This window comes from Chthonomonas sp. (assembly GCA_016788425.1).
GTDB lineage: Bacteria > Armatimonadota > Fimbriimonadia > Fimbriimonadales > Fimbriimonadaceae > JAEURQ01.
Genome location: JAEURQ010000004.1, coordinates 513,662 through 629,004, shown reverse-complemented (window position 1 = coordinate 629,004; position 115,343 = coordinate 513,662). Strand labels below are relative to the sequence as shown.

The window sequence follows — 115,343 nt, the reverse complement described above, 5'->3', positions numbered from 1 at the left end:
TCTTTCGCTCCTTCAGATAATCTTTGAAGGCGTGATAGTAGTCGATGGCACGTTTGATGTTGCCCGTGATGACCATCGCTCTGGCTTGACCGCCAATCTTCTGCTTGGCGATGACCTGGTCATGGAAGTGGTCAACCATGATTTCCGCCTTCTCCCGGATGGCGTGCTCATGGGACTCAACGTATCGACGAAGCTTCTTTTGAGCTTTCTTGGCATCAAACTCAGGGTCTTCTTCCACCGTCTTGACCAAGTTGTAGTAGCTGTTCACGGGGGTGTAGCTCTTCAAAACATCTAGGATAAAGCCCTCTTGAATTGCTTGCTTCATCGTATAACTGTGGAATGGTCGATGCTTCACGCCGTCGCCTTCAGGATACGCTTCTCCAAAGACCTCTAGGGTCTTGTTTTTAGGCGTTGCAGTGAATGCAAAGTAAGAAGCGTTCGGCAGCATTTTTCGAGCTGCCATGATGCGGTTGATATGGTCTTCAGTGTCCTCTTCGTCTTCCTCAGCCGAAGTTCCCGAGAGAGCGATGTTCATTTTGGCGGCGGTCTGACCACCTTGGCTTGAATGCGCCTCATCAATCAGGATGGCAAATGAACTGTCTTTGTTGGCTGAACCGATGTCATCAAGAATGAACGGAAACTTCTGAACCGTTGTGATAATGATTTTCTTTCCGTTTTTGAGGAAATCCTTAAGCTGTCCAGACCGCTCGGCATGACCCACCACTGAACCCACCTGAGCAAACTGCTTGATGGTGTCTCGAATCTGTTTGTCCAGAAGAACCCGGTCAGTGACAACTACGACCGAGTCGAAAACTGGCGTGGAGTCCTTCTCCAAGCCCACGAGCTGGTGAGCCAACCACGCAATCGAGTTCGACTTTCCACTCCCAGCCGAGTGCTGAATCAGGTACCGCTTGCCAGCCCCATTGGCTTTAGCGTCGGCAATAAGCTTTCGAACAACGTCTCGTTGGTGATAGCGAGGAAAAATGAGCGAGCGCTTGACCTTGTTGGTCTTCGGGTCTTTCTCCTCGACTCGCTCGGCATAGTTCTCCAGGATGTCAGTCAGCCCTTCCTTAGTCAAAATCTCCTTCCAGAGATAGTCGGTCTTCAGCCCATCTGGATTGGGTGGATTTCCCGCCCCGTCGTTCCAACCCTTGTTGAAGGGCAAGAACCACGAAGCCTTGTCCCGGAGGTGGGTGCAGAAACGCACTTCCGAATCATCGACGGCCAAGTGAATCAGACAGCGGGCAAATTGAAACAGAAGCTCTCTGGAGTCCCGGTCTCGCTTGTATTGCTGAACGGCGTCTTCGACCGTCTGCTTGGTCAGGCTGTTCTTCAGTTCAAAGGTGGCAATCGGTAGACCGTTTAGGAACAGACAGAGGTCGAGTGAAAGCTGCGTCTCATCCTTGGAATACTTGAGTTGCCGAGTGATGCTGAAAATGTTGGCGTCCCAGTTCTCCTTGGCTTTCTTGTTTCCCGGTGAAGGTGTTCCGAAGAACAGCTCAACATGGGCAGCTTGGTGCGAGACCCCCTTGCGCAACACGTCAACGATGCCTCGCTTGGCAATCTCGCCTTGAAGCCGGGTTAAGAACTGATGGCGTTTGATTCCCTCTGTTCCAAGTTCAAGCTGGGCAAAAACCTTTGGCTGGGTCGCTGAGAGAAAGGCGCAGAGCTTAACCAGGTCGATGGCGTAATCTCGATTGAAATCTTCAGTTCGCCCCAAGGCGTAGCCAGCTCCCATGTAGCCAGTAGGATTCTCGGCAACGCCTGGTGAAGACGGTTTCAGAATCTGCTCGTTGGTTAGTCCGGTCAAGTGCCGGACGATGAGTAGCTCCAAGCCCTTTTCGCTTGTATCTGTGCTCACGCTCCTTTCTCCTCCACCATTCGGTCGTAGGCACCTGCTTCAGACAGCTCCTGAGTCATCCTGCTATTAGATGCTGTGCGAACCTCAGTTCGGCTCTCTTGGAATGCAACAAGGTCTCTGTAGAGCACTCTGCGATGGGTGCCGACTCGGTGGAAGGGAATCTCTCCAGCATCGAGCAACCGCATGAAGTATGGGCGAGACATCCCAAGGAAATTTGCGGCGGCTTGGGTCGTGAACGGCTCATCTTCAGGAATCAGACACACCGACTGCCGCTTCTCCAAGGCTTTGAGTACGAAGGCAAACACCCTGCGCAGCTCCGAAGGCAGCACCATCCTTTCCCCGCTCTGACTCACCAGAGTAGAGTTCTCTCCTTCTTTAAAGAGCCTAGAGAGCCTGTCCAAAGCCTCTAAAGAGAGGGCAGAAGGCTCGATTCGGATGTCCTGACTTGCACGCACAGAATAATTATGCCCCAAGTGTAATATCCGAAACCCGATGGAGCGCCATCAAATGACCATCAAATAAGATTCGGACTGATTTTGAACCTAAATCAGTCTCCAAAAGGGTGTTCCATCAAATACCCATCAAATAAACTCTGGCATCACAGGCGAGTCGCTTGAAGCCACTCAATGCTCTCGAAAAGGGTGCGCCCTGGCAGCTCTCAGGTTAAGGAGACGCACGTCTGCCATTCACGATGACGCAGCGGAAGCCATCAAATGAGCATCAAATAGAAATGGGGTCGCTTTTGAACCTAAATCAGTCCCCAGAGGGGCGTTCCATCAAATACCCATCAAATAAACTCAGACCCAAAACGGGACATACCGCTTGAGGCGATTCGATGAGTTCTCAGCATGAGGCTTGATGAACCCACTCTCGACTGCTTCTTTGATGAGTCTGGATACGGTGGCGCTGTTCTTTTCGTCAATGCCAAATCGCTCTCTCAGACTTGCATTGGTCACGTACTCATGTCTCACTCGCTTCAAGCATGCATGCCAATAGCAAGCCCGAATGCGGGCATCAGCATCCATATCTTTGAGCGGTCGAGTCCCAAAGAGGGTCGCTTTCGTGCTTCCGTCAGGAACAGAGAATTCGGGAGCAGGAAGTTGAGATGCCTCGACTAAGCTCACTACTCGGTCAATGCCACTTCCTCTCTCTTCGCAATAGCCGATGCGTCTCATGTGGGAAGCGAGCGCTTCGTTCCGAGACCGAGGGGGAAGGTCGAGCAGACGCTTGGTGTCAACCATCGGTTCACCCGGATTCGAAATCTCAACCCTAGTGTCGAAGATTTCGACCATGATGCCTGCTCCTGCAACGGTAAAGTCTTGGTGAATCAAGGCATTCGCTAGAATTTCACGGACTGCCACTTTGGGCACCATCGGCAACGAAATCCTTCTGGCGCTTTCGATAATCTCCCTTGACGGCATCTGCTCCATCACGAGTTCGACTGCACTTTCGTATCCGACCGCATAGCCCTTGGAGATGGACCATTCTTTGACGGAATCAATACGGTCATTGCCCTTGTACCGAACGATTCGAACGACCTTGCGCCCAAGATTTCGGAATGAATCTAGATTGCGAGCATAAAGCACAGCCCCAAGATTTGTGACCGACCACCGACCGGAAGTCTCCGGTTTGATTAGTTCATCGACTATGAGCGCCTCAAGGCTCTTCATCAGGTCGCCGGGGAGCGGCCGGTCGTTCAATCGGTAGTAGGACTCAATATCAAGCAGTTCAACCACTTGCTCGGCAGTCAGGTCAGATGCTGCCGCCAAGTCCTCAAAGGGTGTCTCTGAGAACTGTTTCCAAAGAAGTGCCTCCTTCTCCGGGTGCTCCTTGAGCTTCTTCTTGTAGGAGCCGACTCGGATGAACTCATCGTTTCTAAATCGAGTAGGGTGCCGGAATGCCCGGTCAACTTCGAGAAGCACGAGTGGCTTTCCATCAACTTCAAACTTGATGAACCGCAGATTCAGCCGGGGAGCTACCTGGTAGGAAAGCCAATTCTCAAGCTCTTCGTTGCCAATCTTCTTGCTCGATGGGTCGAACGTTGTGCCAACAATGTCCAAAGTGCCGTCTTGAACACCCCAAATCAGGTAGCCCTGTGGCATCCCCGCTATTGCCGCTGAGTTGGAAAGGGCGGAAATGTACTCGCCGATGTCCTCTGGCTCATCCCAGCTCTCTTTGAACTCAACCCACTCACACTCCCTGCCTAGCTTCTGAAGCCCTTCAAGTAAGCGACCGAGAGCTCCGTCGTCAATTTGAATATTGGTAAGCACTGCTATTCAACCTCCTGGGCTTCAAGCTCTTCATCTGGGTCGTCGGATTCGCCTGCGTCAATCGCTTCGATGAGCGATTCTTCGACTTCGGGCAAGGCAAGGTGGCGGACATCGAGCTGACCGGTCACCACGTCGGCGACTAGTCGGGTTCGGTACTCACGGATGAAGTCGATTTCAGCTTGTGCCTTTGAGAGTGCGTTATCGAAAGGTTCAGTTGCCAAGTCAAGATGAGCAAGGATTTCAAGCTGTTCGCTCGGCTCGGGAGCGGCGAGGTGAAAGCAGCCCATTCTCGATTCGGAAATCGCAGGATAGGCGATGCCAATGGAATTTGCGGTGACCCGATTGATAAAGTCAGCAGACTGAATGAGATATGAAAGGTATCGAGGAATAATGGCTCGGGTCGGACTCAGCACAGCGAATCCTGTGGATGCGATGACAGGCTCTTCCACGCTTTCGATGAAGTACATCGCCTTCAGATAGGTGCGAACAGTCGAGATTATCGTGTCTCCGCTTCTCACGATACGCTTTGCTCGGGACGGTGCTCCCTCAAACAGCATTCGCTCGGGCTCACGCACAAGACGCCCCGTACCGACCGTTCCAATATCCAAGTATCGAAACTCAAAATCGCCCGGAGTCTTATCCGTAAGTGTCTGGGCGTTCATTGATGCCCACCTCTTCAAGGGCTTCACGGACCAGTGCGCAGGCACGTCGCCAAGCCATTCGATGCCGGAGGGTTTGAGGAGGGCGGAGGGGTCGAGACCTCGGGTGACGGCACGGTGGATGATGGCTTGCTTCTGCTCGTTGAGCAACTCGATGAGCCGCCGCTTGGTTTTGATGAGCCGATTCACCCGATGGTCGAGGTGGCGGACATACCGCAAAATTTTGTTTAGTTCATCAGGAGGCGGAACAGGAAGTCGGATGCAATAAAAGTCGTCGGTGTAGAGTCGCCAGAACCCCTCAACCAGCCCCTTCGTCCGGGTTCTTAACTCCCCCCGGCATCCAGGCGACTTGAGAACCAACTCGTAGTATTCGGCTCGAACTTGGTCCGTGATTGGATTCAGAACCGTGTAGTCTGGACTAATCACGCCTGAGTAGCGAGAGGTTGCGAAGACACCCAAATGAGCCTTAAGCCTGTTCAGAACCAGGTCGCCAGGTTGACAGAGCTTCCCTCCTTTATAGGACTCGGACTCCAAGCGTCGCTCAGACATATCCTTGCTTGGAACAAGCCCAAGCCTCTGGCTCATTGAAAGGTGCGTCTCCTCTCCAGCTTGGCTTCGATTGTCAACCTCCTTGAACAAGTAGCGAGACCGGAGGGTCTTCCAGTGGCTTGGCAAGACGCCTAACCAATCGGCGGGACTGGCTGAATATTCCTCATAGGGCCTGAGAACCTGACTCATACCTTCACCTCGCCCGTCTCGACGTTGACTTGGCTCACCATCGCAATCTCTCTCCATCCTTCATCAAATGTGAAGGTACGGGCATTTCCGGCAGGGTCTTGTATTTTCAAAATTCTTGGTTCCTCTGATGTGGCGTTTTCAACGATGTAGAGCCAGAAGTTGGATTTTTCTTTCATCGCCTTCTCAAACTGCGCCTTCGACATTCCTACGGGGTGACTAGCAAGGGTTCCGACCATAGCCTTGACTTCAATCCAGCGATTGGGTAGCCCACTCTCGCCAGTCCCACAGAGGTCAAACCCTTTGTTCCCAGCGGGAGTCCGTAGCAAATCTGGTTCCAGTTTCAAGATGTGTTCGATGGCGACCGCTTCGACTCGCATCCGTTGTTCATGAGTCTCAGAGTCCGAGAACTCATCGTCCTCAACCTCGACCGGATGGGTCTTTAAGTATGAGAAGAATTCCGTTCGTCCGGCATGAGCATTCTTGTTCGGCGATGAGTTGGACATACCGCCACCACTTGAGGAGCCGGAGCCACCCGAACTTGAGCGCCCACCTCTGCCACCAGAGCCTGCTCCCTCTTCTTCCCGTTGTTTGCCATTGCTTCCCGCACCATCACCGACTCCACCATCATCATCGCCGCCTTGGGTGCTTTCTTCGTGATTCTGGTAATCGTTATGGTCGCCAGCTTCATGTTCATCATCATCATGAGATGACTCATCTTCGTTGGTGAGACCAAGCCTTTGCTTTAAGTCGGATTCACTCGTGATGCCGCTTTTCTTCAGAATGTTGAGGATGCCGAGGTCGAATCCAGCAGCCTTGGCAAATTGTTCGAGTTCGGATGGTCGGAAGTTCAGGGCAGTTTGAAGGACAGGATTCGGTGTCCAAGTCGGGTCTAGATGCTCGAACACCACTTCATCAGGAGTGGAAAGTGTGCCGTCCTTTGCAGGAATCCACGGAGTGCTTTTAAGTGTGCGGATAAAGGCAGCGTCAAACTCGATACTCCGCTGGCTGTAGTAAGTCCAGGTGTAAGTTGCCTTCACCACGCCCTGGCGCTTGTCCTGAACCACGTCTGCTAGGGCATCCCAGAGCAATTGGCTTCGCTCGGCGGCTTTGGCATGTGGAAGTTCGGCAATGCGCTTTAGGATTCCATCTAGACCGTGGAGAGTGCGGTCATCTTGACTTTCCCCTCCTGAACATCCGGTGTCACCATACTTCTGTCTAAGCTTGTAGCATTCATCGGATGAAAACTCCTGAGCAGGGGGGACTGTGTCCAAATATCGCTCCGTACCACAGGCACGAAGAATGTTTCGGATTGCTTCGCCTTGTAAACCCTGAACCGAGTCATCCACGAAGTCGATGTCAGGCACGCCTTCAAAGAGCTGGCGAAGACGGTCTGTGGGCAGATAGCACTGGAACGGTGTCAGCCAGTTCTTGTTGCCTTCGTTGTCAATGGATGCGACCCAGTGCTTTGTCTTGAGTGCCGAAGTGAACCGCTCTCGGGTGTTTTGATTGCCATAGGCTGCGATTATCGCTTCGAGATGCTCTCGGTAGAGGCCGAGATTATCGTGTTCCATGCCCTCTTCGTAAAGGGGCAGGATGTTCTTGATGACATCATCGACGGGGTCAGGTTCGCTGAGCTTTAGGTTGCTGCTGAGAAAGCTCAGAGCATCTTCGGAGGAACAAACAGCGGGACTCACTGTTTGGAACCCGGAACTGGACTTCGAAGGAAGGTAGGCGTTGGGCTGTTCACCGGTGAAAGCAACGACATGTGTGCCGTCAGTCAAGCGAACCCAGGGCTTGTTCAGATTCCCAGGTGTTTTCCAAAGATAGGATTGCCCGGACAGGAACTCGTAGAGCTTGCAAATCCATTCATCAGATTGGTCCTCCAGGAACTCCTTCGAGACTCTTGATACGAACGTCTGAGGCTGGATTTCCCGGATTTTGTGCTCTTGCATCAAGTAGCTACGAAGCACGGGAGTTCGGTCCAGGGTAATGGCGTCGCTGAGCCAGTCCAAATTCTCCTTCGATTCAAAGAGGGATGTCAACTGTGCGGAGTCTAGGAGTTCACAAAGTTCTTGACCACGAGCCAGGGCGGCTTGTGAGCTCGGCATCCAACCTCCACCATTCTTTGGAAGCAATTCTTGAGTTTGGAGAGCGCTGGCTAGCGCATCATAGAGTGGTCGGAACATCGAGCCTGGTTGGAAGTCGTCCTCATCAATCGGCATGCCGCAAAGGACATCAACCGAGAGTAAGTTCAAGTCTCTAAGGACACCGAGCGATTCGACTAGCAGGGATGCAGTTTCTTGGACAAGACGCTGGTTCCAGGCGTCCTTTGGCGGCACGTTGTCCCGAGCTGGAGTGGTTCGAAACGGAGCTTGTAAGACCACCCCCAGATTGGTTTGGACACCAGTCGGGAAGAAAGCAGCCAGCCTTGAGTCTGAAACAGTCTTCAATTTCAAATCGTCTGTTGATGCGGTCAAATCCACCGAGTAGGCAATCTCTACTGCTCCAACCTCGATGCCATCTGACTCAACCGGTCGAGAGAACACGTACCATTGCTCTTCAGAAAGTTCTTCGCCTGAGCTCGTCGTGCCGATGAGAGTGACCCGTCTCAATCCGTCTTGCAACTCGACGGACTCTCGACAGTAGGTGCCGCTTGCGCCACCTTCGATGCGCCAATCCACCTCTTCGACGTGGCCGAGGAAGAGCAAGGTTTTGGCATCCAGCTTTTGGAGCCCTTCGCCAATTTCACCGAAGGCGGAAGCCTGGTCGCCCTTGAAAGGAAACCAGAAAGACGTTTCGCCTTGCGGCTGAGGCTGCGGTTCCAAGCGATGTGGCTGGACATAGTCCCGGATTACGAAGTCCTGACCCAAAGACCGAATTTCGGGCTGGTCTGTGATGGCATACACCGACTTGAATCCGATGCCAAATCGACCGATAGCGGTTAGCTCTTCCTTTTTCGTGCTCCTGTTAATGCCGCAGATTCCACGGACATCGGGCTCATCAAATGGTTTCCCGAAGTGCGAAACCTTTAGTCCGGCTCGGCTCAGCTCAAAACGAACCGAGCGAGACCCATCTCCATTCCTCTTTCGAAGCGCATCCTCAGCGTTTTGGAGAAGCTCGAAAACCAGGTGGGTTCGCTCGCAATACAGTCCAACGATGTGCTCAAGTGTGTCCTTGATATCGGTTCCGTACCGAATCAAGTTCTCCTTACTGAGCGCTTCGTAGTCTATGTTAGTGGCGGGGACTCCCAAATCAGACTCCTCCATCGGTTCGAACCATGTCAATCCGATAGCCGCAGAGGTCCAGCCAGCCGTGGAAGTCAACGCATGGGATGCCGAGTGCTTCGCACGCATCTGGGATTCGCATTCGGGTCTCCCGTCCTTGCATGTTCCGTTCGGCAGTTACAAGTACAGGTGAGCCAGACAACAGGTTCTGCCCGACTCCACGTTGGTGCGCCAATACAGTTGCGACAAAATATTGGTCAGCATCCTTGCCCTTTGGCTTAGCGTGGTCAACGAAAGCTGGAAGTTGCTCCAATACATCCCGAAGCACGAGCAGGATTTCCGTCGTCATCGGCACGAGGACTTCATCCCGACGCTGCATCGCCCATGACTTTGCGGGACTTCCCATCGCTTCATCGTAGACATGCTCACACACCTTTAAGTGACCATTCTGAATCTGGGAATCTACAAGCTCATGGAGCTTTGGGATGGGATAACGGTCAACGAGCCATGTCATTATGTTGTTGTCCCAGTAGAAGGTGTGGCTCATGGTTCGACCACCTTCCTCCGAGACAGCTCTCGTTCAAGTGACGCAAATTGCTGCTCGTTGATATCAAGCAGGTCCTGTGCATCGCTTGAATGTAGCTTTCCGTTCGCAAACGCATGTAAAACTCGCCGTGCAAGCCACTCACCTCTAGCAGTGACTGACTCGGCAGCAGGAGACTTCTGAATAGTCTTTCCGGTTTGCTTATCTCGTTCGGCCTTCTCCTTCTTCTTTTGAAGTTTGAGCTCATTCTCTTCCTCGTCGATGCTCCTCCATCCAGAGAACACACCGTTTGCATGCTGTGGTGGGATTTTGCCAGCTTCGAGCAACCTGTGCAACAAAACATACTTTGAAACTCGAAATCCCCTCGCTAGCTTATCAATTGCAGAAGCATCTGTTGCGTCGTCGGCTTCAATCCGGTCAATGAGCGACTGAACCTCGGGTTGCCCAGGGGGCAGCAAAAAAGACGAGGCAAATCGGTTACAGAAGACTTCTGTGAGACGAACCAGGTCGTCGCCACTCTGCATCCTATCGGCACCGAGGTCTGAAACTGCCGACTGCCGCAGACACAGATGAGCCAACTCGTGAAACAGCGTGAACACCTGCTGATTCTTGAATCCTTCAAGGTTGAACCCAGCAAGAGGAACCGTCGTGTTCCAAATAGCAAATCCAAGCGCATGGGAACGTTCGACCCGAAACCCGTAGGTGAGCACCCCAAATTCGAAGAGTGCGTTTCGCCATTCCCTAAGTCCTCGATTCTCAAGCTTGAACTTCCTTTGGTCATCAAGTGTAACGCCGAGGAGACCTCTGATTTCGGCTGCACACTCCACTGGGTTGTCCGATAGCTTGAACGAAGGCAAGTCCGATTCCCAATCAGGGATGACCTCGGCGATATCCTCGGCGAGTCTAGATTGCAGGTAGCGGGCTCTACGAATCTCTAGCGCAAGCTCGGGTGTGAAATCCGCTCTTGCATCGTTCCGAATGGTTCTGAAATCGGGCAGGTCAGCCGGGTCTTCAGGGTGACTCGCCATAAAGAAGACCACCGATGGGCGCTTGACCTTATTGGCGATGCTCTCAATCTGCCTCAGTGTTGGTTTGGAGACGCCGGTTTCCCACTCCTTGTACTTATCAAGCGGTACGCCCGCACATTGGGCAAGCTCTTCTTCAGTGCGGTGAGATTGGCGTCGAACCCAAACGAGAACCTCGGGTGTGATTGGCGCAACGACCGTGCTCACGTTTCCACCTCTACGAGCACTTCATCAAGCAATCCTTCGGTTTCCTGTTCCAGCGCCTCGATGTCCCGCCGAATCTCTTCTAGCGTCCGCATAGGCTTGGGCTTGTAGAAGTACCGAGTGAAGCTGATTTCGTAACCTATCTGGGTCTTGGTGTGGTCCACCCAGGCATCTGGGACGTGCGGCAACACCTCTCGATTGATGAACGCTTCGATGCCACCTTCTTCAAGCAATGGCACGTTCTCGGTGTCTCGAAGGTCGGTATCAGGTTCGAATTCGACCACACAGGTTTTACCGTCGATGACTTGCTCAAATAGTCCATGCATTGGGTCAGCTTCCACAGTGCCGGGTTTGTGAATCTTTGAGATGACTCTTGCAGCCGTTTCTTCCCGCCAACTCACCGCCTTCAGGATGATTTTCTTCTCTGTCTGGCTGAGCTTGATTCCGAGGGTCTTGAGTGTCTTGTCAACACGCCGACGAAACTCGTTGTGGTCTTCAAAGAGGGTCTCCCCGATGGCTCCCGACAACTGTTTCGCCGTTTCGTGCAACCGCTGGTCACGCTTCCAAGTTTCGGCGTCGAGGAGCTTCTTTCGGCGCTTTTCAGAGACTGCTTGCTTCTTCTTAGGTGTCTCTTCTTCGTCACTATCGCTATCGCTTTCGGGTTCATCAACCTTTAGCCGAAGCTCAAGTGCAGCTCTAATGCTGGCGAACTCGGACGGGAGCCGCTGTCCAAACTCGGCGTACAGCTCACGCCGAAGCGTTTCGTCACCGGTCGCAAATCGTAGACATTCGATTGCTTTGCGAGTGAATTGGCTGTGCAACCGAAGTGGGCGCTCGACCACGACTTTCCAGTATCCGAACGCTTCGTTGGGGAATAGTTTGGATTGCTCATTTTCCTCAAAAGCGAGGAAAGAGTCCATAACCTTTTGGATGTCTTCTGGTGCCAGCTCGCAGTTCTTCTTGCCGAGGTTCTTCCGAAGCGATTTGAACCATTGGGTTGCGTCGATGAGCTGTACCTTGCCCTGGCGATGTTCGGGCTTTCGGTTGGTTAGCACCCAAAGGTACGTGGCGATACCAGTGTTGTAGAACATATTGAGCGGGAGGGCGATGATTGCCTCCAGCCAGTCGTTCTCCAGAATCCATCGCCGAATGTTCGACTCGCCCTGCCCTGCGTCACCGGTAAAGAGAGCACTTCCGTTATGAACCTCGACGATTCTGCTCCCGAGCGGAGTGTTGTGCTTCATCTTGGCGAGCTTGTTGACCAGGAACATTAGCTGCCCGTCACTTGAACGGGTGATAAGACTGAACTCTGGGTCACCAGCGTGGTCGATGATGAATCGAGAATCCGACAGGTCAGCTTTGCCGCCCATCCGTTCTAAGTCGGTTTTCCAGCTCTTGCCATAGGGTGGGTTGGAGAGCATGAAGTCAAACTCTCGGGTTGGGAAACCATCCTGGGACAGTGTTGAACCTAATCGAAAATTCTCTGCCTCGTCGCCTTCGCCTTTCAAAAGTAGGTCAGCTTTGGTGATGGCATATGTTTCCGGGTTGACCTCCTGACCGTAGAGATGAATCGAAACATCTTTGCCCTGGGCACTCCCAATCTCACGCAACCGTTCTTCAGCTACGGTGAGCATCCCCCCTGTCCCGCAGGCAGCATCATAGACCAGATATGTGCTCGACTCAATTTTGTTGGCGACTGGCCAGAATATCAGGTCTGCCATAAGCTTGACCACATCACGGGGCGTAAAATGCTCTCCTGCCTCTTCGTTGTTTTCTTCGTTGAACTTGCGAATGAGCTCTTCGAACATCGTGCCCATCGCATGATTGTCGAGAGCAGCGATTCGCTCAGTTCCATCGACATTCATCACTGGGTTCGGAGAGAGATTGATGGAGCGGTCGAGAAACTTCTCAATCAGACTGCCTAGGATGTCCGCATCAACCATCGTGGGAATCTGGTTTCTGAACTTGAATTTTTCGAGGATTTCCTGGACGTTCGGTGAAAAACCGTCGAGATAGGCTTCGAAGTCTGCCCTAAGCTGCTGAGACTTTGCCCTCGACTGAAGGTCCCGGAGGGTGAAGGGTGAAGCGTTATAGAACGCTTGTCCAGATTTGCTGCGAAGGGCCGTATATTGGTCGGCGATGTTCGCTTGGTCTAAAGTCGCCTTCATGTCAAGGACGTCCTGCTTGGTTGGCTCCAAAACGGCATCAAGGCGGCGTATCACAACCATTGGCAAGATAACGTCCCGATATTTGCCCCGCACGTAAACGTCCCTCAGCACATCGTCGGCGATGCCCCAAATGAAGTTTGTAATCCAGCCCAGCGTTTGTGCGTTCATCCCCTTTTCCCTTCAGCCCGTTCGAGTCTCTCCAGAAGCTCTTGATACCCCTCGGCGTCCTGGAGCACCAGCGATGCCTTTCCCTTCACAGTCAAAACGACCGGTGCCTTCGATTCCACGAGACGAGCGATGTGCTCCTTGTGGTTGCGAAGAAAATCTGTGAGTGAATAGACCTGCCTTAAATCGAGCATCGTGACTCCTCTCGTATCATACTTTTCTATGATACGATACCCGGAGAATTGACAGACTTTCCTCAACTGCGCAATGCTGATTGGTAGAGAGTTATGTCTGACCTCTCACGACCATTTGTTCACTCGGTTCGACTCGTTTGGGAGCACGACCCACATGGGGAACCCGACTATCTGGAACGCTCTGCTGAAGACCACTTTGGGGTCGATGGAACTGCTTGGTCACACGTTTCGAATGCAGACAAGGCAAGGGTTGCCGAGCGGTTCGGGTCGATTTGGAATGCTTGCGAACACTACGCTCGTGAGGACTCTGAGCGCCTCCGAGATTTTCGAGCGCACAACTGGTGGTTTGAATCGTGTAGGGCTGAAGCGGAGGTTCGATATGAAACGGGCAACGGGTGCTTTCGCATCGAACGGCTGACTAGCGCTGGACTCTACGGCATCGAATCTGACTCGGACCAAGCATATCGTCGCTCCGTCGAGCAGAACGAACTTGCTGATTTGAGTTCGCATCTAGAGCGATTTGGGGTTGCCCGTTCAATCTTGACAGAGCTCGTTTCGCTGACACTTTAGCCAGAGCCAGCATGGAGTTTCTCCTATCTTAAGAGTTCGTGCGAAAACTTGCGGGTTGGAACGAGAGCTATTCAATGAAGAACTTGAGGTGCGAAAATGCTTAATAAAGCTGACGACTTGTGGACTTGGCTCATCGAGGGTTGTGTGATTGACATCAAGATGTCGATTGCCGGGTTGCACCTTGAAAATGAGGTTCCCACCGATTCTAAGGTCACCGCCCTCATTTGGAATGTCGTCTGCAATTGCATCCGTGACGGGCTGAACGGACAAAACCTTCTACTTCCGCTCTACAGCAAACCGGAGGCAGATTCGACCAACCAACGTGACCACCCTTTTCACCACCAAGCATTCGTGCTAGCAATCTTAGTCAGTGCGTATCGCAAAGGAGAAACCCTGAATACAACCCGCATCATTAACCTCACTCTTCGTGCCTTCGACGCCGTAATAGCAGAAATGGGAGTCATGCGAACGCTTGCAACAGAGAAATCCGCATTTCGAGCCCGGTACATAGACTCATGACGATTCCCGGAATTCCTCAAGTTTCGAGCACGCTTAGCTACAGCGGTGTGAAAACGAAAACGACCATTCGCCGGGCCAATGAATCTCGCTCCAAAACACACAATTGTGTTGTTCTCGCCAAACTCCACCGTCGGCTTGCCAAATCTCGTTCATATTCGGACAGGCTAGTTCGGAGGATTGTCTGATGAGCGACCCGATTGTGGATGTCATGAAGTGGGTGAGAGAAGCTACGGCGCTTGATGTAAAGATGGAGTTGCTCGGTCTCCTTTACGACGGCACTCCGCTCGATGAAGATGATGTCCGAGATGTAATTACTGAAGTCTCGCTGACCACTGTCATACATTTGGTCAAGCACTCAACGAAATTGCTCGGGTACCTGATGCGGGACGACCCGTTCTTTCCAACAAATGAACCTAAATATCTTGGGCGAATAGTCGAGGAGGTTCCAATCAAGCCACCGTTGAACCTGATTCCTGACGTGCACCGACGCATAGCAGCAGCCGTCTATTACACGGAGCTTCGAATTTATTCATCAAACGTAATGCTTTTTTCACACGTTCCGAAGGGAAAATTACCGGACTGGGATAAGCGATTCGAAGGCACGATTATGGAAGGCTGTGAGGACACCGAATAGTATTTCCTCAAATGGATGTGGGCTGAGCGTATCAAGCCATGCGAGGCACCTATCAGAAAATCACCGACCAAGTAATCAAGGCAATCGAACGTGGCGACGTTCTCCCGTGGCACAAGCCGTGGAAGTCGAAGTCTCCTTGTAATGCACTCACCGGGAGACCTTATCGGGGCATCAACCGCTTCATTCTTTCAATGAGCGAGTACACCGACCACCGATGGCTCACCTTTAATCAGGCAAAGAGTGTATCTGGTTCGGTCAAGCGTGGCGAGCGGGGTTCGACCGTGATGTTATGGTCGGACGTAGAGGATGTGGAAACGGGGAAGGAGCGCTTGGTTTGCCGAGCTTTCACAGTTTTCAATATCGAACAATGCCAAGGACTTCAATTGCCCGAGTCAAAGAAACCACAGCAAGAATCGTTATTCGGGGTTGAGGGAGCGAAAGCCATCGTCGCAGGTTATAAGGACGCTCCTGAAATCCAGGTAGGCGCTAAAATTGCCGCTTACTACCCAAAGCGTGACCAGGTGGTGATGCCGCACTTGCGAGATTTCGAGTCGCCAGAAGCCTTCTATGCGACGCTCCTGCACGAACTGGTTCATAGCACAGCGCATCCGACCCGACTCAATCGCCCGGTGTTTGAACAGCAAGTCAAGTTTGGGTCTGAATCTTACGGAGCTGAGGAAGTTTTGGCTGAAATCGGGGCAGCATTCCTGTGTTCCGAAGCTGGAATCGACAACATCACGCCATGCACCAGCTACGTTGCTTCATGGCTCTTGAAGGCGTTGCGTAACGACTCCTCCTACATTATTCGAGCGGCGTCCCAAGCTCAAAGAGCGGCTGATTGGATTCAAGGGACTCACCATCAAGATGACACGCCAACTGCTCCAACTCGGGTGAAGGGCGATTTAGTCGGAGTGTGAACAATCCAAGTCGAGAGTTTTGGTGCTTTCAAGCGCTTATCAGGTTCAAATCGTTGCGCTCTGAACCTGGATGATGTCAAAGATTTCTCGACTTAACCCAGAATTCCGACCGAAAACGGACGGAGACTGCTCGTAAATCAATCCGAATTCAAGTGGTGAGTAAAGGAAACATCAGGTAGCTGTGCGAAAGACCAAGCCCCAGAACGATAGGGTTTTCAGCGATGAAGAAAATGAAAAAAACAGGTGAGCATTCGACAGACATGACGAGTCTTGAACAAACGGAGCCCTGCCAATGAACAAGCTAGCTAATGTCTCTCCGAAGCGGTATGCGATTTACGGCCGTGTGAGCACTTTGGAACAGTCCCGCAAGGAATACTCTTCCGTCGAGGTCCAAGTTGCCAACGCAACGAAATACATTCTCTCGCAGGGAGGAATTGTCGCAGGTACATTCGCTGACGATGGGTGGACGGGAACAACTCTTAACCGACCGGACCTAAAGCGCATGATGAATGCCGCCCGTGAAGGCAAGTTCGACGCAGTCGTGGTCACGTACATGAACCGGTTGGGGCGTGGAAAAATCTTCACGCTTGCTGAAGCCAGCCTGAACAAGTTTGGGGTTGAGATTTATACTACCGACGAAACCTTTGCAGATGGAAGCGCTGGATATTTGCAACAGATGTTTAAGCAGATGATGGATGGATACTATCCTGTCCAGGTTTCCGACTGGACAAAGACCAAGATGGAGAACATGGTGGAGAGGGGATATTGCGTTGGGAAACTGCCCTACGGGCTGGTTGCCGTGCCCGAGAACGATAATCCAGAATCACCAAAGCGAATCGTCCACGACGGAGAAGCAGCTACGCACGTAGCTTTAGCGTTTGATAGGATGCTTCAAGATAGAAATCTTGCTGCAGTCTGCGACTTTCTCAAGGCAGTTACACACCGAGCATGGACTATCACTACGACAAAGCACCTGCTCACAAATCGTTCGTATCTAGGCGAATTGCGGTTCGGAGAGTGGCTGAACCTCCATGCATTCGAACCCGTTGTGTCCGTTCAAGTATTCGAAGAAGTTCAAACACTCCTCAAGAAGAACCGCAGTCGAGCTCCAAAATCGGATAACTACGCATACCTCCTTCGAGGGCTCATTCACTGCCCACACTGCGGCTGCACTTACACCAATAGCTTTGCGAAGGGCGGAGCCGTCCACTATTACGAGTGTCTGCTCGCCAAGAAGCGGTTGACCAAGTGCCCCGTCGTTCGAATCAACTGTGATTCACTTCATCAGGCTGTTCTGGCGTCCATCAATCAAGCGGCACAGCACTTGACCGTCATGAGCGAAGTCATCCGGGACTCCGGGGGATGGGGGTCGGCTTCCGAGCAAGTTTTGGCTGAACGCTCTAACCTCGGCAAGCGTCTCCAAGTGTTGGCAACCCAACGAACCCATCTCATCAATGCGCTCGAAAAAGGTTTCGACGTTGACGACCGTTACCTAGCGAACCAGAAGGAGAAGGAGGTGACTTTAAAGCGAATCGCCAACCTAGATTCGGAAATCGAAGCAGCTACGAAACTGAAGCCAAAGGCGGCAGATGTGCAGGCCGTGTGGCTGCAAGCGCTTGAACTCTGGGAGTTGACAACACCGGAGGAGCGTGTCGAACTAATGCAGTCACTGGTCGAACGAGTCGAGATAAAAGAAAAAGACCTGGCCGTCGTTAAGATGGTCTCCATCTCAGAAATGCCAGGTCAGTTGTTCGGAACAACTATAAAGTTGGGTGCGGGAGTCGGATTTGAACCAACGACCTCCGGGTTATGAGCCCGACGAGCTACCAGACTGCTCCATCCCGCGGTAACAAGGAAACGATACCCGACCCACGACGCGCTGTCAAGGGGTTGGACGTTGCTAGGACGCGCGCCGCCAACCGCAGACCGCTGGGTAAAACGAGGCTAGTATGCGTCTTTTTGCCCTTGCTTTCGCTTCCCTTCTCGCCGCCCACGGCCTCGCCCAAACCGCTGCCGAAACCACTGTCACCAAACAGCACCGCATCGTCATCGGCGGAAAAACCTTGGATTACGAAACAAAGGTCGGGCGCATGCCGATCAAAAATCGCAACGGCGAAACCGAGGGCCACATCGGCTACACCTACTACCGAATGCCCGGCAAAACCGGTCGCCCGATCACCTTTGTCTGGAACGGCGGCCCCGGCTCGGCGAGCATTTGGCTGCACATGGGCATGGTCGGACCCAAGCGCGTGGCGATGAAGTCGCCCGAAGGCTTCATGCCGCAACCCCCGTTCAACCTCGTCACCAACGAGGAGAGCCTGCTCCCGACCAGCGACTTTGTTTGCGTCGATCCCGTCGGCACCGGCCTTGGTCGCCCTGCTCGACCCGAACTCGGCACGCGATTTTGGGGCGTGCAAGAAGACATCGCCTCGGTCGGCGAGTTCATCCGCAGTTTCCTCGGCGAAAACGACCGCTGGCTTTCGCCCATTTTTCTGCTCGGCGAGAGCTATGGCACCTTCCGCGCGGCGGGCGTGAGCAACTGGCTGGTGGATAACGGAATCGCCGTCAACGGCATCGTCATGGTCAGTACGCTCACCAACTACGGCACCGTGCGCAGCGATAATTCTAACCCGATACCTATCGCGCTGAACCTGCCGAGCATGGCCGCCACCGCCTGGTACCACAAGCGCCTTTCGCCGGCGATGCAAAAGAAGTCCGTCAAGGAGGTGGCAGATGAGGCCCGCGCCTGGATGTATTCGACCCTGATTCCGATGTACGGCAAGGGCTGGTCCATGACCGCCAAGGAGCAAGCCGAAGTGAATGAAGGCGTCGCCAAGTTCACCGGGCTCAGTCTCGACTTCGTACGCAAGGTGGATGGCCGCGTGACCCTTGGCCAATTCTGGGGCGAATTGCTCCGCGATCAACGCCTGAGCGTCGGACGGCTCGACGGCCGCTTCACCGGCTATCAGCGATCGGGCGCTCAAGCCAGCGCCGACTACGATGCTTCGAACACGGACATCACGCCGCCCTTCACGGCGACTTGGAACGACTATCTCCGCAACGAGCTCGGCTACCAAACCGACCTCAAGTACTACGTGCTTGGCGAGGGCCTGAGCGGGCCGTGGAATTTCGGTAACGGCATCGCCGACACCAGCGAGGCGTTGCGCCAGGCGATGGTGAAGAACCCCTTCATGCGCGTGATGTACGTGAACGGCTACTACGATTTCGCCACGCCGTTCGCGGCGTGTGAGTTTGGTGTGTACCAAGCGCCACTTGACGCAAGGCTCCGCAAGAACATCGAGTTCACGTACTACGAAGCCGGCCACATGATGTATCTGCACGACGGCAGCCGCAAGAAGCTGATGCTCGACGTGAACGATTTCATGCGCCGTGCGATGACGCGCTAGGTGAGGTGAACGACGAGCGGCGTGAGGTCGCCGAGGCGCGCGCTGAGTTGCTGTCCGGCGGCCGGCGTGGCGCCCCACTCAAAGGGGAGCGGGCGTCCGGCGATGAGGTCGCCGGGCAAGATAAACCGCGTTTGCGAGGCGACCGATAACTCTTCGTGCAGGGTGGGCAGCGGCATCTGCAGATTCAACACCTGGTCGCCCACCTTCACCTCGGCGGCAATCGGCTTCGAAAAGTCCAGCACGTCCGGCGTAAAGAGGAACGGCCCGCACGCGAACGGAAAGTCGTCGCCAAACGGTTCGGTGAACACGTTGACCAACAGGGTGTAAGCCAAGATATGCGGCGCCGCCTCGCCCGCGTCCAACGCCTCGGCGGCTTCGCCGACCACGGCGGCCCAGCGGATGTTGAGCCCGGCGAAACCCGCCGGAAGTCCAAGTTGACCCAGCGGCCCTTGCATGGCCGATGGGTTTACGTAGTGGTAACCCGCCGAATCGTGGGCAGTTTTGCCGAACAATCGAACACTGGGCGAAGTCACAATCGGTGGAAGCAGAGCCAACTTGCTAAGGTCGTGAATCCCGATCGCTTTCTCGCCATCGGTTTCATAAACTCGGTTCTCGTGGAAGATTCCTGAGCGGGCCACCTCCGGCGAATCGTGGAGGGCAAAGCGGCACAGGTTCATGATTCCAAGGTACCCGAGCGGACTTTGGTCCGGGGCTCGCCTGGCGACCGCGTAGAAATGGGCAGGAGCAAAACGATGGATATGATCTGGCAAGGAAAAGTCGTGGTGGTTTGTGAAGACGAACCCGCGCTGGCGAAAATGGCTCAGCGATTTTTGGAGAGCCACGGCGCGACCGTCCATGTCGCTCACGATGGCGAAAGCGGACTCGACTTGATTCGGCACGTGGTGCCCGATCATGTGGTGCTCGACCTCATCATGCCGCGCATGGATGGCCTCGAAGTGCTGAAAACCATCCGCAGCGATGCCGCGCTTCAGAACTTACCGGTGACCGTGACGAGCACCCAAACCGACGACTGCCCGGCCTATCACCAGTGCCAGGAACTCGCCAACCGCTATCTCATCAAGCCGTACGATCCCCGAGAACTCACACCTCTGTGAGCCTTTTTTGCTCCCCGCCTCCCACTTTCGGTAAACCTAAGGTAGGATATTGATCAAGCTAAAGGAGCTTTCGATTTCCGATGCCAACGAAGGTACTTGTTTGTGACGATGAGCGAAATATTGTCCGCCTGATCCAGGTCAATCTGGAGAAGGCAGGCTATACGGTTGTAACCGCTTATGATGGAAAGGACGGACTCGAAAAGATCCGCGCCGAAAAGCCCGACATGGTCGTGCTTGACGTCATGATGCCCTACATGGATGGGTTTGAGGTCCTCAAGAATCTGCGCCGCGAGCCAGATACCGCCGACCTCCCGGTGATTATGCTCACCGCCAAAGCCCAGGATAAGGACGTGTTTGAGGGCTACCACTACGGAGCCGACATGTACCTGACCAAGCCGTTTAACCCGCAGGAATTGCTGACGTTTGTCAAGCGCCTGAGCCAAGGCAACAGTAACGCCGACGGCCCCAAGCGCTACGATCTCTAGGATCGTCCAATTTTAGACAAAAAATCTCCCGCTCACTGCGAGCGGGAGATTTTTGTTTAGCCTGTGCTCTTGTTCTTTTGAGCTTCCAGGCTTGCCTTGAGCGCATCCATGAGGTTGAGCACTTTCTCGCCGGTCTCGACGATCTGCGGCGAGACGATCTGGCCACCGGTTTGCTTGATCTCGATGCGGCGGATCAGCTCAGCGCGATATTCGTCGGTGTACTTTTCGGGCGTGAACTCGCCGTACAGCAAGTCAATGAGCCCCTGCGCCATCTGAAGCTCGATATCGCTCACCTGCTCAGATGAGGCATTGAACGCCACGCGCTCCCGAATCTCGTCCGGCCAGAACAGCGTCTCCAGCACGATGCCATATTCGGTTGGGCGGAGCAGGCAAAGCACTTCCTTTTGGCGGATGGCGACCTTACCCACGGCGGTGGCACCCTTGCTACTCAGCGCCTTAAACAGCAGCGCAAAGGGCTTTTTGCCGAGGTCACTCGGCTCCAGGTAGTAGGTCTTGTCGAAGTACACGGGGTCGATCTGAGCCGCGTCCACGAACGCGACAATCTCGATGCGGCGCGAGCTCGCAATGGGCAGGTTTTCAAAGTCCTCGGGGTTCATCACCACGTACTGGCCCTTGGCAAACTCGTACCCCTTGACGATCTCGTCGGCAGGAACCACCACGTTGCACGTCGGGCAGAACTTCTGCAGCTTAATGCGACCATTGCACTTGGTGTGCAGTTGATTAAAGGCGAGATCCTTGTCGCCGGTGGCCGGCGCCACGCCGACGGGGATGCTCACCATCCCAAACGCGATCACGCCATTCCAAATTGCTCGAGCCATACCGGTATTGTAACGCTAATGCCGCCGCTCGACGAATACGTACGCAAACGAAACTTTGATCGTACACCCGAACCGACCGATTCCAGCTTCGCGGAACCCGCCGAGCACCTGCGATTCGTCATCCAGTTGCACCACGCGACTAACCTGCACTACGACTTTCGCTTGGAGTGCGGTGGCGTTTTGCTCAGTTGGGCGGTGCCAAAGGGCCCCAGCCTGAACCCCGACGACAAGAAGCTGGCCGTGCGCGTGGAAGATCACCCGCTGGCGTATGGCGATTTCGAAGGCGCCATTCCGAAGGATCAATACGGCGGTGGCGAGGTGATCATCTGGGACACCGGCGACATCTACCCCGAGGCGGATGACGGCACCACCGAATTGGACCGGGAAAAGGGGGATGCGCTACTCGCGCAGCAACTGAAAGACGGCAAGATCAGCGTCACTCTGCGTGGCTACAAGCTACGCGGAAGCTTCGCCTTGGTCAAGACCTCGGGCGGCCCCAACCACTGGCTGCTCCTAAAGCACCGCGACGAGTTTGCGTGCGACTTCGACATCCTCGCCCTGCCGGGCTCGGTGCGATCCAGGCAAGAAAGCGCGCGCTATCTCAAGCCGATGCTGCTTCAGGAACTCACCAAGACCATCGGCGACGATGTGGCCAAGTTTGGCGGCGATGATTGGACGTTCGAAATTAAGCTCGATGGCGTGCGCTGCATCGCGGTACGCAACTATCAGCAGGTAGACCTGTTCACCCGCAATGGCGCGAACCTGAGCGCCGCGTTTCCGCATTTGGTCGAGGCGCTTCGGCGTTTGCCCGCCGAGACCTTTGTCTTGGACGGCGAGATTGTTTACTACGACGAGCGGGGCGCGCCCAACTTCGCCACGCTCATGCAGTACATCAACCGCTCTTCGGCGGGGCGATCGCTCGCCAACATCGAGTTTTGTGTGTTCGACATGTTGCAGTCCAACCACGAAAGCTTGCTCAATCTGCCGCTCGGCGAGCGCATCGCACGGCTGGACCAGTGGGCGTTCCGGAGCCCGCTTCGGCGCATGGACCCCTTGCCCGGACCCTCGGACGTCGCCTTTAAGCTGGCCATGCAGTTCGGATTCGAAGGCGTGGTCGGCAAGCGGCTCTCGTCTCGCTATCAACCGGGGGTCCGAACGCCCGATTGGCTCAAGGTGAAGAGCTACCTCAGCGGCGAATTCGTGGTTGTCGGATACGCGTTTGGCGAACGCGGACGCGCAAGCTCGATCGGTTCCCTGCTTCTCGCCGAGGAAGCCGAGGACGGCCAACTGCGCTACGTCGGCTCAGTCGGCACCGGCTTCACCGAGGAGAAACTGCAAGAACTCCGCGGCATCTTGGACGAAGCGAAGATCGTCGAGCCGGTCATCCCGTGCGACAAGGAAAAGCAGTTTCAAGCGGTCGAACCTCGACTTTGGGTGGAGGTTCGCTTTATGGATTGGGGTCCGAACCAGCATCTGCGTCAGCCCGTATTCCTTCGCGAACGGCAAGACCGCATGCTCAAGGTTGAGCAACTTTCGCGCGAAACCATACTCATCGATCAGCTGGGATCGGGCGTAACCGAGACAACTCTGCAGTACGGCAACTTCCAACTTCCGGTCACGAAGTTGAACAAGGTGAATTGGCCGGGTGACACCCCCGCGACCAAGGGCATGTACTTATCCTACTTCGCCCGCATCTGGCCGCTCGCGCAGCGACATTTTGCCGGGCGACCGCTCACCCTCATCCGATTCCCCGATGGAATCGACACGCCCGGCGTGTACCAAAAGCACTTTCAACACGAGCCGCCCGACTACGTGCAGCAGGTGGAGATTTGGTCGGACACCAACGAGCAAGCGACGAAGTTTGTGATGGTCAACAACCTGGAGACCTTGCTCTGGCTGGCGCAAATGGGCATGTTAGAACTGCACGCCTGGTACTCATCGGTGCAGCCGGTCGGCAAGCGTTCGCGCGACTTTGCAACTTCGCGGGCGAATCTCGAACAATCCGTCCTCAACTATCCCGACTTCATCGTGTTCGACCTCGACCCGCCGGGCAAGTCGGTGGCCGGGTTCGAAATGGTCAAGGAAGGAGCGGCGTTCCTGCACGAAGTGCTGGTCGGCATTGGCATGACTCCTTTCATCAAAACCAGTGGCCGTAGTGGGCTGCACGTCTACGTGCCCATCGTGCGGAACCTCGATTTCGCGGCGACCAAGGGCATTGCGCAGATGCTCGCCACCCATGTCACCCAGCTTCGGCCCGACTTGTTCACCATCGAGTGGTCCAAGGAGAAGCGTCCGGACAAGGTGTACTTTGATTACAACCAAAATGGACGTGGGCGCACGTTGCCGGCCCCTTACTCGGTGCGGGCCGTGCCAAATGCCCCGGTAAGTATGCCAATTTTGTGGGAAGACCTATCTCTTTGTCACCCCGGAAGGTTTACAATAAAGTCAATTCTCAACGCGGAACGCGACTTGATAGACCCCTGGGAAAACATTTTCCAGAGCCGGGTTGATGTGGAAGCCGTTCTCGCTCCGTGATGCTATGCAAGACCGTGAACCATCGGCGACCCCGGCCCCCTCGGCTCGGCACGCCACCCTCTCTCTCTGGAACACCGTTGCCCCGCGAGTCGCTCGAGCTCAGGGGCGACGCGCCAGTCAGGGCAAGCGAGGCGTGCGCCGCCAACGCAGCGCTACGCCTTCGCCTCGTCGGGCTCAGGGTTAAGCGCGGGTAAACTGCCCGCGTATGTCAGTTCTCGTAAACCGGGATTCACGAGTTATTGTCGCCGGGATGACCGGTCGGGAAGGAACTTATCACACCGAACAAATGATCGCCTACGGCACCAATGTCGTGGCGGGGCTCACGCCGGGCAAAGGCGGAACCACTCACATCGGGGTGCCGGTTTTTGATTCCGCCGCGCAAGCCGTGCGCGACACCGGTTGCGACACGGCAATCGTCTTTGTCCCCGCGCCCTTTGCCGCCGACTCGGTGCTCGAACTCGAAGATGCTGGCGTGCCGTTCATCTGCCTCATCACCGAAGGCGTTCCGACCCAGGACATGGTCAAGGTCGTGAACAAGGTGCATGCGCGCGGCCGCAGCCGACTTCTGGGCGGAAACTGCGCGGGCATCATTACTCCCGGTGAATGCAAACTCGGCATTATGCCCGGCCACATTTTTAGCCCCGGCCCCATCGGCATGGTCAGCCGCAGCGGCACCCTTACTTACGAAATCGTGTGGGAACTCACCCGCGCTGGCCTCGGCCAAACCACTTGCGTCGGCATCGGCGGCGACCCCGTCCCGGGCACGCGATTTGTTGAAGTGCTGGAGATGTTCCAGAACGATCCGGCGACGGAGGCCGTGGTCATGGTCGGCGAAATCGGCGGCAGCGACGAGGAAGCGGGCGCGGCCTACATTAAGGAGCACATGACCAAGCCGGTCGTGAGCTTCATCAGCGGTCGCACAGCTCCTCCCGGCAAGCGCATGGGTCACGCCGGAGCGATTATCTCGGGCGGCATGGGCACGCCGGAAAGCAAGGTGAGCGCCCTGCTCGACGCCGGCGCCAAGGTAGCCGACCGCACCAGCGACGTGCCGAACCTGATCAAGGAATCGATGGCCGCCGTCAGCCGGTAAGAAAATTTTAATATTCTCGACACTTTTCTTGCGATTCAACCGCAAATGTCGTACCATTAAGCAGGATGTTGAAGGGCTGTGTGTAACAATCCGTCGCTAAGCTTCGTCTTAGAGAAGGATCAACCGCGCAAGCTCCCCCTGCAACATGCCTTCTGGCACGAAAACTGCATGGTCTTGAACCTGAATTTGGGGAGAAAGTAATGGGATATTGGAAAAGGTGACACCTTTTCACGAGAAGTCCAGTTTTAACAAATAAGACATGTCCCAATCGCGACGGAGATACAGATAAACGCATGCCCTTGGAAAATGGAACTACCCCCGCACGACGCGGAAAACCGATCACTGTTCGCAGTGCTGCCCGATCGCCCTTCTCAAATCCGGCGGCGAGCGCGCTCGTTGATGACCTGAGCAGTGAGCCCGGCGAAGACGACCTGTTGGAGCTGGCCGAAGAAGAAGAAGAGGTCGAAGAAGAAAACACGCCTGCGGCTCATACTGGCAACGAATCCGAAGAATTGGAAATGTGGATGCGGCAGACTCGCCGCGCCCACCTGCTGACCCCGGCTCAAGAAGAGGCCCTGGCCAAGCGAGTGCAAGCTCGCGACCTGATTGAAGCGGGAAAAACCAAGGAAGTCGCCAAGCTTCTGAACCGCGCTGATGACTTCAACGAGGACGAAGTCCGCATGATCATCAAGTCGGGCATCGAAGCCAAGCAGCACCTCATTGAATCGAACCTGCGACTCGTGGTTTCGATCGCCAAGAAGTACAACGCACGCGGCATCCCCCTGGCTGACCTCATTCAAGAGGGCAACCTCGGCCTCATCCGTGCGGTTGAAAAGTTTGACTGGCGCAAGGGTTTCCGCTTTAGCACGTACGCCACTTGGTGGATTCGCCGAGCCATCGCTCGCGCCATCATCAACCAAGGTCGCACAATTCGCATCCCGGTTTACGTGGCCGAACTCATCAACAAGGTGATGAAGACCGCGAACCGCCTGCAGCAAGACCTGCATCGCGAACCGACGCCGGAAGAAATTGCGGCCGAAGTAGACATGCCCAAGGATCGCGTGCAAGAAATGTTGCGCGTGGCCGTGGAACCGCTCTCGCTGGAAACGCCAGTCGGTGAAAAGGACAACAGTTCGATTGGGGACTTCATCCCCTCGAACAACATGCCCTCGCCGGGCGATGTGACCTTCTCGCTGATTCGACGCGAAGAAATTGACGGCATCCTGGGTCGCCTCACCTCCCGTGAGCGCGACGTGGTCCGCCTTCGCTTTGGTCTCGACGATGGCCGCTCGCGCACTTTGGAAGAAGTGGGTGCCGCGCTCAACGTGACCCGCGAACGCGTCCGCCAGATCGAGCTGCGCGCGATGAAGAAGCTCCGCCACATCGGCCAAGAGCTCTCCTCGCAAGGCTTCAGCGTCACGCCGTTGCCGTAAACAAGCGCTTGAAACTAACCGCCGTCATCGAACGTGGTGAGGATGGTTGGTGGATCGCCACCATCGCTGAAATTCCTGGGGCCTTCTCGCAAGGAAAGTCCCAGGAAGAGGCGGTTCAAAACGCCATCGACGCCGCTCAGGAATTGATGGCCGCACGACGCGAACTCGCGTTGGACTAAGGCGTCCCGTACAAACGGTCGCCGAAATCTCCCAGCCCCGGCACGATGTACTTGTTCGCGTTCAACTCGCGGTCCACGCTCGTCGTGTAAATCGGCACGTCCGGGTGATCCGATTCCAGCCGATCGATGCCCTCGGGCGCGGAGATGATGCTCACAAACCGAATGTCGTCCGCCCCCTTCGCCTTCAAAAACGAGATCGCCTGACTCGCGCTGCCGCCCGTCGCGAGCATCGGGTCGAAGCACAAGGTCATGCAGCCCTCCAGGCTCGGCAACTTGCAATAGTAGGTGTGCGCGCGGGCGGTGGTTTCGTCGCGCTCCAGGCCAATGTAGCCGACACTGACCTCCGGAAAGAGGTCCAGCGCGCTCTCGAGCATGCCCAAGCCGGCGCGCAGAATCGGCACGACCGCCAGGCGCTTACCAAGAATCGGCGCTTCCACCTTTTCCAGCGGCGTTTGCACGTCGCGCACGCTGAGTTCCAAATCGCGGGTGGCTTCAATCGCCAGCAGCGTGGCCAAGTTGTTGCTTACCTGACGAAACTGCGCCGGCTCGGTACGAACATCCCGCAACGTGGTGAGGAGGTGCTGGGCGAGCGGGTGCGAAATGACGATGACGGGCATAGTGCCAGCTTACCGAATGGTCGGGGTAGCAGGATTCGAACCTGCGACCTTCTGGTCCCAAACCAGACGCGCTACCAAGCTACGCTATACCCCGGAACCGATAGGATACCCGTTAGATCCAGCCCTTCAGTTTGAAGATGAGGAGTTCCAGCCCCACCGCGCCTGCCGCGACGGCCATCGTAATCCAGTATCCCAACGGGTGACTGAGCTCGGGCATGTGCTTGAAGTTCATGCCGTACCAGCCCGAGATAAGGCCGACCGTCATAAAGCACGTCGAGATGACGGTGAGCACCATCATGACCTTGTTGAGCTTGTTGCCGCGGACAGTTTGCTGGACTTCGACCAGGTCGGCGATGGTCTCGCGGCAGATTTCAATGCGCTCGATCACGCGTAGGGACTGCTCGTAGGCCTCATGCAAGTGCCGCCGCGTGTGATCGGGCACTGGGCGCATGTCGGGCCGGAGCAGCCGATTCAGGGCGTCACGGAAGGGGCTGTTGAGCCGACGTAGCTCATTGGCGCGTCGCTTGAGCGCGATGATCTTCGGCAGCATTTCGTCGCCGCCTTCGAGCACGCCATCCTCCATCTCATCGAGCTCATCCTCAATGCGATCAACGATCTTAAACTGGCGGTCGAGGATCTCGTCGCACAACACGTAAAAGAGGTCGTAGGGGTTCTTGGCGATGCGGTCGGGCACGGCCTCACACCGCTCAAACCAAAAGCCCTGGACCTTGCATTCGCCTCGGCTAAACGAGATGAATCGGTCGGGCATGATGGCAAGGTGCAAGCTGGTTGGCTGCGGCACATCCGAGCTCGGCTCGTATTGCAGATTCAGCAGAATCGTGTCGTCTTCCCTTTGTAGTTCCGGGAGAAATCGGCCATCCACCAGGTGATCGACGAACTCGGGCGGGAGATCAAACTCCCGGGTAAGAAACTCCTTGTCCGCCACGCCGGGCATGATCTGCACCTGCACCCACGACCAAGGCTCATCGCCCGCGAACTTGAGTTCGCGGACGTCTACGCCAGTGGCCCGGGATTGCCACTCCATCTACACTCTCGCCAAAATCGATTCCTTTTGGAACATACGTATGGTGAGAATAAAACCGATCGCGGCGAGCACCAAGCTGCTGATCACGGTCAACACAATGAGCGTTTGGTCGGGCTTATTCAGGAGCGCGTTGCGGATGACCATGGCCGTGTTGAGCACCGGCGTGAGCTTGATCCACAGCGCTTGGCTCAGGTCGGTAAAGCCGATCATCTGGCTGAACACCGCGGGCGTCACCACCACAAAGTTGGCGATGCCGAGGTACGTCTGCGCCTCGCGCATATTTTTGGCCAGCGCGCTGATGGCGAGCATGATTCCGGAGAACGCCAGCACCTGCGGAATGAGCACCGCGATGATGGTGAGGATCACGCCCGGCGTGAGGCCGGCACCTTCGGGGAACATCATCTTGCCTCCGCCCATGCCCAGCACGACCGTGAGCACGAGCCCCGCGACGATGCTGCACACGCTGAGGAACGACACGAGACTGAGCGCCATAAACTTGCCCATTGCGATTTCGCGCCGCGAGGCGGGCGAAATCAGCAGCGTTTCCATAGTGCCGCGCTCTTTTTCGCCGGCCACCAAGTCGGCGACCACCGACATGCCGCCGATGAACGCGAACAGAATGAGCAGATACGGCAACATGCTCACCAGGATGCTGCCGCTGAAGCCGCCCTTCTTGGCGACATCAATGCGCTCGAGCTTCACCCGCTCCATGGCGACCTGCGGAATGCTGGCTGCCTCCAGAGTGCTGACCAGCGCGGCTTTGTTTTGGGTTTCAATCCAGCGCTCCATGCCGTTGACGGCGATCTCGCTGGTCTCTTGCCCGCTATCAAAATAGGTCTTGATGGTCGCCTGGCCGATCTGCGAGGCTTGGTCGTAGTCCGCCGGAAACTCAAGCACGTACTTGGCTTTCCCGCTCTCGACAAGCGCTCGGGCCTCTGCCGCGTTCTCCACCTCAATGATCTTGGGCTTGAACCCGTCTTTGTTGGTGGTGGACTTAGCCGCGGCTTGCAGCTCGGTGATCATGCGGTTGCCGGTCGTGCCCTTGACGATGCCGAGTGTGGTTTCTTTCACCGAAGATTCGATGCTGTTGCCGATAGCACCAAACATTTGGAACATCAGCAGCAACACGATGGCGGGCATGACGAATACGCCGACAATGACGCGCCGATCGCGCAGCATTTCGGACATTTCCTTGCGAAAAACGACGGCGGCCTTACCCAACGACTTGCCCCTCCTGGTAGCCCACGAGGTTGAGGAATGCCCGCTCCAGATTGCTGGCGTTGCCTTGCGCGAGGACGTCGCTGAGCGTGCCCTCAGCGTGGATGCGGCCCTGGTGAATGACGGCGATGCGATCGCACAGCCGCTCCGCCTCGGTCATGATGTGGGTCGAAAAGAGAACCGTTTTGCCCGTCGTACGGGTTTGCTCAATAAACTCCATGATGGTTTGGCTCGTCACCACGTCGAGGCCGGCGGTGGGCTCGTCGAGGAAGAGGACGGGGGGATCGTGCAGAATAGCCCGGGCGATGCTCACCCGCTGCTTTTGGCCGGTACTCAGCTTGTCGCACGAGCGATCAACATACTCCTGCAGCCGCAAGGTCTCGATGACAAAATCCATGCGCTCCTTAAGGCGAGCCGGAGCGAGCCCGTTGAGCTTGCCGAAATACTGCAACACTTCCCGGCCGCTGAGTCGCTGGTAGAGCGCGGTGCTCGTGCTGATAAAGCCGATAGACTCGCGGACCCGCGTGGCGTCCTTGACGATATCAGATCCGCTCACCGAGGCGTGCCCAGCAGTCGGTTTGATGATCGTGCTGAGCATGCGCAGCACCGTGGTCTTCCCGGCTCCGTTTACGCCCAGCAGACCGAAGATTTCTCCTTCGTGCGCGGTGAACGACACCTGATCCACGGCGACCACATCACTCCGCTTTTTTGGATCACGAAAGACTTTGCGAAGATCGGTAGCTTGAATCATGCTCAGCTTTAGGATACTGGCTCGGCTCCGGATACAGGTACCCTTTAGTCCCGACATGCGAATTGATGGTCGAAAACCCGACGAACTCCGCCCCGTGACGATTGAACGGGGTTTTTCTAAATATGCCGAAGGCTCGTGCCTGATTAAGATGGGTGAAACCCACATGCTGGTGACGGCCACCGTTGAGGACCGGGTCCCCCCGTTTCTTAAGGGCCAGGGCAAGGGCTGGTTGACCGCCGAATACGCGATGCTTCCCCGCTCTGGTCGCCAGCGCAATCAGCGCGACGGCACCCGCGGACCGAACGGTCGCAGCATGGAGATTCAGCGGCTGATCGGCCGCGCCATGCGCTCCATCGTGGACCTGGAGGCGATGGGCGAACGCACCATCACGCTGGACTGCGACGCCCTGCAAGCCGATGGCGGCACCCGAACCGCGGCGATCACGGCGGCCTACGTGGCGACCTACGACGCCATGCGTTGGATGGTGAAGCAGCGCATGCTCAACAAGATTCTGCTGAACGAGCCATGCGCCGCCATTAGCGTGGGCGTGGTGCGCGGCACCGAAATGCTGGACCTTTGCTACGAAGAAGACAGCACCGCCAACACCGACATGAACGTGGTGATGACCGGCAGCGGCAAGTTCATTGAGATTCAGGGCACCGCGGAAGAAAGCCCGTTTAGCGCCGAGACGCTGGGCAAGATGCTCGCCCTGGCCAAGAAGGGCATCATGCAGCTGATCGAGTTGCAAGACGAAGCGCTCCACGCGGACTAGCTTTCTCTTAAGCCAAAAAAAGAAAAGCCCCGATTCTTTCGAATCGGGGCTTTTTGTTGGGTGGCGGGGTTAGCCGCCGGTGTTCGGGGTCAGGAACAGGTTCGACTCGGCGAAGCTACCACCTGGGGTGGTTGCCGTGAACTTCACGCCGACGGTCAGGGTGACCTGCGTCGTGTTGATGGTGAAGTTAACCGAGGTTGCGCCTGCCGGCACCGTAACCGTGGCCGGGTGGCTCACGAATTGCGGCTTGTTCGACGTGATCGTCAGGACGAGTCCACCAGCCGGTGCGGGCGAGGACAGAGTGACCGTAGCCACGCTGTTGTTGCCGCCGCGAACCGAGGTCGGGTTCATCGTGATCGACTGGGCCGTCGCCGGGTTGACCGTGATGTTGGCCGATTGGACGAACGAGCCACGAGTGGCCGTGATCGTCGCGACTTGGACCGAGTTCACCGGGAAGGTGACCACCGAGAAGGTCGCTTGGGTTTGGCCAGACGGAATCGTCACCGTTGCCGCCGAGTTGGCCACCCCTGGCTTGTTCGACGACAGGTTCACCGTAAAGCCACCCGTCGGGGCCGGCTTGTCGATGGTGATCGTTCCGATCGAGTTGACGCCGCCGACAACCGTGTTCGGCGAGATCGCGAGGCTGAGCACCGCGATACCCTTAACGGTCAGACCGAACGGTCGTTGGATGCCGCTTGCCGTACCCGCCGTAATCGTCACGTTGGTGTCGTCCGCCGGGATACCGGTGGTGACGTTGAACGTGATGGACGAGGCGCCCGCCGGAAGGTTAACCGTGCCGGGCACATTGGCGACCGACGGAGCCGAGCTTGCCAGCAGGAGTTGAATCCCGCCCGCCGGAGCGACTTCGCCGTTGCGGAGCGTCAGAGTGGCCACGGCGGTGTTGCCGCCCTTGACCGGGTTCGGATTGAACACCACGTCGAACTCGAGTGCTCGCACCACGATGCCGCGCTTGTTACGGTTGTAGCCGTCCTTGTCGCACGAGACTGTCATGGATTGCGTTGTCGAGACGCCGTTGGTGAACACTTGGAAGTTCACCGAAGTGGCTCCCGGAGGCACCGTCACAACCGGCGGGGCAATGGAGCCAGCAACCGGATTGTTGTTGTGCAACGGCACGCGGAAGCCGCTTGCCGCAGCCGGTCGTGCGAGAGTGATCGAACCATCGATTACGGTGCCGCCGAGGACGTTCGTCGCCGACAGATTCATCACCGAGATGTTGTTCGCTTCGACCACGATCGTTCCGACGGCGGTGTTACCCGTCAGCGAGCCCGTGATCGTGACCGTTTGGTCGCCCACGGTAAGCGGCGGAGGCGTCAGTTGGAACGTCTTTTGCGTTTCACCGTTGGTGAAGTCCACGAAGCTCGGAACCGAGCTGTGCAGACCCGTTTGGTCGAGGACGACGCGAGTGCCGTTGACGGCCTCGCCATCCAAGCGAATGGTACCGATCGAGGTTTCGCCGCCGTTGATCACGGTCGGGCTAAACGAAATGTCGAGAATGGTTGCCGGGAGCAACGTCAGCGGCACGGTTTGACCCACGCCCTCGACATTGACCGAGATTTGCGTCACCGACGTGGTGGCCACGCCATTGGTGTCGATGTCGAACGTCACCGATTGCTGACCCGCGGGAACCGTGATGGACGGCGCGGGGAAGCTAATCAGGCTCGGCGTATCCGTCGTCAGATTGACCACCACGCCGCCAGCCGGGGCCGGGGCGAAGAGGGTCACAACGCCGCTGGCCGGGTTTCCACCGCGAACCGACGGGCTGCTGAGTTGGAGGCTGTTGAGCCAAGGACGAACGTTGAGACGGGTCACGAGGAGGTCGCTATCGAACTCAGCGCGAACGTCGGTAAAGGTCGGTTGCAGAACTCGGCGCGAGAACACCTGGAAGTTTGCAAACTGTTGCCCTTCAGGAATCGTGACGCGGATCGAGCTCGGACCGGTTTCGCTGGTGAAGCGACCCACGGCAGGGTTCGTAACGCGGAGGGTGACCACAGTGCCGCCGACCGGAGCCGGAGCGCGCAGTTGCACTTGACCATCCACGAACGCACCAAGTCCGCCGGGGATTTCGTTGGCCGAGAGAATCAGCGCTTGCAGAACCGGAAGACCAAAGCGGTACTTCAGGATCAAGCCATCTTGGTCGTTGCCGAAGGGAGGTCCGACGCCAATCGTCGCCGTCTTAAAGGCGTTGGCGGTGAGCCAAGCCGGAGTGATCAAGCTGCTGTAGCCGCTGATCCAGGCGCTTTGCGTTTGGTCGAGGTAAACCCCGCCCGCGGCGTCGTCCAAGTTGCCACCGAGGTAGCTGCTGAAGTTGAGGCCGGTACCGGTGTTATTGACAACGGTGATGAAGCCTTCTTGACCCGAGACCAGTTGGCCGAGGGGCGGCGGGAACGTGCGATCGCCACCATCATAGACAGCGTCAATTGCCGTTTCTTGCCCGGGGACCGCCGGAGCGACCGGAGTCAATCGGATGGAGCCCGGAGCCGTCGGGGCCGGAGCGAACGGGTTGGTGAGTTCCCACGAGGCGATGCCCGAAATGTAGGCGTTGCCGCGTTGGTCCACACCGACGCCGGTCGGAACCGAAGTGCTCGTGCCGAGGCTCGTCGAATACAGGAATTGGTTCCCGGAAGGATTAATCTTCGTGAGCGTAATGGTGCCCGCGTTGAAGGTTTCAAGGAACGAGTCGCGCGTCTTGGGGAAGTTAAACCCAGCGGCGACACCCGAGATGTAGGCCGAACCCAGCGTGTCCACGGCGATTGCCGGGAACTGAGTTCCGAGACCGGGGTTGAGGACCGCCACACCCGTCGGGGTGAAGTTGGCCGGGTCTTCGTCGCCACTCGAACCAAAGACGCCCGAGTAAACCACGGAGCCGTTGGCCGCGTACTTGCGGACGAAGTAGTCAACGCCACGCAGAACGGTCCCGTTCGGGATCGTCGGCGAGGTCGTCGCGAAAATCGTGCTCGACGGCGAAAGGATCGCGTTTTGGCCAGCCGTACCTACGACGCCAGTGACATACGCGCCACCGTCGCCGCCGACCGCCATACCGGTGATCATGTCCGCCGAAGACGAACCAATCCAGGAACCGGTCGGGTTAGCCAGGAACACGGTCGTCGGGTTGAACGTGCGTCGAGTAATGAAGCCGTTCATCAGCGCCGGTGTCGGATCGGTGATCCCCAGCACTGCGCCCGTGGTGTTACCCGCGAAAATCAGGTCCACATTGCCGGTCGGCGTGTTGCGCGGAGCAATGCCAAAGCCGGTGATGTCGGTGTCCACCGTGAGCGAGCCAACGTTGCCACCAACCGGATTGGTTAGCGGGTCGAGAATCGTCAGGGCGTTGGCTTCGAAGCGAAGCAAGAAGCCGATGACCGACGGGCGGTTGCCCGCGGCGCTCGGGAAGGCCAGCGAGTTCGTTTCACCCGAGCACCAGAGGTTGCCGTACTGGTCAACCTTCAGGAACTGCGAGTTATCGTTGTCGCCGCTACCCACCAGGTAAGCGCCGTAAACTTGGTCGTAAGCGTCGCCATCAATCGCGGCCACAAAGCCGTCGTTGGGAGCAACGAGGTTCGGACCCCACGGACCCGCAAGGATCGGAAAGTCGATCGCGGCGGTGGTACCCGTGATGTAGATGCGGTTAGCGGCATCGGTGACCACACCATTGGTTTGGTCGTTTGCACCCGCGCCCGCGCCGTCACCACCCAGATACGTCCCGAAGACGACAGGGTCGATCACGAGCTGCTTAGTCGCGTCGTACTTGCCGAGCTTAAAGCCGAAGGAGTCGCTGCCAATCTTGACAAACTTGGCGGCCACTTGAACTTGCTTGCCGTTGATGGTTTGGTAGGCGAACAGGCCGGTTTGCTTGATCTCGCGAACCGTGGTCCCCATGACAAGGGTTCCGTCGGCCGTCACGTCGAGGCTGTCGGCACCCTTCACTTCCATGCGGATCAGGCTCGGATCTGCGCCCGCGCCCAAAACAAGGTCGTATCGGGGCACGCCGCGCTCGGTGTAGTAGCGAGCGTTGATGCCGGGGTAGAGCCCGTTGACGGTCGCTTCGCTGTGCGATTGCACGCCGCGGACCGTATTTTGCGGACTCAGGATGTGGACGAAGTCGAATTTGTGGCGAGTTGTCCCGGCCACGCTTGTGGTGAGGTTGCGATTCGCGCCCTCAAACGAGACTTGAACCACGTGACCGCGCTTTCCTGCGAGCGGTCCACGCTCGCCGGGGCGAAGCTGGTTCTGAACCGCCTCGCTCACGTTCACGGTGTAGCCAGTGCGCGTAACCCAGAAATCCTGTCCGGACCCGCGCGATAAAAAGAGTGCTTCCTCGTTCCACTGTCCGCGGTTCTCCATAAATGCCGGACCGGCGAGTTTGGGCTTAGGCGCCCCTACTGCCTTTCCGCCGGGCTGAAGACCAACCCCGCTTTGCATCTGTGCGAACGCACCGGACACGAGCGCCAATGCCGAAAGTCCGGAGACTAAACGACCCAGCGATTTCCCAACCGTATTTGAGACCCTCATTGCCTTATTCACGAATTATAGCCAACACATGGCGAAACCATGTGCTTAACGTATGTTTGACGACTTACCCCACGCAAATGGCATGGAATTTTTACAAAATTCTTTCCGCTTACTGGGCTCGTGCAGACGTTACTATACTCGCCTGCGCGGCAAGCCGCCCGGCCACGGCGCGGAAAGCTTTCGCCTGGTGACTTTCGGGGGACGTCAGCACCGCCGGTTGACCCGACTCTTGCGACTCGCCGATCGCCGGATCCAGGGGAATCGAACCCAGGTAGGGCACCTTCAGATTGGCCGAGAGTTCTTCCCCGCTCAGGCCGCGGAACAGGCGAGATTCATGCCCGCAATTTGGACAGGCATAGTCCGCCATATTCTCGATCACGCCCAGGATCGGCGAATTCAGGCGGCGGAACAACGCGGCGCACTTGCCGGCGATGTTCGCGGCCACGGTTTGCGGCGTGCTGACAATGGCAACTCCGGTGAGGGGCACCAACTGCGCGAGCGACATCGGCGCGTCGCCGGTGCCCGGCGGAAGATCAACGAGCAAGTAGTCAAGTTCGCCCCACTCCACGTCGGCCAGAAGTTGCCGCACCGTGCCCGCGACCATGGGGCCGCGCCAAAGCACGCTTTGGCCCTCTTCCATCAGGTAGCCCAGCGACATGCTGGCGATACCAAAGCGCTCAATGGGAACGATGCGCTGATTGCGCGTGAACGGGCGGTCGCCTTGCGTGCCCATCATCATCGGAATCGAAGGGCCATAAACGTCGGCGTCCATGAGTCCGACCCGAGCACCCGTTTCGGCGAGCGCGACGGCAAGGTTGAGAGCGACCGTGGACTTCCCCACCCCGCCCTTGCCACTGGCGATGGCGATGCACTGCTTTACTTGCGGTATCAGGTCTTCCGCTTCGGTTTGGCGAGTGCGGGTTTGCGCGGTCATCGTGACCGAGACTTGGCTCACGCCTTCGAGCGCCGCGACCACGTCGTGGCACTGTTGTTCGAGTTGTTCTTTGACCGGGCAAGCCGGAGTTGTCAGTTCGACGGTGAACGCCACTGCGGCGCCGTTGACCACGACATCTTTGACAAAGTTGAGGCTGACAATATCCCGACGCAGATCGGGGTCTTGAACTTGGCGGAGCGACTGAAGAACATCCTCAACGGTGGGGGCCATGTGCTTTCATGGTACCAGCCCCCACCTGTGGAGGCTTACGGGAGGTCGCCAGTGAGGTCGAAGGCGAACACGAGGACATCGTAGTCGGAGATATCCACCACGCCATCCCGAGTCAAGTCGCTATCGCACGGACGAACGCCATTGGCGCGCGGCGTGAACCAATCCAGGCTCAGCGCGTTCTTATCGAAGTCGAAAGCGAGCTCGCTGTAATCGCCCACGTCAATAATGTCGTCGCTCGTGATGTCGCCGGCCACGAACACATCGGTGAGCGCTTGGTTCGCGGTGGACCAGCTGTAGAAGTTCTTCACCAAGCGCGAGAGGTGGCCGCGTGGCTTGACTCGCATGCAAAGCTGCGCGCTCGTGTTCGGCGCGACAACCGTCATCGGCGTGAAGGCGGTCGGCGTTACGTTTGTAATCTGCACCACGGTGCCGTCGCTGGGCTGCTGAAACTTGATGAGGTGCTCCACTTGCTCTAGGTTCGCCGCGCTCGTGGAGTTGGTGCGCATCACCACGGTGCGTTGGGGCACCGCTTGCCACTTCACATCGTCCACGTACAGATGTTCGAACCCAGTATCGCTCAGCACGAACTGGAACGCGTCGAGCTCGCCGGTGGCGATGCCCGCGGGCACGTCCGCCGAAACCACGGCTTGATCCACCGAATAAGTGGCCCGGCCATTGATCGCGTCGAGCTGAATCGCAAAATTGACCCAACCCTCTCGGGGAGCGACCGCCTCGGTGGCCATGTAGGTGCCGCTTACCCGATTGTAAACGCAGACCGTGTCGGTGCCACCCGCGACTTTGACGCCCGCGATGAGTTGGCCGCCAGAACGGATTTCAAAACCAATGGTGGTCGCGTTGGCCGAGTTCACCTGCCGATTTGTAAGGCGAGCAAACTGCGACCACTCAAGCCGCAGCCACTTGTTGGTCGCCTGAAAAGGGTTGAAACTGACCTGAGGCCACAACGATCCCGCGAGGCCGACCTCGTCGATGGGGATAAGGGCCGACTGCAGACCCATGTTGCTGAACCCGGCGATGACTTCGCCGGTGCTCGTGTTATCGGACCAACCGTCTTGTCCGGCAAGCGGACCGGGGTTGTATCCATCGGATTGCTCAAAACCGGTTTGAAACAGGGTTTGGGCGAATGCCGCGAAACAAAGGGAGGAAAGCGCAAGGCTGGTGGCGAGCTTCAAAAGCCACCTGCCAGGTGAAAGTCGGGAGTAGATGAGTTTTCCACGGTGAGGTCTCGGTTTAGTCTTGGTGTGTAACAAGCTCCATATCCGGCCGAACCCCACTCCCTATTGCCACATGCCACGCGGCGGAACGGAATGGACCGGTCGAATTACTAAATGTCCCCGTTTGCTCTCGTGGCTTCTAAAAATGGATCGCGGGTAGAGCGATCCATAAGAAAACTGTAAGAGCTGACAGAAGTAGTCTACGCCACATTTCCGAGAATTCGTATTCCCTGTAAAAAAACCTGCAGAAGATAGGTCTCTTGCGCCAAAGTTAGCAATATGGGCCGAATATTCTTCGGCGAACGCAAAAAAGGCGACGCTTGCGCGTCGCCTTTTGGCCGGGTTTTCCCCAGGGTTAGGCCATCGCCTGGAGCTCCTGTCGAAGTCGTCCGCGAGCGCGGAACAACCAGCTCTTGATCGTCCCTTCCGGGCGGCAAAGCCGCTCGGCGATCTCGCTGATCTCCATCTCTTCGAAGTGCCGCATCGAGATGATCTTGCGATACAGTCTCGGCAGGCGGTTGACAGCGCGACGGATCAGGTCGCCTTGGAACTCCGCCTCCAACTGAGCTTCGGCACCGGGCGCGTTATCGGCGAGTTGAAACTCGCACGCCTCCAGATCCGCGGTCCGGACTCGGCGCGTGCGCAGCAGGTCCATGGCGCAGTTGGTGCAGATGCGCAACAGCCACGGTTGCAGCGGACGACCCACTTGGAATTTCGGCAACGCGCGAAACGCCTTGATCATCGTTTCCTGGGTGACGTCCATCGCGTCTTCCCGACTTGCCAGCAAGCGCAAGGCGTGGGCGTAGACCATGGCCCGATACTGATCGACGATCAGCTCGAACGCGGTCATGGACCCACTTTGACATTCTTGAACCAAATGTGCTTCCCAATCAAGATTTCGAATTTCAGTTTTCATTTTTTGCACCCCCAACGGGGAACAACCTTATTATCGGTCATCTTGCTAGGGGTGATGGTACTTCCGCCCTAGAAAGAATCTGGGGCGGAACCCTGCGCAGGCTCGCGCGGTCGTCCGACACTTCAATTTATGTTCTCACGCACGACGCTTCACGTAGTGCTCGTGGCCGTCGCAGTGTTTTTGGTCGCGGTGATTCTCAGCGACGCCGACCAATCCGACTTTCGTCCTCGCGAACTCTCGGCCAAGGGCCATGCCGCCATTTCGATGTACATTGAGCCGGCGCGTGCGGCGCGAAAACTGCAGCGCAAGTACGACGGAAAGCCGCCGCCGCTGGACGAAATCAGACCGGTCGCCGAGTTGTGGGCAGACGGGGTGGATTCGGGCATTCTTTTGGATTGCGAAAGCGAGGGACCCGGCGACACCTCGCTGGATGGAGCGAAAGCGCAGATTTTCAGCCTGAGGCAATACCTCTCGGCGTCGCTCGCCGCGTGCTCTCTCACAGAGTTTCAGGCGGGCCGAATGGACACCGGCGCTAACACGTTGCTGTTGAGCCTACGGGTATCTCGCGCGGTGGAAAACTGCGACCTGCGCACCTACGCCGCAACCCTTGCCGAACGCAATCGTATGTTTCGCCGGTTCGGTCCGATCTTAGACGGGCTTGACGACAATCTTCGCGCCCCGATTCTTGCCTTCGGGCCGGGCCAAGCCGAGTCTCGGCTCCTCGGTAATCATTTGCTGGCGTGGGTTTCGCTGATCGACGTCGATCCGCAGGGTCAGCTCGCCGAAGTTTATGGTCACTTGGGAAAACTGATCAGCGATGATCGCACACAGATTGAAGACATCGATCGCGTCCTCGCCCCGGCATCAAAGCGCATTCGCGACAACGCGAACTGGCTGTTCGTAGGCAAAATCGCGTGGACCAACCTCGCGGAAATGCGCGAAAACACGGCCGCTATTCGCAACCGTGCCTTCTCACCAACGCCCAATCTTCCTTATCGGGCGCTTATGTCCTCGTCGGCGACCAGATAAAGGACCCCCGAACGGGACTGGACTTGGAAGCCAACCGGCTTCGCCTCAAGTTTCATTGATTTAAGGTCACTCGTCCACGTGACCTTGGCCGCGAGATCGCTGACATCGACCACCACGGGAGCGCGGCGAGCTGTGGCGACGGCCATACTGAACTCCGCGACCGAGCCTGATGTGCGGGACTCTTCCACAGTGCCCGGGAACGCGATGACCAACGTCTTGTCGTAATCGCCCAGCGACACCGAAATGATTCGGCCGCTCGCATCGCCATTGTCAATGACGCTTCGGACGCGTTGACGATTGACTTCGATCACTTTGATCTCCGTCGAATGCGTCACATCGCGAACGACGAGCCGCGTGGAGTTTCGCGATTGCGCGATGATTTCGAGGTCTTCGCCAACGGCGCGAACCGAAAGTGGAGATTGGCCTTCGCCCATGCCCGCCGTGTAGTTCGCCGAACGCTGGTTGAGCGTCAGCAACGTGGCGACAAGCGCGGTGGCCGCGACTCCGCCCAGAGCGAGCGATCGCCACCAGCCGCTGAGAAAACTCACCTTCTCCGGCGCTTGTTTGGCTTCCCAAATATGGCGATCCAGGCGCATGCTGATGCGCTCGTTGAGATCGGCGGGGACTTGCACCGGTACGTCGCGGAGTTCGTTCAAGCTTTCCATGGCTTCGACAAACTGCGACCATTCGCGCTGCAAGGTCGGGTTGCGCTCAAGCTCGGCCTCAAAACCACGAAGCAGGTGCGCGTCGAGCGACCCCTCGTAGTAGTCCGAAAAATGTTCTCTTGCTTTGCTTGAGTTCATAGCTTGCGCATTCTGACTTCAGGCCAGATCGAAAAGTTCCAAATTCTCCGACAAATGCTCCCTAAGGCTCAGGCGAGCGCGATTGAGGCGGCTCTTGACGGTGCCGATCGGCAGGTCGAGAACTTCCGCGATTTCCTCGTAGCTCCGGTTCTCGATATGAAACATCGTGAGCATGGTTTGTTGATATTCGGGCATGCGGCGCAGAGCCTTTTGAACCAGCCGCTCCCGGGCATTGCGCTCGGTAATCACATCGGGGCCGTCATCGTCGGATTCGACCTGCAAGGTCATGTCGGTATCGTCGCCGACCGGCGCATCGAGGCTCACCGTCTTGCGGTTACGATCCTTCTTGCGCATGTCCAAATAGCAATTGGTCACGATGCGGTAGAGCCAAGTCGTAAATGCGCTCTGCGCGCGGAAATTCGGCAGCGCATTGTAGGTGCGCACAAACGCGTCGGCCACAATGTCGGACGCGGCCTCCGAATCCTGCGTCAGGCGATAGGCATACTGGTAGGCGCGAGTTTGGTACTTCCACACGAGCTGATCGAATGCCGCTCGATCGCCCCGTTGGGAACGTTCGATGAGCACCAGATCGTCGGTGGTGTTGTCGCTCATTTTGTTGATTGACGCGCAAGCGCGCGGTTTCGTGCTGCCGCTTCAAGCGCGGCCTGCTCTTCCTGGCTCAAATCCTTTTTGGCTTGGCCGCCTTCAATCTCCTTGCAGTAGACGCGGGCGTTCGATCGGCCGACCACGCTGGAGATCACCGCGCCATGGCCGGTTTCGTCGTACAGAGCCAAGGCGAACGACTGGTCGCCGCCGACATCGTCAAAGGCGTTGTATCGAACCACGCCCAGGTAACGCTTCGAAGACTCCATTTTGGATTCTAACGTTTCAAGAGCCTTGGCGTGCGCGGCCAGAGTCGCCGCTTGCTCGGCTCGCTCGCGCATGTGCGCATGCAGCATTTGCTCTAGAGTTTCGCCGCGCACCCCATCCAGCAACGATCGCAACTGCTTGCGGGTTTTGGCCGCGTTGCTAAATCCGACCGCCGCGAGCACCAGTGCCGCGAGGGTGAGGATAAGGAGGGCGGCGGTAACGACGCCGAGATTCTGCTTCGCGAAGGTTTCTAGAGCGCCCATACGGTAGTTTCTCGGCCAGCCCGAGACGGCTCAGAATTTTAGCACGTCTGGTTAAGTTAGAATCAAAGGACCGCCGATAATAGAATAGAGGTTGACGATGGACGAAGCCGCTCCCCCACCCCCGACCAAGAAGTCGCTCCTCGCGAGAATGCGAGGTTTCGGCGTGATCATGCTGTTCGTGCTCGCTGCGGTGATCTTCATCTACCGAAACTTTTTCACGATTCAGGTGAAGGGCCGGTCCATGTTGACGACCTTTCACGAAGGGGAACGCTTGCTGGCGACCCGCGCGTACTGGCTGGTGGGGCCGATTAAGCGCAACGACGTGATTGTGATCAAAGGCACCACGCCGGGCGAATTCTGGATCAAACGCGTGAACCGCCTCGGCGGCGAAACCGTCGATTTTCTGAATATTCCCAGCAACTACGATTTTGAGAATGGGCAGTACACCGTGCCGACCGGAACCCTCTATGTTCTTGGCGACAACCTGGTCGAGAGCGAGGACTCGCGCACGTTTGGTCCGGTGCCGCTCGATCGGGTCGTAGGAAAAGTGGTCCCTCAACGATGAAGCGATTCCCCTGCGGCAAATTTGGACGGCAAACGTTGGAGTTTTTTCCGGCCCCTCACAAGGCGCCGCTCCGCTCCTTCATCGCGCTTGTCTTTTGCTGGCAGAACGACCAAGTACTGGTCTGCGACATCTGCGATCGCGGTTGGTGCATCCCCAGCGGACGCGTGGAACCAGACGAATCGAGTTGCCAAGCCGCGCATCGCGAGGCCCTGGAAGAAGCCGGCGCTCTGCTGGATGAGCCGATGTACATTGGTTGTTACCGCATCAGCGAGAAGACCGAGATTCGCTGGGCCGACGTGTTTGTCGCCGATATCAAGGAACTGGTCGAGATCACCATGCCCGAGGAATCCAGGGGTCGCAAGCTCGTCTCGCTGGAAGAGCTCCCCGACATCTACCATCTGTGGACTCCGCTGACCGAACAGCTCTTTCACCACAGCCGCGATGTGCTCGCGCGCCGCACCGAGCTCGGCTTTAAGCCGTGCGATCGCGATTAGATAACGGCCTTATCAAAGGCGGCTTTTGACGTGCCCGCGTCCACCGCGATCGGATAATCGCCATTGAAACAGGCAAGGCAAAACTCGTCCATCGGACGACCGACAGCGCGCACCGCACCCTCGATGCTGAGATAGCCCAGTGTGTCCGCGCCGAGGTGCTGCCGAATTTCTTCGATCGACCATTTCGCGGCGGCGAGTTCGTCGCGCTGCGCCATGTCAATGCCGTAGTAGCACGGATGCACAATCGGCGGAGCGGTGATGCGGACATGAACTTCGGCCGCGCCACTCTCGCGCATCAGCCGCACAATCTTGTTGGTCGTCGTCGCACGGACAATGCTGTCGTCCACCAACACCACGCGCTTGCCCTCGATGTGCTCGCGGATGGGGCTGAGCTTCATGCGCACACCCATCTCGCGCATGCGCTGGTCGGGCTGAATAAAGGTGCGGTGGATATAGCGGCTCTTCATCATGCCCTCGCGGAACGGAATCTGCGACTCCTTGGCGTAACCGAGCGCGGCGGGGATCCCGCTATCCGGAACCGGCACCACGATGTCGGCGTTGATCGGGTGCTCCTTGGCGAGTTCCTGCCCCATGCGCTCGCGCGCCAGGTAGAGGTTCGTGCCGTACATCCGGCTATCCGGACGGGCAAAGTAGATGAACTCGAACATGCACATGGCGGGCCGATCGGCCACCACGCCGTTATGAATGTGCATTCCCCGGTCGTCGATCACGACGATTTGACCCGGCTGGACCTCGGTCGTGACTTCCCCATCCACCGGCGCAAACGCGCAGGTTTCGCTGGCGAGCATGTGGCCGCTGGCTACTCGCCCGGCCACGAGCGGACGGACACCGTTCGGGTCGCGGAACCCCAGAATCTGATCCTTGAGAAGCACGACGCAGCTGTACGCGCCGCGGATTTGGCCCATGATCTGGCGAGTCGCCTCGACCGGGCTGAGTTCGCCGAGCAACTTGTGAAAGAGCTTCGCGATGACCTCGGAATCGTTGGTGCCGTCGAAGTGGATGCCTTCGGCCTGCAGCTCGGCGCGCAGTTCGCCCGCGTTCACCAGGTTGCCATTGTGCGCGACGGAAATCTGGCCAAGTTGTGTCATGCACGAAATCGGTTGCGCGTTCAGGAGCTTGCTCGACCCGGTGGTGCTGTACCGGTTGTGGCCAATGGCAAGGTGGCCCTTGAGGTGCAGAAGATCGTCCTCGGTAAACACCTGGGCGACGAGCCCCATATCCTTGCGCGTGAACAGGTTGACGCCATCGCTACTGGAAATCCCGGCGGATTCCTGCCCGCGGTGTTGCAAGGCAAAAAGTCCGAAGAAAGTAAGCCGCGCGGCTTCGAGCCCGGGGGCGAACACGCCAAAGACGCCGCACTCCTCTTTCGGGTGATCCCAACCCAAGTCGTTCACACGCTCATTATATCTGGCGCGGTGGTGTGGGGCCCGGACCGGCGATCTTGCTTTCATTCTACTCCACATCTGGTCCATAATTAACGTATCGCCAAGTTTCAGCGAAGTACTTGTCATGAGAATCTCATATTTAAGTTTTCTTATGTCTACTTAACTCAGAAATATTGGTGGAATCCTTCGGCAATTTTCCAAAATATGGCCCATGGTGGCCCACTTTGCCCTAATGTGCTGTTACTATGTAGTCACGGAGAAGGAACTCCCGGCAAGGTCGTTGGGGCCCGCCAAAATATTGGGAGTCGGTAGCAAGGATGCGAACCGACTCTCGCCATCTTAGAGGGTTCCGAACTTGGATATGAGCACGATCATCGAAATAGCCGGCAAAAGGCTTCTCGGCACGGAAGAAGTGTCGTTGGATGATCGCGGCCGGGTCCAGTTGACCGCCAAAAAGGCGGCCGCCCTCACCGAAGAATTCGCCTGCGTTCTCCGCCCGGAGAACTGTCTCACCATCTTCCCCGCTTGGCGCTGGAACCAGGTGGTCAACCAACTTTTGGGCGGCGCCGCATTCGACCCCAAGCGCGAACAAATGCTGCGCCAATTTTTTGGCCGCGCCGAAGAAGGGTTGAGCATCGATTCGCAAGGGCGCATGCTCTTGCCCGCGCGCTCGCGACTACAACTCAAGCTCCTGGCCGGCGAAAAGCTCACCGTGGTTGGGCTCGGCGGCAGCATGGACGTGTGGCGCACTTCGGACTGGGAAGAATTCCAGAAGTACCCCGACGCCTACCGCAAGGCGGAGCGCGACCAATTCCAAACGCTGTGGGACGAGCTTGCCGCTCGCGACGCGGCCGCTGCAGCCCGCGAGGCGCAAGCATGAGCGCCCTTTCGCATGTCCCGGTGATGCTCGGCGAAACGCTGGAGCTTTTTGACCTGAAGCCCGGAATGACCGTGGTGGATGGCACTCTTGGTTTGGCGGGTCACGCCCGCGAGTTCTGCGCGCGCATCGCTCCCGGCGGCACGTTTATCGGGCTCGACTGGGATGAAACCATGCTAGCTGAGGCGAAGCAACGCCTCGCCGAGGTCGCCGTCACCACCCACTTCGTCCATACCGATTACCGCGATCTGGCCGAGTTCGTGCGCAAGTACGCGGGCGCGGCGGGCGCGGACCGCATTTTCCTCGACCTGGGTCTGAACAACGCGCAAATCACGGACCCCGCGCGAGGCATCAGTTTCCTGCAGCCGGGACCGCTCGACATGCGCATGGATCGCAGTCAAGGCGAAACCGCGGCGGAGTTTCTCAACACGGCCACCGTCCGGCAGATTGAAACCGTGCTCAAGGAGTACGGCGACGAGCGATGGGCCAAGCGCATTGCCGAGGTCATCGTCGATCGCCGCAAGGTCACGCCGCTAGCGACGACGCAAGACTTGGTGGATTGTGTGATGGCGGCGGTGCCTCCGGCGATGCGGGACAAGCGCATTCACCCGGCGACCCGCACGTTTCAGGCGGTTCGCATTTACGTGAACGTCGAACTCGACGGCCTTGAAGAAGCCATCGAAGACGCCGCGCAAAGCCTTGCTCTTCACGGCGTGATGGTCGTGCTGAGCTACCACAGCGGCGAAGATCGCGCGACCAAGGTGGCGTTTCGCGGCCTGAACTCCGAAGAATTTGAAATCCTCACCAAGAAGCCCTTGGTGCCTTCGCCACAAGAGGTGGCGAACAACAGCAAGAGCCGCAGTTGCAAGCTGCGCGCCCTCCGCCGCAAGGCAATTCTCAACCAGGAAGGACATCATGAGCGCCGCTCGTAAGTACGAAGATCAACCCGAACCCGCCCCTCGCCGCACGGCGAAATCCGCCGCGCGCCCGACTCCCAAAAGGAAGCCGGCCGTCCGCAAGAAGGCGGTGAAATCCACCGTCAACCCGGCGTGGAAGGCGCCGTTCGTGACGTTCCTCATCGCGTGGATGTTTGCCTCCGTGGCCGCCTTTTCGTTCGTTGAGATTTCGCGCCGTGAAACCAAGCACTGGCGAGCCGTGGAAGAGGGTGCTGAGCGCGATATCCGCGCGATGCAGGCGAGCATGCAAGACGAATACTTCCGCCGCATGGATCAGCACGCGTCGGCTATGGGATTGATTCCGCCCGCCATCGCTGAGGTTCCCGAAACCGTCGTCGTAGCGAGCAATGCCCAACCAACGGTGAAGCCGCGATGAAGCGCCGTCAGGAAAACTCGCGCAGCAAGTGGGCCACGCTCGCCATGTGCGGCCTGTTTGGGATCGCCGGGCTGAGCCAGGTGAACGTGCAACTCGTTTCCTCCGGCAAGATTCAGAAACTCGCGAATGACGCGGGGCGATATAAGCAGAGCAAGACGCTCGCCGCCCAGCGCGGCACCATCATGAGCGCCGACGGACGTGTGCTGGCCCGCACCGAAACGGCTTACGAATTCGGCGTGAACTTCGCCGACATCCCCAAATCACGAGCGCTCTTTGCCGACCTTGGCGCGGCCGCGGGCATCAGCCCGGCCGAGTTGGAAACCGCCGCTTCCGAGCGCAAGTCGGTGTACTACTCGCGGCTGCTCACGAGCACGCAAGGCGAGGCTGTCGAGCGCATCAAGGAAGCGTATCGCGCCAACGGTATTTCGACCAAGCGTGTGTCCCGCCGCGAGTACCCCCTCGGCAATGACACGTCGGGCATTCTGGGCCTGGTCCGGGCTCCACTCGACCCGAAAACTGAGTTGCCGATTCTCGATGAGCACAACAAGCCGCTGCCCGAAAAGGGTTCAGGCGGTTTGGAGCAGGGTCAAGAAAAGCTACTCCGCGGCGTGGACGGCCTGCGCGAAGGCATGCGCGACGTGGACGGCAACTTTTTGCCGCTGCGCAGCAAGCAGTCAATTGACCGTAAGCAAGGTGCCGAAATGGTGCTGACCATTGACTCCCAGCTTCAGCAAGTCGCGGCTCAGTTTGTCGAGAAAGCGGTGGTTGAGCACAAGGCAACCTCGGGCGTGGCGCTGGTTATGGATATCAGCAATGGCGACCTGATGGCATGCGCTCAGTTCCCCGCGTTCGATCCTGAGGTCAACAAGAATGCGCGCGACTACAATCCTGCGTACATGGCGACCTACGAGCCGGGTTCGACCTTCAAGATTCTGACGCTGGCCGAGGCGCTCCAAAATGGGAGCGCGCAGGTTGGCGAAACCATCCCGAGCTCGGGTTCGCTCACGTACAAGGGCATCACGGTTTCCGACTCGCACGCGGTGAGCGGACAGGTTTCGCAGGAGCGGGCGATCGCCGAAAGCTCCAACGTGCTCGCCGCGACCTGGGCGATTCGCATGGGCCGCGAGAAAATTCGCGGATTCATCGATCGCTCTGGACTGACCAGCAAGGTCAACATCGGTGTGGTGAGTGAGGCCCACGGGGCTTACGACGCCTCGGATGATTCGATCGCGCAGACCATGGTCATGGGCTTCGGCCAAGGCTTTAAGTCCACTCCAATCGCGTTTCTTTCTGCGTTCAGCGCCATCGGCAATCACGGCATGCAAGTGCATCCGCGGCTGATCAAGTCGGTGGACGGCGTGGAGCAGCCGAACCGCGCGCCGAAGCAGCTCTTCAACGCGGCCACTTCCGACTACGTGTTGACGCTGATGGAAGCCGTCTTCCACAAAGGTGGAACCGGCAAGCACCTGATCATTCCGGGATATCGCCTCGCGGGCAAGACCGGTACCGCCGAAAAGAAGGGCACCAAGAACGGTGGTTACGTCTCGAACTTCGTCGGCTTCGTGCCGGCGACGAATCCCCGCGCCGTGGTCTTGGTCATGATCGACGATCCTCGAGCGGGTAGCTACTATGGCGGCTCGGTGGCCGGTCCGGTGTTCCGCGAGATCGCGCGGAGCCTGATTCAGAAGTACCGCATTAAGCCGCAGACCGCGGCGGACATCGCCGAGGCGCGCGAGATGGATAGCAAGTCCGACACGCAAGCAAGTTTCGCCCTTACTCAAATGGCGATGGATTCGGTCGTGGCCATGTGGAATGGCCAAACCCTGCCCGCAGATACAATGAAGCCAAGCAAGTAATCCCCATGCAATTGCCCGACCTCACTGCGACAACCTGCCGCCCGGTATCCCCGGTGCCGGATGTCGCAGTCTCGGGCATTTGTGCGGATTCGCGCCGGGTGCAGCCCGGCGACCTCTTTGTCGCCATGCCCAGCGATCGGGCGGGCGAGTTCATCGCCGAAGCGTTGCGCCGAGGCGCGGCAGCGGCGGTGTGTAACGACCCCGCTCTGGCCGACTCTGGGCCGATCTTTGCGCTGTCACCCGATGGGTTTGTGGGGCAAATTTCTTTGCTCGCGCGAGCAGTCCTCGGCGATCCCTCGGCCAAGATGCGGGTGATCGGCATCACCGGCACCAACGGCAAAACGACTTGCGCTTACCTACTCCAGCAATGCCTAACTTCGTTGGGTGAAAACTGTGCCTATTTGGGCACACTCGGATTGAAGATCGGCAACAAGATTCGCGAACTCGCGAACACGACGCCGTTCCCCGTCGAGTTGTGGTCGCTGCTGGCCGATGCGCAAGCCGCCGGATGCACGCATCTGGCGATGGAGGTGAGCAGCCACGCGCTCGACCAAGAGCGACTTCTCGGCATGCGGTTTGAGGTTGGCGCGTTCACCAATCTTTCGCAGGATCATCTGGATTACCACGCCACGCTTGAGGAGTACGCCGCGGCCAAACGCAGGCTGTTCACCGAGGTCGGCCCTGCGAGCAACCCGGCGTTCGAATCCGTCCTCAATGTGGATGACCCGGTCGGCGCGAATTGGGCCAACACACTTCCCCGCGTCCATCGCGTGAGCCCCCGCGAGTCGAACCCGCTGGTCGTCAACGAGGTCCGCGCGAGCTCGATTTCGGGTTCGCTTCAGGGGCACGCGTTTGCCGCGCCGGTGGGCGGCACCTTCAATGTCGAAAACCTCCAGATGGTCGCCGGGATTCTGCTTGCTTTGGGCTACAAATCATCGGCGGTCGCCGACGCGCTCAGCCAGGTGCGAGCCGTGCCCGGACGCTTTGAAGCGGTGCCCGCCGATGGCGGACCGGAAGTGATTGTGGATTACGCGCACACACCCGACGCGCTCGAAAAAGTGCTGCGCTCTGCCCGCGCCCTCAATCCCAAGGGTGTCGCCGTGGTGTTCGGCTGCGGTGGCGATCGCGACCGCACGAAGCGGCCGCTGATGGCGGCTGTCGCCAGCGAGTGGGCGGACCGGGTCGTGCTGACCAGCGACAACCCGCGCACCGAAGACCCGAACACGATTCTGCGCGAGATCGCCGAGGGCATTGAGCCCGGCACCGACGCGATTGAACTGATTGACCGCCCCGCCGCCATTCGTCACGCGGTCACCGCCGCGCAGGTCGGCGAAATCGTGGTGATTGCCGGCAAAGGGCACGAGAAAACGCAAACGATTTTGAACGAGAAGATTCCGATGGACGACGTGGAACTGGCCCGCGAGGCCCTGAGCCAGTGGAGGCCCCAGTGAAGACTTGGCGCGTGGACGATTTCGCCCGCCGCGCGGGTGCCACTTGCGCCGGAGTGCCGGGCGATGCCACCTTCACCGGGTTCAGTTTGGATAGCCGCAGCGTCGCGCCGGGGAGTCTGTTCCTGTGCATTCGCGGCGAGCGCGTGGATGGCCACGATTTTGGCCCGCAAGCGATCGCGTCGGGGGCCACCGCGCTGCTCACCGAACGCGAACTTCCTGGTTTGCCGTGCATCGTCGCGCCAAGCCTGGTGGAGGCCCTGGCCAACTTCGCCAAGTCCGTTCGAGCCGAGTTCGGCGGCCCGGTCATCGGCATCACGGGTAGCAATGGCAAGACCTCCAGCAAGGAGTTTGTGGCGGCCGCGCTGAGTCCGCTCGGGCCCGTCCTCAAAAACGAGGGCAACCGCAACACGGAATACACCGCGCCGCTGATTTGGGCCGAACTCGAGAACCACCAAGCCGTGGTGAGCGAGATGGCCATGCGCGGATTCGGGCAGATTGACCATCTGGCGAGCATCGCCAAGCCGACGATCTCGATCATCACGATGATCGGCACGGCGCACGCCGAAATGGTCGGCTCGCGCGCCGGGATCGCGCGGGCCAAGGGGGAGATTCTGCCCCATACCAGTGATCTCGCGATTTTCTGGCGCGAAGATGACTTCTACGGCGACCTCGTCGCGATGGCGAAAACCCCGGTTCGGACGTTCGGTTTTTCCGCCGAGGCCGATTGCCAGATTCTCGGCTATCAGGCGCTGGATTGGCAGACGAGCCGCATCCTCGTGCAACTCGGCACCGACCGATTTGAGTTCGAAATCCCCACCGTGGGCCGGCACCAAGCGTTGAACGCCGCGGCCGCCCTGCTCGCCGCTCAAGCATGCGGTGTAGACCCTCTCACGGCCTGCGCCGCGATGCGCCATGTCCGACTCCCCGAAATGCGAATGGAACCCAAACAAATTGACGGCGTGATGTTCTTGATGGACAACTACAACGCCAGCCCCGACTCGACCGTGGCCGCGATCCGCACCATGAACGAGCTTCCAGCCCAAGGTCGGCACGTGGCCGTGCTCGGCGAAATGCGCGAGCTCGGCAACTTCGCCGAATCGGGTCACCGGCTCGTGGGCAAGGCGCTGGTCGGCAGCCGCTTCGATCAGGTGATTCTGTTCGGCGATTCCGCAAACTGGATCGAAGATGAAGCCGTGAACCTCGGCTTTCCCGCCGAGCTGATCACCCGCGCCGTGGACCTAAACGAGATTCGCGAACGCCTTTTGCTTTTGAGCGAGGGCGACGTGGTGCTGATCAAGGGCAGCCGCGCGCTGGGGCTGGAAGAAGCCTTGCCGGGAGCCTCGACCAAATGAATTCGCTGACCGCCGCCGCCATCGGAACCGCGGTCGCCGCGGTCTCTTCGCCGTTTTTGCTCGACCTGCTCAAGCGGCTGAAGTCGCGACAGACCATCAGCGAGCACGTCGCCGAGCACGCCCACAAGCAGGGCACCCCGACCATGGGCGGCCTCATGATTCTCGTCGCTGCGTTGGTGACCATCGCGCTGGATTGGCGGTCGGAGTACATGCCGTTCGTCATTTTGCTGCTGGGATTTGGGGCGATCGGCTTTGTAGACGACTTCGTAGTGCCACGCCTGATGGCCGGAAAGCGCGGTCTCGGATGGCGGCACAAGCTGATTTTGCAAGTGCTCCTCGGAGCCGCCGCGATGTGGACGATCTCGCATGAGCCCCTGACCATCGCCTGGGGCACGTTCTCCATTTTGTTTTTCAGCAACGCCTACAACTTCAGCGACGGGATTGACGGTCTCGCCGGGAGTTTGGGGCTGATTCTGTTTGGATTCTTTGCCCTGATGAGTCTGCTTCCCGGGTTCCAATGGGCCATGGTCGGCGGCTTCCTCGTGTTCCTGTATTGGAATCGCTTCCCCGCCAAGGTGTTCATGGGCGATGTCGGCGCGCTGCCCATCGGCGCGGTGCTTGGTCTGATGATGTATTTCATCGGCTCCACCCTTCCGACCACCCTTAGCTGGGTCGGGTTCGTCGCCTTTGCCTTTGTCATGATCGCGGAACTGGTGCCTCCGCCTTTGCAGGTGCTCAGCGTTAAGCTCACTGGCAAGCGCATCTTCCCGCGCACACCCATTCACCACGCGTTTCAGGCCGCCGGATGGTCGGAACTGAAGATTGTCGGACTCTTCGCCGGCGTCCAGTTGGCGGGCGCCGCCGTGGCGTACTATTGCTTCACAGCCTCATGAAAGACCTTCGTATTGCAGTGGCTGGCATGGGCCGATCGGGGCTTGCGATTGCGCGAGCGGCCCGCGCTCATGGCGCGGTGCCAGTTGTGTACGACGAGCAGTCGGCGGACACGCCGGAACGCCTAGATTTGGTCGACCAATTGCAAGGAGAAGGCATTGACTGCGTGTGCGGATGGCACGGCCGATTCGACGCCGGCGAGCACGACATTTTGGTCGCCTCACCGGGCTTCCGCCGCGCCCACCCGGCGATCGTTGATGCCCAACGGCTCGGCATGGAAGTGATTAGCGAGATCGAGTTTGCTTACCGCATCGCCAAGGGGCCGATCCTCGCGATTACCGGAACCAACGGCAAGAGCACCTCGACCGTGATGACCTGGCTGGTGCTTCGCGCTCTCGGCCACGACCCCATTTTGTGCGGAAATATCAGCGGCTCGGGCTATACCGAGCTGACGTTGACCGAGGCCGCCTTGGCCGGATCAGCGGGTCAACCACTGGTCGCCGAGATCAGCAGTTTTCAGTTGGAATGGGTGAGCCAATTCCGGCCACGCGTGGCGACCATCACCAATATCACACCCGACCACCTCGATCGGCACCCGACTTTTAAGGACTACTTCGCGACTAAGATGCGCCTCTTCGACGCCATGGGCGAGGGCGACACGATGGTAATTCGCAGCGACGAGCCGAGTCTGCCTATGTCGGTCTTCGGCAACGACAAGGCGGCTCGTCTGCTCTACGGCCCGGGTCACGAGATCAGCTTCGACGCCGATGGGCTGACCATCAAGGGGCACCGCGTGGCGGCAAGCACGCTGCCGTTTGATGAGCCGTACAACCTCGCCAACGCGGCGATGGCGCTGGCGATCGCCGAAGCCTACGCGCCCGGCTCCGACGTACCCACCGCCGTGCGCGGCTTGCAAGAATTCTCGCGCTTGACCTACCGCATGCAGCCCCTGGGCGAGCGCGATGGCGTGCTCGTCATCAACAACTCGATGTGCACCAACCCGATGGCGGTGGTGAACTCCTCGCGCGGGCTCAACCGACCGCAAATTCTGCTGATCGGCGGGGTCACCAAGAATCTCGATTTTCACCCTGTGGGCGAATACGTCCGCGAGTCGGGTCACCGAGCAATTCTGTTCGGGCCGAACCCCGACCCTCTCCGCGCCATGATCGGCGGAGACCTGCCTTGGTTTGAGTCCATGACTGAGGCCTTTCGTTTTGCCGTCACGTCTGCTTCTGCAGGTGACGCAATTGTCCTCGCACCAGGATGTGCGAGCGCGTACCCTTACGCCAACTTTCGAGAGCGTGGGGACGCATTTACTGAGGTAGCCAAGGAATGGTTAGAACACCGCGATTAAAGTTTCGGGTCGGTGACCCGCAGGCTCTGTTTTTGGCCGCGCTATGCACGGTCATCGGCATCTTCCTGATCTATACCGCCGGGTTTGCGCGGGCGCTCGATCGCGACGGCATTATGCCGCGCGAAGTGCTCGTGCAAATCGGCGCGACCGTGCTAATGGTGTTTGTGGCCGCCGCTTGTAGCCGCCTCGACATCGAGTGGTGGCGCAAGCGAGCCGGGCAGTTTTTTGCCGGTGCGTTTGTTCTGCTGGTTCTTGTGATGGCGCCAGTCATTGGCTACACGCAAAACGGCGCGACCCGCTGGATTAAGCTCGGGCCGATCAACTTGCAGCCTTCGGAGATCGCCAAGGTCGCCGTGGTGCTGTTCCTGGCGGCCACCTTCTGCTACCGCAAGCCGATGGCAAAGCCGCTCAAGAGCAACGCTAGCACCAGCCGCAAACTCGACTGGCTTTGGCAGAACCGGGGCGTTCGCGCCTTGCCGCTGCTCATGGTGCTTGCGGTGGCCCTGAAAATTGAATTGGAGCCCGACCTCGGCACCGCGGCCGTGATCATGGCGATCGCCGCCGGCATGCTTTTTGTGGGTGGCGTGAGCAAGAAGTCGCTCGCGATTCTCACCCTCGTCGGCACGATTGGTCTGGTGGGTTTGGTCAAGAGTCAGGCGTATCGCATGGAGCGAATTCTCAACCACGGCAACCGCTGGGAGCAAAAGCACATTGACGACATCGGCTTCCAGACCACGCGTGCCGAAGCCGCGATGGCCGGTGGCGGAGTCGTGGGAGCCGGTCCCGGCGCGGGTTGGGCCAAGCACTTCCTGCCTGCCGCCACGACGGACTACATCATGGCGACGATCGGCGAAGAATTCGGCCTCATCGGATCGCTCTTTGTGATCGGTTTGCTCGGCTTGCTGGTCTTCCGATTCGCCAGCGAAGGCCATCGCCTGCTGAGCAAGGCCGACAAACTGCTGAGCTCGGGCAGCGATCCCACCGAGGTGCGCCGCCTGCGATTTGCGGGGCTGGTGCTGCTGGGACTCGCCTTTTGGATCGGGATCCAAACCGCCGTCAACGTCATGATGGCGAACGGCACTCTGCCGAGCATCGGGATTCCGCTTCCGTTCTTTAGCTCGGGCGGATCCAGCCTCATTGCTTTGTGGATCGCCGTCGGTCTGGGTCAATCCGCCGCCGCCGTCGAACACGCGACCCAACCACAGGAGGCCTATGCGAGCAATCGTAACCGGCGGGGGAACCGGCGGGCACATCTACCCGGCGCTTGAGATCGCGGCCGGACTCCAATCGGAAGGACTCGAAGTTGCGTACTTCGGGTCCTTTCGGGGCCAAGAGGGCCGCGCGTGCCAACGCATCGCGCTCCCCTTCCAAGCCTTTCCAAGCGAGCCGCTTTACAGCCTCAAAACTCCGCGCGGATGGCGCGCTGCTTTCCACCTAGCTAAAGCCGTCCGTCTGGCCAAAACGGCCATGCGCGAGTTCGGACCGAAACTCGTGGTCTCGACCGGCGGCTATTCCAGCGCGCCCGTGCTCTACGCGGCGCGGTCACTGGGCATTCCGTACGTGATTCATGAGCAGAATGTGGTGCCCGGGCGCACCAATCGCCTGCTCAGCCCGCAGTCGTTTGCGGTGTGCACGACGTTCCGGCGCGGCGCTGAACATTTTCCGCAGGCTCAGGTTATTCGTACCGGAATCCCCGTTCGCAAGAGTTTTCGCGGCCAGCCGAATCTCAACTTTGAGCATCCCGTGAGCAACGACCGACCCGTTATTCTGGCGATGGGCGGCAGCCAGGGCGCGAGTGCCATCAACGAGGCGGTGCTGGCCACCGTCGTGCGCATGGCTCGGTATCACACGCAGTGGATTCACCTGAGTGGCCCCGACCACTTCGACGCGATCCAGAAAACGGCCGGCAAACTCGGCGTCGGCGACGACTATAAGGTGCGCGCTTACCTGAGCGAAGACGAAATGGCGACGGCGGTGTTTGCCAGTTCGCTGGCGCTATGCCGAAGCGGGGCGGGAACCCTCGCCGAACTCGCGGCTTACCGCAAGCCGAGCATTTTGGTGCCGCTCCCCAACTCGTTTGCGAATCACCAAATGCTCAACGCGCAAGAATTCGCCGAGATGGGCGCGGCCACCATCATTCCCCAGCACGAGCTCCAGCCGAGCACGGTCGAGTCGCGGATTTTGCAGTGGGACGAACCCGAAATGCGAGAGCAAGCCGCGGCGGCGCTCGCCGAATGGGACAATCCGAACGCGCTCGCGGACATTCTGCAAATCTGCCGCGACGCCATGAAGTAGGATCAAAGCCGTGCGGGCGTGGCTCCGAAACGACTTGGAAGGCGGCTGGCTGGACTTCTCGCGAGGTTCGGTTTTGGTCGCGCATTCCCTCGGCGAAGTCATGCCCCTTCTGGAGCAGGTCGAGGTGCACGTCGCGGAGGGCGGATTCGCCGCCGGATTCCTCAGTTACGAGGCCGCGCCGGCATTTGATAAGTCGCTGGTGGCTCGACGAGGAACGGGGCCTTTGGCTTGGTTTGTGTTGGTCACCGAACCCACCCGGTTTGTGCCGCCGATTCTGGCGAGCACACCGCTCGATTTGGCGGCAACTTGGTCGTCCTCGGAGTACGAAGCGCGGTACCAGGCTGTGCAAAACCACCTCGCCCACGGCGATTGTTATCAGATCAACCTCACCTTTTCGCTAACCGGACAAGGTGACGGACGCGGATTCTGGCCGAGTTGCCGCGACGCTCGGTTTGGCGCGTGGCTGGAGGATGGCGATTGGCGCATCCTCAGCGCGAGCCCCGAATGCTTTTTGGAATGGCGGGAGGACGTGATTTGGTCCGAGCCGATGAAGGGCACCCGCCCCGCCGGCAGCCCCGATTCGCTGGCCGACAGCGAGAAGGACCGTGCCGAAAACCTGATGATCGTGGACATGATCCGCAACGATTTGGGGCGGATTGCGCGGCGCGGATCAGTGCGAGTACCCGAGCTTTTCCGCGTGGAGGACCACCCCACCGTGCGGCAGATGACGTCACGCGTAGTCGCCGAAACCGATGCCCCGCTCAGCGAGCGCCTGGCCTCGCTCTTCCCTTGCGCCAGCATCACCGGCGCGCCGAAGGTCAAGGCGACCGAGATCATCGCCAACCTGGAAACGACTCCGCGCGGCGTTTACACTGGCGCGATCGGCTGGGTCGGGCCAGGCGTCGGCCAGTTTTCCGTGGCGATCCGCACCTTGGTTCAGCGGGGCGATCAAATCACCTATGGCATCGGCAGCGGCGTCGTGAGCGACAGCACCGCCGAGGCCGAGTACGCCGAGTGTCGGCTCAAGGCCGAGATTCTGCGGCGAAACGTGCCATATCCCGGCAAACTGCTGGAAACCATGCGCCTGGCCGATGGCCTCATCCCGCGACTGGATGCGCATTTGGCGCGTCTGGCCGCGAGCCACTTTGCGCTGTTTGGCCAAGAACTCTCCACCGAAGAACTCCGCCAAGAGCTGGAGCAGCAAACCGGCAGCGGGCGGTTGCGACTCACCCTCGCGCCCGGCGAAGAGCCACAACTCGAGCTCAGCACCTTACCCACCAATCGCGGGGAGATCAAGTTGCAACGGGCCAGCCACCCCATTTACTCGGAGGATCTCGCGGTGCAACACAAAACCACAAACCGGGCGGTGTACGAGCAGTTTGAGCGGGGCGATGCCGATGACGTTCTGCTTTACAACGAGCGCGGCGAGGTCACCGAAACGACCATCTACAACGTCGCCGCGTTCCTCGATGGCAAGTGGTGGACGCCGCCCTTGGCTTCGGGACTTTTGCCCGGGACCATGCGCGCCGAACTCGCGTACCCCGAGCGGGTCATTTTGATGCGAGAACTCACCTCGTCCACGCCGCTGCGCGTCTTCAACTCGCTGAGGCGGGAACACCCTGCCCGACTGCTCGACTAACTGGGATAAACTGCAAACCTTCATGGCCGCACTGATCGACAACCTATTACGCGAGCTCGTGCAGCAAGACGCCAGCGACTTGCATATCAAGGCGAATAACCCGCCGCTGATGCGGGTGCGCGGCGAGCTCAAGCGCGTGAATCAACCCCCGCTCAGCGAGGAAATGACGCACGAACTGCTGCTCAGCATCCTGAGCGAGGACCGCAAAGAGCGACTGTACAGCTACAAAGAAGTTGACCTCAGCTACCAGGTGGAGGGCCTCGCGCGATTCCGCGTGAATATGTTTTGGCAGCGCGGTAAAATCGGCGCGGTCTTCCGCCTGATCCCGTTTAACATCCGCACGATCGACGATTTGCACATGCCGCAAGCGACCAAGGCGATCTCGATGATGCCGCGCGGGCTGGTGCTGGTCACCGGGCCGACCGGCTCGGGAAAATCCACAAGTCTCGCGGCGATGATCAACCACGTGAACCTGAGCAAGCGGGCTCACATCATGACGATTGAGGACCCGATCGAGTACGTCCACAAGGACATTCAGAGCATCATCAATCAGCGCGAACTGGGCACGGACACGCACAGCTTTTCCGAGGCGCTCAAGCACGTCATGCGCCAAAATCCCGACATTATTCTGGTCGGTGAAATGCGCGACCTGGAAACCATTCAACTCGCCATCACCGCCGCGGAAACCGGTCACCTTGTGTTCAGTACGTTGCACACGGTGGACGCCGCGCAGACGATTGACCGGATTGTGGACGTCTTCCCGCCCGGTCAACAGGCGCAGATTCGAACCCAACTTGGCGTGACGATTCAGGCGGTTGTTTCGCAAACCCTGCTGCCGACCAAAGACGGAACCGGACGCGTGGCGGCGTTCGAGGTCATGGTCGCGACGCCGGCCATTCGCACTCTCATTCGCGAAGGAAAAACGCACCAGCTTTATATGGACATTCAGACCGGCTCGCAGTTCGGCATGCAGACCCTCGACGGCAACTTGCTGCAGCTCATCAAAGATGGTCAGATTGACTTCGAGCATGCGGTCGGCAAGTCCAGCAACGTCAACGAATTCACCCGCCGCGCCACCGCGCAAGGGCTCACGGAGGCTTCCAGTGGAGCACATTGACGCCCTCCTGAGAAAATGCGTCGCCTTGGGCGGCTCGGACATGCACCTAAAAACCGATACCGGCAAGGTGTATATCCGGATCAACGGCGACCTTCACGAGGTGGAATATCCGCACTTTAGCGACGAAGATTTCCGGGAGGAAATGAAGTTGCTGTTGCTGCCCCACCAATTGGAGCGCTTTGATCAATTCCTCGAACTCGACTTCGCGATCGAGATTCCGGGCGTTAGCCGGTTCCGCGGCAACATTTATCAGCAGCGGGGCCACGCGCAAGCCGCGTTCCGGGTGATCCCGTACGAAATCCAGTCCATGGAGGACCTGAATCTTCCGTCGGCGGCGTACGATTTTGTCCAGCGACCGCGTGGCTTGGTCTTGGTGACGGGTCCGGCTGGTTCGGGCAAGTCCACGAGCCTCGCAGCGATGATCGACAAGCTCAATCGCACCCACCACGACCACATCATGACGGTGGAGGACCCGGTCGAATTCGTGCACGACGACCACTTGGCGCTGATCAATCAGCGGCAGCTCGACCAAGACACGCTCAGCTTCGCCAACGCGCTAAAGTACGTGTTGCGGCAAGACCCAGACGTGATTCTGGTCGGCGAAATGCGCGACTTAGAAACCATCCACTTGGCGCTGACCGCCGCCGAAACCGGCCACTTGGTCTTCGGCACGCTGCACACCGTGGACTCGGTGCAAACCATCGACCGGATTGTGGACGTGTTCCCCGTGGCTCAACAGCAACAGGTGCGCATGCAGCTTTCCGTCAACCTCATTGGGGTCATCAGCCAGAGCCTCGTGCGCCGCAAGGACAATCGCGGTCGCATCGCCGCCTTTGAAGTTCTGGTTGCGACGAACGCGATTCAAGCCCTGATCCGCGAAAACAAGAGCTACATGATCAGCTCGATTTTGCAGACCGGGAGCAAGCTCAAAATGAACACGCTCGACCAATCGCTGGCGAGTTTGGTGGATCGCGGATTGGTCACCATGGACGATGCGAAATCTAAAGCCAAGGACATTGGCGAATTCATGCGATTGGTCAACGATCCTTCCGGCGGGCAAGGTGCGGGCGCAAATCAGCCCGACTTCCGCGGGAATCAGCCGACTCCCGAAGCCGAAAAGCCGGTTGCGCCCCCGGCTCCCGGCGGCGTCCGGGGCCAGCCGAATCGCCCCGGCTTTAAGCGAGACTAGTGGACGACGCGCTGTTTCAGGAAAACGATCGCCACTCGGAGGCGGGCGCTGGTGCGTCTTTGGCCGAGCTCGGTTCGTTTCAACTGGTGAGTGGCGCGAGCCTGCCGGTCACCCTGGCGTACCAAACCTGGGGCACCTATCGCGGCGACAACGCGATTTTAGCGTGCCACGCGCTGAGCGGCGACAGCAATGCTGCGGTGTGGTGGGAACGCCTCATCGGGCCCGGCCGCGCGATTGATACCGACCGATTTTTTGTGATTTGCGCCAACGTGCTCGGCGGATGCCGCGGAAGCACGGGGCCTTCTTCGGTTCGCGACGATGGCCGCGCTTATGGCTCGCGGTTTCCGGCGGTCACGATTCGCGACATGACCGCCTCCATCGCGGCGATGCTCCCGCAAATCGGCGTAAACGAGTTGTTTGCCGCCGTCGGAGGCAGCATGGGCGGCATGCAGGTGCTCGACCTTTGCACGCACTTCCCGGTGCAGCGCGCGTGGTGCACGGCATCCACGGGACGGCACTCGGCGATGCAAATTGGGTTCAACGAGGTCGGTCGTCAGGCGATTTTGCGCGACGCCAACTTCACCGGCGGAGACTATTACGACGGTTCCCCGCCCGCCGATGGCTTGGCCGTGGCGCGCATGGCGGGACACCTCACCTTCTTGAGCGAGGCGAGCTTCAACCGCAAGTTCGGACGCGAACGCCGACCCACGCCAACCGGCGAGATTTTCGAGGTCGAGAGCTACCTGAACTATCAAGGCGACAAGTTCACCCAGCGCTTCGATGCGAACTCGCAGATTGTGCTCACCCGGGCGCTCGATGCCTTCGACTTCCAGCCCGCGCAGTCTCTGAGCACCGAGTTTCTGCTCACAAGTTTCCGAAGCGACTGGATCTATCCGACTTGGCAAAGCGAGGAATTGCGCGATCAGCTCTCAATGTGGGCGAAGGTCCGGCATGTGGAGCTTGGCAGCCCGCTCGGGCACGACGCGTTTTTGCTGGACGACCAGGAACAAGCCGACCTTGTCCGCCTCTTCTTGCAATAAGCAAGTTCTTTCTTTTCGCAAAAATTGTGCAATAATAATCGTATGGCAAGAGTGCGCGGAAAAACTTGGGATCAGCTGGGCACCATCGCCTCGCTTGTCTGCGCGGTTCACTGCCTGGTCATGGCCGTGTTCATGGCGTTTTTGCCGATCCTTGGCTTGCAAGAGAGTCATTCGCACAACGTCGACTTCGCGTTCATCGGGCTCGCAGTTCTCTTTGGGGGGCTCTCCATCCGCTCCGGCTGGAAGGTGCATCAGCGCTGGACGCCGGCCATTTGGTTTATCGGCGGGCTCACTTTGGTGTGCGTGGCGCACTTTGCGCTGCACGACCTGGGCGCGATTTCTTACGTGGTCAGCGTGGTCGGCGGTCTGATGATGGTGTGGTTCCACCGCCTGAACCTCGCCCTGCGCGCGAAATGTTCGTGTGCGAGTTGCCAGGCTAGTCGCCAACGGTAAACTAGCTCCGTGCAGGAAATCGTTCTCGCCGGTCCGCGCGGATTCTGCGCGGGAGTCGCCTTTGCGATTGAAGTTGTGGAGCTTGCGCTCAAGGTTCACGGCGCTCCCCTCTACGTTCGCCACGCCATTGTCCACAACGAGTTTGTCGTCAAGGGTTTTGAGGCGCGCGGCGTTATCTTTGTCGAAGATGTGAACGAGGTTCCCGAAGGCGCGCCGGTGGTGTTCTCCGCTCACGGCGTGGCCCCGCAACTGCGCGAAGACGCGAAGCGCCGCGCCCTCAAGGTGATTGATGGCACTTGCCCGCTCGTGACCAAGGTCCACAACGAGGCGCGCCGATTCCTGGCGAAGGACTATCATTTTATCTACATTGGCCACAAGGGCCATGTCGAAGCCGAGGGCACCATGGGCGAGGCGCCCGACCGCATGCACTTGGTGGAGACGCCCGAAGAGGCCGAGGCGCTCGAGATTCCGCACTACGATCGGCTCGCCGTGCTCACCCAAACGACGCTGAGTATCAGCGAAGTCACCGCGATCATGGATGTTCTGCGACGACGCTTCCCCCACATGGTGACCTCGGCGAAAGAGGACATTTGCTACGCCACCACGAACCGCCAGGGCGCGGTGCACGCGATGGCTCGCGAAGTGGATTTGGTGCTGGTCGTGGGTTCGCGCATGAGTTCCAACAGCAACCGCCTGCGCGAGGTCGCCGAGAGCTATGGCATTCCGGCGTTTCTGCTCATGTCGCCCGACGAGATTCGGCCGGAATGGCGCACGGATTACCCGCGCATCGGCATTACCTCGGGCGCATCGACGCCCGAGGAACTTGTCGAGGACCTCATTGGGGGCCTGCTGCTAGGGCGCACGGACGTGACGATCCGCACGGTGCAGACCGTGGAGGAGAATATTCAATTCATTCCCCCCCGCGATCTTATTCAACTCGCGCAGGCGAGCGGCTAGTTCTTCACGCGCACGTCAATCGGGTCGGTGATCTTGACCTCGAGTTTGGTGAACGTGGGCAGTTTCATCGTCACTTCGTCTTTGACCTTCACTTCGAGCGGCTCTTCGATCCGAACCCGCAATCCGCGCTCGTTCATCACCCGGAGTTGGCGGGCCATGTCTTCCATCGCGACGACCTCCCGACTCGGAATGATCTGCTGCGGCGTCGCGTAGGCTCGGATGGCGATGAAGAGTGACATGACGGCTGCGCCGAGAAGCAGCCCTTTGAGGAATCCTTGATCCTTCATATTTCTATTCTAACGCACGTTTCGCCAAAACCCGCCGCAGGGAGTTCGTGTGCAAATTATTCACATTTTGCGGAGTTCCTGACTAAGTTATGTCGCGATTCTGAAGTTCGTGTGCAAGTTATTCACTTTCCACCCAGTTCATGATTCTCTTGTTGATTGATCGGACCAAAGCATAAGCATTCTCTTATATCGTTCGCGAACTCGCTCTACGGGTGATAGAATCTGTGCATGGCCCGAGGATTGTTCCCCGTCACCTTGTCTCTCACACTAGTCGCCCTGCTCGCTGGTTGCAGCAAATCGGGCGAAGCCGAACCCTCCGCAACCGCCACGGCGAAGCCGTCCAAGATCAGCTTCATGATCTTTGGCGATCCGGGGGAGCACGAGGCTTACAAGAACCTGGTGAAGGCGTACGAAACCAAGCACAGCGGCGCGAAGGTGGAACTGATCCACATTCCCTCTCAAGGCGACTATCGCAAGCGACTCGGCGCGGACTTCGCCGCCAACACTCCCGCCGATGTGGTGCTGATCAACTATCGGCGTTACGCGCAGTTTGCCGCCAAAGGGGTTGTGGAGCCGTTGGGGCCGTATCTTGAGAAGAGCTCACTCATCAAAAAAGAGGACTTCTACGGCGAAGCAATTCGGCCATTCGTGTTCAAGGGCGAGCTTTACGGCATTCCGCAAAACCTGTCCAGCCTCGTGGTCTACTACAACAAAAACTTGTTCGATGAGGCCGGACTTCCCCACCCCAAGTCCACCTGGACTTGGGACGAGTTTGTCTCGACGGCCAAAATGCTGACCAAGGATCGCGACGGCGACGGGAAGATGGACGTGTACGGGCTCGGTACCGAAGTTTCGCTCCAACGCCTCATCCCGTTTGTGTGGCAAGCGGGCGGCGAGATCGTGGATGACGCAGAAAACCCCACAAGCTTGAACCTCGGCGACCCAGGATTCCAGAAAGCCCTCCAGTGGTTTATCGACCTGCGCGCCGTGCACAAGGTGATTCCGGATCAGGTCGAAGAAAAGAGCGAGGACAGCGAGACACGATTCCAAAACGGGCGCACCGCCATGTTCTTGAATAGCCGCCGCGGCGTGCCCACCTATCGCGAGATTACAGGCTTTGAATGGGATGTTGTGGCCCTGCCCGTCGGCAAGCAAGCCGCCGGAATCCTCCACGCGGACGCTTACTTTATGCCGAAGGCGGCCAAAGACAAGGCCGCGGTCTGGAAGTTCATTGAGTTTGCCAACTCCAAGGAAGGACAAGAAATTGTCGCGGCGTCGGGCCGTACAGTGCCCTCGATCCGGGCGGTGGCCGAGTCGCAAGCCTTCCTCGACCCCTCGCAAAAGCCCGCCAACAGCAAGGTGTTCCTCGAAACCCTGCCCACCATGCGAGCGGTGCCCGTCAATGAAAACTGGGTGGACCTGGAATCCACCGCCACAGAAGAACTGGAGCGAGCGGTTTACAGCGGATTGAAAGCGTCGGAAGTGACCAAGACCCTGAAGGAACGAACGGACGGCGTGCTGGCAAAGTGAAGCTCGGGCGACGCGACGCCGCCCACCTCCGGCTCCTGATTCCGCTTGGCGTCGGCCTGATGCTGCTGTACATCGGGCCGGCGCTGGCCTCGTTGCTTCTGTCGTTCACGCACTACGATGGGCTGAGTTCGCCGCAGTCGGCGGGTCTCGAAAACTACGCGGCGCTGACCGATGATCGCGTGTTCCTCCGGGCGGTGGCCAACACCTTTTGGTTTCTCGCCATTGCGCTGCCCTTAAAGCTCGCGCTGGCCTGCGTGCTGGCCATGTGGTTACAGTCACGCAAACCCGGCACGGGCGCGGCCCGTGCCGCCGTCTTCCTGCCGAGCGTGATCCCGGACCCAGCGATGGCGTTGGTGATGCTGTGGATCTTCAATCCGCTCTACGGGCCGCTCAATTTGTTGCTTCAACAGTTCGGAATCGCCCCCCCGATGTGGCTCGCCGACCCTAAGTCGGCCCCGTGGGTGTTTGTTTTATTGTCGCTTTTTCAAATCGGCGAGCTCTTTGTGGTGCTCATGGTCGCGCGCATGGAGATTGCGGGCGAGCTATACGAAAACGCGAAGCTCGCGGGTGCCGCTCGGTGGGCCCAGTTTTGGCATGTCACGTTGCCGCAACTCGCCCCGTGGATGTTTATTCTGGGCGCTCGCGACATGATGATGAGCCTGCAGTCCACCTTCACGTTTTCGCACATGATGACGCAGGGGGACCCCTACTACTCGACCATGTTTATCGGCCTGATCATCTACGAAGAGGCGTTCGACCGGTTCCGATTCGGGTTGGGATCGGCCATGATGGTGGTCGCGTTCTTGCTCTGCCTGGCGGTACTTGGCCTCGTACGAACCGGGCTGCGGCGATGGAGGTACCACGTTGACCTTTAGGTCCCTGGGCTCGTTGCTGGCGCGCCTCGCGGTGATCGCCCTGTTTGTTTCGCCGATCTACTGGATCTTCGTATCGGCGATGCGCAAACCCGGCTTACCACCACCGCGGACGGTCGAGTGGCTTCCTGCCGAGTGGAGCCTAGACAACTTTGCGCGGGTATTCGAGCTCATCCCCATGGCGACTTATCTGCAAAACTCGCTGCTGGTTGGCGCGGTGGCCGTGCCACTCACTTTGCTCGTCGGCTCGATATCGGGCTACAGCATCGCGCGACTTTCGCCCGCGCTACGGGGCCGAATCGTGGTTCTGCTGATCGTCGCGCAACTGCTGCCGCTCATCGCGTTATGGTTGCCGCGGTTCTTCTTGGTTAAGCATTTGGGGTTGCTCGACACGCTCACCTCGCTCGTGCTCCCCGTGGCCGTCGGCTCGTTGCCGCTCTATGTCCTGTTGTTCTATCGCTCCTGCCTTTCGGTTCCGGCGGAGGTGTACGAAGCCGCTGAGCTCGATGGCGCGCCACCCCTCATGGCTTGGCAGCAGATGGCGATGCCGCTGATCCGCCCGACCACGCTGGCTGTGACTGCGTTTTCGTTTCTGTTCTATTGGGGCGATTTCGTGTGGCCACTGCTTTTCCTAAAGTCGCCGGACAACTACACCGTGAGCGTCGGCATTCTGCAATTGCAGCAACTCGACAAGTCGAACTGGCCGCTACTCATGAGCGCGAGCCTCATTTTGGTGCTCCCCTCGGTGCTGGTGTTTCTGCTGGTGCAGCGCTCGTTCTTGCGCGGCAATTTGCTCAGCGGCAGTAGCGGCTGGTAGCCGCGACTTACGACGGGGCCGGTCCGTCATAATAAAGATTCTCCATGCGCACCAAGGTTGAAATTGCCAGTAGCTTCGCCTCGACGGCGGACCTTGGGCGAGCGCAACGGTTCTTTTTTGTCGGTATCGGCGGCGCGGGGATGAGCGGGCTGGCGCACATGCTCATGCGGCGCGGCTACCAAGTAGCCGGCAGCGATAGCACCGATTCAGCCGTGATTGACGCCTTGCGCGCGGCGGGAGCCAAAGTTCAAATCGGCCACGACAACGGCTGGGTGATGCCTGGCGACGCACTGATTCTCACCGACGCGATCGACCTGAACGAGTCCCCCGAGGTGCAAGACGCGCGCCGCGGCAACAACCCGATCTTTCGACGGTCACAGCTCTTGGGCTGGTTGCTGGATGGCAAGCGCGTCATTGCCGTGACCGGCACTCACGGGAAAACCACGACCACCGGATTGGTCGCGAGCGCTTTGCTGGCCGGAGGGCTCGACCCCACCGCGATTGTGGGCGCGGAGGTACCTGACTTCGGGGGCGCGGTGCGCGAAGGCGCGGGCGATTGGGTCGTCATTGAAGCCTGCGAGGCCTACGACAGCCTGCGCGATCTTCCCGCCGAAATCGTGGTGCTCACCAACCTTGAGCCCGACCATCTCGATTTTCACGGCGACTGGGAGTCGCTCCTCGCCAGCGTGAATTCGTTCGTGAGCCAAGCTTCGACGCTGGTGTATTGCAAAGACGATGCCGGAGCGTGCGAGGTAGCTGCCGGGTTCGCCGGGACTCTGCTGCCCTACGGCGCCGAAGGTTGGGATTCGCCGGATTCGCAGCTCATGCGCATGCCGGGCCGACACAATTGGCAGAATGCGCGCGCGGCCCTATCCGTGGCCCACCACTTGGGCGTGGGGGCCGAACCCGCGCTGCGCGCGGTGCAAACCTACAGCGGCGCCGAGCGTCGGTTGCAACTGCTCCGCGAAGGCGAGATCGCCGTTTTGGACGATTACGCTCACCACCCCACCGAGATTACGGCCAGCATCGAGGCGGTTCGTTCGCGCTACGCGGGCCGTCGCGTCGTGGTGGTCTATCAACCGCACCTTTACTCAAGAACTCGCGATTTTCTGCCCGAGTTCGCGCGCACACTCAGCGCCGCTGATCTGCTGGTGATCACCGACATTTACCCCGCTCGCGAGGCTCCGATGCCCGGCATGAGCTCGGCGCGGATTGCCGAGCAAGTCACCTGCGAAGTAGTGTACGTGCCCAGTCGGCACCGCTTACCGACCGAAGTCCGCAAGCTGGTTCGCGCCGGAGACGTGGTCGTCGGCATGGGCGCGGGCAACATTTCCGAGTTTGGTCCGGCGTTCTTGGCCGAGCTCGATCGCCCCGCCGCGCCGCAACTGGTGGTGCTGTACGGCGGCGATAGCGCCGAGCGCGAGGTGTCTTTGCACAGTGGCCGCGCCGTGGCCAACGCTCTCTCCACTCAGTATTCAGTTCGACTGCTGGACGCCACTGAACTTCTTCTCGGCCAGCGCGATCTAGCTCCGCTTACCGGGGTAAATCGCCCCGATTTGGCGGTGCTGATGACCCACGGCAACCGCGCCGAAGACGGCGCTCTGCAAGGATTTTTGGAGCTGATCGGTGTTCCCTACACCGGGCCTGGAATTCAATCCAGCGCCCTGGCCATGGACAAGGAAAAGACCAAGGAGATTCTGCGCGCCGCCGGATTGCCCGTCCCGCCTGGGGTGCAGGTGACGGCAAATGAGGACCCGCAGCACGCGGCCGAACGCGTGCTCCGCGAGGTGGGCGGTGATGAATGGGTGGTCAAGCCCAACGCCCAGGGCAGCACCATCGGCGTGACGTTCGTCAATCGCCCTGAGGACCTCGCCGTGGCAATCGCTAAGGGGCTGCACTACGATAGTTCGGTGCTGGTGGAGCGTCGTCTGCGCGGCATGGAAATCAGCACGCCCGTGATGGGCGATCGCGCTCTGATTCCGGTCGAGATTGCCCCGACCGGCGGCAAGGATTACGACTTTGAATCGAAGTACACACCCGGCGCGACCGAGGAGATTTGTCCGGCTCGTTTGCCCGAGGAAACCATGCGGCTGGTCAGCGACCTCGCCCTCCGCACACACCAATTGCTCGGCTGCCGCGGGGTCACTCGCACCGACATGATCGTCACCGCCGAGGGGCCGATCATTCTGGAGATTAACACCTTGCCCGGCATGACCCCGACGAGTCTGGTTCCGAAATCGGCCGAGACGGCGGGCATGAGTTTTGCCGAGCTTTGTCAATGGATTGTGGAGGATGCCTTAACTTTTTATGGCGCGAAAGCCCGCTAACCCCAACCGCTTGCTCGCCGGTTTGATCGCGTTCAACTTGATCTGCGGGGCGATGTGGAGCCCGGCGACCGCCCCGCAAAAGCTGCGCGTACTGGGCGCGCCCGCCGGCGACGAAAAGCGCATCGCCGAGCGGCTCCGCAAATACGAAGGCGTGCCGAGTCGCCAGATTCAGAACGCGCACTTGGCGCAGGTCATCATGCCCAACTCCGAGATCGCCTCGGTCGAGTCGAGCATCAACCTGCTGGGGCGTGGCGTGATCATCCTGAAACTGCAAAAACCAGTGGCGACCATAACCGGCACCAAGGGCGCGCTCGCCAACGATGGCACTGTTTTTCAGCTTAGCCGCGATGGCTCGACGCTGCCGACCCTTACCGTTCACCCGGACATGCTGGGCGCGGCGTGGATTCCGGCCGGGCAATGGCCCGCCGAGCGGATGGCGTGGCTGATCCAGCAAGTAGTTTCCTGGCAACCCGACAACGCGTGGAAGTTCGACATCGACAGCCGCGGCGTGATGAGCTTCCGCGGGAACGAGAAGGCCACTGTGATCGTCGGAACACCTGTTGATCTCCAGAAAAAGTGGTCGAGATTCTCCGAGGAAATGGCGAAGCAGGTAACACTTTTGGAGAATGTTTCGGAAATTAATGTTTCTGCACCCACCGATATCGTGACGAAGCGTTAAAACATGAAAAGACCCGACATGAAGAATCCGTTTAACGTGAGCCAAACCATCAAATCGCCGGTGATTACCATCAGCCTGATGTGTTTGATGTTGGGTGTGATGACCACGAGCGCGATCCGCACAAACCGCGCGCGGGCCGATATCCGCCGCGACCCCAACGTCGCCGCGCGGCTCGACGTCAACGACAACCAAACGCAGGAAGAAGTGGCCAGTCTTCGCCGAGAAGTGTCTAAGTTGCGCGAGGAAAACACGAAGTTTCAGGCGGCTCTTTCCAAGGAAACCGACCAAGCCAAGGTCATCTACGAGAGCGCCGAGAACCTCAAATTGTTTGCCGGACTCACCGAGGTGGTCGGCCCGGGCGTGCGCATCACTCTGCGCGACGCCCCGAACGCGAAAGAGGATTTCGTGGAAGATAAAATCATCCACGACACCGACATCCTGAAGGTGGTCAACGAGCTTTGGAACGCGGGCGCCGAGGCGGTTTCGGTCAACAACAATCGCGTGGCGCTCGGCACGAACTTCCGGTGCGTTGGCTCGACTATCCTGGTGGATAGCGTGCGTATCGCTTCGCCGATTGTGATTCAAGCGCTGGGCGATGCCAAGTCGCTCAAAGGCGCCATCGAGATGCCGGGCGGCATTCACGCCGAGATCACGGCGATTGACCCGCGCATGATGGAGATTGTCCTGGTGGACAAGATGATGCTGCCGGCGTATTCGGGCAGCACCGAAAAGAAGCATGTGAAAACTGTCGAGGTGCCGAAGTGATCCTCATTCCCGTGTTCGCCCTCATCTTGGGCCTGCTCATCGGGCTTCTGCCGAGTCAAGACTTGCGCGGCCCGGCCGGGGTGTATCTGGCGGTGGCTTGCCTGGCCGGACTTGACACCGTGTGCGGCGGCATCAAGAGCAATTTCGAGGGGCGGTTTGCGGCGGATGTGTTCGTCAGCGGCTTCTTCACCAACTGCCTGCTGGCGTTCTTTTTAGCGTGGATGGGCGACCAAATTGGGGTGGACATCTTCCTGGTTTGCGCGCTGATTTTCGGTCAACGCATCTTCAACAACCTCAGCCTGATTCGACGGCACTTGCTGCAAAGCTACAACGATTGGAAGAAGCGACGCGACGTGGACGCAAGCCTTTCGACCTAGTTTGAACTGAGTTCCAGCGAATCGCCGCGGCCATCCGTCACAATAGATAGGATGTGCAGGCTGTCGTCTGCCTCCCCCGGAGACCCTCCCTCTTGAGCTACGCTGAGCACAACAATCGCCGCTTAGAACAATTCATCGTCCTCCTTTTTATCGCCGCGCCGCCCGTTGGTGGGCTCGTGTTGCTGTATCAAGTGTTGCAGGATAATGCACGGTTCCTCGCCACCATTGGCTGGCTGGCCTACCTGGTCGCCATCGTGGGCGCGCATATCAAGTGGGTTCGTCCCTACTTCCGCCGCTTCCCCATCGTCACCGGCTACAAGGAGCTGTTCACTCGCACCAAGATGATCCTGCCGCGGCACCGGTCCTTGGTCAACAAGGCGGTTCGCACGCGTATTCTGCGGTCCATTTATCGCTGGGCGGTGTTCTTCGCGATCATCCCGTTCTTCGTGGGTATGTACAACTTGTACGGTCACCACTTTGTATGGTTCATGGGCATGTGGCTCCTCGCGGGCATGGGCATCACCGTTGGTTATCACCGCACGGGCACCCACCCCAGCTACAAAACCAACCAAGTCGTGCGCGGCGTTGTGCTCGCCATGGGCAGTTGCGCCATGCAGGGTCCGGCGGGCGAGTGGATGAAGAAGCACACCAAGCACCACGCCTTTGGCGAAACCAGCGTGGACGTGCACAGCCCGTACGTGTTTGAGGATTCAAAGCGCGCGATTTGGTGGGAGCAATTCATGGGCTTCATGCACAGCTTCGTCATGTGGGCGTTCCGCGAGCCGAGCCTGCGCAAGCCGATGAACATGACGATGGAAGAGTGGCGTGCGCACATGCTGGCGCACCCGCCGAAGCTCGAAGATTTCCGATTCCGCGAGGAAGATCGCGGTCACTGGGAGGTGCGAAACCCCGCCGGTGAAGTGATTGTCACGACCGACACCATTCTCAAAAAGCGATGGGCCGGATTCGTCAACGATATCGTCGAGATTGAGAAGGACAAGACCGTGGCCCTCATCAGCCACCCGGTGGTCTACCTCACCATTCTCGGCCTGAGCTTCTACATCCCCTATGCCCTTGGCGGCATTAGCGTGTGGGAATCGCTCACCCGACTTTTGTTCATGAATTGGTCCACATTCTGTGTCAATTCGGTTTGTCACCTGTGGGGTGAAAAGCCATTCGACACGCCGGACAACGCGCGCAACAACGCCGTCATCGAAATTCTCGCCTGGGGCGAGGGCGGTCACAACACGCACCACAACGCGGCTCTCTGGGCCAAGCACGGCGTGTTCGGCTGGCAGTTCGACCCGAGCTACTGGTTCATTCGCGGCCTAAAGAGCGTGGGCCTCGCCAAGGACTTAAACATGCCCACAAACTTGCAGTTGCTGCGAGCCTGGCGCGAATGGCGCAAACGCGAGCCGTGGATGCAGGGATATCCGGTCAGACCTAAACATATCATTGGTGAGTTGCCGAGCAACCCGCCCAAGGCAAAGGTAAGTTAATCCCCTTTTCCCCAACTTTTCCCACCCGGAAGTACAACTTTCCGGGTGTTTTTTCGTTCGCCACCCCCTCGCCGCCAAGTAAGATAGAACCTATTCTATGAGCCAATTACTTGTGTTGGACCTCGGCTCGTCGCAGGCCCGTTTAGCCGCCTTCCACGTCGGCGCGTCCGGAGAGCTGGACGCCCTCGCGGTGGCGCAGATTCCCTCGGAGGGCGTGAGCAAAGGCGTGGTGGTGGACCTCGACGGCGCGACCGCGACCATCTCCACGCTTGTGCAAGAATTGCGCAAAAGCATAGCGATTTCTGAAGATGCGCCCGTGATCTGTGCGATCGGCGGCACCGATGTTGAGGGCTCAAATGCCCAGGGCCTGATCCCGATTTTCCCGAACACCCGCGCCATCACGCGCGACGACGTGTTCCAGGTGATCAATCACTCGCGGCAAGCGCCCACCCCGACGGGTCGCGAAACGATCCAGGCGATTCCGCGCGAGTTCCGCATCGACGGCAAGAAAGGCATTGTCCGCCCGATTGGCCGCACCGGTGGCCGGCTCGAAGTCGTGACGCACATCGTCACGGCCGACGCCGCGCACGTGCAGAACATCCAGCGCATCTGCCGCATCGCGGGCCTCACCGCCAACGAACTCGTGCCGGTTGCGATTGCCGCCGGTGCCGGGGTGGTGGATCCGAACGCCGCCACGCAAGGCGCGATGGTGGTGGACTTCGGCGCGGAGACGACTAAGGTCGCCATTTTCGCCGGTGGCGTCATCGCCTACCAGGCCGTGATTCCCCTCGGCGGCAAGGCCGTAACGAGCGACTTGATGGCCCTCCTTAAGTGCAACGAGGCCGAAGCAAACCGGCTCAAAACGCAGGAAGCCAGTGCGCTCTCGGGCAAGGTGCAAGAAGACGACACGGTGGAAGTGCTGCAGCAGGGGCAAGACCTGCATCGCCACTTGCAACGGCGGGTGCTTTGCGAAATCGTCGAGAGCCGCATGCGAGAAATCCTCTCCTTTGCCAAGCTGAACTTGGACAAAAGTGGGCTTTCCGGGTTGTTGCCGGGCGGCGTGATCCTCACCGGGGGCGGCGCTCAACTTCCGGGCTTGCCGCAATTGGCCGAGCAGATCCTCCCGAATATGAAGGTTCGTGGCGGAGTTCCCTCCGTGACGGGTACCTTCTCACAGGAATTCAAACGTCCAGACCTCGCTAGTGTAGTAGGTTTGGCCCGATTTATGGCCGATTCTGCCGCCGATGAGGAGTTCGCACCCGTCGCCGGTGAGCAAAGTTGGACCGTTAAAATTACGACTGCCCTCATGGGCAAATTGAAGTCAAATCGATCGATTCAGTAAGGTTTCGGTCAAATTGTTGGATGGTAAGTAAGCAGATGTCGACCGCAGTAATTAAGGTAATTGGCGTAGGTGGTGGTGGCTCAAATGCCGTCAACCGCATGATCGAGGCGGGAATCCAGGGAGTGGAGTTTATCGCGATGAACACCGACGCCCAGGTTCTGGAGCGCAGTTTGGCCCCGACCAAGGTGCAACTGGGCAACAACCTCACCCGCGGCCTTGGCGCGGGCGGCAACCCCGAGATCGGGAAGAGTGCCGCCGAAGAAAGCAAGAACGAAATCCGCAAGGTCATTGACGGCGCGGACATGGTCTTTATCACCGCCGGTATGGGCGGCGGAACCGGTACCGGCGCCGCGCCCGTGGTCGCCGATTTGGTCCGTGAGAGCGGCGCTCTCGCCGTGGCCACCGTTACTCGACCGTTCACCTTCGAAGGTCCGAAGCGACGCAAGCTTGCTGAGCAAGGCCTTATCTCGCTGATGGGTCGCGTGGACACCCTGATTACGATTCCGAACGACAAGCTGATGAGCGTGGTGGAACGCAAGACCACCCTCACCGAAGCCTTCCGCGTAGCCGACGACGTGCTGCGTCAAGGCGTGCAGGGCATCAGCGATATCATCACCGTCCCCGGCCAGATCAATGTTGACTTTGCCGACGTGCGCGCCGTGATGACCAATGCCGGTCCGGCGCTGATGGGCATTGGCTACGGCGTGGGCGAAGACCGCGCGCTGCAAGCCGCGCAAACCGCCACCAGCAGCCCGCTTCTGGAGCAGACGATCAACGGCGCCAAGGGCCTGTTGGTCAACATCACCGCCAGCGAAGACTTGACGCTTGCCGAAAGCAGCCAGGCGATGGAGTACATCCACCAGATGTGCGATGCCGAAGACGCGGCCATCTACTTTGGCCTCGTGGTTGATCCGACCATGGGCGACACGGTGCGCATTACGGTGCTCGCCACGGGCTTCTCGCCACAAGGTGATAGCCGACGCGTGGTTGAAGCGGCTTACCGCTCGACCCCCGAAGTGACGGCGAGCTCGGTGCAAGCCGTGATTCCGCCGGCCACCAAGACCGACGAACCGGAAATCCCGTCGTTCGTCGCCCCGACGCCGGAGCCGACTCCGGCCGCGCCGAGGGTCGAACCGGCCATGGAGCGATTCAAGCAGTCGCAAGTCTCGCCGAAAGAAATCTGGGAGAAGGCCAGCGCCGAACGCCGCAACGAGGCCAAGAGCGCCGACGAAATCTTCAGCCAAGAAGACCTGGACATCCCCGCCTTCCTGCGCGAGCGCAAGAAGAACGGCGAATAATCACTCCGCCTCGCCCGCCACGTCCAACAAAAAATCGCCCTCGACTCACCAGAGCCGAGGGCGATTTTGTGATCTAAACCAACTGGGCTTACCAATACTTCCAGGCGCTGTTGGCGAGGATGAAGATGCCGAGGCCAAGGTTGGTCACCAAGTGAACCACCACGCACGCCCACAGGCTCTTGGTCCAGTTAAGATACAGACCGCAGAACGCGGAGTACAGGACCGCCGGCAGCCACTCGGGGTGCGAGAAGCCGAACACCGCATTGACAATGGCAAACGCGCCCCAACTGAACACGCCCACCGGAATGTTGCTGAAGTCCTTGTCGGTGGCGTAGCGCAAGGCAAATGAACGCCAGAAAATCTCTTCCATGATAGGCACCACCAGGGCGAGGCCGATCATGCGGAAGGTGATGAACACGTAGGCGAACGCGGGATTCGCCATTTCGGTGAACGGATTGAAGCTTGAGCGCTCGCCGACGCGGCCGTAGCTCACACGCTCTTCGATGAGGATCCACATTCCCAGCAGGAGCAATCCCCAAAATACCGACCAACCCAGCCATTTTTTGTCGGCCTTGATTTCGCTGAGCGGACCCTTGGCCGCCCACACAAGGAACCCGACGGCGATGACCTTGGCGATGTAGATCGCTGGGTAGGCCTCCTTAAAGTTCCCCTCCAGCTGGGTGAGGATCATAAACACCGCCATCGGCAGCACATAGGGGAGCCAGTTGTATTTCTGGAAAAGCTTAGTTAGCATAAGCGGGTTTTGTTGAGCCTCGATTACTTGCGCCATAAGGTACCCGAATGGGTCAAGTGTTCATAACGCAATTATTGGGCCGAAAACTCCAATTCCTTGGCATTTTGTGCTATCTTCTGCGCATGAAGAAGGCATTTGCACTCTCTATTCTGGCCGTCATTGTCGTCGGCTGTGGCGCCGGGAAGCCTGGCATTGTCGGTGATTGGGATGTTTCGGGTCTCGATGCTCCGGGCATGCCGTCGGGCAGCAAGGCAACAATGGCCTTCCAAGATAAGGATTTTAACCTTACATTCAAAATGTCGCAGAATGGTCCGACCGGCAAGCCGATCAATCTGACCATGATTTACGGCGGCACCTATGAAGTCAAGGGCGAAGACCTGACGATGAAGTTCACCTCGTTCGATGCGAAGTCGGACGACGCGGCGGTTCAAAAGATGCTCGAAGGCAGCCTCGCGGCGGGCAAGCAGACCATGCTCGACAACATGAACAAGACCAACTCGGGCAAACTCGCATGGGATGGCGAGGACAAGGTCACGATGAAGTCCAAGAACAATCAGGACCTCGTTCTGGTCCGCGTCAAGAAGTAAGCCAGAACTGCTAAAATAGGGGGCAATGCCCGAACTGATCGCTCAGTCCCTGATTCGCGACGTGCCGGACTTTCCGAAGGCCGGCATTGTCTTTAAGGACATCACCCCCGTCCTCCAAAGTCCCGCTGGAACCCAGCAAGTGGTGGAAGAAATGGCCGCCCTCGCCCGCGTTCACCAGCCGGACGTGATCATCGGCATCGAAAGCCGCGGATTCCTTTTTGGTGTGCCCCTCGCCATGGCGTTGGGGCTGCCGTTCTCCATGGCCCGCAAGTTGGGCAAGCTGCCCTACGACCGGATCAGCGAAGAATACGAACTGGAGTACGGCACCAACACGATTGAAATGCACACCGACGCGGTGAACCCGGGTCAACGTGCCTACATTGTTGATGACCTGCTGGCAACCGGCGGCACGGCCGCCGCGGCGGCACGCCTGGTCGAGCGTCTGAACGGTCAGGCGTGCGGCTTTGGCTTTATGGTCGAACTCTCCTTCCTGGGCGGTCGCGAAAAACTTGGCGACATGCCCGTTGACGCCCTCATTCGGTACTAAACTCATGCGATCCCCACGATCTCTTTCCGTTCTCGGCCTTAGCCTCGCGCTCTCGCTGGCCTTCGCCCAAAAGGCGGCCGCGCCCAAGGTGCTCACCGTTGATGACCTGCTCAAGGCGGCCAAGACCTATGACCAAAAGGAAGTCAAGGTCTCGGGCAAAATCGACCGCCTGGACCTGAAGACCAGCAAGAAGGGCAACAAGTACACCACGCTTTCGCTGGTGGGCAAAGACCCTAAGAAGTTTGTGAAGGTCTACATGAAGGGCCACCCCGACGCCAAATTGAAGCTGGCCAAGGGCAAGATGATCACCGCTTTTGGCAAGTACGCGGTCGAAAAGAAGCTCGGCGATTCGATCTTTAAGAACGAAATTGATGCCTCCAAGGTGGACGGCAAGAAGTACGGCATCACCGCCAACTGACGTTGAGCACCCTTCTCCGCCCCGACTCGCTCCTGCAAAATCCCCGACCAAAAACCGCTCGGGGAACCTACTTTATTCAGACCTGGGGTTGCCAGATGAACGAAGAGGACAGCGAGCAAATTGGGCTGTACTTGCAGCAAATCGGGTTCCACCCGGCGGCTTCTCTACGCGAGGCGCAAGTGCTCTTGCTCAACACGTGCTCGGTGCGCAAAAAGCCCGAGGACAAGGCGTTTAGCCTGCTCGGCGAGATTGCCCTGATGAAAAATCAGCGGCAAGACCTGGTCGTCGGCGTCTGCGGATGCATGGCTCAGCTTCGCGCGAAAGAGATTCACCAGCGAGCGCCGCACGTGGACTTTGTTGTCGGCACGGCGCACATCGCCAGCATTCCTGGCCTGGTGGAAGAGGCGATTCAGCGCCGCAAGTTCGCCCAGCGACTCGACCTGCCCGAACGCAAAGGAGCGGTGGTCACCGACCTGCCGACTCGCGACGTCAACCGAGTCGGGAAGCTCAAGGCATTCGTGCCGATTCAGTACGGCTGCGACAAGTTCTGCTCGTTCTGCATCGTGCCCACCACCCGCGGGCGCGAGCGCAGCCGACCCACCGCCGATATCGTCAGCGAGGTCGAGCGGCTGGCCGCGCTCGGCACCAAGGAGGTGACGTTGCTCGGCCAAACCGTGAACTCTTACGGCAAGAACATGGAGGAGGGCAAGGTGCCATTCAGCGACTTGCTGCGCCAGGTCGCGGCGGTCAAGGGCATCGAGCGCATCCGCTACACCTCGCCTTATCCGCGCGACTTCCGCACCGATCTTATCGAGACCATCCGCGACGTGCCGCAGGTGATGGAGCACTGCCATATGCCGCTGCAATCCGGCGACAACGAGATGCTTCGGAGCATGAAGCGGCTCTACACGCGCGAGAGTTTCGGCGAGATTCTGGCCGAGATGAACGCGAAAATCCCTGGTTTGCTGATCACCACCGACCTCATCGTCGGGTTCCCTGGCGAGACCGAAGCGCAGTTCGAGGCGACCCTCTCGGCCGTGGCGGAGTTTAACTTCTACAGCTCGTACATGTTCATTTACTCGCCGCGTCCCGGAACTCCGGCGGCGGATCAGGAGCAGCTTCCCTACGCGCTCAAGCAGCGGCGGCTCAAGATTTTGGCCGACGCGCAGTTCGCCCAAACCCAGCGCATGAACGAGGCGTTTGTCGGGCAGGAGTTTGAGGTGTTGGTCGAAGGCCGCAGCGAAAAAACGCCCGAGTTGCTGCGCGGGTATTCGCGCAACTTCGTGATGACGCACTTCGCCGGGGACGCCGATCGGTTGCGCGGCGAGCTCGTCACGGTTCGCGTGACGGCGGGTTATAAGTGGGGCTGTATGGCCGAGCTCATTTGACCGCCAGATTCACAACCCGGATGAACTCCGCTCGCGTTAGCTGATCCGAATTCGCGGGGGCGATCTTCTCCGCCGCCGCGCCCAATCCGCGCATCGCGTTGGCCAGTGAATCGTCCACCGCATCCTCGACATCTCGGCGATCGGCGCGGCGACCGCCGCGCGTGACCGCACCCGAGCCGGTCGCACTGGCCGTACCCCACCCGTTTCCGCCCGAGATTGAGGTGCTCGCGCGGATTTCGGTCTCGTCGCGCTTGGTGTTGTAGTCCAGCGTGAGGGTCACGCTGATGGTGCCGGCGTGGCTGCTGCGCCACGAAACGTAGTTCGGGAAACGGTAGTCGTCAATGACATACTGCGCGTCGCGCTCGACGCTTCGGCGGCTGATATCGGGCAGGTCGCGGATGGTGACGCTGACCGAAGACCGGCCCAGTTGAATCCGGCGATCGGAGTTTTCGAACTCGGCGAGAATATCCCGCACCGGCGCCGGGTTTGTATTCAGGCTATTCGCCATCGTTTGGATGTTCGCGGGCTTGGCCATCACGAGCATCAAAATCGCATCGCGATCGTTGATCAATGCGGCTTGGCCGCGCTCGGGATTGACCGCCACCGAGACGTCGGTGAATCGGGTCGGCAGGTGCAGAACCTCCCATTTTTGATCCTTGCTCCAATCGGCAAAAGTGCCTGCGAACCCCTCGTGGGTAAAGCCAATCGCCAGCGCTTTGCTGCCGCGGCCCTGCAAGAGCACGCTACTGGTGCCGCCATCGGCGCGCACCAAACCCAAACCTTCGGGGCGAACCGTGCTGCGGACGGTGTTGTACTGCTTTTTGATCGTGGCGTCGGTGGCCACTCCGAGCTCAATCTTGCCCCACGACTTGCCGTCGAACTCGTCGGGCGTGGCCGTGAAGTTGGTTGCGGCGACGGTGACGCAAAGAGCAAGCGCGAAAAGTTTCACGCCCTGATTATAGGTCAGTTCTTGCGCTTGGGCGGCGGATCGATCATCAAATTTGGCGAATATTTGCTGCTCGGCGTGTGCGTGAGGTCGGCCAGTCGCGAGAGGAAAAGCCCCACCGAATCGCCGAAGACTTGGACGCTGACCTGCGGCTTCATGTCCGTGACCAGCGGGCCGACCGGCCCGATGAATCCCCACTGCGCCAGAATTTTCGCTTCGCCCTTCACAGCTTCGTCGAGGCCGGAGATCAACTTCGGATCGAACTTGGTCATGACCGGCGTCAGGCGGAATCCAGGCTTGGCCTTCATGTAAAGCAGGTAGTACGCGTGCACCACCTCGCTGCGGGTGATCGGCTTCTTCGGCTCCTTCACGCGATCGAAGGCGACCGCGCCCTGCACGTTCGAGGCTTGCTTCACCATCGTCGCCATCTTCGCGAACACCATGCTGGCTTCGGCGCGAGTCACAAACTGCGGGGCACCGGCCACGGCCGGAACCGCACCGAGCGCGACGACAAGCGGCAACAAGACTCTCATATTGTTTCGACGGCGCCCGAGGCGCGAATGGCCGACAATTCTTCGAGCGCGCGGCCCGTGCCAATGGCCACACAGTCAAGCGCGTTCTCGGCAATGTGCACCGGAATCTGGGTGACGTTGTGCAACAGCTGATCGAGTCCGCGCAACAGCGCTCCGCCGCCGGTGAGGTAAATCCCCCGCTCAATGATGTCGCTGGCGAGTTCGGGCGGCGTATCTTCCAGCACCGCACACAGCTTCTCCGCGATCTGGCGAACCGGGTCGCTGAGCGCCTCGCGAATCTCTTCGCTGCTCACTTCCACGGTTTTCGGCAGACCGGCAATAAGGTCGCGGCCACGAATCTCCATCCGCATTTCGGTTTGCAGCGGGTACGCCGAGCCGATTTTGACCTTGATCTCCTCCGCCGTCGGTTCGCCGATCATCAGGTTGTAGGTCGCCCGGATGTGGCGGATAATTGCGTCATCCAGTTTGTTGCCCGCCACGCGTAGCGATTGCGAGATCACGATGCCGCCGAGCGAAATTACGGCGATGTCGGTGGTGCCGCCGCCGATATCCACGACCATGTTTCCGCCGGGCGAAGAGATGGGCAAGCCCGCGCCGATGGCGGCCGCCATGGGCTCTTCAATGGTCATCGCTTCCCCGGCACCGGCTTGTTTGGCCGCCATAATCACGGCTCGACGCTCGACGTTGGTGACGCCGCTCGGAACACAGATCAGCACCTTTGGCTTGAAAAATCGACTGACGCCCGTGACCTTGTTGAGGATGTACTCGAGCATTTTCAAGGTCGTCGAAAAGTCGGCAATGACGCCATCTTTCAGCGGGCGGATGGCCTGGATGTTGCCCGGCGTGCGGCCCAACATTTCGCGGGCTTCGTTGCCCACGGCCAGCACTTTGCCGTTGTTCGAGCTAATTGCCACCACGGTGGGCTCGTTCATCACCACGCCCTTGCCCCGGCGGTACACCAGGATGTTGGCGGTGCCAAGGTCAATTCCAATTTCAGGGGCGAGTTTAATGGCCAAAGTACGTTCATTTTGGCACGAAAAGTTGCCTCAAAATGAACCGGAAAGATAATTCCTGCAACCTTTCGAAACTCATATCAGTATGATATCGTGATGAATCACAATCTGGAACATCGCAAGGAAATCTCGAAGGCAGCAATCTCGGGATGGCCCATGCTTTTCGTCAATTTCTGTCTTGTCCCGATCTGGCTTTACGCGCTGATCAACATCGAAAAGGGCGGCGGCCCCATGGTCGGCCTGCTCATTTTCATGTCGCTCGTCGGCACGTTCTTCCCCATCGGCTTCTTTGTCAACCAGCCTAACTTCGCCACGGCCATGACGCTGTTCGGCGAGTACAAGGGCACGGTGCGCGGCGACGGTTTCTACTGGGCGAACCCGTTTTTCACCAAGAAGAAAATCTCACTGCGGGCTCAAACCTTGAACGGGCAACAACTGAAGGTGAACGATCACGTCGGTAACCCGGTCGAGATCGCGGCCGTCATCGTGTGGGCCGTGGACGACACCTACAAGGCGCTCTTCGAGGTCGAAAACTACGGCGAATTTGTCGCCATGCAAAGCGAAACCGCCTTGCGTCACCTGGCCACGAGCTACCCCTACGACGCCGAGGACGATCAGATTTCGCTGATGCGCAACACCGACGAAATCGGCGATCACCTTCGCGAAGAGCTGCAGCAAAAGCTGTCGCTCGCCGGGATCAGCGTCATTGAGGCTCGCCTCTCGCACCTGGCCTACGCGCAGGAAATCGCTGGCGTCATGCTCCGCAAGCAACAAGCCGCGGCCATCATCTCCGCGCGACAGCGCATCGTGGATGGTGCGGTGGGCATGGTCGAAATGGCTCTCAAGCGCATCGAAGCCGATGGCTTGGTGGAAATGGACACCGAGCGCAAGGCGCAGATGGTCAGCAACCTGATGGTTGTGCTGTGCGGCGAAACCAACGCTCAGCCGGTCATCAATGCGGGCTCGCTGAACTAACCCATGGCCGACAAGAAGCCGTTCGCGTTACGGCTCACCCCCGAGGTTTTCGAAGCTCTCCAGCGACTTGCTGATGACGAGCTTCGAAGCCTCAACGGGCAGATTGAAATTCTGGTCCGCGAGGGGTTGCTCAAGCGCGGCTATATTCGTAAGCGGCGAGTGGCGTCGATTCCGGATCCGCCGGATTCGCAAGCGTAGACTGGTACACTGTTAAGGCATGTCCAGCACCTCCACTCGCCCGATTGAGCTCATCCCCACGGTTCAAATTTTGGGGACGCCGATCAGCACGTTGGACATGGAGCAGACGCTAGAGCAACTGCAAAAATGGATTCGCGAGGACACACCTCGGCTCGTCATTACCGCCGACGCCACCGCCCTGGTGATCGCCGAGGAGAAGCCGCGATTTCAGGAGGTGCTCCACAAAGCAAGCCTCATCACCGCCGACAGTGTCGGCGTGATTTGGGCGATGAAGCGGGCCGGCGTGAAGTCGCCGAGCAAGGTGAGCGGCGTTGAGATTGTGGATCGCCTGTGCGAGATCAGCAGCCGCACGGGCATTAAGCTGTATTTCATTGGCTCAGAGCCCGGCATTACCGATCGCGCCGCCGAAAAGATGCGACTCAAGTATCCCGGCGTCAACATCGTCGGCACGCATCATGGGTTTTTCCCCGCCGACAGCGACGAAGTGGTAGCGCAAGAGATTGCCCGCACCCAACCCGACGTGATTTTTGCCGCCATGGGCATGCCGCGCCAAGAGGAATTTATTCTGCGCACCATGGAGATCACCCGCGCGAAAATCGGGATGGGTGTCGGCGGCTCGTTCGACGTGTTCTCCGGCAAAACCAAGCGCGCGCCGAAGCTGCTTCAGGCGTTGCGGCTCGAATGGCTGTGGCGGCTCATGCTCAATCCGAGCAAGATCAGTAAGGTCAAGTCGCTGCCCAAGTTTGTGCGGCTCATCCTGACCCGGTCATGAAGATTTACACAAGGACCGGCGACGACGGTACCACCGGCCTGCTCGGCAACGAACGCCGCGCCAAAACCGACCCGATTTTTGACGCCATCGGCGCGGTGGATGTGCTCAACGCGCACCTGGGTTTGGCCGCGAGCATCGCCACGGAGGAGTTGCACAAGCAGCTGCAGGAGATTCAGTCCCGCCTGTTTGATCTCGGCGCGGAACTCGCCCAAATCGGAGCCACGCCCCGAACAATCGTCAGCGTACAAGAGGCAGACGTGGCGATTCTCGAATCTCAAATTGATGCGGCCACCGCCGAACTCGCGCCCCTTCGCAACTTTATCTTGCCGGGCGGAACCGAGCTCGCGGCCCGTCTGCACGTCGCCCGCACGGTATGCCGTCGCGCCGAGCGCGCGGCGCTGGCTCACGAGAATCGGCCTGAACTCCTTCGCTTTCTCAATCGTCTTTCCGATTGGCTGTTCGTCATGGCTCGCCTCGCGAACCATCGCGCCGATCGGCCCGACCACATTTGGCAACCTCGCACATGATCGCCCTCACACTTCCCCTCTTGCTCCTTCAACAAGATAAGCCCGCCGAGACGCAGCAAACGCCTGGACAATTTCTCAGTAAGGTGATTTTCCGGTACGCCGAGGCCAAGACCATTCAAGGCTCGTTCAAGTGCGTATCCACCGCCAACGGCTTGCGGGTGGAAGTGAATTCGGCGGTCGCGATTGAGCGCCCGAGCAAGGTGTATCTGCGCCAGGTGCGCGGCGGCGCGGTGCCGGAAGATACGGTGATCACCAGCGATGGCAAGAAGTTTAGCTACGACGCCCCGATTGAACTCAAGAACACGCGCGGCGAACGCCTCATGGAGTTTGTTTGGAAAGAAGGCGCCAAGGCGCCGATGTCGGTGGGCGAAGTGGTGCAGATCGGCCAGCAACGGCTACCCGATTACAGCGCGCCACTGTGGCTGATGATGAGCTACCGGATTGACCTAGAGTTCCTGCGTGGTTGCTGGGGTAAGGTCGCCTGGCAACAGGAATCCAATGGTCTGCTCTCGGTCGGCGGCACTTACAAGGAGTATCCGCTCGCCACCGAAGCCGGAACCTGGCAACTGTGGGCGACGCCGGAAGGCGACCTGAAGCGCTACGCCCTGAGCGTCCCGATTGTGGAAGGTGGCCGCCAAATCACCGTGTCCAACGTCTGGACAATCGACGTGAAACTGAACGCAGAAGTCGCGCCCGAAACCTTCAAACTAAAGTTCTAAAGCTGATGCAAAAGCCCTACACCGACCCGACCACTGAGGTAAATTACTGTTGTGGCTGACCAACACTGCGATTGTGTCCTTTTCTGCAAATTGAAGCAGGGCGATAAGGCGCGAGTGGTCGGAGTTCATGGCGAATCGCCGCTGGCCTGTCGCCTGCAGGAAATGGGCCTGGTCACCGGCACCGAACTCACGGTTGAGAAAGTGGCGCCGCTCGGCGATCCGGTCGAGATCAGTTTCCGCGGTCAAAGCCTCTGCGTGCGAAAGAACGAGGCGGACTTCCTGGAAGTTGAACGCATCGCGACGCTCTCATAATGTCGGCTGAGCCGATCCACGTCGCCTTTGTCGGCAACCCCAACGCGGGCAAAACTTCCCTTTTCAACGCTCTCACCGGCTCCAATCAGCGAGTCGGCAATTACCCAGGCGTCACCGTCGAGAAGGTTTCCGCGCGCATCGAACACAGTGGCGTGCGCCTGGAGTGCCACGACGTCCCCGGTCTCTACAGTAGCAACGCGGTTTCCGAAGACGAACTCGTCGCGTGGAACGCGATTCAAGGGCCGCCCGCGCCCGACGTACTGGTCTACGTGCTCGACATCACCAACCTGGAGCGGCACCTTTTCTTCTTTACTCAGCTTGCGGAGACGCGGCCCCGGCTCGTGGTCGCTTTGACCATGACCGACGCCCTGGCCAAAACGGGTGCCAAGTACAACCGCGACACGCTGGCGCAGCTGCTTGGCGTGCCTGTGGTGCCGGTCATCGCGCACAAGGGCGCGGGCGTCAAAGAGCTGCTCGACGCCATCGTCGAGGTGAGCCAAGCCGAAACCGGCGACAATGGCGTGCCGCTCAACCTCTCGACCGCCCAGCGCTACGAATATAGCGGTGAGGTACGCAAAGAGGTCATCGTGCCCGCGCCGAAGCCCGCCACCAGCACGACCAAGAAAATTGACCGCATTCTCACGCACCGCGTGTTCGGCCTCATCATTTTCGTCGGCATCATGTACCTGCTGTTCCAGTCGATCTACACGCTGGCGGGGCCGGTGCAAGGCTGGATTGAGGATTTCTTTGGCTGGCTTGGCGGCAAAGTCGGCGGCTGGACCGAAGGCAACCCCATGCTACAAAGCCTGCTCGTGGATGGCCTCATCGCGGGCATCGGCGGCGCGCTCGTTTTTCTGCCGCAGATTGTCATTTTGTTTGCGCTGATCGCCGCGCTGGAAGGCAGCGGTTACCTTGCGAGGGCGGCGTTCCTGATGGACAAATTGCTCGGTTGGTGCGGCCTCAGTGGGCGGGCCTTTGTGCCGCTGCTGAGTAGCTTCGCCTGCGCGATTCCGGGCGTGATGGCGGCGCGCGTGATGCCCGATCCCAAGAGTCGCTTGGCGACAATTTTGGTCGCCCCGCTCATGAGTTGCTCGGCGCGATTGCCGGTTTACATCTTGCTGATCGGCGCGATTATTCAGCCGCAGTTCGGCTCGGGCTGGGCCGGATTCACGCTTTTCGCCATGCACCTGCTCGGCCTTTTGGTCGCGATCCCGGTGGTGCTCGTGCTCAATCGCGGCGTGCTCAAAGGCAAGCGCCTGCCGTTCGTGCTGGAACTTCCCCGCTATCAGTGGCCGAAACTCCGCGACGTGTGGATTTCGATGTACAGCCGGGCGAAGGTGTTTGTCACCACTGCCGGAACCGTCATCGTCGCGATGTCAATCCTCATTTGGGCGACCACCTACTTCCCGCGGTCCGAAGGCCGACAAGCCGAGTGGCGAGCCGAGTACGCCCAGCAAGCGCCGGCCTTCCGCGAGGCAGTCTCCGAGGAGAATTTCCTGGCCGAGCGTACCGCGGAGAACAGCTACCTAGGCCAATTTGGCCGCGCGATTGAACCCGCCTTCCGTCCGCTGGGGTTCGATTGGCGACTCAGCACGGCGATCGTCGCCGCGTTCCCCGCGCGCGAGGTTGTGGTGTCCTCCATGGGGATCATCTTCAGCCAAGGCGCGGAGCAAGACGAGGAATCGGCCGACCTACGCCGGACGATGCAAGAAGCGCGTTGGCCCGATGGCCGCAAGCTTTTTACGCCCACCACGGCGGTCGGGTTCATGGTGTTCTTTGCGCTCTGCTGCCAGTGCATGAGCACGCTCGCGGCGGTGAAGCGCGAGACCAACGGCTGGAAGTGGCCCGCTTTCATGTTCTTCTACATGACCGCGCTCGCCTATCTCGGCGCGTGGATTGTCCAACTCGTCGGGTAACAAAAAAGCCGGAGTGAACTTCACTCCGGCTCTTTTGTTGTGCGGACCTTACTTCGAGGAAGCCGACTTCTTCGAGAGTTCGAGGATCACTGAGACCGCCGGATCGGGCTCGCTCAGTCGCACTTGGTTCTTCACCTTCACGTCCGGGCTCACGCCATTGCCTTCCAAACGCACGCCCTTGATGGTCACGTAGTCTTGGAACGGGAATTGAATTTGGAAGCCATGCTTGAGCGGCCACATCATCGAGGCCAAAACGGCTCCGGCGCTGCGCTCGCCAAGGATCGTGGCGCCGGCGGCATCGCGCGCGCCCGCGGCGTAGATTTCGCTGGCCGAACCCGAACCGCCATTGATCATGCAGATGAGTTGACCGGCGAACGGCTTGGCCGAGGTGCCTCGGGTCGGTCCGACGCGGAGCTTGCTGAATTCGGCGAGCTTCACCCAGTCGGTCGCGCTGCCCTTTGTTTCTTCGACAAATCGATCCACCACCGAGCGGCTGATGAACACGCCGGTTTTGGCCGTGCTCGGCATGGTTTGGGCCATCAGGTGCTGCATCGCGACCACCAGGCCGCCGCCGTTCCCGCGAAGGTCAACCGCGAGAGTCTTCGCGCCCTTGTCGGCAACTTCCTTCATCAGGGTTTCGACGAGCTTGAAATCGTAGGTCATGAAGCTCGGGATTTTCAGCACCGCGACGTCGGCGTTGAGCCACTTCAGCTCTTCCTTTTGCAGGGTGCTGAACGCACGTCGAGTGACCGTGATCATGTCAACCTTGCCGTTCTTGCCGCGCTTGACCTTCAGCTGCACCTTGGTGCCTTCGTCGCCGCGAAGCGAACCCGGACCGGTCGGCTTCTTGCCATCGGCTTCCATGATGATGTCGCCCACTTCCAGACCTGCTTCCGAGGCGGCCGAACCTTCGAACACGAACATGATCTTCATGCCCTCTTCGACAACTTCGGGCTGAATGCCGAGGCCGACCATCTTGCCGGTGCGTTGGAAGTCCGCGGCTTCCGGCGTGTTGAACACGATGTGGCTTGCGCCAAAGCGGTTGATCGCCGAGTTGACGGCTAGGCTAAACGCGGTCGCGGTTTCGGCCTTGTCCAGCGCTGCTTGCTGGGTCTCCAGATACTCCGGCCACTTCTTAAAATCGACGCCCGGGATGAACGCGTTGTTGAGCAGGATGTTGTTCAGCTGTTCGAGAACTTCCTTCTTCTGCTCGGGCGTGATCTTGCCCTTTTCCACCGGGACGGTGCTGGTGCTTTGGGCAAAGGCGGGGGCCGCCATAACGGCGACCGAGGCAACAATGGCGAGACTGCGCAGAGTTTTCATGTTGTTTGTCAAATCCTTACCCATTACTATATGGTGTTTCGAGGCAAGTTTGTTACTAGTTGTTCCAGCCTAGACCGATGATCCTACGCGCAAGTTCAAAATAAATGATCAAACCCGTTGCATCGACCAAGGTCGAGATGAACGGCGCGGACATCACGGCGGGGTCAATGCCGGCGCGTTTTGCCCCAATCGGGAGGAGCGAGCCAACCGTCCCGGCCCAGATAATGACGAGCGGCAGCGCCAATCCGACCACCAAACTGACCTGATTGGAGCTTCCCCATAGCAGGGCGCGCACGTAGCCGCAAATGCCCAGCACCAGCCCGCACAGGATGCTGGTGACGAGCTCCCGCCGAAGAATGGTCATCGAGTCGCCGAGCCGGATTTCGCCGACCGCCAACCCGCGGGTGACCATAGAGGTGACCTGCGAGCCGCAGTTTCCGCCCGCGCCGATGATGAGCGGCAGAAACGCCATGAGTGAGGCGAGCACGGTGATGTTGGCTTGCTCTTGCCGCAAGTAGTGGCGCATCACCATGCCGGTCAGCGTCTCCGCGGCGAAGAGGCCGAGCAACCAGGGAATTCGCTTCCACGCGAGCCGCAGCACGCTCAGCGAGAGGTACGCCTCGGCATCGCCCGAAACGGCACCGAGTTTCAGAACGTCTTCGGTGTCGGCTTCGCGCAAGATCGCTTGCGCGTCGTCACCGGTGAACAGCCCCACCATTTGGCCGCGATTGTTGACGACCGGCAACGCGTAAAGACCGTAGCGCGACATCAGGCGCGCGCCGTCTTCGTCGCGATCCAGCGCCGAAACCGTAACCACGGACTCCTTCATCACCTCGCGGGCCGTGCTGATCGGGTTTGCGCGAATGGCCTTGCGCAAGCTGAGCACGCCCAGAATATGTTTGTCCTCGGACAGCACGTAAATGTCGTTGACCATTTCGTACTTTTCGGCGGGGCTCCGGCGGATGTCGTCAATCAGCTCGGCCATTGTGGTGCCAGGCTTCACCTCAAAATACGCCTCGGTCATGAGGCGTCCGACGGAATCTTCGGGATAGTTCAGCAGCCGCCGAATTTCGAGCGCGTCCTGCTTCGGAATGACGTTCAGGAGCGCATCGAAACGTTCTTCGCCAACCTCGTCGCGCAAGTCGAGGGCGTCGTCCATCGGCAAAATGTCGAGGTAGTGCGCGAGCGTGGCGTCGTCGAGTTCGGCGACGATGTTGCGCGTGGTTTCGGGGGGCAGTTCGACCAGGGTATCGGCCGCGGCGTCCGGCTCCATCATCTGCAGCAGGCTCAGCGCTTCGTCGGTATCCAGGCGAGGCAGAGCTTCCGCAAGGTCTTCGGGGCGAATCTCCTCGAGCTCGGTGCGGACCGCCTCGGTGGATCGCAGGCGGCTGAGCGACCGCAAGGATTCCACGAGATTCTTGAGGTCGACCGCCATTGGGCCTAGTTTATCTCCCGTGGGCGGCTTCTCGCGTATTCTTAACCGTATGTCGGAACTTGTTCGCTATCGTCCGGGCGATGCTATTCGCTGGTTGGACCTCGGCTCGGATTCTCTGCGGGACCAGGCCGCCCGCCAAACCCGCGACGTGATGGAACGCCGGGGCGAGCGCACGATTACCAAGGACCTTGGTGGGCTGCTCGGCGCGGCCCTCAACTACAGTCGCGGGGCGATGGCCGACATGAAGCACAAGCAAGCCGAGGCCAGCGAATATGTACTCGACGGAGAAGGCTTTGAGATTCGGACCGGGCGCACCTTGCGGCGCGTGCTGTATAAGGAGGTCCGGGCCATGCGGCGCGATGGCGACCGCGTGAAGGTGATTCTCACCCAAGGCAGCATCGAGATCAAACCGTACGCGCACATCGTCAGCGGACGTATTCGGGTGCCGGTGGGTTGGGCGCGCAACGACATTGAGGTTCCCTACGATCTGTTGCTGGAGGAACTAGCCGCCCGCGCCAACTTGCAAATTGACGAAATTGATTAAGTAGTTGCGCGAGCAAGTAACAATCCCCCGACTTGATTCGTTTATACGGTTATGATCAAGACAGGCTTGTTCGTTCTCGCGGCCTCGGCCCTCGTTGGCTTCAACTTTGCCCCCGCCGCCGCGAGTTACGACTTCGCGGATCCCAAGGGCGTTAGCGGCTTGACGCTCACGATTGACTCCGAACTGGAGCCGGTGAGCGGCCACGCCAACGGCGTCTCGGGCATGGTGATGTTCGACCCGATGAACCCGGAAAAGTCGACGGGCAAGATCAGCATTGCCTCCAAGTCCGTGTTTCTCGGAAGCCAGGCAATGACCGACGCCATGCACCAAAACTGGGCGCTGGACGTGGCGAAATACCCGGAAATCACGTTCGAAGTGAAGAAGGTGGACAACGTGAAGACCGCCAAGATGGCAGGTTTCTGGTCGGCGCGGGTCACCGGCGACTTCACTCTGCACGGCGTGACGAAGCCGCTCTCGGTGGACGTGAACGTGCGGCGGCTCGCCGACTCGATTCAGCGACGCGGCGGGATGGAAGGCGTCAAGGGTGACCTACTCGCCATCCGCAGCAAATTCAGCATCAACCGCAAGGATTTCGGTGTCGCGGCAAACCTTAGTGAGTCGGTCATCGGCAACAAGGTGGATATTCAACTCGCCTTCATCGGCGTCAGCCCCAAGAAGTAAATGCTCGCTAGCCTCGCCGCCCTCGCCCTGCTGAGCACGCCCGTCGCCGAACCTGGTTTGGCGGTGGGCGATTCGTTCGCCGCCTTCGAGCCGTTCCACGTCTCGGGCCCGTACGCCGGCGGCACCATGTGCCCAGTTTGCGAGTACATGAACTTGCCGATGGTTTACGTGTGGACCGACCCGACCGACGCGGCGATTCCGGCGACGGCGGCGACGCTGCAAGCGGCCGTGACCAAGTTCGGCCCGAAGGCGATGAAAACCTTCGTGCTCGACCTCAATCGTGCGGGTAAGGACAAGGATTCGGTGGCCGCGCTAACAACGCTGAGCAAGTCCGAGAGCTTTAAGGCCACGCCCCAGGTTTGGCTGCTGTCGCGGCCGAAGAAGCTGCAAGCAGTGGTGAAGGACCATGCCCTCGCGCCGTGGGATAAGTACCGCAGCCTGACTTACCTCGTGCGCAACCGCAAGGTCGTCGCCAAGTTTGTGGACCTCACCAAGTCCGACGAAGATCAGGCGCGGCTCGCCAACGCCATCGCCGACCTGATGGACGCCGGCTAAGCGAACAGCCCGAGCGGACGAACCAGGTGCCCGGCGAAAATCCCGCTTGTGTCTTGCAAGCCAAGCCGTCGCTGAATGACCTCGCCGATCACGTCGCGGTAGTCGTTGGCGACGATAAGGTCGGCATTTTCGTCCCGTTGGCTGGGTTTAAGGCCCGGCCAGCGACCGTGGACCCCGCCGCGCACGTGCGGCGACATGACCATCGCTACGCTCGCGCGCCCGTGGTCGGTGCCCAGCCCCGCGTTTTCGGCGACTCGGCGACCAAACTCGGTTTGGACGACGATCGTCACGCGGTCGAGGTCAGACCCCATGTCTTGCCGAAACGCGCCAATGCCCGCGGCGAGATCGCTGAGATTGTTCGTGAACAGCCCTTGCGTGCTGCCCTGCGCGATGTGCGTATCCCAACCGCCGCGATCGATGCTGACCACTTCGAGCCCAACCTGAGCGCGAATGAGCATCGCGGCCTGGCGCAGGGCTTGGCCGAAATCGGAATCGGGATACTTCGCGCCGCCGCGCGGCTGATAGCCGCGCTCATCGAGCTTGCCGAGCGCATCGAGCGTGGCCAAGGTTTGCTGCCCCGCGACCGTGAATTGGTCGTCGCCCTGAGCGTAGAGCCGGCTGAGCAGAGCGCGGGTCTCGGCCCCGCCCTGAAGCTCGAATTCGGCGAGCGATCGAAACGCCGACGAGCCCGGGCTCCCGGTCAACGAGTCGGGCAGCGTGTCGGCCAAAGCGAGCGCGCGTAAGGGGTGCGACGCGCCGCCGGTGGCGGCCAAAAGCTGAGCGAGCCAACCGCCGCGATCGGTCTCGCGGTTACTTCCCCGCCCCGTTTCCATCGCCTTCATGGCCTCAAAGTGCGATCGGCTGCCATCTTGCGAGCCACAGGCGTGGACGAGCGCACATTGGCCATCGTCCCAGGCTTGCCGAATGCCACCAGCCGCGGGGTGCAAACCCCATTCGTCGGTGAGTTTCAGCGTGGCTTGACTCGACAAGGCAAGTGATGGGCGTTCGCGGAAGTAATCATCTTCGTGGCGTGGCACCAGGAAATTCAAGCCATCCATGCCGCCGCGAAGGAAAATCACCACCAGCACGTCGCGAGCCTTCTCGGCAAACTGCGCCTGCGTGATGGTCGGTGCGCACCAGCTCATCATCGCCAGCCCGCCCAGGGCGAGCATCGAGCGCCGCGAGGGCTGCCAGGAGCCTTCGCAGGTGGTCCAGTTAGACATGTCCCGCCCCCTTCCAGTGCATCGCGGGCGCGAGCATGCGCTCGATCCAGGCGGATTTGGGTTGGCCGATGCGCTCGGTGAGCTCATCCCAGCGGACAACGACGCCCGGCACGCGGTCTTCGCCGAGGGCGACGGCAAAGTTCCACCGCGCCAGCAACGAGCCCGCCCACGCGTCGGTGTCCACGGGGAAGCCGTCGGGCATGGGCCACTCATAGAGCGGCTGCCCCATGCCGCGCACCTGCTCGGCGATTGCGGGGCCATCCACGGCGGCATTGACCTGCCGCAGGCACGCCACGATGTAGTCAAAGGGACGCCGCGCGGGACCGGTTTCGGCGAGCATGATCGGGTCGGTGAGGAGTTCGGAAAGCATGGGTTTGATCTCGCCTTTTTCAGCGAGAAACTTGGCCGCGAGCCGCTCGACGAGCGCCGGCGGCGTTTGGCCGGTGAAGAATCGGCAAAGCTTGGTCGCGAGGAACTCGGCGGTGGCCGGGTGGAGGGCGACCATTTCGATCATCGCCTCGGCGTCGCGCGGACCGGGCTGGTCAAACGTGCGGCCAAGGAACTTCTTAGCGCCCGCGTCGTGCCATTCTTCGCGGAATCGGAAGCGGGCTCGCGGACGGAACGCGCGGTCTTCGATGGTCCACCCGCTCAGGGCGCGGGCGAGTTCGCGCACGTCGCGTTGGGTGTAGCCGCCATGCACTCCCAGACTATGCAATTCGAGAATCTCGCGGGCATAGTTCTCGTTGACGCCGCGCGAGTTGTTGACGCGATTATCGAGGTAGTTCAGCATCGCGGGGCTCTTCGCGCTCGCCATCAGGAGATTGCCAAAATTGCCGTTCCAATGCTGCCGAATCACCGACGCCTGGTCGGTGGTCATCAGGTACACGCCGCTCGCCTTTTTCGCGTGGATGTTAAAATGGTCGCTCCAAAACTCGACCATGCGCTCGCGGAGTTGATTGGGGCTGTAAAGCGCGCGCAGGATCGCCGCTTGCTGCAGTTGGCGGATGAGACGATCTTCCGGCACGTCGCCAAGTTCCCATCCCTCGATGCGCATCACGTCGAGGCGCGCGAGGCGCGCCGAAAGGTGGCCAGGTTCTTCCAGATCGCCCTTGAGCTGCTGGCTAACCCACTCCGGCGCGCCCACAAACGCGGCTTCGTCGCCGGGGGCGGCGCCGAATCCGGCTCGTGCCAGGAATCTCGCCGCCTCAGGCGCCGGCGTAAAGTCAAGCCCCGCCGCGAGCGGCGGATGCAGGCGATTCGCGAGCGGCCCGCATCCCGCCAGCACGCCCGCCGCACCGAGGGCCAGGGCATGCTCGGCCTTCATGCGGCTTCAACGGTGGCCGCGTCTCGTCGCCAAGCCGCGATTCCGCCGCCGAGGCTCACAAAGAGGATGGCAGGCGCAAACAGGAACCAGCCGACCACTGGGAAGAGCCCGGCGCCCACCAGCAACATGGTGCTCTTGCTGAGCGCGGCGTGCGGCGAGAGACCGGGGTCCATCGTGCGCAGGCGGTTCGCCATGTTTTGGGTGATGCCGCTCGCGCCGACCATGGCCACGCAGATGAGCAGGCAGAACCCGAGCAACGATGCCAACTTCGCCAGCGGTACCGGGACTTGCGAAAGCACGACGAGCCCGAAAAGTGCGCCGCCACCCATAAGCAGGCCGCGCCAAAAGCCTTGCGCCGAGTTGGTGGCCAAGTAGTTGGCCGCCGCCCGCGACCGGCTCGGATAGAGCAAGCTCAGGCCCAGAATCATGGCGTACGAAGTTAGGAACGAGGCCAGCAAAGTGGCGATGACGGCAAAAACATCTCCGAGAACGATCATAGTTTTCTTCCTCTGCTTGCACTATAGGCGGGTTTGCCCGCCGCCCCCGGGACTTTTGCACCGCCCAGACAATAAACTACGGGCATGAGAAAACTAGGTGCCCTAGTTCTGTTGGTCGCGTTGGTGGCGGGTTGCAAGCCGCCCGAGAGCGTGGATGAGGCCGCCGACAACGTCAAAACGGTCAACAAAAAGGTCACCGAGATTGCCGGCACCTTGAGCGAGGCGGCTCACAAAAAAGCGGAGGAAGCCGAAAAGTTTGCCGCCAAAATCGCGGCCGACAAGGAACTCAACGCCGCCGCCAAGTCGTTCATCGTCGCGACGCTGGCCGACGCGAACGGACTGGTTTCGGCCGCCGCGACCAGCCCGATTGAATCGGCAATGAAGAACGCGCCGGCGAGTTCGCAGTGGCTCCGCCAGCAAGTCGCGAACAAGGTCGCGAATAGCAAGGGCGACGCCAAGGTCGCCTGGCAACTTCTGCTCAACCGCATCGACGAAAAAATTAAGGCGAGCAAAGCCAAGTAGATGGATCAATCCGAGCGCGATCGGCTGGAGTGGCTGCGTCACGAGGTGGCGCGTCACAACCGCCTTTATCACGAAAACGACGCGCCCGAAATTAGCGACTCCGAGTTCGACGCTCTGTTCCGCGAACTCAAGGCGCTAGAAGCCGCGCATCCCGAGGTTGCGCCCACCACCGCTGTCGGCGGCGCAGTCAAGCGCGGCCTGCCCGAGCACCGGCACCGCGCGCCGATGCTTTCGCTCGACAACGCGTTTTCGCCCGAAGAGCTGAGCACCTGGGATGAGCGCAACCGTCGCTCGCTGGGGGTGGACGAGGTGCAGTATTCCGCCGAGTTGAAGTACGACGGCATGAGCTTGAGCCTGATTTACGAAGGGGGCCAACTCGTCACGGCGGCTACGCGCGGCGACGGCGCGACCGGCGAATTGGTGACGGAGAACGCGAAAACCGTCGCCGGGATTCCTCACACAATCCCGCTCGCGGGGTCGTTGGAGGTGCGCGGCGAGGTGCTGATGAGCAAGGCCACATTCACGCGGCTCAACGCCGCCCGCGCAGAATCCGGCCAGCAACTCTTTGTCAACCCGCGCAACGCCGCCGCCGGGGCCATGCGACAGCTCGATCCACGGCTGGTGGCCGAGCGGCATCTGGAGTTTTTTGCCTACGGGCAAGGGGATGGCGAGCCGATCGCGCCGACGCAAACCGAAAGCTTGGCGCGGCTTGCCGAATTCGGCTTCGCTCGACCGGAGATCGGGACCTGCGTGGGTTCATTGGAGACCGTTCTTGCGTTCGTCGAGCGGGTGCAGGGCGAGCGTGCGAATCTGCCGTTTGGCATTGATGGCGTGGTGGTCAAGGTGAACTCGCGCGAGCAGCAGGCTCGGCTTGGCGGAACCGCGCGCGGGCCGCGCTGGGCGATGGCGTACAAGTTTCCCGCCGAGCAGGCATTCACACTTCTGCGCGAGATTGGGCTACAGGTCGGTCGCACGGGCGTCGTAACGCCGGTCGCCGAGCTTGAGCCGGTCTTCGTCGGCGGTGTCATGGTTTCGCGCGCAACCCTACACAATTTCGATGATCTGAAACTGCGCAATGTCCGCGCGGGCGATAAGGTGATCGTCCAGCGGGCCGGGGACGTCATCCCCGAGGTTGTCGGCGCGGTTCTCAGCGAGCGCGACCCCGCTGCGCCCGAACCACAGCCGCCGACGAATTGTCCGGAATGCGGCACCGAACTTACGCAAACCGGGGTGTTTTTACGTTGCCCGAATGCCGGCTGCCCAGCGCAAACCACCGGGGCGCTGATTCACTTTGCGAGTCGCGGAGCGCTCGATATTGAAGGTTTGGGCGAGAAACTTGTCGTTCGCCTGGTGAACGAGGAGTTGCTCGGCGACCTGGCCAGCGTTTTTGAACTCGCCACCCACCGCGAGCGCTTGCAAAACATGGATGGTCTCGGCGCGTTGAGCGTCGGCAAAGTGCTCGACAACATCGAGGCGCGGCGAACTCCGCCCTTGCCGAAGTTCCTTTACGGGCTCGGAATTCGCCAAGTCGGTGAGAGGACATCCTTGGACTTAGCGCGGGCATTCGGCACCCTGGACGGCCTCACCCTGGCCACTGAGCAGGAACTGCTCGCCGTCCCGGATATCGGCCCAATTACCGCGCGCGAGATCGCGCAATGGTTCTCCAGCGACGACAACAAAGTCCTGCTCGCGAGGTTCCAAAGCCTGGGCGTGAGCCCGCTGGCGGAGGCCAAACCCGAGGGCGGCCAGTTCACCGGAATGACGTTTGTGTTCACGGGAAGTCTGGAGCGTATGACCCGCGACGAGGCCGAGGCGATGGTGATTGCGCGCGGCGGTAAGGCGGCCGGTTCGGTCAGCGCGAAAACGAGCGTCGTGGTGGCCGGGCCGGGCGCGGGGAGCAAACTTGCCAAAGCCGAGCAACTCGGCCTGCGCATCCAAACGGAGGAAGAATTCCTCGCGAGCATCGATGAATCGGTTTAGGTTTGCCGCGCCAAACTTTCAGCTTGACGCCAATTTCCGGGCCGGGCAAGTGTTCCGATGGCGGCGCGACGAGAGCGGCGTCTGGCATGGCTACGAGGCGGGCCATGCGGTCAAGATTTGGCGCGAAACCGATACTCTGGAAGTTGAGAGCACGCTATCCGAGGACGCCACCACAGCTTTTCTTGCACTGGAGACCAGCGCCGACCACCTGGGCCACGTGCCCGAGATCGCGCACTACCTGCCCGCTTATCGCGGCATGGTCATCTTGCGGCCCGCCGACCCGGTCGAGAGCCTCTTCTCGTTTCTGTGCGCCTCCAATTCGAATATCCGGCGCATCGAGCAGATGGTGGCGAGCCTCGCCGGGTTGAGTTCGACGCCGCCCCACTTCCCCACCATCGAGCAGATTGCGTCCACGAGCGAGGCCCATCTGCGCGAGATCGGCCTTGGCTACCGCGCGCGCACCATTCCGCTCGCCGCGCAAGAACTGCTCCGCCGAGGCGCAACCCAGTACCTGCTCGACCTGCGCCAGGCCAGCTACGAGCATGCCTACGCCGAGTTGCTTTCCTTACCCGGAGTCGGGCCGAAACTCGCGGATTGTATCGCCATTTATGCCCTGCACCAGCGCGAGGCGTTCCCCATGGATGTGCATGTTTGGCGGGCGATGACCCACACATTTCGCCCCGAGTTACGCGATCAACCGCTCACCGACCGTCTACGCCGCGAGATCGCCACCGACATGCGCGCACGTTTCGGCCCGGACACGATGCTCGTGCAGCACGTGCTCTTTCACATGAGCCTGACCGGCGCGATTACAGCGTCTGCGTGACCTTGCTCAGCGCGCGCGGGTTGTCGGGGTCGAGCCCCCGGGCTCGCGCCGCCATCAGGGCCAGCCACTGACCGAAAATCACATTCGAAATGGGGCTCGCCGGGCTCGCTTCCGCGCGCGGAGCCATGATTGGAATGCAGCCCAACGCGGCCAAGTCGCTCATCAAGTCGCCATAGACAATCGCCGCCGAGCCATGCCCCGCTAATGCCTTGGGGCCGTGCTCAAAGTCGGCCGTCGAATAGCCTTTGCACGGCAGGAGCGCGCATTCCATCATCTTCAGCGAGGTCTCCAGCGCGGTGCAATAGTCGTATCCGCGGGCCAATGCGATCAGAATCGAGCTCCGCAAAATCGGCCCCAGGGCCTCGCTGGCGGCCGCTTCAGATTGCGCCACCCAGGCATCGTCTGGCAGGAGCGGCGCGACATCGGGCAGCTCGCCACCCATGGCCTGCACCAGCTGATAGGCGGCCAGCAGTGAGGCGGTGTAGGTTTTGGTGGCCGCGACGCTGTGCTCGGTCCCCGCATCCAAGCTCAACGCGTAGGTCGCGCTTTCGGCCAAGCGCGAGGCGGGCGTGTTGGTGATCGCCAAGGTGGTGTTCCCGCTCGCCCGCATCGCCTCCAAAAACCCGGCGACATCGGGGCCGGAGCCGGATTGCGAAATCCCCACGCCGAGCGCGTTTTGATAACGCAATTTGCTCCCGTACTTGGTGATCACGCTCGGGGCGGCCAGGCTCACGGGAATGCCGAGGTGAATCTCGCAAAGGTAACGCAGATAGATGGCCGCGTGGTCGCTACTGCCGCGCGCGGCGATGACCACCAAATCGAAACTTTTGCCTCCCAAAACTTCGGCAAACTCGCGCCGAAAGCGTTCCGCATTCCCTCGCAAAACGGTCGGCTGTTGGCGGATTTCCGCCTCCATGTGCTGTCCAAGCATGCCGAGAGATTACCGGTTCCGGTTAAACTGATGGCGTGTTCAACCTCGACACCATCGCCGAGATCACCGGGATTCCCCTGCGCGAGACCGACCCTAGCGCGGCCTTGCTGCAACTAGCCGAAGCCGCGCTCGAGCTCACGGCCAGCCGCAACGTGATGGTGGCGCGGATGAACGACGACCTCGGCAGCCTGGAACTCTCGATTGGAGTCGGCATCGATTGGAAGGACGTCTCGCGCGATGTTCGGCAAGTCAAGATCAGCGCGGAAAAGGGCGCCGGCATCATCGCCTACGTTGCCGCCAAACGCGAACGCCTGGTCACGGGCAACGTGGAGAAGGTCCCTGCCTACCGCGACCTCATTTCGAGTTCCAAGAGCGAAGTCGCGATGCCGATTCCCGATCGATTTGGCCGCATTCGCGCGGTGCTGAACATGGAATCCGACCAGGAGAACCACTACACGCCCGAGCATTTGCATTTCGCCGAGATCATCGCCGACATGGTGGGCGTGGTCATCGAGCGCGAGGAATCGACCCGCCGCGAGGAAGCGCTGGAACTCGTGGGGAGCGCCCTCGACCGCGCCTCCACGGAGGAAGAACTCCTGCACAACGTGCTCAGCATCGCCGACGAGGTGCTCCTCTTTCAGTCGTGCAGCATCTTTTTGTTCGACCCCACGCAAGACACGTTTGTGTTGACCGGCTCCAACGGGATGCTGAAGGACAAGGTCGGCACCATCGGCTACCGGGCGAACGAGGGCCTGACCGGGTGGGTTTGTGCCAACGGCACTCCGCTACGAATTGATCAGCCGCAACAGGATGAGCGGTGGCGCGGCATGTGGCTGGAGTTTCCCAGCGAGCAGGTCGCGGCGTATCTTGCGGTGCCGATTGTCTATCGCAACAAGAGCATCGGCGCCATCCGCGTCGTGCGGCGCGTCGGCGACAACCCCTACAGCGACACGAAGTTTACGGAGGACGACGAGCGGCTGCTCATCAGCATCGCCGAGCAAACCGCGATCGGCCTAGAAAATATCCGCGCGGTGCAGCGCGCGATCCAGATTGAGCGGATGGCCGCGTGGGGCGAGCTCAGCGCGAAGAGCTCGCACATGATCGGCAACCGCGTGTTTGCCCTCAAAGGCGACGGCAACGAGCTCGGCTTTTTGCTCGACGACGACCCGATGGATCGCGACGAACTGCGCAAGATTCAGCAGAGCCTGATGACCAACATCGAGCGCGTGGAGGAGATTCTGCAGGAGTTTCGCGACTTCGTGATGGCCACGCAACTCTCAACCGTGCGCGCCGACCTCAACTTCTTGGTGCGGCAGGCGGTGGACGAGGTGTTCCCTCGCCGAAGCGAAATCACGCTGAACTACGACTTTGAGTCAACCGAGCCGGTGGTCGAGGTGGACGCCCGCAAGATGCGCCGCGCGATCAGCGAAATCGTCGAGAACGGCTTGAGCTTTTTCGAGAAAGGCGTGCTGAGCGTGCGCACCTTCATCGCCGGGGCCGACATCAAAAAGCTGGTCGGCGCGGTGCGCCAACGCGAATACTACGGAATTGAGATTATTGACCAGGGGCCGGGCGTGGAGGAAGATCGCAAGGAGATGATTTTTCAGCCGTTCCACAGTTCCCGGGTCAAGGGCATGGGGCTGGGCCTCAGCATCGTCAAGGGCATTGTCGAGGCTCACGGCGGGGCCGTGGCCGAGCTGGGCGAACTGGGTTCGGGAGCAAGGTTTGTTATCCTGCTCCCGGTGCCCAAGTCTAGCTAGCGGCGGTCCACTTTTCGCCGCATTGGTCTTCGAGTTTGTGCATCGAAGATTCGGCGAGGTCCACCAGGTCATCAATCAATCGCGGCACGCTGTTGCGGTGGCGGTAAACCATCACAAATCCGGCAATCGCGGCGGCTCCGGCGAGCGCGATCCAAGGCAGGTTCTTGACTGTGTTTCGAGCGTCTTTGCTTTCCATGTTCCTATCCCCACATCTCTAGTAGGTTCGTCGGCTACTGCCGCCCCAAAATTAAGACCTAAGTCCCAGCAATTTGTCAGAAAATTAACGCTCGTTTCTCGTAAACTTAACTTGTGAGCATCGCCCCGACTATCTCTCGTCGCTCGACCACACCCTGCACCATCGGCAACATCACCATGGGGTCGGGCCATGTGGTGGTTGTGCAGTCGATGATCACCGAGGAAACCCGCAACGTCGAAGCCTGCGTCGAGCAGATTATCGCGCTGCACAAAGTCGGTTGCGAAATCGTGCGGGTGACCACGCCCACCCTCGGCGAGGCGCAATGCCTGGAAGCCATCAAGGCCAAGGTCCGCGAGCAGTACCACGACGTGCCTCTGACCGCCGACGTGCACCACCAGGGGACGGCCATCGCCGTGGAAGCCGCCAAGTACGTCGAAGAAATCCGCGTCAATCCCGGCCTGTTTGTGTTCAAGCGGCACGGGTCGCGAGCCGAAGGCAAGGACCTGCGCGGCGAAGCCAACGATTCAGTCGAGTCGCTGCGGGCCGAGCTTGCTTACTCGGATGAGGAGTGGAACGAGGAGGTCGCCGCCGTTGAAGAAAGTTTTGTGCCGGTGATTGAGGCTTGCAAGAAGCACAACCGCGCGATGCGCGTCGGCGTCAATCACGGTTCGCTGAGCGAGCGCATGCTTGTGACCTACGGCGATACGCCCGAGGGCATGGTGCAGTCGGCGCTGGAATACCTTCGCCTCTGCGAAAAGCACGGATTCACGAACCTCAACATCAGCGCCAAGGCCAGCCGCGTGCCGATCATGGTCGCCGCCAATCGCCTGCTGGTGCAACGCATGGACGAAGTGGGCATGCACTATCCGCTGCACCTCGGCGTCACCGAAGCCGGCGACGGCGAGTACGCGCGGATCAAGAGCACGGCCGGTATCGCCACGCTCCTGATGGAGGGTATCGGCGACACGATTCGGGTAAGTCTCAGCGAGGACCCCATTCACGAGATTCCGGTGTGCTACGACATCCTGCAATCGCTAGGCTTGCGCAAGACCAAGGTCGAATACATCGCCTGCCCCAGTTGCGGGCGCACCAAGTTTAATCTTCCGACCGTGCTGCACGAGGTTCGCGAGGCCACCCGACATCTGGTGGGGCTCGACATCGCAGTGATGGGCTGCATTGTCAACGGGCCGGGCGAAATGGCCGACGCCGACTATGGCTATGTGGGTGCGGCGGGCGGCAAGATCACGCTGTATCGCGGCAAATCGGTGGTCAAGAACAACATCCCGCAAGAGCAAGGCGTGAGCGAACTGATTGCGTTGCTCAAGAGCGACGGCAAATGGAGCGACCCGACCGAAGTCCGCCAACCCGTCACCCCGTTAACTGTGCGATAAGTTTGCCCGCAGAATTGCGGGTTACGAACAATCCTGCGATGGTTTCGGCCATTTCCCGGAGTAAACTAGCGTCGCCGAACTGCCGATGGTGTCGGTCTGGAAGCCCTATGAAACGTGCTGGATTTCTTCTCACACTTGCGACAATGAGCGCCTGCGCCGTTGCGCAAGTCCCCAATTTTAAGCAGGTCAAGAACATTGACCTTTCGACCGCGATTACCGCCGGTAGCGACTACGGCGACCTCGCTTGCGACGTCACCACCGACGGCACCAACCTCTATGTCAGCGGCCTGAAGAACTCGGCCGGTACCGGCAAGTCGGGTGTGGCTACGATTTCCGACCCGCTTGGAACGCCGAGCGTGGCCAAGCTCTTTAGCACCGGTGATGTGGCCGGTCTCGTCGCCGCGGGTGGCGGCCGCGAGTCGAAGGTCGAGTACATGGTGGATGGAAGCGGCAACGCCGAACTCTTCTTTGGCTACGGCCTCAGCGAAGTTCACCCGGCCGGCACCCCGGACTGGAAGAACAGCGCGTTTGTCCGCTGGAACTTCCCCACCAATCAACGCGACGGTCTGTGGGCCCAGCTCGGCTTTACCGCCGACCCCGCCGACACGACTCCGGGCTACCTGACGCCGGCGGAAGTCAACGGCTCGACCGCCAACCGCATGAACGGTCTGGCGCTCGACCCCTTCACGTCCACTCCGCGCCTCGCCGTTTCGGCCTACGGTCGCGGCTTGCTTTTCCGATTCCTGGATGGCAACGGCGCCAACGCGGGCAACGCGACCAACAGCAACAACTTCCTGAGCGCGCGCAACTGGCGCGACATCTGTTTTGATGCCGCCGGCAACCTGTTCTGGCGATCGCTGAACGACGTGTGGTACGCCCCGCGCACCGGCGCGAGCGCCTTTGGTGCCCACGTGAAGCTGGTTGACCTAGCCGATGTGGACACGCAAATGCAAAACGTGTGGTACATCCCCGCCGCAAGCGGCTGCGGCGCCACGATTCTGGCGACGGACCACAACGATGGCGCGAACTACGTAATCAAGGTTTACCAAGAGTCGGCCGGCGTTTGGAGCCAAGTGGGTTCAATCAACGGCACCGAGCCAATCAGCGGCGTGGCCCAAAACGGCTTCACCACCGACGTGCTTGGTTTCCGCACGGCAGTGGTCGGCGGCAAGCTTCACCTGCTGGTGGCGTACGGCGAAAACGGCGTCAACAACAAGAATGCAGTTCGCATGTACGAAGTCTCGGGCGGCAGCACGTTCTCGGGTGTCGTGAGTCTTTCGGGCTACGCGGGCAACCTGAGCAGTGAGGTCATGACGGCCAAGATCAAGGATGGCAGCGGCACCCTGCTGGAAACGCTGAGTTTCTCGCCGGATAACGCGGGCAACTTCTCGTTGACAACGACGGCGGCAACGCCCTACACGGTGGTCATCAAGGCCGACACCTCGCTGACGCGCAAGATTGTGAACGTGTCGGGCGGTTCCATCGGAAACGTCAACCTGCTGAACGGCAACGTTGACACCACCGACGTGGTGGACATCGCCGACTACACGGTCCTGGCCTACTTCTTCGATCGCACATCGGGCGATCCGGATTGGCTGACGGTGGACAACACGGTGGGCTTTGCTCCCGCAGATGCCGACTTCAACGGCGATGGATTTATCGACATCGCGGACTACACCATCCTTGCTTCGAACTTCGATGCAAGCGGCGAAGAATAAGTCTTCTCGTTGAGGCAAAATCTGGCTCCGGCATTCGTGCCGGGGCCATTTTTATTGGAACGCAACCTGGTTGAAGAACGTTACAATAGTACAGGCTATTCACTTTAGCGTTATAGACTCAAATGCGTTTCGATAAACTTACCGTTCGTACTCAGGAAGCACTTCAAGCCGCGGTCCAAGTGGCCGTGGAGTTTCAGCATCAGGCGCTCGACCCCGAGCACGTGCTGCTCGCCATGCTCGAAGCTGAGCCCAGCACCGTCCGCGCCCTCGTGGACAAGGCGGGCGGCGCCTCGCGCGCCATGCTCAGTGACCTGCGCGCTGAACTCGACAAGCGCCCGAAGGTGCAGGGCCAAAGCGCAAGCTACGGCACCAACATGAGCGGTCGCCTGCAAGAGGCGTTCAACCGCGCGTTTGAGATCGCCGACAAGATGGGCGATGAATTTGTGACCGGCGAGCACTTGCTGCTTTCCCTGCTGCAAGACACCGGCGCGGTGGGCCGCATCCTCAAGAGCAATAGCCTCAACGAGGACGTGTTGCGCCGATCCATCGAGGAGATTCGCGGCGGATCGCGCGTGACCGATGCAAGCGCAGAAGAACGATTTCAGGCCCTTGATAAGTACGGCACCGACCTGACCGAGCGAGCCCGCGAAGGAAAACTCGACCCCGTGATTGGGCGCGACGAAGAGATTCGGCGCGTCATTCAGGTGCTGTCGCGACGCACCAAAAACAACCCCGTCCTCATTGGCGAACCCGGTGTCGGGAAAACCGCCGTGGCCGAGGGTCTCGCGCAGCGCATCGTCGCGGGCGACGTGCCCGAGGGTCTGCGCAACAAGCGCGTGATTAGCCTCGACATGGGGGCTCTGATTGCGGGCGCGAAGTATCGCGGCGAGTTCGAGGAGCGCCTAAAAGCTGTGCTTGAGGAGATTAAAAAGGCTGAAGATCAGATCATCCTGTTCATCGACGAGATGCACACGCTGGTCGGCGCGGGCAAAGCCGAGGGCTCGCTCGATGCCGCCAACATGCTCAAGCCGATGCTCGCTCGCGGCGAGCTGCGCTGCGTCGGCGCGACCACGCTCAACGAGTACCGCCTCAACATCGAAAAGGATGCCGCGCTGGAGCGCCGATTCCAGACCGTGTTGGTGGACGAACCGACCGTGGAGGAGACGATCTCGATTCTGCGCGGCCTTAAGCCGCGCTACGAGATTCACCACGGTGTCCGCATCACCGACGGCGCGTTGATCGCCGCCGCGATGCTGAGCGACCGCTACATCAGCGACCGATTTTTGCCCGACAAGGCGATTGACTTGATTGACGAAAGCGCCAGCCGCCTGAAGATTGAGATTGATTCCGTGCCGAGCGAGATTGACGAAGTCGAGCGCCAGATTCGGCAACTCGAAATCGATCGCGAGGCTTTGCGCAAGGAAGAAGATAGTGCCAGCAAGGAGCGCTTGGCCGGGGTCGAGCGACGCCTGGCCGAGCTCAACGAGCAAGTCGGCGCGCTGCGCGCGACGTGGCAACGCGAGAAGGTCGAGATCGAAAAAATCCGCGTGCTCAAGACCGAACTGGACTCCACGCAAACCGAGCTCGCCAACGCCGAGCGCGACGCCGATTGGGGTCGCGCGGCGGAGCTTCAGCACGGTACGATTCCGCGCCTGCGCGCCGAGCTAGAAGCCGCGCAGCAAGCGATTGAGGCCGTGCAGGGCAACGGCAGCATGCTCCGCGAGGAGGTCACGCAGGAGGATATCGCCGACGTCATCGCCAAGTGGACCGGCATTCCGGTGAGCCGCTTGATGCAAGGCGAAATGGCGAAACTGCTCTCGCTGGAGGACCAGTTGGAGCGCCGCGTCGTGGGTCAACACGAGGCCCTGCAAGCGGTCAGCGACGCGATTCGTCGGAGTCGCAGCGGCATGGCCGACCCGAACCGGCCGGTGGGTTCGTTCCTGTTCCTCGGGCCAACCGGCGTCGGGAAAACCGAGACCGCGCGCGCCATTGCCGAGTTCCTTTTGAACGATGAGAAGGCGATGGTTCGCATCGACATGAGCGAATATCAAGAGCGCCACGCGGTCGCTCGCCTCATCGGGGCGCCTCCGGGGTACGTGGGTTACGAGGCGGGTGGTCAGTTGACCGAGGCCGTGCGTCGCCGCCCGTATTCGGTGGTGCTGCTCGACGAAGTCGAAAAGGCGCACCCGGAGGTGTTCAACGTACTGCTGCAAATGCTGGACGACGGTCGCTTGACCGACGGCCAAGGTCGTACGGTGGACTTTAAGAACACCATCGTGATTCTGACTTCGAACATCGGCAGCCATTTGTACGGCGATCCGTTTACCGACGGACCGAATTTCGAGGAGGTGAAAGGCAAGATCTTGGAGGAGGTCCGACACCACTTCCGGCCGGAATTCCTCAACCGTTTGGACGACATGATCGTGTTCCGCCAGCTCGGCATGGAGCAGGTGCGCGGAATTGTGCGGATTCAGTTGGAGCACCTCAGCCAGCGTTTGGCGGAGCAAAAGATCACGCTGACGCTCACGGACGCCGCCCTTTTGCATCTGGCGAGCACAGGTTTCGACCCGATGTACGGCGCGCGACCGTTGAAGCGCACGATCCAGCGCGAGATCATGAATCCGCTGGCGAAGGCGATCCTCGGCGGGGATATTCGCGAGGGTCAGGCGGTGGAGGTGGACTTCGCCGAGGGCGCGCTGCGCTTCACTCCGAAGGCCAGCGAGCCCGCGCCGAGTAGCTAGGCGAGGCTCTTCTGGCCCAATGCGGGGGCTGAGCGGAACGGCACCACGGTCGTGACGCCCGGCTCCTTCATCGTGACGCCGAACCACATCGGCGCGACCTCGATGGTGAGCGGGTTGTGCGTGATCAGCACGAACTGGCTGATGCCCTTGAACTCCTCAAGCGCGTTGACGAACCGCTCCACGTTGCGGCCGTCGAGCGGCGCGTCAACCTCGTCGAGAATGACCAGCGGCGAGGGCTTGACCCGCAGCAGCGCGAACAGGAACGCGCACGCCGAGAGCGCTCTTTCGCCGCCGCTGAGGAGTTCAAGCCGCTGACGGCGCTTGCCGGGGATGGTGACCTCGATTTCGACGCCCGATTCGAGCACATTCTGCGGATCGGTGAGCATGAGCTCGGCTTCGCCACCGACAAAAAGCTGGGCGAAGAAGTGCCCAAAGTGCTCTTGCACCTGGGTGAACGCGGCCAAAAATCGGTCGCCGGTGAGGCCGTCGAGTTCGCGAATGCCTTCCTGAATCTGCAGCTTGCTCGCCTCGACGTCATCGTACTGGGCGTGGAGCGTGGTGTACCGCTCGGTCAGTTGCTCGTACAGTTCGATCGCGCCAACGTTGACCGTGCCCATGGCGCGGACCTCGGATCGCAGGCGGCTGACCGCGCTCTTTGCGTCGTCCGGGAGCTCCGTCTCGGCGGCGGCCAGGTGGATCGCCTCCTCGTCGAGGCCGTGCTCTTCCAGCAATCGCTGGTAGGCCTGCGCCTTGCGCGATTCCTGGCGCACGCGGTCCACTTGCCCGTCGCGGATGGCAGTTTCCGCCTTGTCGGCGCTGGTTCGGGCCTCCTTTTCCAGCTCGGTGAGGCGGAAACTTTCCTGCAATATCTCGGCCCGCGTGCCCTGGAGGTTGGCGAGTTGGCTGGCGATGTCGCTGAGCCGTTCGATGCTGCGCTGCTGCTCGTTCTGGTTTTGACCGGCTTCCTGGGTGGCGGCCGCGCGTTGCTCGGCGATCTTCAGGCGACGCTCGTCGCGGGTGCCGTGGCTGGATTGTGCGAGTTCGAGGCGGCGAGCGGCTTCCTGAGCCCAATCGCGAGCCGTATCGAGGCGGGTTTGACACTCGACCAATCGCTCGCGAGCAACTTCGGCTTCGATGCCGAGGGCGGCGATGCGGACCTTGAGTTCGTCGCAGCGCTGCTCGTGTTCAGGGCGCGTGGCGGCCAGTAGCAGATCGGCGTCGGCCAGCGCCACGCCGGCGCCTTCGCGCTCGGCTTCGAGGCGACGCAGGGTGCGCTCGGCTTCGGCGCGCTCGGCGCGCAAACTTACTAGCCAGTTCTCAATCTCGGCGCGCTGCTCGGTCGTGTCGTGGGTCGGCGCTTCGACACCCTGCTCGCTCCGCCCGATCTCGGCGTCGATCTCGGCGATCTTGGCTTCGACCTTGGCGAGTTTGGCTTGCAAATCGGCCAAGTCAAGCTCGGTGTCGGCGAGTTCTTGCCGCTTGGTGACAAGGCCCGGGCCGCCAGATTTTGCGGTGCCGCCGGTGACCGCGCCGGAGCTAAACACCACTTCCCCATCGAGCGTTACGAGCCGCGACCACCCGGCGGTTTTGGCCAGCGCAAGCGCGTCATCGAGGGTCTCGCAGAACAGGATTCGACCCAAAAGCGAATCAATGACCGGGCGGAATTCCGGCGCGCAATCCACGAGGTCGCTGGCGATGCCGATGACGCCTCGCGACTGCGCCACGCGGCGAAGTTCTTGGCTCGCGAAAGCAGGCCGCATCAGGTTCACCGGCTGGAAAGTCGCGCGGCCCATGCGACGATCCTTCAGGAATTCGATCGCCCGTTTGGCGTGGGAATCGTGCGGCACGATGAGGTCGCTACCACTCGCGCCGAGCGCGGTTTCGAGCGCAAGCACATAGTCAGGATCGGTCGAAACCACGTTCGCCACCAAGTCGTACTGGCCTTCGATGAGGCCACTCTCGACCGCGGCGAGCACGGCGCGAGCCCCGGCGGCGACGCCCTCCATGGACTCAATCGAGTGCTCCAGAGCCTGCTTGAGGCCCTGCACACGGGCGATGGAGGCGAGGACCTCGCGCTGATCGCCCTCGATTTTGCGGCGACCTTGCTCAAGCTGGCGGACCAAATCTTGGGTGACACGACGCCCGAGTTCTCGCTCGTTTTCGGCGGCCTTGAGTTCGCCGAGATCGGTTTCGCAGCGCTCGATTTCCTTGTTGAGATCAGGTAGCGAGGCGTTGATGCCCGCGATTTCGCGGCGAATTTGGTGGTCGCGATCTTGGTCCAGCCGGGTGCGGACCTCGTACTGGGTCACTACGGTTTCGGCGGCGCGTGCGCCAGCCAACAGCGACTCGGCAATGGCTAGCTCGCCTTGCAATTCGGCGAGATTGCCCAGCCCGGCGACCTCGGCTTGGGCGGCCAGCAGCGCGGCTTCCAGCTCAGAAACCTGAGAACCGGACGACGCGACGTCGGCCAACAGGCTCTGCATCGAATCGGCCTTGTCGGCGACCTCGCTGTCGAGGTTTGCTTCGAGTTCATCCAGCGAGGCGAGCCGTTGCTCAATCAGCTTGGCTTGGCCCTCCAGGCGGGCCTGCGCGGTGAGGAGCGACTGCTGCAACTCGCGCAGAGCGTCGCCTCGCGTCTCGTTGTCGTGCAAAGTGTCGGCCAGCAGCTTGCCCTTTTGACGAAGCTCGGCTGATTGCTCGGTCTCCTTCGCCGCGATCACGGCGAGCGAATCCATTTGCGCGTCAAGCTCGAGCAACCGCGTGTGAGACTCGACAAATTCCTTGGCGAGCAACCCGACTTCGAGGTCGCGTAACGATGCCACCGCCGCGCGATAGCGAATCGCGACTTCGGCTTGCTCGCGGAGCGGCTCTCGCTGGGTGTCAATCTCGCGCAGAATGTCGTTCACGCGGTCCAGAGATTGTTGTGCCGCTTGGAGGCGACGCAGCGACTCATGCCGCTTCAGGCGATAGCGTTGCACACCGGCGGCTTCGTCGATCCAGGCACGGCGCTCCACGGCACTCGCGCTGAGGGCGGCGTCAATGTCCTTTTGCCCGACGATGGCGTAGCCGGTTCGGCCCAAGCCCGAGTCGGCGAGCAGGTCGTGGACATCCTTTTGCCGGACATTCTTGCGGTTTATCGTGTACTCGCTATCGCCCGAGCGGCTCAATCGCCGGCCGATTTCCACGGTCTCCGCGTCAATGTTCAGGCTGCCGTCGCGGTTATCAAACTCGAGAATGACCTCGGCGTAACCCAGCGGCTTGCGGGTGCTGCTGCCCGCGAAAATCACTTCTTGGCTCGTGTTCGCGCGCAGGTTGCGGGCGTTGGGTTCGCCCAGGCCCCACATAATCGCGTCGACGATGTTACTCTTGCCGCAGCCGTTCGGCCCGACCACCGCAATCAGGTCGCAATCGAACTCGAGTTCGGTCCGATCAGCAAAGGTTTTGAACCCAAAAAATTTGGCGCGCTTGAGCTTCACGTCAAAGTTTCAAGACGGGTTCGCGGGAGGCGGCGACGCGCCCACTTTTCCACTTACCGACCGGTGAGGATGCGCAGAATTTCCGGGAAGCGCAGGGTGTAGCCGTCGCGGTCCCACTTCGCGCCGATCGCGAAGCCATCGGTGCTCCACCAGCAGATGTTGATGCCGTTCTTCGCGCCGAGCGCCTTGACATCGCGGAACCACTGCTCGCGGCCCGGCACGTCTTCGTAGCAACCGGCCTCGCCCACCCAGGGCCACACGCCGTTTTGGCGGCACCAGTTGCGGTAACGCGAAAAGTGGAGGCCCATGTTACGGTAGTCGCGGTCGTCGAAAGAGCCGTCATTTTCGGGCGGATAGGGCGCGCCGCGCGCGCCACGAGCCACGGTTTCGCCGCGCCGCTTGGCCAAGTAGTTGCGGCTGTGCGTGATGTTAAACGGGCGGTAGTAGTGCATCGGCACCACCAGACGATCGATGCCTTTGGGCGGGGTCCAATTGCCATTGGGGCCGCCGAAAAAGTCGGGGTCGCCCATGTAAGGGTTGCTGGCGACAATCCATCGCTTGGGGTCCACCTCGCGGATCGCCTCGATGCACAGGCGCAACCAGGCGTCGTACCGCTCGGTTGGTTTGCCGCGATAATCGGGCTCGTTGACAATCTCGAATGCCAGCCGGTCGAGGTGCTCGCCTTTGAACTGCGAGGCAAGGTTGTGCCACCACGCCGGGGCCAGCCAAAAATCGTCGGTGCGAACAAAGTCTTTGGTGTTGTCCGGGTGAAAATCGAGCACGACGTTCAGCCCGGCGCGCAGCAAATTGCGCACCGACCCGACGATCACGAAGTCGCGATCGAGCGAGGTCACCGGGAGGCGCACCAGCTTGAAGCCGAGCCGCGAGACCGCGCGGGCTTTGTCGAGCGACAACGATTGATCGAACTGGATTTGCAGATGCTCGGTGAGGTTAATCTGCGGCGACGCGTCGAGCGGCGATTGCGCCCGAGACGCAACTGCCCCCATCAAAAGGCCGGCGATCAGCCAGCTACGCAAGTTCAACTCGATATTCGATACCACCGAGAAGGATAACGTCTCCCGGCTGCAGAAGTGTCCGCGTGTTTGCGTTGAGCTTCGTATCGTTGAGCACGGTGCCGTTGGTGCTGCCGGTATCGGTCAGGTACACGCCTTGATCGGTGACCTCGATTTCGCCGTGCTTGCCCGAGACAAACTTGTTGTCGAGCTGAATCGCGTTGTCGTCGCGACGCCCGAACGTGTTGACGCCCTTGTGCAGGGGATAATCGAGCCCTTCGGCGACCAGTGCACCGACCTTGGTGCTCGTGGTGGGCACGACGGAAATCGCCTGCGTCTTCCCGCCCATCGCGACCATGGTTTTGTTGGTCTCGCCAGGCAGGCTGAGGGTCAATTTGTATCCGCCGAGGCTAATCTGCTCGCCGTGGTTCAGGGCTACTTTCGAACCCGCCGCAATCTTGTTGCCGTTGATGCTGGTGCCGTTGGTGCTGCCCAAATCTTCCAGCCAAGCCGTCGCGCCGTCGAGCGTCACCTGCGCGTGGAGGCGGCTGATCCGGCCGTCTTCCAAGGCGATGTCGCCTTGCCGACCCAGGGTGAGCGTTCCCGGGCGAACGAAGTGCTCGCGACCGCCTTCGTCGACCAGGACGGGGAGTTGCACAGCCGGCGCGCCAAAGGCATCGCCATCGAGCGCGCGATCGAAAATGAGGCCGCACTCGTTGCAGAACATGATCCCGGCAGGGTTGAACGTCTTGCAAACCGGGCACTGCACCGGCTTTATCGTGATCGTCGCGTCCACCTTGGCGTGCAAGGCGGGCATGCCGCCCATGAGAGTTTTGTTCGCATCAACGCTTGGCGCTTGCGGGATCATTTGGGTCTTATCTGCCATGGCTCAATGAAAACTTCGGAAGAGGAAGCGGTATTTCCTAGACGGAACACCTAGAGAATTTGTTTGTTGAGGATCGTGCCATCGGTTTCGAGATCGTAAACCAGGGGCACGCCGGTGTCCAGATTGAGTTCGAGAACCTGTTCCTTGCTCAACTTTTCGAGGCTCATGACGATGCTGCGGTTGCTGTTGCCGTGCGCTACGACGAGCACATCCTTGCCTTGGCGGATATCGCCCATGATACAGCGATCGAAAAATGGCAGGGTTCGGGCGGCGGTGTCCTTGAGCGATTCGCCGTTGGGCGGCTGCACGTCGTAACTACGACGCCAAATCTTCACTTGGTCGGCCCCGTACTTGGCGACCGTGTCGTCCTTGTTTAGGCCGGCGAGGTCGCCGTAGTGGCGTTCGTTCAGCGCCTGGTCGCGGATCACGGGCACGGTGGCGCCCATGGCCTCGAGAATCAGCCCGCATGTTGTTTGCGCGCGAGTCAGCGAACTCGTGTAGGCCACGTCAATCGAGATGCCGGTCAGCTTGCCCCCGCAGGCGGTTGCCTCGGCTCGACCTTGGTCGGTCAGCGGCACGTCCACCCATCCGGTGAAGCGGTTTTCGAGGTTCCAAAGGGACTGTCCGTGACGCACGAGGATGAGTTTTGCCATCGCTTGGTTTGTACCTCAACCGCTGGTAAACTCGAATTGGCATGGCGAATTACATCACGAGCGTGGGCATGGAGGTTCACGCCGAGCTCCAAACGAACTCCAAAATGTTCTGCCGCTGCGCGGTGGCGTTTGGTGGGGAGCCCAATACTCGCGTGTGCCCGGTGTGTTTGGGTCTTCCCGGCAGCCTGCCCGTGCCTAACCGGATGGCCGTGGAAATGGTGCTCAAGACCGCCCTCGCGCTCAACTGCAAGGTGGCGATGCACTCGCTGTTCCACCGCAAAAACTACTTTTATCCGGACCTCCCCAAGGCGTATCAAGTCAGCCAATACGGCGAGGAAAACCCGATTGGTTTTCACGGATTTCTTGAAATTCCCGACCCGGTGACCGGCACCAAGCGGGTAAGCATCCGCCGCGTGCACCTGGAAGAAGACACCGGCAAGCTTCTGCACCTGCCCAGCGGCGGCTCAGGCGTGGACTTCAACCGGGCGGGCGTGCCGCTCATGGAGATTGTCAGCGGGTTTCCACCCGACATTCACACCGCCGACGAATCGCGCGAGTATCTGATGCAACTCCGCATGATCTTGATCTACCTTGGCGTTTGCGACGGCAAGATGGAAGAGGGTTCCATGCGGTGCGAGCCCAATATTTCGGTCCGACCCGACACGACCGAAACTCTCGGCACGAAAACCGAGCTGAAGAACCTGAACAGCTTCCGGGCCGTGCAACTGGGCGTGGCGTTCGAGACGCGTCGCCAAATCGCCGTGCTCGAAGGCGGCGGCAAGGTCCTGCAGGAAACTCGCGGCTGGAACGACGGCAACGAAACCAGCTACGCGATGCGGCTGAAGGAATCGGAAAACGACTACCGCTACTTTGAAGACCCCGACCTCGTGCCGATTGAGTTCACCGAGGAGTACGTCGAGTCCATCCGCGCTTCGCTTCCGGAGCTTCCGCTTGCGAAGTCGCAGCGGTACCAAACCGAGCTTGGCTTCAACGCCAAGGAAGCGGGCGTGCTGGTGGCCGACAAGAACTGGGCAAGCTTCTTTGAGATGGGCGTGGCCGAGGGCGGCGACCCCAAACTGCTGAGCAATTGGATGAACAGCGACTTCGCGCGCTTGCTCAACGAAACCGGGCAGGTGATCGCCGAGTCCGAAGTTGACGCGCAGCACGACTTGAGCAAGATTTCCGCCAGCCACTTGGTCGAACTGATCTCGCACATTCAGCGCGGCGACATCAATGGCAAGACCGCCAAGACGATGTTTGATGAGATGTTCCGCACCGGCGCGCGAGCGGGCGAGTTGCTCGCCAAGAGCAATCTCAGCCAGATTAGCGACACTGACGAGATTGTGAAATGGTGCCGCGAGGCAATGGCCGAAAACCCTGGTCCAGTCGAGAAATATAAAAATGGGCAAACCAACACGATGGGCTTCCTCGTCGGACAAGTAATGCGCAAAAGCCAGGGCCGCGCCAACGCGCCGCTCGTGCAGGACATCATGCGCGCAGAATTAGATGCTTAGTCGAACTTGGTGCATGCTGGCGGGGCTGATGGTGCTCGCTCAAGCAGGGGCGCAGACGCTGCCCTCGCTACCCAATATCGGGCGCGTTAACGAGATTTGGCGAGTGGCCGATGCCCGCATGGGCCGGCAAGCAGACTACTGGTTTGAGCACGGCGATCTTCCTCGAGCGGTGCAACTTCTCGGGTTCCGTGCCTCGCTCTATCCCAACGACTACGAGCGCGCGACCGACTACGGGTTCTTGCTCAAAAGCCTGGGACGCCGCAACGAAGAGCTCGCGGTCTACATCCAGTTTCGGCAGGCGAACCTGAGCAAAGACCCCGACGCCGCGTGGCCCGAAGCAAACTTCTATTACGAAATGAAGATGTACGCCAAGGTCGCTCCTCTGCTGGAGCCGACCCTAAGCCGCAACCCGCATCCGAATTCGTACCGGCTGCTAGCGCGGTCGTATGAAAAGGCCGGCAGCCTCGCCAATGCCTTCCGTATTTATCAGGAGCTCGTGAGCGCCCATCCGACCGACATGGCGGCCAAGGCGAACTTGGAACGCATCCGCAAGCTCATGAAGGCGGCGCGGATTTTCCCGTTTTAGACCCGAACCCACGTAAGGGCTTCGTGCCCTAAGTAGTAGTGCTGGCTATACTCGCCAGGCTTAAACCAGATCATCGCGGGCGGCACCTCGCCGAGCACAAACGCGGCTACCGGTCGCCCTTCGGTCACGCTGATCGGCTCGCCATCGAGGCGCAAGATGAACAAGTGCAGGAGGTCTTCTTCCGCCTCAAATTGGTAGCGGAATGCACCCACGGTGCCCCCAAACGGGTTGGCTTCGATGCCGACATGCTGCAGCGCAAAGTCGCTGCCGGTTTGCCGGTCGGGGTTGAACGCCGGAAGCTTGATGGTTACGGCCTCGTCAATGCAACGGAGCACCTCGGCGATCACGGCGTCGCGCGTTTGTTGCTCGCGGGGGGTGGGTTGCATACGCAAGACTGGCGGAGCGGGTGGGATTCGAACCCACGATACGTTGCCGTATACGCGATTTCCAATCGCGCTCCTTCGACCACTCGGACACCACTCCAGTCCAGGGTTATTATGGCCGACGCCCTGCCCGGTTCGCCAACTGTGCGCGTTTGCGAAATTCACGCAATTTTCACGGCCCTTACAGTTTTCTTACCTAAGTGTGGAATGGACTAAACGGAGCTCTTCTTTATTGGGGAGTTGGGGTTATATGAAGAAGGCATTTACACTCATCGAGTTGCTGGTGGTCATCGCGATCATCGCAATTCTCGCGTCGATTATCTTCCCTGTCTTTGCCAAGGTGCGAGCCGCGGCTAAGCAGACGAAGTCGACGAACAATCTCAAGCAACTTTCGCTGGCCGCAAACATGTATGCCGGTGACAACGACGACGCTTTGCCGCTGGCCTACTATGTGGATGCCACGGCCAAGGGTGGCTACAAGTCGTTCTGGCAAATCACGTTGCCATACTACAAGGAGCCGTCGCTGCGACGCAATCCGGGCGCTAAGAAGTATTGGCAGCCGGAAAACTCGTCGGACACGACCAACTACGGCCGCGACTATCCGTGGCACATCTCGGACTACCAGCCGACGCTGGGCGTTGCCTGGGCTGATAGTTCGATCGGTCTGAGCAATCCGCAGTCGCCGTCGCAAACCATTCTGTTCGCCGATTCGGCTTACTACGTGGCGACGCCGTCGACGCAAACCGACTCGGGTAAGTGGGGCGCGCTTCGCATCAACTACGCAACTCAGTGGTTCTTGGCTCCGATCGGCGGCTTTACGCATCCGAACGGTACCGAGTACAACACGACGACCAACAATTGGCTCACCTCGTGGTCGACCCAAACCATCTATCCGGTGTTTGAAGACCGCGTGACGACCGCCATGATTGATGGTTCGGTGAAGACGCAGGCCATCAAGAAGGTCACGGGTCCGATCCCGGCTGGTTACACCATCGGTGCGCCCGAGAACCAGTGGGACATGCAATAAGCGAAAGCTGAAAAGCATGCGAAAGCGCCCCGGAGAAATCTCCGGGGCGCTTTCTTGTTTACGGGGTCCAGGGTCGCTGCGGCTTAAACATCCATTCGCGAATCAGGGGCACCTGATCCTGCGAGTGCGGGCCCTGGCTGGCGTTGCCCGGGCCGAGCACGCTCTGCCCGAGCCATTCGCGGCCTTGGCTGACGACCTGAATGAATGTCCCCCGGTTGCTGAGCGTCGGGTTGTTTGCGCCGAGGCCGTAGTTCAGTCGCGGAAGCGGCACTCCCGCAATCGGCGGCAGTTTCTCGATGTCGGCCAAAGTTTCCTTGAGGATTGCTTTAGGGGTGCGGTCGCCTAGATAGTTGGCCTTGGTGCGGCCACGTATCGCGCGCCAAATCACGCTCGGCTGCACCGCCATCCGGAAGAAGTCGGGCTGCAGGAAGTTGCCGGTTGTCGGCACAAAGAGCTTCTCGCGGAGGCGGTCCACCAACCGGCGGTAAGTGGCATCGCCCGAGGAG

105 protein-coding genes, 3 tRNA genes and 1 pseudogene (2 of these 109 running past the window's edge) are annotated in these 115,343 nt (G+C 59.7%); 66 read left to right on the top strand and 43 right to left on the bottom strand.

Annotated features, from left to right (window positions below):
* The 8 genes from JNJ45_12815 to JNJ45_12780 all read right to left on the bottom strand — a co-directional run.
* On the bottom strand, positions 1-1,834 hold the 5' portion of the coding sequence (locus JNJ45_12815; GenBank protein ID MBL8049551.1) for a type I restriction endonuclease subunit R. Its footprint begins 1,145 nt before the window's first position; only the first 1,834 of its 2,979 coding nucleotides appear in the window; it begins with the start codon at positions 1,832-1,834; its stop codon lies beyond the left edge, outside the window.
* A 23-nt stretch (positions 1,835-1,857) separates the two neighbouring features.
* Positions 1,858-2,316, bottom strand: a complete 459-nt coding sequence (locus tag JNJ45_12810) for a helix-turn-helix domain-containing protein (protein MBL8049550.1) — start codon at positions 2,314-2,316, stop codon at positions 1,858-1,860.
* Positions 2,317-2,658: 342 nt separating this feature from the next.
* On the bottom strand, positions 2,659-4,131 hold the full coding sequence (locus JNJ45_12805) for a putative DNA binding domain-containing protein (GenBank protein ID MBL8049549.1): 1,473 nt from the start codon (positions 4,129-4,131) through the stop codon (positions 2,659-2,661).
* Between the two features lie 2 nt (positions 4,132-4,133).
* Complete coding sequence (locus tag JNJ45_12800; protein MBL8049548.1) at positions 4,134-4,979, bottom strand: restriction endonuclease subunit S; 846 nt, start codon at positions 4,977-4,979, stop codon at positions 4,134-4,136.
* A gap of 545 nt (positions 4,980-5,524) precedes the next feature.
* Complete coding sequence (locus JNJ45_12795) at positions 5,525-8,794, bottom strand: DUF3883 domain-containing protein (GenBank protein ID MBL8049547.1); 3,270 nt, start codon at positions 8,792-8,794, stop codon at positions 5,525-5,527.
* Complete coding sequence (locus tag JNJ45_12790; GenBank protein MBL8049546.1) at positions 8,781-9,299, bottom strand: DUF4411 family protein; 519 nt, start codon at positions 9,297-9,299, stop codon at positions 8,781-8,783. Before JNJ45_12790 ends, JNJ45_12795 begins: the two co-directional genes overlap by 14 nt.
* Complete coding sequence (locus tag JNJ45_12785; protein ID MBL8049545.1) at positions 9,296-10,528, bottom strand: ImmA/IrrE family metallo-endopeptidase; 1,233 nt, start codon at positions 10,526-10,528, stop codon at positions 9,296-9,298. Before JNJ45_12785 ends, JNJ45_12790 begins: the two co-directional genes overlap by 4 nt.
* Positions 10,525-12,861 carry an SAM-dependent DNA methyltransferase gene (locus JNJ45_12780; GenBank protein MBL8049544.1) on the bottom strand — a complete coding sequence of 779 codons (2,337 nt, stop codon included), beginning with the start codon at positions 12,859-12,861 and terminating at the stop codon, positions 10,525-10,527. The genes JNJ45_12785 and JNJ45_12780 overlap by 4 nt, the downstream gene beginning before the upstream one ends.
* An 857-nt stretch (positions 12,862-13,718) precedes the next feature.
* Here JNJ45_12780 and JNJ45_12775 point away from each other — a divergent pair.
* The 5 genes and pseudogenes from JNJ45_12775 (at position 13,719) to JNJ45_12755 (ending at position 17,505) form a co-directional block, all read left to right on the top strand.
* On the top strand, positions 13,719-14,141 hold the full coding sequence (locus JNJ45_12775) for a hypothetical protein (protein ID MBL8049543.1): 423 nt from the start codon (positions 13,719-13,721) through the stop codon (positions 14,139-14,141).
* A gap of 184 nt (positions 14,142-14,325) precedes the next feature.
* Positions 14,326-14,775: a hypothetical protein gene (locus JNJ45_12770; GenBank protein MBL8049542.1), complete on the top strand. Its 450-nt coding sequence runs from the start codon at positions 14,326-14,328 to the stop codon at positions 14,773-14,775.
* Between the two features lie 38 nt (positions 14,776-14,813).
* Positions 14,814-15,692 carry a DUF1738 domain-containing protein gene (locus tag JNJ45_12765; protein ID MBL8049541.1) on the top strand — a complete coding sequence of 293 codons (879 nt, stop codon included), beginning with the start codon at positions 14,814-14,816 and terminating at the stop codon, positions 15,690-15,692.
* 292 nt (positions 15,693-15,984) lie between these two features.
* Positions 15,985-16,389: pseudogene (locus tag JNJ45_12760) on the top strand (recombinase family protein).
* Positions 16,390-16,695: 306 nt separating this feature from the next.
* The gene (locus JNJ45_12755; GenBank protein ID MBL8049540.1) at positions 16,696-17,505 is read left to right on the top strand and encodes a zinc ribbon domain-containing protein; all 810 of its coding nucleotides are present in this window, start codon (positions 16,696-16,698) and stop codon (positions 17,503-17,505) included.
* Here JNJ45_12755 and JNJ45_12750 read toward each other — a convergent pair.
* A tRNA-Met gene (locus JNJ45_12750) sits at positions 17,462-17,538 on the bottom strand. The genes JNJ45_12755 and JNJ45_12750 overlap by 44 nt on opposite strands.
* Positions 17,539-17,641: 103 nt before the next feature.
* Between JNJ45_12750 and JNJ45_12745 the strand changes: the two genes are divergently transcribed.
* Positions 17,642-19,099, top strand: coding sequence for a hypothetical protein (locus tag JNJ45_12745; GenBank protein ID MBL8049539.1), 1,458 nt, complete (start codon positions 17,642-17,644; stop codon positions 19,097-19,099).
* Here JNJ45_12745 and JNJ45_12740 read toward each other — a convergent pair.
* Positions 19,096-19,776 (bottom strand): hypothetical protein, encoded by a 681-nt coding sequence (locus JNJ45_12740; protein ID MBL8049538.1) that lies wholly within the window; start codon positions 19,774-19,776, stop codon positions 19,096-19,098. The genes JNJ45_12745 and JNJ45_12740 overlap by 4 nt on opposite strands.
* An 81-nt stretch (positions 19,777-19,857) precedes the next feature.
* Here JNJ45_12740 and JNJ45_12735 point away from each other — a divergent pair, with 81 nt between their 5' ends.
* Both JNJ45_12735 and JNJ45_12730 read left to right on the top strand, forming a co-directional pair.
* Positions 19,858-20,214, top strand: coding sequence for a response regulator (locus tag JNJ45_12735; GenBank protein ID MBL8049537.1), 357 nt, complete (start codon positions 19,858-19,860; stop codon positions 20,212-20,214).
* Between the two features lie 80 nt (positions 20,215-20,294).
* Positions 20,295-20,699, top strand: coding sequence for a response regulator (locus JNJ45_12730; protein ID MBL8049536.1), 405 nt, complete (start codon positions 20,295-20,297; stop codon positions 20,697-20,699).
* Between the two features lie 56 nt (positions 20,700-20,755).
* On the opposite strand, the gene JNJ45_12725 is transcribed toward JNJ45_12730, so the two are convergent.
* Positions 20,756-21,538, bottom strand: a complete 783-nt coding sequence (locus tag JNJ45_12725; protein MBL8049535.1) for a Ku protein — start codon at positions 21,536-21,538, stop codon at positions 20,756-20,758.
* 18 nt (positions 21,539-21,556) lie between these two features.
* Between JNJ45_12725 and ligD the strand changes: the two genes are divergently transcribed.
* From ligD to JNJ45_12705, 4 genes are all read left to right on the top strand, one after another.
* Complete coding sequence (gene ligD, locus JNJ45_12720; protein ID MBL8049534.1) at positions 21,557-24,073, top strand: DNA ligase D; 2,517 nt, start codon at positions 21,557-21,559, stop codon at positions 24,071-24,073.
* Between the two features lie 205 nt (positions 24,074-24,278).
* Positions 24,279-25,163 (top strand): succinate--CoA ligase subunit alpha, encoded by an 885-nt coding sequence (sucD, locus tag JNJ45_12715; protein MBL8049533.1) that lies wholly within the window; start codon positions 24,279-24,281, stop codon positions 25,161-25,163.
* A 293-nt stretch (positions 25,164-25,456) separates the two neighbouring features.
* Entirely contained in the window at positions 25,457-26,596 is a 1,140-nt protein-coding gene (locus JNJ45_12710; GenBank protein MBL8049532.1) for a sigma-70 family RNA polymerase sigma factor, read from the top strand.
* Positions 26,597-26,604: 8 nt separating this feature from the next.
* A complete protein-coding gene (locus JNJ45_12705; GenBank protein MBL8049531.1) occupies positions 26,605-26,775 on the top strand; it encodes a type II toxin-antitoxin system HicB family antitoxin in 171 nt (56 codons plus the stop codon).
* Here the strand turns inward: JNJ45_12705 and upp are convergent.
* From upp to JNJ45_12680, 5 genes are all read right to left on the bottom strand, one after another.
* Complete coding sequence (gene upp / locus JNJ45_12700; GenBank protein MBL8049530.1) at positions 26,772-27,392, bottom strand: uracil phosphoribosyltransferase; 621 nt, start codon at positions 27,390-27,392, stop codon at positions 26,772-26,774. The genes JNJ45_12705 and upp overlap by 4 nt on opposite strands.
* Before the next feature lie 17 nt (positions 27,393-27,409).
* A tRNA-Pro gene (locus tag JNJ45_12695) sits at positions 27,410-27,486 on the bottom strand.
* 18 nt (positions 27,487-27,504) lie between these two features.
* Positions 27,505-28,437, bottom strand: a complete 933-nt coding sequence (locus JNJ45_12690) for a magnesium transporter CorA family protein (protein MBL8049529.1) — start codon at positions 28,435-28,437, stop codon at positions 27,505-27,507.
* On the bottom strand, positions 28,438-29,616 hold the full coding sequence (locus tag JNJ45_12685) for an ABC transporter permease (protein MBL8049528.1): 1,179 nt from the start codon (positions 29,614-29,616) through the stop codon (positions 28,438-28,440).
* 34 nt (positions 29,617-29,650) lie between these two features.
* Positions 29,651-30,406: an ATP-binding cassette domain-containing protein gene (locus tag JNJ45_12680; protein MBL8049527.1), complete on the bottom strand. Its 756-nt coding sequence runs from the start codon at positions 30,404-30,406 to the stop codon at positions 29,651-29,653.
* Positions 30,407-30,461: 55 nt separating this feature from the next.
* On the opposite strand from JNJ45_12680, the gene rph reads away from it, so the two are divergent.
* Complete coding sequence (gene rph / locus JNJ45_12675) at positions 30,462-31,178, top strand: ribonuclease PH (GenBank protein MBL8049526.1); 717 nt, start codon at positions 30,462-30,464, stop codon at positions 31,176-31,178.
* A 69-nt stretch (positions 31,179-31,247) separates the two neighbouring features.
* On the opposite strand, the gene JNJ45_12670 is transcribed toward rph, so the two are convergent.
* From JNJ45_12670 to JNJ45_12655, 4 genes are all read right to left on the bottom strand, one after another.
* On the bottom strand, positions 31,248-35,708 hold the full coding sequence (locus JNJ45_12670; protein ID MBL8049525.1) for a hypothetical protein: 4,461 nt from the start codon (positions 35,706-35,708) through the stop codon (positions 31,248-31,250).
* 109 nt (positions 35,709-35,817) lie between these two features.
* On the bottom strand, positions 35,818-36,873 hold the full coding sequence (locus JNJ45_12665) for an Mrp/NBP35 family ATP-binding protein (GenBank protein MBL8049524.1): 1,056 nt from the start codon (positions 36,871-36,873) through the stop codon (positions 35,818-35,820).
* Positions 36,874-36,908: 35 nt separating this feature from the next.
* Positions 36,909-38,063, bottom strand: a complete 1,155-nt coding sequence (locus tag JNJ45_12660; protein MBL8049523.1) for a hypothetical protein — start codon at positions 38,061-38,063, stop codon at positions 36,909-36,911.
* A 397-nt stretch (positions 38,064-38,460) separates the two neighbouring features.
* On the bottom strand, positions 38,461-38,955 hold the full coding sequence (locus JNJ45_12655; protein ID MBL8049522.1) for a sigma-70 family RNA polymerase sigma factor: 495 nt from the start codon (positions 38,953-38,955) through the stop codon (positions 38,461-38,463).
* A 195-nt stretch (positions 38,956-39,150) separates the two neighbouring features.
* On the opposite strand from JNJ45_12655, the gene JNJ45_12650 reads away from it, so the two are divergent.
* A complete protein-coding gene (locus JNJ45_12650) occupies positions 39,151-40,050 on the top strand; it encodes a hypothetical protein (protein ID MBL8049521.1) in 900 nt (299 codons plus the stop codon).
* On the opposite strand, the gene JNJ45_12645 is transcribed toward JNJ45_12650, so the two are convergent.
* Genes JNJ45_12645 through JNJ45_12635 form a run of 3 tightly spaced genes read right to left on the bottom strand, consistent with a single transcriptional unit; the run spans position 40,014 to position 41,986 of the window.
* Positions 40,014-40,853, bottom strand: coding sequence for a hypothetical protein (locus JNJ45_12645; protein ID MBL8049520.1), 840 nt, complete (start codon positions 40,851-40,853; stop codon positions 40,014-40,016). The genes JNJ45_12650 and JNJ45_12645 overlap by 37 nt on opposite strands.
* A gap of 18 nt (positions 40,854-40,871) precedes the next feature.
* Positions 40,872-41,465 (bottom strand): sigma-70 family RNA polymerase sigma factor, encoded by a 594-nt coding sequence (locus JNJ45_12640; GenBank protein MBL8049519.1) that lies wholly within the window; start codon positions 41,463-41,465, stop codon positions 40,872-40,874.
* Positions 41,462-41,986, bottom strand: coding sequence for a DUF4446 family protein (locus JNJ45_12635; protein MBL8049518.1), 525 nt, complete (start codon positions 41,984-41,986; stop codon positions 41,462-41,464). Before JNJ45_12635 ends, JNJ45_12640 begins: the two co-directional genes overlap by 4 nt.
* A 97-nt stretch (positions 41,987-42,083) precedes the next feature.
* Here JNJ45_12635 and lepB point away from each other — a divergent pair, with 97 nt between their 5' ends.
* Entirely contained in the window at positions 42,084-42,551 is a 468-nt protein-coding gene (gene lepB / locus JNJ45_12630) for a signal peptidase I (GenBank protein MBL8049517.1), read from the top strand.
* Positions 42,548-43,045 carry an NUDIX domain-containing protein gene (locus tag JNJ45_12625; protein ID MBL8049516.1) on the top strand — a complete coding sequence of 166 codons (498 nt, stop codon included), beginning with the start codon at positions 42,548-42,550 and terminating at the stop codon, positions 43,043-43,045. The genes lepB and JNJ45_12625 overlap by 4 nt, the downstream gene beginning before the upstream one ends.
* Here JNJ45_12625 and purF read toward each other — a convergent pair.
* Complete coding sequence (purF, locus tag JNJ45_12620; protein MBL8049515.1) at positions 43,042-44,460, bottom strand: amidophosphoribosyltransferase; 1,419 nt, start codon at positions 44,458-44,460, stop codon at positions 43,042-43,044. The genes JNJ45_12625 and purF overlap by 4 nt on opposite strands.
* 352 nt (positions 44,461-44,812) lie before the next feature.
* Here purF and JNJ45_12615 point away from each other — a divergent pair, with 352 nt between their 5' ends.
* The 16 genes from JNJ45_12615 to ispH are packed head-to-tail and all read left to right on the top strand — an operon-like array spanning position 44,813 to position 62,254.
* The gene (locus JNJ45_12615) at positions 44,813-45,331 is read left to right on the top strand and encodes a hypothetical protein (protein ID MBL8049514.1); all 519 of its coding nucleotides are present in this window, start codon (positions 44,813-44,815) and stop codon (positions 45,329-45,331) included.
* Positions 45,328-46,260: a 16S rRNA (cytosine(1402)-N(4))-methyltransferase RsmH gene (gene rsmH / locus JNJ45_12610; protein ID MBL8049513.1), complete on the top strand. Its 933-nt coding sequence runs from the start codon at positions 45,328-45,330 to the stop codon at positions 46,258-46,260. Before JNJ45_12615 ends, rsmH begins: the two co-directional genes overlap by 4 nt.
* Positions 46,244-46,660, top strand: coding sequence for a hypothetical protein (locus JNJ45_12605; protein MBL8049512.1), 417 nt, complete (start codon positions 46,244-46,246; stop codon positions 46,658-46,660). The genes rsmH and JNJ45_12605 overlap by 17 nt, the downstream gene beginning before the upstream one ends.
* Positions 46,657-48,516, top strand: coding sequence for a penicillin-binding protein 2 (locus JNJ45_12600; protein ID MBL8049511.1), 1,860 nt, complete (start codon positions 46,657-46,659; stop codon positions 48,514-48,516). Before JNJ45_12605 ends, JNJ45_12600 begins: the two co-directional genes overlap by 4 nt.
* 5 nt (positions 48,517-48,521) lie before the next feature.
* Complete coding sequence (locus JNJ45_12595; protein ID MBL8049510.1) at positions 48,522-49,967, top strand: UDP-N-acetylmuramoyl-L-alanyl-D-glutamate--2,6-diaminopimelate ligase; 1,446 nt, start codon at positions 48,522-48,524, stop codon at positions 49,965-49,967.
* Positions 49,968-49,978: 11 nt separating this feature from the next.
* Positions 49,979-51,319, top strand: a complete 1,341-nt coding sequence (locus JNJ45_12590) for a UDP-N-acetylmuramoyl-tripeptide--D-alanyl-D-alanine ligase (GenBank protein MBL8049509.1) — start codon at positions 49,979-49,981, stop codon at positions 51,317-51,319.
* Positions 51,316-52,212: a hypothetical protein gene (locus tag JNJ45_12585; GenBank protein MBL8049508.1), complete on the top strand. Its 897-nt coding sequence runs from the start codon at positions 51,316-51,318 to the stop codon at positions 52,210-52,212. Before JNJ45_12590 ends, JNJ45_12585 begins: the two co-directional genes overlap by 4 nt.
* Positions 52,209-53,564: a UDP-N-acetylmuramoyl-L-alanine--D-glutamate ligase gene (gene murD, locus JNJ45_12580; protein MBL8049507.1), complete on the top strand. Its 1,356-nt coding sequence runs from the start codon at positions 52,209-52,211 to the stop codon at positions 53,562-53,564. The genes JNJ45_12585 and murD overlap by 4 nt, the downstream gene beginning before the upstream one ends.
* Complete coding sequence (locus JNJ45_12575; GenBank protein ID MBL8049506.1) at positions 53,543-54,832, top strand: FtsW/RodA/SpoVE family cell cycle protein; 1,290 nt, start codon at positions 53,543-53,545, stop codon at positions 54,830-54,832. Before murD ends, JNJ45_12575 begins: the two co-directional genes overlap by 22 nt.
* Positions 54,777-55,859 carry an undecaprenyldiphospho-muramoylpentapeptide beta-N-acetylglucosaminyltransferase gene (gene murG, locus JNJ45_12570; protein ID MBL8049505.1) on the top strand — a complete coding sequence of 361 codons (1,083 nt, stop codon included), beginning with the start codon at positions 54,777-54,779 and terminating at the stop codon, positions 55,857-55,859. Before JNJ45_12575 ends, murG begins: the two co-directional genes overlap by 56 nt.
* A 10-nt stretch (positions 55,860-55,869) precedes the next feature.
* The gene (locus tag JNJ45_12565) at positions 55,870-57,498 is read left to right on the top strand and encodes a chorismate-binding protein (protein MBL8049504.1); all 1,629 of its coding nucleotides are present in this window, start codon (positions 55,870-55,872) and stop codon (positions 57,496-57,498) included.
* 22 nt (positions 57,499-57,520) lie between these two features.
* Positions 57,521-58,615: a type IV pilus twitching motility protein PilT gene (locus tag JNJ45_12560; protein MBL8049503.1), complete on the top strand. Its 1,095-nt coding sequence runs from the start codon at positions 57,521-57,523 to the stop codon at positions 58,613-58,615.
* 25 nt (positions 58,616-58,640) lie between these two features.
* Positions 58,641-59,804, top strand: coding sequence for a type IV pilus twitching motility protein PilT (locus tag JNJ45_12555; protein MBL8049502.1), 1,164 nt, complete (start codon positions 58,641-58,643; stop codon positions 59,802-59,804).
* Complete coding sequence (locus JNJ45_12550) at positions 59,804-60,844, top strand: homoserine O-acetyltransferase (GenBank protein ID MBL8049501.1); 1,041 nt, start codon at positions 59,804-59,806, stop codon at positions 60,842-60,844. Before JNJ45_12555 ends, JNJ45_12550 begins: the two co-directional genes overlap by 1 nt.
* Before the next feature lie 42 nt (positions 60,845-60,886).
* Positions 60,887-61,297: a MerC domain-containing protein gene (locus JNJ45_12545; protein ID MBL8049500.1), complete on the top strand. Its 411-nt coding sequence runs from the start codon at positions 60,887-60,889 to the stop codon at positions 61,295-61,297.
* 9 nt (positions 61,298-61,306) lie between these two features.
* Entirely contained in the window at positions 61,307-62,254 is a 948-nt protein-coding gene (ispH, locus tag JNJ45_12540; GenBank protein MBL8049499.1) for a 4-hydroxy-3-methylbut-2-enyl diphosphate reductase, read from the top strand.
* On the opposite strand, the gene JNJ45_12535 is transcribed toward ispH, so the two are convergent.
* Positions 62,251-62,541, bottom strand: a complete 291-nt coding sequence (locus JNJ45_12535; GenBank protein MBL8049498.1) for a hypothetical protein — start codon at positions 62,539-62,541, stop codon at positions 62,251-62,253. The genes ispH and JNJ45_12535 overlap by 4 nt on opposite strands.
* A gap of 228 nt (positions 62,542-62,769) precedes the next feature.
* On the opposite strand from JNJ45_12535, the gene JNJ45_12530 reads away from it, so the two are divergent.
* From JNJ45_12530 to ftsZ, 10 genes are all read left to right on the top strand, one after another.
* Complete coding sequence (locus JNJ45_12530; protein MBL8049497.1) at positions 62,770-64,071, top strand: sugar ABC transporter substrate-binding protein; 1,302 nt, start codon at positions 62,770-62,772, stop codon at positions 64,069-64,071.
* A complete protein-coding gene (locus tag JNJ45_12525) occupies positions 64,068-64,946 on the top strand; it encodes a sugar ABC transporter permease (protein MBL8049496.1) in 879 nt (292 codons plus the stop codon). Before JNJ45_12530 ends, JNJ45_12525 begins: the two co-directional genes overlap by 4 nt.
* Entirely contained in the window at positions 64,936-65,760 is an 825-nt protein-coding gene (locus JNJ45_12520) for a carbohydrate ABC transporter permease (protein MBL8049495.1), read from the top strand. Before JNJ45_12525 ends, JNJ45_12520 begins: the two co-directional genes overlap by 11 nt.
* A 44-nt stretch (positions 65,761-65,804) precedes the next feature.
* Complete coding sequence (gene murC, locus JNJ45_12515; GenBank protein ID MBL8049494.1) at positions 65,805-68,087, top strand: UDP-N-acetylmuramate--L-alanine ligase; 2,283 nt, start codon at positions 65,805-65,807, stop codon at positions 68,085-68,087.
* Positions 68,068-68,766, top strand: a complete 699-nt coding sequence (locus tag JNJ45_12510) for a hypothetical protein (GenBank protein MBL8049493.1) — start codon at positions 68,068-68,070, stop codon at positions 68,764-68,766. The genes murC and JNJ45_12510 overlap by 20 nt, the downstream gene beginning before the upstream one ends.
* Before the next feature lie 3 nt (positions 68,767-68,769).
* Complete coding sequence (locus JNJ45_12505) at positions 68,770-69,531, top strand: DUF881 domain-containing protein (GenBank protein MBL8049492.1); 762 nt, start codon at positions 68,770-68,772, stop codon at positions 69,529-69,531.
* Positions 69,528-69,908: a small basic family protein gene (locus tag JNJ45_12500; protein MBL8049491.1), complete on the top strand. Its 381-nt coding sequence runs from the start codon at positions 69,528-69,530 to the stop codon at positions 69,906-69,908. Before JNJ45_12505 ends, JNJ45_12500 begins: the two co-directional genes overlap by 4 nt.
* Before the next feature lie 92 nt (positions 69,909-70,000).
* Positions 70,001-71,407: a hypothetical protein gene (locus tag JNJ45_12495; protein ID MBL8049490.1), complete on the top strand. Its 1,407-nt coding sequence runs from the start codon at positions 70,001-70,003 to the stop codon at positions 71,405-71,407.
* 97 nt (positions 71,408-71,504) lie between these two features.
* Positions 71,505-72,749: a cell division protein FtsA gene (gene ftsA, locus JNJ45_12490; protein ID MBL8049489.1), complete on the top strand. Its 1,245-nt coding sequence runs from the start codon at positions 71,505-71,507 to the stop codon at positions 72,747-72,749.
* Between the two features lie 20 nt (positions 72,750-72,769).
* Complete coding sequence (gene ftsZ, locus JNJ45_12485) at positions 72,770-74,047, top strand: cell division protein FtsZ (GenBank protein ID MBL8049488.1); 1,278 nt, start codon at positions 72,770-72,772, stop codon at positions 74,045-74,047.
* 88 nt (positions 74,048-74,135) lie between these two features.
* On the opposite strand, the gene JNJ45_12480 is transcribed toward ftsZ, so the two are convergent.
* Positions 74,136-74,801 (bottom strand): CAAX prenyl protease-related protein, encoded by a 666-nt coding sequence (locus JNJ45_12480; protein MBL8049487.1) that lies wholly within the window; start codon positions 74,799-74,801, stop codon positions 74,136-74,138.
* A 122-nt stretch (positions 74,802-74,923) separates the two neighbouring features.
* On the opposite strand from JNJ45_12480, the gene JNJ45_12475 reads away from it, so the two are divergent.
* The 4 genes from JNJ45_12475 (at position 74,924) to miaB (ending at position 77,741) form a co-directional block, all read left to right on the top strand.
* Entirely contained in the window at positions 74,924-75,388 is a 465-nt protein-coding gene (locus JNJ45_12475) for a hypothetical protein (protein ID MBL8049486.1), read from the top strand.
* A gap of 25 nt (positions 75,389-75,413) precedes the next feature.
* Positions 75,414-75,935, top strand: coding sequence for an adenine phosphoribosyltransferase (locus JNJ45_12470; GenBank protein MBL8049485.1), 522 nt, complete (start codon positions 75,414-75,416; stop codon positions 75,933-75,935).
* Positions 75,936-75,939: 4 nt separating this feature from the next.
* A complete protein-coding gene (locus JNJ45_12465) occupies positions 75,940-76,353 on the top strand; it encodes a hypothetical protein (protein MBL8049484.1) in 414 nt (137 codons plus the stop codon).
* 95 nt (positions 76,354-76,448) lie between these two features.
* Positions 76,449-77,741 carry a tRNA (N6-isopentenyl adenosine(37)-C2)-methylthiotransferase MiaB gene (miaB, locus tag JNJ45_12460; protein ID MBL8049483.1) on the top strand — a complete coding sequence of 431 codons (1,293 nt, stop codon included), beginning with the start codon at positions 76,449-76,451 and terminating at the stop codon, positions 77,739-77,741.
* Here miaB and JNJ45_12455 read toward each other — a convergent pair.
* The 3 genes from JNJ45_12455 to JNJ45_12445 are packed head-to-tail and all read right to left on the bottom strand — an operon-like array spanning position 77,734 to position 80,230.
* A complete protein-coding gene (locus JNJ45_12455; GenBank protein MBL8049482.1) occupies positions 77,734-78,690 on the bottom strand; it encodes a hypothetical protein in 957 nt (318 codons plus the stop codon). The genes miaB and JNJ45_12455 overlap by 8 nt on opposite strands.
* Before the next feature lie 14 nt (positions 78,691-78,704).
* The gene (locus JNJ45_12450; GenBank protein MBL8049481.1) at positions 78,705-79,220 is read right to left on the bottom strand and encodes a hypothetical protein; all 516 of its coding nucleotides are present in this window, start codon (positions 79,218-79,220) and stop codon (positions 78,705-78,707) included.
* Complete coding sequence (locus JNJ45_12445) at positions 79,217-80,230, bottom strand: rod shape-determining protein (protein ID MBL8049480.1); 1,014 nt, start codon at positions 80,228-80,230, stop codon at positions 79,217-79,219. Before JNJ45_12445 ends, JNJ45_12450 begins: the two co-directional genes overlap by 4 nt.
* A 99-nt stretch (positions 80,231-80,329) precedes the next feature.
* Between JNJ45_12445 and JNJ45_12440 the strand changes: the two genes are divergently transcribed.
* The 7 genes from JNJ45_12440 to feoB are packed head-to-tail and all read left to right on the top strand — an operon-like array spanning position 80,330 to position 85,652.
* On the top strand, positions 80,330-81,208 hold the full coding sequence (locus tag JNJ45_12440) for an SPFH domain-containing protein (protein MBL8049479.1): 879 nt from the start codon (positions 80,330-80,332) through the stop codon (positions 81,206-81,208).
* A 3-nt stretch (positions 81,209-81,211) separates the two neighbouring features.
* On the top strand, positions 81,212-81,406 hold the full coding sequence (locus tag JNJ45_12435; protein MBL8049478.1) for an Arc family DNA-binding protein: 195 nt from the start codon (positions 81,212-81,214) through the stop codon (positions 81,404-81,406).
* A 19-nt stretch (positions 81,407-81,425) separates the two neighbouring features.
* Positions 81,426-82,178 (top strand): WecB/TagA/CpsF family glycosyltransferase, encoded by a 753-nt coding sequence (locus tag JNJ45_12430; protein MBL8049477.1) that lies wholly within the window; start codon positions 81,426-81,428, stop codon positions 82,176-82,178.
* Positions 82,175-82,705 carry a cob(I)yrinic acid a,c-diamide adenosyltransferase gene (locus tag JNJ45_12425; GenBank protein MBL8049476.1) on the top strand — a complete coding sequence of 177 codons (531 nt, stop codon included), beginning with the start codon at positions 82,175-82,177 and terminating at the stop codon, positions 82,703-82,705. The genes JNJ45_12430 and JNJ45_12425 overlap by 4 nt, the downstream gene beginning before the upstream one ends.
* Positions 82,702-83,424, top strand: a complete 723-nt coding sequence (locus tag JNJ45_12420) for a hypothetical protein (GenBank protein ID MBL8049475.1) — start codon at positions 82,702-82,704, stop codon at positions 83,422-83,424. Before JNJ45_12425 ends, JNJ45_12420 begins: the two co-directional genes overlap by 4 nt.
* A 51-nt stretch (positions 83,425-83,475) precedes the next feature.
* Positions 83,476-83,736 (top strand): ferrous iron transport protein A, encoded by a 261-nt coding sequence (locus tag JNJ45_12415; GenBank protein ID MBL8049474.1) that lies wholly within the window; start codon positions 83,476-83,478, stop codon positions 83,734-83,736.
* A complete protein-coding gene (gene feoB, locus JNJ45_12410; protein MBL8049473.1) occupies positions 83,736-85,652 on the top strand; it encodes a ferrous iron transport protein B in 1,917 nt (638 codons plus the stop codon). Before JNJ45_12415 ends, feoB begins: the two co-directional genes overlap by 1 nt.
* A gap of 48 nt (positions 85,653-85,700) precedes the next feature.
* Here the strand turns inward: feoB and JNJ45_12405 are convergent, their stop codons facing one another.
* Together JNJ45_12405 and mgtE are read right to left on the bottom strand one after the other, a co-directional pair.
* On the bottom strand, positions 85,701-86,999 hold the full coding sequence (locus JNJ45_12405) for a PDZ domain-containing protein (GenBank protein ID MBL8049472.1): 1,299 nt from the start codon (positions 86,997-86,999) through the stop codon (positions 85,701-85,703).
* A gap of 31 nt (positions 87,000-87,030) precedes the next feature.
* Positions 87,031-88,410: a magnesium transporter gene (gene mgtE / locus JNJ45_12400; protein ID MBL8049471.1), complete on the bottom strand. Its 1,380-nt coding sequence runs from the start codon at positions 88,408-88,410 to the stop codon at positions 87,031-87,033.
* A gap of 49 nt (positions 88,411-88,459) precedes the next feature.
* Here mgtE and JNJ45_12395 point away from each other — a divergent pair, with 49 nt between their 5' ends.
* Genes JNJ45_12395 through JNJ45_12385 form a run of 3 tightly spaced genes read left to right on the top strand, consistent with a single transcriptional unit; the run spans position 88,460 to position 90,190 of the window.
* Entirely contained in the window at positions 88,460-88,954 is a 495-nt protein-coding gene (locus tag JNJ45_12395) for a hypothetical protein (protein MBL8049470.1), read from the top strand.
* Between the two features lie 51 nt (positions 88,955-89,005).
* Positions 89,006-89,635: a YceI family protein gene (locus tag JNJ45_12390; GenBank protein ID MBL8049469.1), complete on the top strand. Its 630-nt coding sequence runs from the start codon at positions 89,006-89,008 to the stop codon at positions 89,633-89,635.
* Positions 89,636-90,190: a hypothetical protein gene (locus JNJ45_12385; protein MBL8049468.1), complete on the top strand. Its 555-nt coding sequence runs from the start codon at positions 89,636-89,638 to the stop codon at positions 90,188-90,190.
* Here the strand turns inward: JNJ45_12385 and JNJ45_12380 are convergent.
* The 3 genes from JNJ45_12380 to JNJ45_12370 are packed head-to-tail and all read right to left on the bottom strand — an operon-like array spanning position 90,187 to position 93,234.
* The gene (locus tag JNJ45_12380; GenBank protein MBL8049467.1) at positions 90,187-91,413 is read right to left on the bottom strand and encodes a DUF1501 domain-containing protein; all 1,227 of its coding nucleotides are present in this window, start codon (positions 91,411-91,413) and stop codon (positions 90,187-90,189) included. The genes JNJ45_12385 and JNJ45_12380 overlap by 4 nt on opposite strands.
* Positions 91,406-92,737: a DUF1800 domain-containing protein gene (locus JNJ45_12375; GenBank protein ID MBL8049466.1), complete on the bottom strand. Its 1,332-nt coding sequence runs from the start codon at positions 92,735-92,737 to the stop codon at positions 91,406-91,408. Before JNJ45_12375 ends, JNJ45_12380 begins: the two co-directional genes overlap by 8 nt.
* Complete coding sequence (locus tag JNJ45_12370; protein ID MBL8049465.1) at positions 92,734-93,234, bottom strand: hypothetical protein; 501 nt, start codon at positions 93,232-93,234, stop codon at positions 92,734-92,736. Before JNJ45_12370 ends, JNJ45_12375 begins: the two co-directional genes overlap by 4 nt.
* A gap of 84 nt (positions 93,235-93,318) precedes the next feature.
* Between JNJ45_12370 and JNJ45_12365 the strand changes: the two genes are divergently transcribed.
* Genes JNJ45_12365 through JNJ45_12355 form a run of 3 tightly spaced genes read left to right on the top strand, consistent with a single transcriptional unit; the run spans position 93,319 to position 96,562 of the window.
* Entirely contained in the window at positions 93,319-93,756 is a 438-nt protein-coding gene (locus JNJ45_12365; GenBank protein ID MBL8049464.1) for a hypothetical protein, read from the top strand.
* Positions 93,757-95,736, top strand: a complete 1,980-nt coding sequence (gene ligA, locus JNJ45_12360) for an NAD-dependent DNA ligase LigA (GenBank protein ID MBL8049463.1) — start codon at positions 93,757-93,759, stop codon at positions 95,734-95,736.
* Positions 95,723-96,562: a hypothetical protein gene (locus JNJ45_12355; protein MBL8049462.1), complete on the top strand. Its 840-nt coding sequence runs from the start codon at positions 95,723-95,725 to the stop codon at positions 96,560-96,562. Before ligA ends, JNJ45_12355 begins: the two co-directional genes overlap by 14 nt.
* On the opposite strand, the gene JNJ45_12350 is transcribed toward JNJ45_12355, so the two are convergent.
* On the bottom strand, positions 96,546-97,493 hold the full coding sequence (locus JNJ45_12350; GenBank protein ID MBL8049461.1) for an SIS domain-containing protein: 948 nt from the start codon (positions 97,491-97,493) through the stop codon (positions 96,546-96,548). The two genes, JNJ45_12355 and JNJ45_12350, sit on opposite strands and share 17 nt — an antisense overlap.
* Positions 97,494-97,528: 35 nt before the next feature.
* Here JNJ45_12350 and JNJ45_12345 point away from each other — a divergent pair, with 35 nt between their 5' ends.
* The gene (locus JNJ45_12345) at positions 97,529-99,253 is read left to right on the top strand and encodes a GAF domain-containing protein (GenBank protein ID MBL8049460.1); all 1,725 of its coding nucleotides are present in this window, start codon (positions 97,529-97,531) and stop codon (positions 99,251-99,253) included.
* Here the strand turns inward: JNJ45_12345 and JNJ45_12340 are convergent.
* Entirely contained in the window at positions 99,246-99,449 is a 204-nt protein-coding gene (locus JNJ45_12340; GenBank protein MBL8049459.1) for a hypothetical protein, read from the bottom strand. The two genes, JNJ45_12345 and JNJ45_12340, sit on opposite strands and share 8 nt — an antisense overlap.
* Positions 99,450-99,562: 113 nt before the next feature.
* Between JNJ45_12340 and ispG the strand changes: the two genes are divergently transcribed.
* The 3 genes from ispG to clpB all read left to right on the top strand — a co-directional run bounded on the left by ispG (position 99,563) and on the right by clpB (position 105,299).
* Positions 99,563-100,840, top strand: coding sequence for a (E)-4-hydroxy-3-methylbut-2-enyl-diphosphate synthase (ispG, locus tag JNJ45_12335; GenBank protein MBL8049458.1), 1,278 nt, complete (start codon positions 99,563-99,565; stop codon positions 100,838-100,840).
* Between the two features lie 143 nt (positions 100,841-100,983).
* Complete coding sequence (locus JNJ45_12330; protein MBL8049457.1) at positions 100,984-102,558, top strand: hypothetical protein; 1,575 nt, start codon at positions 100,984-100,986, stop codon at positions 102,556-102,558.
* A gap of 122 nt (positions 102,559-102,680) precedes the next feature.
* Positions 102,681-105,299 carry an ATP-dependent chaperone ClpB gene (clpB, locus tag JNJ45_12325; GenBank protein MBL8049456.1) on the top strand — a complete coding sequence of 873 codons (2,619 nt, stop codon included), beginning with the start codon at positions 102,681-102,683 and terminating at the stop codon, positions 105,297-105,299.
* Here clpB and smc read toward each other — a convergent pair.
* From smc to JNJ45_12305, 4 genes are read right to left on the bottom strand one after another with little or no spacing between them, the layout of a single operon-like run.
* Entirely contained in the window at positions 105,296-108,775 is a 3,480-nt protein-coding gene (smc, locus tag JNJ45_12320) for a chromosome segregation protein SMC (GenBank protein MBL8049455.1), read from the bottom strand. The genes clpB and smc overlap by 4 nt on opposite strands.
* A 53-nt stretch (positions 108,776-108,828) precedes the next feature.
* Positions 108,829-109,812, bottom strand: a complete 984-nt coding sequence (locus JNJ45_12315) for a cellulase family glycosylhydrolase (GenBank protein MBL8049454.1) — start codon at positions 109,810-109,812, stop codon at positions 108,829-108,831.
* Positions 109,805-110,674 (bottom strand): FHA domain-containing protein, encoded by an 870-nt coding sequence (locus JNJ45_12310; GenBank protein ID MBL8049453.1) that lies wholly within the window; start codon positions 110,672-110,674, stop codon positions 109,805-109,807. The genes JNJ45_12315 and JNJ45_12310 overlap by 8 nt, the downstream gene beginning before the upstream one ends.
* Before the next feature lie 50 nt (positions 110,675-110,724).
* A complete protein-coding gene (locus tag JNJ45_12305) occupies positions 110,725-111,327 on the bottom strand; it encodes a 2,3-bisphosphoglycerate-dependent phosphoglycerate mutase (protein MBL8049452.1) in 603 nt (200 codons plus the stop codon).
* Positions 111,328-111,368: 41 nt separating this feature from the next.
* Here JNJ45_12305 and gatB point away from each other — a divergent pair, with 41 nt between their 5' ends.
* Both gatB and JNJ45_12295 read left to right on the top strand, forming a co-directional pair.
* Entirely contained in the window at positions 111,369-112,841 is a 1,473-nt protein-coding gene (gene gatB / locus JNJ45_12300; GenBank protein ID MBL8049451.1) for an Asp-tRNA(Asn)/Glu-tRNA(Gln) amidotransferase subunit GatB, read from the top strand.
* Positions 112,834-113,427, top strand: a complete 594-nt coding sequence (locus tag JNJ45_12295) for a hypothetical protein (protein MBL8049450.1) — start codon at positions 112,834-112,836, stop codon at positions 113,425-113,427. The genes gatB and JNJ45_12295 overlap by 8 nt, the downstream gene beginning before the upstream one ends.
* Here the strand turns inward: JNJ45_12295 and JNJ45_12290 are convergent.
* The gene (locus JNJ45_12290) at positions 113,424-113,813 is read right to left on the bottom strand and encodes a hypothetical protein (protein MBL8049449.1); all 390 of its coding nucleotides are present in this window, start codon (positions 113,811-113,813) and stop codon (positions 113,424-113,426) included. The two genes, JNJ45_12295 and JNJ45_12290, sit on opposite strands and share 4 nt — an antisense overlap.
* Before the next feature lie 9 nt (positions 113,814-113,822).
* Positions 113,823-113,910 (bottom strand) — tRNA-Ser (locus JNJ45_12285).
* 150 nt (positions 113,911-114,060) lie between these two features.
* Here JNJ45_12285 and JNJ45_12280 point away from each other — a divergent pair.
* On the top strand, positions 114,061-114,837 hold the full coding sequence (locus tag JNJ45_12280; GenBank protein MBL8049448.1) for a prepilin-type N-terminal cleavage/methylation domain-containing protein: 777 nt from the start codon (positions 114,061-114,063) through the stop codon (positions 114,835-114,837).
* A gap of 58 nt (positions 114,838-114,895) precedes the next feature.
* Here JNJ45_12280 and JNJ45_12275 read toward each other — a convergent pair whose 3' ends face one another.
* A protein-coding gene (locus tag JNJ45_12275; protein ID MBL8049447.1) for a penicillin acylase family protein crosses the window boundary here: on the bottom strand, positions 114,896-115,343 show its 3' portion. Its footprint extends 1,742 nt past the window's final position; the window shows 448 of its 2,190 coding nt (coding positions 1,743-2,190); its start codon lies off the right edge, out of view — the gene reads right to left on this strand; its stop codon occupies positions 114,896-114,898.

Coding starts and splice junctions, on each gene's coding strand:
- JNJ45_12390 (MBL8049469.1), top strand. CDS start 89,006: ATGATCAAGACAGGCTTGTTCGTTCTCGCGGCCTCGGCCCTCGTTGGC.
- JNJ45_12765 (MBL8049541.1), top strand. CDS start 14,814: ATGCGAGGCACCTATCAGAAAATCACCGACCAAGTAATCAAGGCAATC.
- JNJ45_12745 (MBL8049539.1), top strand. CDS start 17,642: ATGCGTCTTTTTGCCCTTGCTTTCGCTTCCCTTCTCGCCGCCCACGGC.
- JNJ45_12280 (MBL8049448.1), top strand. CDS start 114,061: ATGAAGAAGGCATTTACACTCATCGAGTTGCTGGTGGTCATCGCGATC.
- JNJ45_12795 (MBL8049547.1), bottom strand. CDS start 8,794: ATGGAGGAGTCTGATTTGGGAGTCCCCGCCACTAACATAGACTACGAA.
- JNJ45_12545 (MBL8049500.1), top strand. CDS start 60,887: ATGGCAAGAGTGCGCGGAAAAACTTGGGATCAGCTGGGCACCATCGCC.
- JNJ45_12685 (MBL8049528.1), bottom strand. CDS start 29,616: ATGCTGCGCGATCGGCGCGTCATTGTCGGCGTATTCGTCATGCCCGCC.
- JNJ45_12735 (MBL8049537.1), top strand. CDS start 19,858: ATGATCTGGCAAGGAAAAGTCGTGGTGGTTTGTGAAGACGAACCCGCG.
- mgtE (MBL8049471.1), bottom strand. CDS start 88,410: ATGGCGGTCGACCTCAAGAATCTCGTGGAATCCTTGCGGTCGCTCAGC.
- rsmH (MBL8049513.1), top strand. CDS start 45,328: ATGAGCGCCCTTTCGCATGTCCCGGTGATGCTCGGCGAAACGCTGGAG.
- JNJ45_12585 (MBL8049508.1), top strand. CDS start 51,316: ATGAATTCGCTGACCGCCGCCGCCATCGGAACCGCGGTCGCCGCGGTC.
- JNJ45_12470 (MBL8049485.1), top strand. CDS start 75,414: ATGCCCGAACTGATCGCTCAGTCCCTGATTCGCGACGTGCCGGACTTT.
- JNJ45_12350 (MBL8049461.1), bottom strand. CDS start 97,493: ATGCTTGGACAGCACATGGAGGCGGAAATCCGCCAACAGCCGACCGTT.
- JNJ45_12655 (MBL8049522.1), bottom strand. CDS start 38,955: ATGACCGCGTTCGAGCTGATCGTCGATCAGTATCGGGCCATGGTCTAC.
- JNJ45_12775 (MBL8049543.1), top strand. CDS start 13,719: ATGCTTAATAAAGCTGACGACTTGTGGACTTGGCTCATCGAGGGTTGT.
- ftsZ (MBL8049488.1), top strand. CDS start 72,770: ATGGTAAGTAAGCAGATGTCGACCGCAGTAATTAAGGTAATTGGCGTA.
- ligA (MBL8049463.1), top strand. CDS start 93,757: ATGGATCAATCCGAGCGCGATCGGCTGGAGTGGCTGCGTCACGAGGTG.
- JNJ45_12680 (MBL8049527.1), bottom strand. CDS start 30,406: ATGATTCAAGCTACCGATCTTCGCAAAGTCTTTCGTGATCCAAAAAAG.
- JNJ45_12475 (MBL8049486.1), top strand. CDS start 74,924: ATGAAGAAGGCATTTGCACTCTCTATTCTGGCCGTCATTGTCGTCGGC.
- JNJ45_12355 (MBL8049462.1), top strand. CDS start 95,723: ATGAATCGGTTTAGGTTTGCCGCGCCAAACTTTCAGCTTGACGCCAAT.
- JNJ45_12450 (MBL8049481.1), bottom strand. CDS start 79,220: ATGAGAGTCTTGTTGCCGCTTGTCGTCGCGCTCGGTGCGGTTCCGGCC.
- JNJ45_12575 (MBL8049506.1), top strand. CDS start 53,543: ATGGTTAGAACACCGCGATTAAAGTTTCGGGTCGGTGACCCGCAGGCT.
- murD (MBL8049507.1), top strand. CDS start 52,209: ATGAAAGACCTTCGTATTGCAGTGGCTGGCATGGGCCGATCGGGGCTT.
- JNJ45_12305 (MBL8049452.1), bottom strand. CDS start 111,327: ATGGCAAAACTCATCCTCGTGCGTCACGGACAGTCCCTTTGGAACCTC.
- JNJ45_12365 (MBL8049464.1), top strand. CDS start 93,319: ATGAGAAAACTAGGTGCCCTAGTTCTGTTGGTCGCGTTGGTGGCGGGT.
- JNJ45_12730 (MBL8049536.1), top strand. CDS start 20,295: ATGCCAACGAAGGTACTTGTTTGTGACGATGAGCGAAATATTGTCCGC.
- upp (MBL8049530.1), bottom strand. CDS start 27,392: ATGCCCGTCATCGTCATTTCGCACCCGCTCGCCCAGCACCTCCTCACC.
- JNJ45_12605 (MBL8049512.1), top strand. CDS start 46,244: ATGAGCGCCGCTCGTAAGTACGAAGATCAACCCGAACCCGCCCCTCGC.
- JNJ45_12725 (MBL8049535.1), bottom strand. CDS start 21,538: ATGGCTCGAGCAATTTGGAATGGCGTGATCGCGTTTGGGATGGTGAGC.
- clpB (MBL8049456.1), top strand. CDS start 102,681: ATGCGTTTCGATAAACTTACCGTTCGTACTCAGGAAGCACTTCAAGCC.
- JNJ45_12435 (MBL8049478.1), top strand. CDS start 81,212: ATGGCCGACAAGAAGCCGTTCGCGTTACGGCTCACCCCCGAGGTTTTC.
- JNJ45_12650 (MBL8049521.1), top strand. CDS start 39,151: ATGTTCTCACGCACGACGCTTCACGTAGTGCTCGTGGCCGTCGCAGTG.
- JNJ45_12370 (MBL8049465.1), bottom strand. CDS start 93,234: ATGATCGTTCTCGGAGATGTTTTTGCCGTCATCGCCACTTTGCTGGCC.
- JNJ45_12310 (MBL8049453.1), bottom strand. CDS start 110,674: ATGGCAGATAAGACCCAAATGATCCCGCAAGCGCCAAGCGTTGATGCG.
- JNJ45_12560 (MBL8049503.1), top strand. CDS start 57,521: ATGGCCGCACTGATCGACAACCTATTACGCGAGCTCGTGCAGCAAGAC.
- JNJ45_12330 (MBL8049457.1), top strand. CDS start 100,984: ATGAGCGCCTGCGCCGTTGCGCAAGTCCCCAATTTTAAGCAGGTCAAG.
- feoB (MBL8049473.1), top strand. CDS start 83,736: ATGTCGGCTGAGCCGATCCACGTCGCCTTTGTCGGCAACCCCAACGCG.
- JNJ45_12645 (MBL8049520.1), bottom strand. CDS start 40,853: ATGAACTCAAGCAAAGCAAGAGAACATTTTTCGGACTACTACGAGGGG.
- JNJ45_12665 (MBL8049524.1), bottom strand. CDS start 36,873: ATGGCCCCCACCGTTGAGGATGTTCTTCAGTCGCTCCGCCAAGTTCAA.
- JNJ45_12640 (MBL8049519.1), bottom strand. CDS start 41,465: ATGAGCGACAACACCACCGACGATCTGGTGCTCATCGAACGTTCCCAA.
- gatB (MBL8049451.1), top strand. CDS start 111,369: ATGGCGAATTACATCACGAGCGTGGGCATGGAGGTTCACGCCGAGCTC.
- JNJ45_12340 (MBL8049459.1), bottom strand. CDS start 99,449: ATGGAAAGCAAAGACGCTCGAAACACAGTCAAGAACCTGCCTTGGATC.
- JNJ45_12380 (MBL8049467.1), bottom strand. CDS start 91,413: ATGTCTAACTGGACCACCTGCGAAGGCTCCTGGCAGCCCTCGCGGCGC.
- JNJ45_12420 (MBL8049475.1), top strand. CDS start 82,702: ATGATCGCCCTCACACTTCCCCTCTTGCTCCTTCAACAAGATAAGCCC.
- JNJ45_12625 (MBL8049516.1), top strand. CDS start 42,548: ATGAAGCGATTCCCCTGCGGCAAATTTGGACGGCAAACGTTGGAGTTT.
- JNJ45_12510 (MBL8049493.1), top strand. CDS start 68,068: ATGGCGCGAAAGCCCGCTAACCCCAACCGCTTGCTCGCCGGTTTGATC.
- lepB (MBL8049517.1), top strand. CDS start 42,084: ATGGACGAAGCCGCTCCCCCACCCCCGACCAAGAAGTCGCTCCTCGCG.
- JNJ45_12385 (MBL8049468.1), top strand. CDS start 89,636: ATGCTCGCTAGCCTCGCCGCCCTCGCCCTGCTGAGCACGCCCGTCGCC.
- ligD (MBL8049534.1), top strand. CDS start 21,557: ATGCCGCCGCTCGACGAATACGTACGCAAACGAAACTTTGATCGTACA.
- rph (MBL8049526.1), top strand. CDS start 30,462: ATGCGAATTGATGGTCGAAAACCCGACGAACTCCGCCCCGTGACGATT.
- JNJ45_12535 (MBL8049498.1), bottom strand. CDS start 62,541: ATGAAGGATCAAGGATTCCTCAAAGGGCTGCTTCTCGGCGCAGCCGTC.
- JNJ45_12690 (MBL8049529.1), bottom strand. CDS start 28,437: ATGGAGTGGCAATCCCGGGCCACTGGCGTAGACGTCCGCGAACTCAAG.
- murC (MBL8049494.1), top strand. CDS start 65,805: ATGCGCACCAAGGTTGAAATTGCCAGTAGCTTCGCCTCGACGGCGGAC.
- JNJ45_12670 (MBL8049525.1), bottom strand. CDS start 35,708: ATGAGGGTCTCAAATACGGTTGGGAAATCGCTGGGTCGTTTAGTCTCC.
- JNJ45_12290 (MBL8049449.1), bottom strand. CDS start 113,813: ATGCAACCCACCCCCCGCGAGCAACAAACGCGCGACGCCGTGATCGCC.
- miaB (MBL8049483.1), top strand. CDS start 76,449: ATGAACGAAGAGGACAGCGAGCAAATTGGGCTGTACTTGCAGCAAATC.
- sucD (MBL8049533.1), top strand. CDS start 24,279: ATGTCAGTTCTCGTAAACCGGGATTCACGAGTTATTGTCGCCGGGATG.
- JNJ45_12425 (MBL8049476.1), top strand. CDS start 82,175: ATGAAGATTTACACAAGGACCGGCGACGACGGTACCACCGGCCTGCTC.
- JNJ45_12635 (MBL8049518.1), bottom strand. CDS start 41,986: ATGGGCGCTCTAGAAACCTTCGCGAAGCAGAATCTCGGCGTCGTTACC.
- JNJ45_12600 (MBL8049511.1), top strand. CDS start 46,657: ATGAAGCGCCGTCAGGAAAACTCGCGCAGCAAGTGGGCCACGCTCGCC.
- JNJ45_12395 (MBL8049470.1), top strand. CDS start 88,460: ATGTCGGAACTTGTTCGCTATCGTCCGGGCGATGCTATTCGCTGGTTG.
- JNJ45_12615 (MBL8049514.1), top strand. CDS start 44,813: ATGAGCACGATCATCGAAATAGCCGGCAAAAGGCTTCTCGGCACGGAA.
- ftsA (MBL8049489.1), top strand. CDS start 71,505: ATGAGCCAATTACTTGTGTTGGACCTCGGCTCGTCGCAGGCCCGTTTA.
- JNJ45_12480 (MBL8049487.1), bottom strand. CDS start 74,801: ATGCTAACTAAGCTTTTCCAGAAATACAACTGGCTCCCCTATGTGCTG.
- JNJ45_12440 (MBL8049479.1), top strand. CDS start 80,330: ATGAATCACAATCTGGAACATCGCAAGGAAATCTCGAAGGCAGCAATC.
- JNJ45_12405 (MBL8049472.1), bottom strand. CDS start 86,999: ATGGGTAAGGATTTGACAAACAACATGAAAACTCTGCGCAGTCTCGCC.
- JNJ45_12375 (MBL8049466.1), bottom strand. CDS start 92,737: ATGAAGGCCGAGCATGCCCTGGCCCTCGGTGCGGCGGGCGTGCTGGCG.
- JNJ45_12770 (MBL8049542.1), top strand. CDS start 14,326: ATGAGCGACCCGATTGTGGATGTCATGAAGTGGGTGAGAGAAGCTACG.
- JNJ45_12780 (MBL8049544.1), bottom strand. CDS start 12,861: ATGAACGCACAAACGCTGGGCTGGATTACAAACTTCATTTGGGGCATC.
- JNJ45_12530 (MBL8049497.1), top strand. CDS start 62,770: ATGGCCCGAGGATTGTTCCCCGTCACCTTGTCTCTCACACTAGTCGCC.
- JNJ45_12465 (MBL8049484.1), top strand. CDS start 75,940: ATGCGATCCCCACGATCTCTTTCCGTTCTCGGCCTTAGCCTCGCGCTC.
- JNJ45_12740 (MBL8049538.1), bottom strand. CDS start 19,776: ATGAACCTGTGCCGCTTTGCCCTCCACGATTCGCCGGAGGTGGCCCGC.
- JNJ45_12790 (MBL8049546.1), bottom strand. CDS start 9,299: ATGAGCCACACCTTCTACTGGGACAACAACATAATGACATGGCTCGTT.
- JNJ45_12595 (MBL8049510.1), top strand. CDS start 48,522: ATGCAATTGCCCGACCTCACTGCGACAACCTGCCGCCCGGTATCCCCG.
- JNJ45_12295 (MBL8049450.1), top strand. CDS start 112,834: ATGCTTAGTCGAACTTGGTGCATGCTGGCGGGGCTGATGGTGCTCGCT.
- JNJ45_12505 (MBL8049492.1), top strand. CDS start 68,770: ATGAAAAGACCCGACATGAAGAATCCGTTTAACGTGAGCCAAACCATC.
- JNJ45_12710 (MBL8049532.1), top strand. CDS start 25,457: ATGCCCTTGGAAAATGGAACTACCCCCGCACGACGCGGAAAACCGATC.
- murG (MBL8049505.1), top strand. CDS start 54,777: ATGCGAGCAATCGTAACCGGCGGGGGAACCGGCGGGCACATCTACCCG.
- JNJ45_12430 (MBL8049477.1), top strand. CDS start 81,426: ATGTCCAGCACCTCCACTCGCCCGATTGAGCTCATCCCCACGGTTCAA.